Genomic DNA, 115,343 nt, shown 5'->3' with positions numbered 1-115,343 from the left:
GTTCTCGAGCGACGACGTGTGGGCGCAGGTGCGCCTCGCGTACGAGCAGAACTACACGACGCTCGGCGGCAAGATCGCCGACGCGCTCGGCCCGCGCCCGGCCGCCTTCGACCAGGTGACGAGCGCGCCGCCGCTCTTCCTCGCGCGCGGCGTCGGCGTCGGCGCCGACGCCGCGTCGCGGCAGCTCGCGCTCGTCGCGATCACGCGGATGGCGCGCAACGATCCGGAGGCGGCGGCGGGCCAGCTCACGTCGCTCGCGTCGACGCTGTCGGCCGCCGAGCAGGCGATCGGCTGGGGCGAGATCGGCTATCAGGCGGCGGTGAAGCGCTTGCCGCAGGCGTCGTCGTGGTATCGCAAATCGATGGACGCGCCGCTCTCGAATTCCGCGTACGAGTGGCGCGTGCGCGCGGCGCTGCTCGCGGGCGACTGGCCGATGGTGCGCCGCTCGATCGACCAGATGCCCGAGCGGCTGCGCGACGACACGACGTGGATCTACTGGCGCGGCCGCGCGCTGAAGGAGACGGGCGACACGCTGAAGGCGAACCAGGAATTCGAGCGGATCGCCGGGCAGTTCAACTTCTACGGCCAGCTCGCGGGCGAGGAGCTCGGCCAGAAGACGGTGATCCCGCCGCGCACGAAGGTGACGGACGCCGAGATCGACGCGATGAGCAAGGTGCCGGGCTTCGCGCTCGCGCAGCGCTTCTACGCGCTCAATCTGCGGCTCGAGGGCAATCGCGAATGGAACTGGTCGCTGCGCGGGATGACCGATCGGCAACTGCTCGCGGCGGCCGAGTACGGCAAGCGCGTCGACCTGCTCGACCGCACGGTCAACACGGCCGATCGCACGACGGCCGAGCACGATTTCTCGCTGCGCTATCCGTCGCCGTACCGCGACGTCGTCGAGCGCTACGCGCAGACCAACGGGCTCGACATCGAATGGGCGTACGGGCTGATCCGCCAGGAGTCGCGCTTCATCACGAACGCGCGCTCGTCGGTGGGCGCGGGCGGCCTGATGCAGCTGATGCCGGCAACCGCGCAGCTCGTCGCGAAGAAGCTCGGCCTCGGCACGGTCACGCGCGCGCAGATGCACGACATCGACACGAACGTGCAGCTCGGCACCTGGTATCTGTCCGACATCTATCAGAAGTTCGACAACTCGGCGGTGCTCGCGACGGCGGGCTACAACGCCGGGCCGGGCCGGCCTGCCCAGTGGCGGCAGGCGCTCGCGCGGCCGGTCGAGGGCGCGATCTTCGCCGAGACGATCCCGTTCAACGAGACGCGCGATTACGTGAAGAACGTGCTGTCGAACGAGACGTACTATGCGGCGCTCTTCGAGAAGAAGCCGCAGTCGCTGAAGGCTCGCCTCGGCTTCATCGCGCCGTGACGCGCGCCGCGCCGCGCCGCGCGGATGCGGCGCGCGTGAGCGTCGCGCAAGCGCAAGCGTTTTGCGGGCGTAGCCGGGGTTTCGTGTGGGTTTCGCCGCCGCGCGTCGCGCGGCGGCGCGCTTTGGTGGGGCACGATCATGCAGGGCCAGACCATCGCCGTACTCGGCGGCACGGGCTTCATCGGCAGCCGCCTCGTCAACACGCTCGTCGAAGCGGGCGCGCGCGTGCGGATCGCGACGCGCCGCCGCGAGCATGCGCGGCATCTCGCGATGCTGCCCGTCGACATCGTCGAGCTTTCCGCCTTCGACGTGCGCGCACTTGCGCGCTTCGTGGCGGGCGCGAGAGCGGCCGTCGATCTCGTCGGCGTGCTGCACGGCGGGCGCGGCACGCCGTACGGCGAGGGCTTCGAGCGGCTGCACGTCGCGCTGCCCGCGGCGCTCGCAGCGGCGTGCATCGAAGCGCGCGTGCCGCGCGTGCTCCACGTGAGCGCGCTCGGCGCCGATCCGCGCGCGCCCAGCATGTACCTGCGCTCGAAAGGCGACGGCGAGGCCGCGCTGCACGCGCAGGCCGCGGCGGGCGCGCTCGGCGTCACGGTGTTCCGGCCGTCGATCGTGTTCGGCCCGGGCGACGCGTTCCTCAATACGTTCGCGCGGCTTCAGCGGATCTTTCCGGTGGTGCCGCTCGCGATGCCCGATGCGCTGATGCAGCCGATCTACGTCGGCGACGTCGCGCAGGCGATCGCGAACGCATGCGCGCGCGACGCGACGCGCGGCAAGACCTACGAGCTCGGCGGGCCGCGCACGTATCGGCTCGAGGAGCTCGTGCGCTATGCGGGCCGGCTCGTCGGCCGCCACGCGCGAATCGTCCGGCTGCCCGACGCGCTTGCGCGGCTGCAAGCCTGCGTGTTCGAGATGCTGCCGGGCGAGCCGCTCATCACGCGCGACAATCTCGCTTCGCTGTCGGTGCCGAGCGTGATGACGGGACCGATCTCGCCCGAGCTCGGGATCACGCCCGCGAGCCTCGAAAGCATCGCGCCGACCTACATCGGCGACGCCGCGCTGCGCTCGCGCTTTTCCGGCTGGCGCACGCGCCGGTGAGCATCCGCAACGACGGCCGCCGCCGGTCGGCCGGACAATCGACAACTACAGGAAGAACCCCATGAAACTCGTGATCGGAGACAAGAACTACTCGTCGTGGTCGATGCGCCCGTGGGTGCTGATGAAGCACTTCGCGATTCCGTTCGACGAAGTGATGATCGGGCTGCGCCTCGACGACACGACGGCGCGTATCCGCGCGCACTCGCCGTCCGGCAAGGTGCCGTGCCTCGTCGACGACGACGGCGGCGCGGTCTGGGATTCGCTCGCGATCCTCGAAACGCTCGCCGAGCGCTTCCCGCAATACGCGCTGTGGCCGCGCGACCCGGCCGCGCGGGCGCAGGCGCGCAGCGTGTGCGCCGAGATGCACGCGGGTTTCGGCGCGCTGCGCAGCGACATGCCGCTCAACGTGCGCGAATCGCACCCGGGGCGTGGCGCGACGCCCGCCGCGCTTGCCGACGTCGCGCGCATCGACGAGCTGTGGCGCACCTGTCTCGCCGCGTCGGGCGGCCCGTTCCTGTTCGGCGAGTTTTCGATCGTCGATGCGATGTACGCGCCCGTCGTGCTGCGCTTCAAGACGTACGAGCCGCCGCTGTCGGCCGAAGCGAGCGCTTATGCCGCGCGCGTCGCCGAGCTGCCGGCCGTGCGCGAATGGATCGAGGGCGCGCGCGGCGAAACCCGTGTGATCGACATCTACGGGCCGTCGCGATGAATGTCTACGCGGTGGGCGGCGCGATCCGCGACGAATTGCTCGGCCTGCCGGTGCGCGACCGCGACTACGTCGTCGTCGGCGCGACGCCCGAGCAGATGGCCGCGCAAGGCTTCAAGCCGGTGGGCAAGGATTTTCCGGTGTTCCTGCACCCGGACACGCACGAGGAATACGCGCTCGCGCGCACCGAGCGCAAGACGGCGGCCGGCTATCACGGCTTCCGGTTCCATTACGCGCCCGACGTGACGCTCGAGCAGGATCTCGCGCGGCGCGACCTGACGATCAACGCGATGGCGCGCGAAGTGAGCCCGGGCGGCGCGCTCGTCGGGCCGGTCGTCGATCCGTTCGGCGGGCAGGCGGACTTGCGCGCGAAGGTGTTCCGGCACGTCGGCGACGCGTTCGTCGAGGACCCGGTGCGGATTCTGCGCGTCGCGCGCTTCGCTGCGCGCTTCGCCGATTTTTCGGTCGCGCCGCGCACGGCCGTGCTGATGCGCGAGATGACCGAGGCGGGCGAGGTCGACGCGCTCGTGCCCGAGCGCGTGTGGCAGGAGCTCGCGCGCGGGCTGATGGAAGCGAAGCCCGCGCGGATGTTCGCGGTGCTGCGCGAATGCGGCGCGCTTGCGCGAATCCTGCCCGAGATCGACGCGCTGTTCGGCGTGCCGCAGCGCGCCGACTATCACCCGGAAGTCGATACCGGTGTCCACGTGATGATGGTGATCGATCACGCGGCGAAGCAGGGCTATTCGCTGCCCGTGCGCTTCGCGGCGCTCACGCATGATCTCGGCAAGGCGACGACGCCCGCCGACGTGCTGCCGCGCCACATCGGCCACGAGGGGCGCAGCGTCGAGCTGCTGAAGCCGCTGTGCGAGCGGTTGCGCGTGCCGAACGAGTGCCGCGATCTGGCGCTCGTCGTCGCGCGCGAGCACGGCAACCTGCATCGCGTGATGGAGATGGGCGCGGCCGCGCTCGTGCGGTTGCTCGAGCGCGCCGACGCGCTGCGCAAGCCCGCGCGCTTCGCCGAGGCGCTGCAGGCGAGCGAGGCCGATGCGCGCGGCCGCCTGGGCCTCGAGGCGACGCCCTATCCGCAGGCCGAGCGGCTGCGGCAGGCGCTCGTCGCCGCGCGCTCGGTCGACGCGGGCGCGATCGCGCAGGCTCACGCGGGCGAGCCCGCGAAGATCAAGGATGCGGTGCACGGGGCGCGCGTGCGCGCGGTCGCGGAGGCGATCGGGGAAGGGAGATGAATGCGGCGAGCGGCATCGGCGGCGAGCCCGCCGATCGGGCGCTTGCACCGATCCTTCAGCCGCGTTGCAGGTTGCTTGCGCGAGCGGCGCCGAAGCGAGGCGTCCCAATCTCGCAGAACCTCACCATCATTCGAGCGACCCCGTCGACCGTCGAACCGCCTTTTCGGCAGCCTCGGCCGACATGATCCATTCGACGATCGACAGTTCGCCGGGATGCGCCGATTGAACGCATGCCGGGCGCGGGCGCGCACAAGGCCGCGCGCGGGCGCGCCCAAGGCTGCGCGCGGGCGGCCGATCCGATTTCGGCGTAGACCGCCGATCACCGGCCCGTGGGGCGGGAAATGCGGGCCGATCGCCGCGCTGCGCCGGCGGCGCAGGGAACGGCGATCCCGGTCGCATCCTTCGCGCGCGACATCCGCAAGGCCATCGGCGGCCTGAAGGGCGATTTTTCACGGATACGGACCGGCGTCGTCGAATCGCCGCGCTTGCTGGCGCGCGAGAGCGCCCCGACGCACGGTCGCCTTGCGCCTGACGGCGCCCCGCCTCGCTTTGGCCGATCCGTTATCCGCTTGCATAGCGCGGCTCAATGAATCGGCGCGCGGCCACGATCGGGCCGCATGAAGAATCGATCATGCCGATTCATTCCGAAAGACTTGATTAAGGCGCGTATCGTTTCGCCCGCGGTATTCCGGATATCCCTCTTCTTGCGCAAACGAAATCTTTCCCGAATTGCGGTCCGGGGCGGACGGCTTCGTTATTCGCCTGTTTTCAGGCTCCGGCAATCGACGGAACCGGCCTTCAATCTTCCGTTTCGGTCTCGACATCGTTTTTTCCGGATCGGGGTCATGGGTTCGTGAGCACGGCAGGGCGGGCGCGCCGCGATTCTCGCCGTGTTTTCGGCTCGTGATTCCTCGATCTCGAAAACGAATGCTGCCATCGATTCTTTCAGCTCTTAAAATTCCAGCTGGCCAGCCCGACCCGCATGCCCGACGGGTATTGCTTAATCAGAACAACTATGACTGCCGACATGCTGAGGGGCGTAATTCCTGAATTTGTCGACGCGGAAACCGAACAGACCTTCCGCCGATGCCGCGTGTCGGAAACCGTATATCAGGCGCGGGCCGCGATATGGGTTGCGGTCATTGCCGCGCTCTCTTTTGCGCTCAACGACATCAGGCAGGCCGGATTCGAGCTCGAGTCGGCCATCCAGTTCGGGCTGCGCCTCGCCGCGGTCGTGTGGTCGGCATGGCTGCTGTTGCGGTTGCGCCGGCCGATAGAGGCCCCCGCGCTCCATTGCCTGCTGCTGGCTTGGGCGATCGTCATCGATCTGCAGGCGATCGCCGAGGGTGTCGCGAGCCCGTCGAACTTGCTGGTCATGCAAACCGTGCTGTTCGGGCTCGTGACTTTCCTGCCGCTGCGCTTCGTGACGAGCGCGATCAACGGCGCGTGCTTTGCGGTCGGGCTCATCGCGATACTGCGATGGCGGTGCGCGGCGATGTCGCTGCTCTGTCCGATGTCGATCGCGATGGGTTTCGCGCTCGCGACGGGTTTGCAACAGCTCTGGCGTGTCGAGCGGATGCGCCGACGGGAATTCGCCCGCGTGCGCAGCGACGCCCATCAACGCGAGGCGCTGCAGCGCGCCAAGGACGCGGCCGAAGCCGCCGACCGGGCCAAGACGAGATTGTTGGCCGTAGTCAGTCATGAGGTCCGCGTGCCCATGAACGGCGTGCTCGGCTCGCTGCAACTGCTCGAGGGTTCGCGGCTGGACGCGATACAGCACCGTCAGGTCACTATCGCGCGAGATTGCGCCGAACATCTGATCGGCCTGCTCGACAGCATGATCGATTACGTGCGGCTGGGCGTCGTGGTCGAGGCGCCGGTTTCGACCGATTTCGATCCTCGGCAACTGGTTCAAGGCGTCGCCGAATTGATGCACGCGCGTGCGCTGGCCCGGCAGACAACCATCGACGTCGTCGTCAGTCGTGACGTGCCGCAAGCGCTGCACGCCGACGCCGGCCGCCTGCGCCAGGTGCTGATGAATCTGTTGAGCAACGCGGTCAAGTTCACCGAGCGGGGGCGCGTCGGCGTTTCGTTGGCCATGCGTGGCCGCGCGGCGGACGAGCTGCAACTGGAGATCGCCGTCGAGGACACCGGAATCGGCATTCCGGAAAACATGCTGGCGCGGATTTTCGATGACTTCGCTCAGGCCGACGAATCGATTGCACGCCGCTTCGGCGGCGCGGGCCTCGGGTTGGCCGTGTGCCGGCGCGTCGTCGGCATGTTGGGCGGCGCGATCACGGTGGCGAGCGAGCATGGCGCCGGCAGCCGGTTCCAGGTCGTGGTGCCCGTGGCCGCGGCGGCCGCGGCGACGCCGCCGGATACGCCCGCGTCACCTCCGTCGCGGCGGCTGAAGCTTCTCGTCGTCGACGACGATCCGATCAACCAGATCGTGATTGGCGGCCTCCTGACTCAGGCGGGCCACGACGCCATGCCCGTGGGCAGCGCGGAGGCCGCGCTCGCGCAAACCGCTCGCGAGCATTTCGACGGCGTGTTCGTCGACCTTCACATGCCGTTCGTCGACGGCATCGAAACGGCGCGTCGCATACGCGCGCAAGACGCGCGCGAACAGGCGCGGCGGGAGATGCCGATCGTCGTGCTGACTGCGGATCTCGTTGGCGCGCACAGCGCCGGCGCGGCCGATGTCTTTACGTCGGTGCTGGTGAAGCCGATCCGGCGAGATGCGCTGCACCGGGTGCTCGAGACAGTCGGCGGCACGGCAGTCGCGCGGCCTCGACCTTCGGACAAGATCTGGCCGACGGACGCGGCGGTGGATCTCGCTTGTCTGAGCGAGCATGCCGACGCGCTCGGCGCCGCCGCGCTCGGCTGGCTCGTGCATCAGTTCAGGCATGCGGGGCGACGTTTGCTGAACGAGCTCGGCGAAGCCGTCGCGCAGCGCGACGCATATCGAATCAACGCGCTTTCACACCGGCTGACGAGCTCGGCGGCGGCATTGGGGCTCGCGAGACTGGGGCGGCTCGCCGAGCGGGTGAAACGGGCGGCCGCTCGGGACGACGCCTCCGAGCTTGCCGCACTCGTGGTCGCGCTCGGCATCGAATTCGAACACAGCTTCGACGCATTGCGCAAAATCGCGCGCGAGGCGCGCGGTGCGCGGCGCGGTCGTCAACTGCCGCGATTCACCGCGGCATCGAGCCGGTAGCCGATCCCGACTACCGTGCCGATCGGGCAGCGCATCGTGCCGGCGTCGTCGGACATCTTGCGGCGCAATCGGGCGATCAAGGTGTCGACGCTGCGCGAGTCCGCCGTGTGCTCGCGCTTGCTGACCACTTCGAGCAGATACTCGCGCGTGAGCGTCGCGCCGCGAACCATCACGAGCGCGGCCAGCAGATCGAATTCGCGCGGGGTGAGGGGCAGCACGGCGCCGCCCGACAGCGCGAGTTCCCGGCGCCGAAGGTCGATCAGCCAGCCGCCGAACGTCAGCACCGAGTCGACAGGCGCGATCTCGCGATACAGCCGTTGCCGGCGCAGCAGGGCGCGCACGCGGGCGAGCAGCTCGCGCAGCCGGATCGGCTTGGTGATGTAGTCGTCGCCGGCGGTTTCCAGGCCGAGGACGCGATCGATGTCGCCGTCGCGTTGCGTCACGAAGATGACGCCCGCGGCGCTGTGCTCGCGCAGCTCGCGGGCGAGGGAGATGCCGTCGCCGTCGGGAAGGTTGATGTCGAGCAGCAGCACGTCGGCTGGCGCGGCGCGCAGCGCCTCGCGGGCTTGCGCGACATTGTCGCTGGTGAGGAGGTCGAAGCCCGCGTCACTCAGATAGCGGGCCAGCATCGTGCGGGTGATGGGGTCGTCTTCGACGACGAGGATGCGGCCCGGCGAAGCTTCCATGGTTTCTCCTTCGGGATAACCAATTCAGGCAATCGATTCGCGGATTGAAAAAATTCGGTTCCGATTCCGCCGTTGACGTCAGCCGACACATTGTCCGCCGTCATGTTACGCGGAGCGCGCAATCGAATGTTCGACGTTCGCCTGCCGCCGCACGGCAGCTTGCCGCTGTCACGGCTCTGTCGCTGCGTGACGCCGCGCCCCATGTGAACAACGATTGACAACGGCTCGCTCGTCTCATTCGGTGGCGCGCGCGGCTTGCATACTTCATGTACTCGCGATGGCGCGCGGCTACGCCGCGCCGTCATCGCGACACGCCAATGAATCACGCGAGGGAGACGCCAGATGCGGACTGTTTCCGGATTCGACATCACGCAGGCAGGAGCGCCCGCCCGCGTCGGGCAAGCGATGAAGTTCGGCATGCGCATCTCGATGCCGGGATGATCGAAGTCGTCAACGCGCGAACGAGGCCATCGACGTGGAATCGCTTTTGCGAGGCGTCTATCGTCCCTATCGGACGTTCCCCGATCTGCTCGAATCGTTGGTGCGCGCATTCGTTCGGCAACTGGGCGTGGGGAGCGCGTCATTGTGGCTGCGCGGCGTGGGCGTCCTGCAGTCGAATCGCAACGGCGAACTGTTCGATCTCGCATGGCTCGACGAGACGAACGTCGACGAACATACTGCGCCGGACGAGCATTCGGCGCGATTCCCGGTCACATATGCGGGCGAGCAACTCGGCACGCTGCGGCTGAATGCGCGGGGCGGCGCCGGCCGTTCGGACGCGTTCGCCGAGTGGGGGGCCGCCTTTGCGCATCGCTGCGCGCTACTTTGCAAGCGTTACGACGTGCAAAGGTGGGCCCAGCAGCGTTTGAGCCGCAGCTTGCTGCTGGTGGGCATGTCCGAGCCGTTGCACCGCGTCGAGGTTTTCGTCGAAAAGGCGTCGTTCAGCACGTTGCCCGTGTTGCTCACCGGCGAGTTCGGCACCGAGAAAGCTCCGTTGGCGGCGGCGCTGCATTGTTGCGGCCCTCGGCGGGACGGGCCGTTCATCGAAGTCAATTGCGCCGATCCTGCCGGCGAGCCGGCGCAATGGTTCAAACAGGCGGCGGGCGGCACCCTGTTCTTCAACGGCATCGACGAGCTCGCGCCCCGGCTTCAGAACCAGCTGCGCCAGCATCTGCATTCGCGCCTCGGGCAATGGCTGGTGGTGCCGGACGAGTGCGAGGTGCGCGTGGTCGCGTCGACGACCTCCGATCTGCGACGATGCGTGGAAGAGGGGCGATTCTCGCAAGCCGTGCTGGCCGAGCTCGATTTCCTGTCGGTGACGGTGCCGCCGCTTCGCCTGCGCCAGGACGACATCGCGCCGCTGATCGTCGCGGCGCTCGAACATCATGGCTACGTCGCGCAGCGCAAGTGCGGCGACGCGCTGCTCGAGATTTGCCGGCTCTATGCGTGGCCGGAAAATCTGTATGAACTGGAGCGCGTGATCGCGCGTCTTGCGGTCATGACGGGCGATGCGGCCATCGGCCGCGCGGATGTCGCGCTTCACGTGCCGTGGCTGATTTCTCAGCCGCGCAGCGAGCGCGCCGGCGCGACGCGCGTTTCGGATCGCGACGACGACATGTCGCCGCGCGCGACGGAGCCGGACGCCGCCGCATTGCGCGCTTCGGCGACGCCTGCCCACTGGGCCCGGTGCGCGATGATGCGCAATGGCGCGGAGCTGGCGCGATTGCATAAGGCGCTGCGCAAGGCGCTGCTGTATCTCGGCGAACATTACGCCAATCCGGTTTCGATGGAGCAGCTGGCGCAGCATGCGCACGTGAGCCCGTCGCATTTGAGCTACCTGTTCCGTCACACGCTGAATGTCGCGTTCAAGCCGCTGCTTCAGCACATTCGCATCGAGAAGGCGAAGGAATTGCTGATGCGCGACGACTGTCCGCGCGTGACCGAAGTCGCGCTGAGCGTCGGCTTCGGCGACCTGAGCCACTTCGAAAAGAGCTTCAGGCGCATCGTGGGGTTGAGTCCGCGCGAGTTCAGGGGCTCGATTGCGTGACGTGCCGCTGCCATCGCGATATGGACGGGGCGGACGGGTCTTTCAGCTTCGACGCGCTCAGCTCCACCTGCATCGTTGCGGGCATCAACACGCGGTTTTGCAGGTGCTGCCACGCCATCGCGCCTGGGTAGCCGCAACCGGCAGGCGAGCTGCAGTGGGCCGGGGAAGATGTCGGTGTCGAAGCCTGCGTAAAAGGGCATGGTCTTGGTCCTTTTCCGACGAGCATGTCGATCGATGTGTCGCGCGAGGCGACACCGCGCGGCCTCTGCGGCCACCACCGATCAAATCACGGGGAGTAGCGTTTTCAGCGCCTCGTATTGTCGCGAGATTGCCTGGCGAACCAGGTAGTCCTCGATCAGAGCCGCAGCGACTTTGCGTTGCGCGGCGATTTCCGGCAGCGATGCGTAGTCCAGATCGGGATCGACCGGGTCGCGCCGGAACGGCGCCTCGCCTCGCGTTGCAGTGGTAACGGACAGATAAGCGATTGCCTTGCCCCCATTGAACACCACCATCGTCGACTCATGGGTGACACCGGTGGCGCGCGGCACGCTATAGACTCGAAAACGCACCGAGTTTTTCCGCCGAGCGTTTTGGGCGCCGGCGGAGCCTGAATCGAGCAATGTCTGGAACAACGCGAGTAGCACATCCACTTGCACCTTGGTGGCCACGCGAATCATCATGGCCTGAAACACCCCCGAAAAGCCAATCTTGCTCGGTGACAGGTATTCGTTCTGTTCCAGGAAGCCGATTAACACCAGGTCGTCGCTGAACGCGGCTTCGAGTATGCCCGCGGCGACGGCGGGGGGAAGCCTCTTTATCGCGTCGTCGAACCATCGCCTTAATTGGGCCCGCTCCTTGTCGAAGCGAATCGGCAACGTCAAGCTGACATGGCCTTTTCGATCGAAACAGCCTTCCTGGCTCGCTGCGCTGTCGGCAATCCGGTCCATCAAGTTGCGGGCCAGGCGGTAGGCCGGATCTTTATTCCCCAAGATGTCTTCCTTCTGCTTTTCATCCTTGACGTGATCTTTGATCTTTTCGGTGACTGTGCTGTTGGGTTTAGGAAACGGCGTGTGGCGATCGATTACCTTGGCCATCTCGCCGTCGCTTGCGCCAGCCATTGCGCTAAGTGCGTGGATGATGTCTTGCCACTGACTCGCGTCACCGTTGTCCCAGATTAGTTTGAAGCGCGTAAAACGTTTCGCGAGCTTGTCCTGATGATGCGAGCTACCGTCTGCGATCTCGCACAGCATCGTGGCGATTTCTCGCAGGTGATACATGATGTTCGGCAACGGCAGCTTCACGGGCCCGTGGGAAGGATTGGTGCCGTCAGGCATTTTCACTCCGACATCGTATTTTTCGATTTCGATTAGCCCCTGCGCCAGTTCCTCCCAGACCGTCACCGCCTCGATCGTGTCGCGCCGCGGCAGCGTGACGTCGATCAGCTCCATCAGCACCGGCTTGCGAATATCCCCCACGTTCTCTTGACGGACCGGCGGTTCGTGTTGATCCAGCTTCGCGTGCCAGGTGTAGCCAAGCCGGTGCAGGATGAATGGTCGGATTGCGTCATTGAGCAGGATGCCGGGAATGCGCTTTTGCTCTTGGGTCGACATGTTCGGATCAGATATCCGGCGCTGGTCGTTGGTCCAGAGCCCGAGACGCTGCTGGTCGAACACCCGCCGCAGCGATTGTGGGTCGTCGTATTGAAGCGTATAGGCTGAGCATTTCCCTCCATCGAGCGTGGCTCGCTCGTCTGTCCAGCGGTCGCCCGTTTCTTTGACGAATTCCCCAGCTACCGACGCGATTTCTGCGCCGGCTTCGATCATGGTGTTCATCACCAGTTCTTCCAGAAGGCCATAGATGATGGCCTGCAGCGGCACCGGCGCCCAAGGGTCGACAATGATCTGCGTATCCCAGTCTGATGTACCGCCGCCGTATTGCTTAGCTTCCGCCCCAGTCGGATTCCGTACGCATTCGAAAGCATTGCCGCCCTTCATATAGAACTTCACCAGGTCACGGTTCGGGGCTAGGCAGTACTTGTCTTGTAGCGATCGGTTCAGTTGGGCAATGTCGGTGTCGATTTTCTGCAGCGCCGACAAGACGCATTCACGGATAGCCGGCGTTGCGATGGGGTGAGGCGTTGCCGTATTGCCGTCAGGCTTTGCCACATTGTTGATTTGCGTGGTCAGCCAGGCGCTCATCGCGCGCCGTGCCGATCGCTGGTCGTGCTCTTCTTTCATACGTGCTCCTAAGCTAAACCGCCGATGGCGGCACTCGACGAATGCCGCCGCAGCGTGGCGAGTTCTTCGTCGACGGCCGGCAAGCCCCCGGCCTCGTTCCGTAGCGATTTGATTGCGGCCTGGCTCGTTACAAGGTTGCAAGCTGAACGCGCACCTCTCTCGAAGTCGGGGGTATCCATGCGCTACTCCACCCGCCCCGCCGCAGCCGCCATCGCCTGCTCGGCCAGTCGCTGCGCTTCTTCGACCGCGCGAGTCTCGGCCTCGCCGGCTTGCCGCGACGCGTTCGCCACGGCGGCTTCGCTCGCGGCCGCACCGCTTAGCGCGGCCGCGAGCGCCTGTTCCGCGAGCTTTGCCGCCTCGTCGAGCGCGGCGTGACCGCCGTCGGCCGCGCCGGCGTGCGCCGTGCTGCTCAACGCGGCCCGCATCGCCTCGTCGCTGGCCGCGACCGCGTTGTCGACCGCCTCTTGCGCCTGCGTTTCGGCGATCTGCGAAATGGACTCGGGCGGGTTCGTCGCCGATACGTTGCGTTGAGGTTTCATCGCTTGCCTCGCTTTTTCGACGCCGCAGCCGCAACGCCGGAAACAGCATCGGCCTTTCCGGTCGCGTGCAACGCATGCAGCGATTCCAGCAGCGCCTGTCTGGCTTCCATCACCATCTGCTCAGCCTTCGCGCGCGCTTCCCTGCGCATGTCGGCGACGACGGCGCTCGCGCTCGAGAAGTCCGGCGGCGCGTCGGCCGGCGTGATGCGCGGCGTGATGGACGGCGCGACGCCGGACGGTGCCGACACGCGCAGCCGGTCGGCCACCGTTTGCGGATCTTCCATTCGTTCGGATACCTCTTGAATCGATATCTTTGGAATGCTCACGATGCGTTCTCCTGTTCTGTGGACGCTCGGTCCGACTCGATGGTCGCAAGCGCCGCCGGCGCGGCAGGTCTCGCGCCGAAGTCGCTCAGTGAAATCACGCCGTTGCCGCTCAACTGCAATTCGGCGCGCAGCTGCGCCGACTCGACGAGGAACAGACATGTCGCGCCATCCTGGCCCATCGTGCCGCGCTCGGGCTGGTGGGCCGCCAGAAACGACTGCGCCGCATGCATGAAGAGATCGACGATGCGCTTGGCCGCCTCGCCGGTCTCGCCCTTGTAGGCGGTGTGCTGGACGATCTGCTGCGCGCCCTGCGACAACCTCGCAAAACCCACCAGCCGGCCTTGAGCGAGCCAGTTGCGCACCGTCTGCGCCACTTCGGACGGCCCGGCCAGGCCCTGTACTTGCGGGCAGTCGAGCGCGCCGAACAGAACCCGCAGCAACGCTTGCGAAGCGTCGGTAGCCGCGGCATCGCGTCGCTCGGGCGTGGCGGCGCTGCTGTTCAGTTGTTCCGCATAGTCGAGATAAAACCGATAGAAGTCGCAGAACTCGTGCACGGTGCGCGCCTGCTTCAACGCGAACGACGCCGCTTCCTGCTGCAACGGCTGTTGCCTCGCGCTCTGCGGCAGGTGCATGAGGTTCGTGACCGCGAGGCTTTCGTCGAAGCCGAGCGCCTGAAACAGCGGCGCCGATTTGACGCCGAGTTGTGCGAGAAAACTGACGCCCGCGGCCAGTTCGTCGCGTGTGACGAGACCGTGTTCCGAGAGAATCTTCGCGACTTGCGCGGCCACGACGGAGGAGCCGTCGCCGCTTTCGGCGCGCGCGAGGACATTCAGGTCGGCCAGGCTCAGCGTCATGAGCTTCACCGGACTGACCATCAGCCCGAGTTGCGGCAGCAGCGTATGCCGCGACACGTGCAGCCCCTGCTGCACCGTGGCGATCAGCTCGGTTTCGTCCGCGAAGGCGTAACGCGCCGTCGGCGCGGTGGCGGCCCAGTCGAGCCACTCGGTGCCGCCGTCGACGAACTCGAGCGCCCGCTTTCCGATATCGGACAGCGCGTCGGGCTGCGGTATCAACTTGCCGGCAACGGATACGGTCATGGCAATGCTCCTTGGTCGGACTGCGGGTGCATACCGTCCGCTTCAGCCCGCCGGGAAGCCCTTGAGCACGGTCGCGGCGACCGTGCCGATCTTCGCGTAGTCGTCGGTCGCGGACTTCATCATGTCCTGCGCCTGGGTGAGCGCCGCCGCGTATTGCGGCTTGCCGGTGGCGAGGAACTGCGCCATCGCCACGCCGGCGGCCGTCGTCGCGATCGTGGTGATGTTGCGCAGCGCGTCGGTCGCGTCCTGTACCGCGAGCGCGGTCGATTGGGCGACCGACTGGTAGGCCTTGCCCGCGCCGCTCGTCAGCACCACCTGCGGGCTCATCGTCGCGAGCTGGCTCTGGTTGATCACGTCGATGACTTGAGAGTTCACCTTCGAGGGGTCCATGACATTTCCTTCGGTGTATTGAATTGTTCAGCGATCCGCATGAACCCCGTCAGCTCTTGCCGCCCGATCCGCCGTGGATCGGCGTGTCGCCGCCGGGCTTCGATAGGGCCGCCGTGACCGATTGTGCGAACTGATCCAGCGCATACTCGGCGTCGCCCGCGTCCTGCGCGGCCGTGTCGGCCGATACCTTCAGCTCGTCGAGGGCGGCCTTGGCTTCACCGAACGCGGTCTCGCCTTCCTTGACGGCCGCCTCCACGACGGAAACGGGCGACAATGATTCGTCGGGGCCCGGCAGCGGATGCACGTCGGGCGGCGGCGTCGGCGCGGGCGGCGGAGGCGGCGGCGGGACCGGGAACGGCACGGCGAGGATCTTCGCGCACGCGGCCGTCAGCGCGGCCGAATTGATCATGCCTGCGCTTTGCTGGCGGCTCACCGCGTTGTGCATTGCCATGCCGAGCGTCTCCAGCAAGACGGCGTCGAGCATGCCGAACGCTTGTGACGGCGCTTGGCCGGTCGTCAGCGTGACGACGTTGCTGACGGCGTCGACGATTTGACTGTTGACGGAGCTGTCATCGGTGCTCATGACGGTTAGCTTCCCTGTTGGCTTCCCTTTGCGATGATCAAGGCGAGAACCTGAGTCGTGGCCGCGCCGGCGATGACCTGGCCTCGCTGCTGATTGGCGACGGCATTGCTCATCGCGATGCCGAGGCTGTCGGCCATCGCGAGATAGGTCATTGCCATCGCGACTGCGGCCGTTTGACCTACGGCGAGCTCGGGCATCGCGCAGACCGGTTCAGCGGAATACTCGATGGCTGGCGCGCGCGGCGCCCGCGTACCCCGGTGCGTCGGCCGCGGGCGTCACGCGTGGTTATTTCAGGCCGAGGATTTCCGCGGTGGCGGCGCCCGTGGTGCCCGTTTCCACCGTCAGCAGCGTGGACACGGCCTGCGTGGTGGACGCCTGCATCGTCACGTACGATTGCTGCTGATTGTTCGTGGCGTTGTGGGCGGCGTTCGACAGCGCCTGGCTCGTCGCCACGTACAGGTTGCCCATCGCGACGGATGGCGCGTCGCCCAGTACCTTCGTGTTGACTTGCGAGACCGAATCGGTGATCTGGCTGTTGACTGAAGTGGGAAATGCCATGATTCATACTCCTTAATATATGGATGACGAGGCGTGGTGATCGACGCAGGACCCTCAGCCGAGGATCTTCTTGGTCGCCATTGCCGTACTGCCGGTATCCAACGAGTACAGTAGCGCGACGCCCATCGTGGTCGCAGCCTGCGCCGTGACGTACATCTGCTGTTGCGCCAGGGTCGCGTTGTGTGCCGCGTTGGCCAAGGCCTGCGCCGTGGCCTGGTACAGGTTGCCCATCGCAATGGACGCAGACACCCCCAGCACCTGGGTGTTCGCCTGGGTCACCGAATCGGTAACCTGGTTGTTGACGGCGGTGGGAAAGGCCATGTGCTCAACTCCTTGGTGTCAACGGTCGCCGGCAGTCCTCAAGTGCCGAGGATCTTGGTGGTGGCGATCCCGGTCGTGGCCGTGTCGAGCGAGTACAGCGTCGCGACGCCCATCGTGGTGGCGGCTTGCGCCGTGACGTAGCTCTGTTGCTGCGCGTAGGTCGCGTTGTGCGCCGCGTTGGCCAAGGCTTGCGCCGTAGCCTGGTACAGGTTGCCCATCGCGATGGCCGGCGCGTCGCCCAGCACTTTGGTGTTGGCCTGGGTGACGGAATCGGTGATCTGGTCATTGACGCTGGTCGGAAAAGCCATGTCGGGCTCCTCAATGAATTGGGCTTGGGCGATCAGCTGCCGAGGCCGCGAACGCCGGTGCTCAGGATGTCCTTGGTCGATACGCCGGTGGCGGCGGTGTCGAGCGAGTACAGCGTCGCCACGCCCATCGTGGTGGCGGCTTGAGTGGTGACGTAGCTTTGCTGCTGAGCGTTGGTGGCGTTGTGGGCGGTATTGGCGAGCGCTTGCGCCGTGGCCTGATAGAGGTTGCCCATCGCGATCGCCGGCGCATCGCCCAATACCTTGGTATTGGCCTGGGTGACGGAATCGGTGATCTGGTCGTTGACGCTGGTCGGAAATGCCATGGTTGCTCCTTGATGAACATGAAGCTGCCTTTCGGCGGGATGTGTTTTCGGTACGAACCCTGCGTCGCTTGGTAGGTCCGTGAAAACATCTTAGGAAAGCAACCGTGGGCGCAATTGGCGCGATCTACGGAAAACGCGGCGCCGAATCGGAAAAGCGGTCGTAATCGGCCGAATGAACGGGCCGCGCGGATCAGCGAATTCGCCGTGTCGGCCTCGATTTCCGTCGTGGAGCGGAATGCGGCGTGCGGAAAAAGCGCCGATTTGCGGGGGAAGTTCCGATTGGATTCGGGCGGACGTGAAAGGGCGCCGCCGGCCGGATAAGAAGTCTCGGGTGCCGCTTCGATGGCCAGCGGCGCGGACGATGCGTGAACCGGCGGCCGGGACGTCTTGCCTCGACGCAGCGTCATGCGATGTGATGGTTTGCGGCGGCAGCGGCGGCAGCGGCGGCAGCGGCGGTGGCAGCGGTAGCGGCGGCGGTGGTCGCGGTGCGGTGGCGGCAACCGCAACCGCAACCGCAACCGCAACCGCAACGGCAACGGCAGAGGCAGAGGCAGAGGCAGAGGCAGAGGCAGAGGCAGAGGCAGAGGCAGAGGCAGAGGCAGAGGCAGAGGCAGGCGGCCTCGGGTTCCCCGCTCGATTCCGGCGCGGGAAGCGGAGCCCGGTCGAATCCCGGTTTGCGACGCGTGCAAACGGGCGACGCCGGAGCCGCCAGGTCGTCCACGCGTAATGAGTCAGGGGAGGAAAAGTCGGGGCGATGCGCGTCGCCGGATTCGGGGCAATCGGGCGACGGGAACATGGGGCGCCGGGCAGGGCAACGATTCACGCGCATTCCGCCGCGCTCGGGACAGCCATCGTCCGGCGCTCGCGCGCGAGTCAGCTTGTGGCGTCCGAGGGATGAGCGGGGCCGACGAAGGCGCCGGCAGGCGGCGCGAATGAAGCCGATTCGCGATATCGATCGTCGCGAATGAGTACGATCGACGCCGGCTCGGCTTGCTTCGAGAGCCCGTGCCGACGCGCGAGCCGCGCCCGGCGATCGAGGGGCGTATTTAGGGCGCGGCCGTCGCGACGCGGCCGTCCGGCCCGTAAAAGCCGTTGCGCTGCGGCGCGGCGCGCAGCACGGAGAGCGTGCGTTCGTTGTAGTCCATCCGAATGCGGATCAGCATTCCGTTGATCGCGTTCGCGTGGCGCGCGCGCTCGGCCGATTGCTGCAGCAACTGCCAGCCGTTCGCGAGGCGCGCGTCGGTTTCGGCCGCGCGATCCATTCCTTTCTTGCCGGCCGGCAGGCCGCGCGACGCGAGCAGCGTGTCGCGCTGGCGTTCGAGCTGCGCGAGCTTTTCGATCAGCTCGGTTTTCCTGTCGACGATGCCCGGCAGCGCGTCGATCGGCGATGCCGTCGTCAGCGCCTTTTCCTCGTAGGCGAGCAGGGACGCGAACGCTTCGATCGTCGCGTGCTCGTCGTTGACCGTGGCCAGCAGTTCGTCTCTCATCTCGTTTGGCTCGACTTGGCGGCGCGCGGACCGTCCGTGCGCCGTGTTACGCATTCCGTCGTCCGGCCGTGAAGCCGGCTCAGCTGTTGCCCGTTTGCGGCGGCTGCTTCAGCAAATCGCGGGCGGTCTGCAGGATTCCGTCGGCGATCTTGCCCGTGTCGATCGACAGCGTGCCGTTCTTGATCGCGTCCCGGATCGCCTCGACCTGCGCGGTATCGATGTCGGCGCTGCCCGAGGCGGCCAGGCCGCGCAGTGTCGACGACAGGCCGGACAGGCTCACGTTCGCATCCCCGCCCGTCGGCGCGCTCGCGGCGCCGGCAGGCGCCTGAGCCGCGGCCGGCTGGCCGGCTTGCGTGCGAGCCGTGCCCGCACTGGCGTTCGACAGCGTGCGGGCGTTCGAAGTAGTGGTGGAATCGACTTTCACGATGGTGTTTCCTGTACGGGTTTGACCACGATAACGGCAAGGCCGGCCCGAACTTTAGCACCCGTTTTTCGGTAAATCCCTGAATCAACGAAAGTTTGCAATCTTAGAGGGGGATCTCGACCGTCGCGGCGTCCTTGACGATCGCCGTGACGATCTGGCCCGCCGCCATCCGCACCCGCACCTGCTGGCCGGGCGCCGCGTTGTTGAGCACGCTGCCGTCGGCCGAAATCGTGAATCCCTGCCCCGACGCGACGACCCGCACCGTCTGCCCGATCGACACCGACGCCGCGCTCTTCAGCAGATCCTGGCGCAGCGGCAGCCCGGCCGCGACGCGCGTGAGCGCGGTCGCGCCGACCGCCTGCTGAGGATCGGTGATCACGGCGAGCGGCAGCGTCGTCAGGTCGCCGTCGCGCGCGACGAGATCGGCGGCGGACAGCGTTTCGCCGGGCGCGATCTGGCGCGCCGCGATGTAATAGGTCGCCTGGACGGCGAGTTTCGCCTGCAGGTAGATCGTCCACGGACGCTCGCCCGCGCAGCGCACGCCGACCGTCGTGCGGCCCCACAGGCGCGCGCCCGACGGCAGGAACGGCTCGAGCGTCGTGCATGCGGCGAGGCCGCGCGGGAACGCTGGCGCGACCGTGATGGTGGTCTTGCCGGGCAGGCCCGCCGCCTGCTGTTGCAGGAACGCGAGCGCCGCGCGGCGGATCGTTTCTCCGTCCTGCTGGCCGGCCGGAACCGGAATCGGGGCCGGAATCGCAACCGGGGCCGCGGCGGCCGCCGCCGTGCGAAGCGGCGCGGGACGGGCCGGCAGCGCGCGCGGCGCGGGCTCCGCGCGCAACGACACGGGAAGCACGCCGCTTCGCGTGGCGGCTGCGGCTTGCGCGCGCCGCGCCTGCCACGGCTGGGCGGTTGCCTGCGCGTTGGCGGGCTGGCCGGCGGACGCGCCCGCGTCCCGTGCGACGACCGTCGCGACCTGCTGCGCATCGGCCGGCGCGCGCGGCGCGGCGCCCGCGCGGAATGCGGGATTGGCGCCGGCGGCGACGCTTGCCGCCGGGTTGTTCCGATTCGCGGGGATGGGCGCGTTCGCGCCGCCCGGAGGGGGCCATCCGGCTCTCGCTGACACCGTGCCTGCCGAAGGATTCGATCCGGCCGTCGGCGATGCGGAGTTCGCGCCCCCGGAGTTCGCGCCCCCGGAATTCGCGCCCCCATTGCGCGCGCCTGCCGGCGCGGCCGCATTCGCTTGCCTGCTCCACCCGACGGCGGGCGGTGCCGCGATCCGGTCGCTCGATGCGGCCGGGCCCGGTTCGATCACGATCGGGCCGTCGTTTCGTTCGGCTGCCGTCGCGGGGCGGGCAGGATCGTCCGATCCCGCGCCGGTCCGGCCGGCCCACACGGCGGCCGCCTGGGCGGCGGCCTGCGCGTTCCACGCGCCTGTGCCCGCCGCATGGCCCGTTCCGTTCCGGCCGGCCGCGCCCGGCGTGCCGGCCCCCGCGGCGTTCGCCGCGTTCGCGAGCGCCGTCTCCGCCGATTCGCCGCGCCCGGGAATCACGATCATCCCGCCGTCGCCCGCCTGTTGCGCGAGCGCGCCGCACATCCAGCCCGCCAGCGCGAGCGCCGCCGCGAAGCGCGTGCGCGTCGCGCGGCCTGCGTCAGTCGTCATCGCGCCCTCCTCGAAACCGTTTGGTACGGGTTGCATTCTAGGGATGGGCGAGCGCCGGCAAACCGCGAATAGAGGGGCCCTTTGCCGGTTATTCGCCCGATTGCCCGTTGCGTCGCCCGCCTACCATGCGTCTCATGGAAAAAAGCCTCTTTGGCCGCCCGTGGTCGAGCGACTGAGCGTCGCGGTCGATCGCGGGCGGCGAAGGAGCGGCGCATCTTCAGACGGAGGCTTGCAGATGCTGGACAAACTCGATGCCGAATTCGCATTCGGCCGCCAGGCGCTCGACGTGCGCGCATATCGGCAGGAACTGTTGTCGTCGAACATCGCGAACGCCGACACCCCCGGCTACCGCGCGCGCGACGTCAACTTCTCGTCGACGCTCGCCCGCGCGCTCAAGCAGGACGGCGCGGCGAGCGCCGGCAACGCGGCGCAACTGCCGCTCGCTCAGCCGGCGGGCGTGACGGGCGGGATGTCGATGGCGACGACGTCGGGCGCGCACCTCGCGGGCAACGTGAAGCTGATTCCGACGGGCGGCCCGAGCGACGACTACGGCCGCGCGCAGTACCGGATTCCGCAGCAGCCGGCGCTCGACGGCAACACCGTCGATCTCGACACCGAGCGCGTGCAGTTCGCCGACAACGCGGTGCATTACCAGGCCGGGATGACGGTGATGACCCAGCAGATCAAGACGATGATCGCCGCGATCACGTCGAATTCGAGTTCGTGACGCGCCGCTTCGGCGCTTTGCTTTTTCCCGCGTGTCGCGCGCGTCACGGGAAACGGTTGAATGAGCGCGCAACGCGATAAGGAGTACGCATGCCTTCATTGATGAACATTTTCGATGTTGCGGGTTCCGCGATGTCGGCCCAGTCGCAGCGTCTGAACGTGACGGCGTCGAATCTCGCGAACGCCGACAGCGCGACGGGCCCCGACGGCAAGCCCTACAAGGCGAAGCAGGTGGTGTTCGCGACCGCGCCGATGGGGCGCGCGCGCACCGCGTCGGGCCAGGGCGTCGGCGGCGTGCAGGTGACCAAGGTGATCGACGATCCGTCGCCGATGAAGACGACCTACGACCCGTCGAACCCCGCCGCCGACCAGAACGGCTACGTGACGATGCCGAACGTCGATCCGGTGCAGGAGATGGTCAACATGATTTCCGCGTCGCGCTCGTACCAGGCGAACGTCGAGACGCTCAACACCGCGAAGCAGCTGATGCTGAAGACGCTGACGATCGGCAGCTGACGCGCGGCTTTCCATCGACCGAAACACGCATAGCAGAGAAAGGCGAACCGGGATGACATCCTCCTTTACGACCATCGGCAGCAGCGGCACCACCGTGAACCCGCTGCCGTTCGACACGATGAGCTCGAACAGCCAATCGTCGAGCACGACGGGCACGAACGCGGCGAGCGGCACGAGCGGCGCCGGCAACGCCAGCGGCACGAACGGTACGAACGGCGCCGGCGGCACCGGCGGCACGAACGCGAACATCAACGTCGCGAGCTCGCTGTCGACGACGTCGGCGGCCGACCTGCAGACGACGTTCCTCACGCTGCTCGTCACGCAACTCAAGAATCAGGACCCGACGAGCCCCGTCGACAGCTCGCAGATGACGTCGCAGCTCGCGCAGATCAACACCGTGAGCGGCATCGCGCAACTGAACACGGCGCTCACGTCGCTGTCGTCGCAGCTCACCGCGGGCCAGCAGACCCAGGCGGCGATGCTGATCGGCTCGAACGTGCTCGCCCCGGGCAACACCGTGCCCGTCAAGAGCGGCGCGGCCTCGCCGTTCGGCGTGCAGCTCACGAGCGCCGTGTCGAACCTGACGATCACCGTGAAGAACGCGTCGGGCGTCGTCGTCAACACGATCAACGCGGGCGCGCAGTCGGCGGGCACGGTGCCGTTCAACTGGACGCCGACCGACACGGCCGGCAACGCGCTGCCCGACGGCACCTACACGATCAGCGCGAGCTACACCGACACGTCCGGCAAGCAGTACGCGCCCACGACGCTGTCGTCCGCGCAGGTGCTGAGCGTCGTCAAGCAGGCGGACGGCACGCCGGGGCTCGTGCTGTCGAACGGCTCGACGGTCGGCTTCAGCCAGGTCGCGTCGATTTTCCCGAACACGAAGAGCGCGTCGAACGGCAGCTCCTCGTCTTCCACCAACTAATCCAGCTTCTTCGCTACGGAGACCGAGATGGGCTATCAACAGGGTTTGAGCGGTTTGGCGGGCGCGTCGAGCGATCTCGACGTGATCGGCAACAACATCGCGAACGCCAACACGGTGGGCTTCAAGGGCAGCACCGCGCAGTTTTCCGACATGTACGCGAATTCGGTCGCATCGGCCGTGAACAACCCGATCGGCATCGGCACGATGCTCGCGTCGGTGCAGCAGCAGTTCAGCCAGGGCACGATCTCGTCCAGCACGTCGTCGCTGAACGTCGCGATCAACGGCAACGGCTTCTTCCAGATGTCGAACAACGGCGTGACCACGTACTCGCGCGACGGCACGTTCCAGCGCGACAAGAACGGCTACATCGTCAACTCGCAGGGCCTGAACCTGATGGGCTACGCGGCGAACGCGAACGGCGTGATCAACACCGCGGCGACCGTGCCGCTGCAGGCGCCGACGACCAACATCGCGCCGACCGCGACGACGAAGATCACCGGCCAGTTCAACCTGAACTCGCAAGATCCGGTGCCGACGACGACGCCGTTCAACTATTCCGATCCGACGAGCTACAACTACACGACGTCGGTGCAGGTGTTCGACACGCTCGGCGGCTCGCAGAACGTCAACCTGTATTTCGTGAAGAGCGCGACGTCGGGCCAGTGGGAGACGTACGCGGGCCCGTCCGGCCAGACGCCGACCGATCTCGGCGCGGTCGGCTTCAACACGGGCGGCACGATCACGGGCACGACGGTGCCGGGCGGCGCGCCGACGACGAACGTCGGCCAGTTCTCGTTCACGATCCCGACGACGACGGGCGCGGCGAACCCGCAGACCCTGACGCTCGACCTCACCGGCACGACGCAGTACGGCGGCAAGAGCGGCATCAACAACCTCGCGCAGAACGGCTTCGCGAGCGGCATGCTGACGACCTTCTCGATCGGCACGGACGGCAAGGTCACGGGCAACTACTCGAACGGCCAGACGTCGACGCTCGGCCAGATCGTGCTCGCGAACTTCAACAACCCGAACGGCCTCGCGAACGTCGGCAACAACCAGTACGTCGAGACGGCCGCGTCGGGCGTGCCGCAGATCTCGGCGCCCGGCAGCACGAACCACGGGACGCTGCAAGGCAGCGCGCTCGAAAACTCGAACGTCGACCTGACGAGCCAGCTCGTCGACTTGATCACCGCGCAGCGCAACTACCAGGCGAACGCGCAGACGATCAAGACGCAGCAGACCGTCGACCAGACGCTCATCAACCTGTAATCGCCTTCGCGGACAACAGCCAGCCATGGACCGACTGATCTATACGGCGATGACGGGCGCGACGCAGTCGCTCGAGCAGCAGTCCGTCGTCGCGAACAACCTCGCGAACGCGTCGACGACGGGGTTCCGCGCGCAGCTCGCGACGTTTCGCGCGGTGCCGATGAACTTCGACGACGGCAGCGGCAACGTCGATCCGGCGACGACGCGCACCTACACGCTGTCGTCGACGCCCGGCGCGGACTTCACGTCGGGCCCGATCGAGCGCACGGGCAATCCGCTCGACGTCGCGGTTCAGGGGCCGGGCTGGCTGTCCGTGATGCTGCCGGACGGCAGCGAGGCGTACACGCGCGCGGGCAACCTGCACGTGGACGAGAACGGGCAGCTCGTGACCGCGAGCAACTTGCCCGTCGTCGGCAACGGCGGCCCGCTCGCGGTGCCGCCGAACGCGCAGCTGACGATCGGCGCGGACGGCACGGTGTCGGCGCTGATGCCGGGCGATCCGCCGACCGCCGTCGCGATGATCGATCAACTGAAGCTCGTGAACCCCGACGCCGCGACGATGACGCGCGGCAACGACGGCCTGTTCCGCACCGCGGACGGTAATCCCGCCGACGCCGATCCGGCCGTGAAGGTCGTGCCGAATTCGCTCGAAGGCAGCAACGTCAATCCGGTGGCGGCGATGGTGTCGATGATCGACAACGCGCGCGCGTTCGAATTGCAGACGAAGCTGATCCAGTCCGCCGACCAGAACGAGCAGGCGGCGAACCAGCTGCTCAATTTCAGCTGAGCGCCGCGAAGCGCCAGACAAGGAGTCAACACGTGAACCGTTCCCTTTACATCGCCGCGACCGGCATGAATGCGCAACAGGCGCAGATGGACGTGATCTCGAACAACCTCGCGAACGTGAGCACCAACGGCTTCAAGGGCTCGCGCGCGGTGTTCGAGGACCTGATGTACCAGACCATCCGCCAGCCGGGCGCGAACGCGACGCAGCAGACCGAGCTGCCGTCGGGCCTGCAGCTCGGCACGGGCGTCCAGCAGGTCGCGACCGAGCGGCTGTATACGCAGGGCAGCCTGCAGCAGACGGGCGGCTCGAAAGACATCGCGATCAACGGCCAGGGCTTCTTCCAGGTGCTGATGCCGGACGGCACGAATGCGTACACGCGCGACGGCTCGTTCCAGACCAACGCGCAGGGCCAGCTCGTCACGTCGAGCGGCTATCAGGTGATTCCGGCGATCACGATTCCGCAGAACGCGACGTCGCTCACGATCGGCAGCGACGGCGTCGTGTCGATCACGCAGCCGGGCTCGAACAACGCGGTGCAGATCGGCGCGCTCCAGATCGCGACGTTCATCAACCCGGCCGGCCTCGACGCGAAGGGCGAGAACCTGTTCGCGGAGACGACGTCGTCGGGGCAGCCGAACGTGTCGCAGCCGGGCCTGAACGGCGCGGGCACGCTCAAGCAGGGCTATGTCGAATCGTCGAACGTGAACGTCGTTCAGGAGCTCGTCAACATGATCCAGACGCAGCGCGCGTACGAAATCAACAGCAAGGCCGTGACGACGTCCGACCAGATGCTGCAGACCGTTACGCAGATGTCGCGCTAACGGGCCCCAGGTCAGAAGCCATGAAGCAGGTTCGTTTCCTTCCGCCATCGGCGCGCCGCGCGCGCGTCGCGGCCGCGCGCCGTCCGGCCGCCGCCGCGCTCGCCGCCGCCGCGCTCGCGCTCGCGGGCTGCGCGCAGCTGCCGCGCGAGCCGATCACGCAGCAGCCGATGTCGGCGCCGCCGCCGATGCCGCCCGCGATGCAGGCGCCCGGCTCGATCTACAACCCGGGCTACGCGGGCCGGCCGCTCTTCGAGGATCAGCGGCCGCGCAACGTCGGCGACATCCTGACGATCGTGATCGCGGAGAACATCAACGCGACGAAGTCGTCTGGCGCGAACACGAACCGGCAGGGCAACACGAGCTTCGACGTGCCGACGGCGGGCTTCTTGGGCGGCCTCTTCAACAAGGCGAACCTGTCGGCGGAGGGCGCGAACAAGTTCACCGCGACGGGCGGCGCGAGCGCGGCGAACACGTTCAACGGCACGATCACCGTGACGGTGACGAACGTGCTGCCGAACGGCAACCTCATCGTCAGCGGCGAGAAGCAGATGCTCATCAACCAGGGCAACGAATTCGTGCGCTTCTCGGGCGTCGTCAATCCGAACACGATCTCGGGCCAGAACTCGGTCTACTCGACGCAGGTCGCGGACGCGAAGATCGAATACTCGGCGAAGGGCTACATCAACGAAGCCGAGACGATGGGCTGGCTGCAACGCTTCTTCCTCAACATCGCGCCGTGGTGAAGACGATGCGTACCTTGCTCGCGCGCGTCGTGCGCCCTCTCGTCCGATCGAATCGCCGCGCGGCGGCGCGCTGCGCGCTCGCCGCCTGCGCGCTCGCGCTCGCATTCGCGCCCGTCGCCGCGCGCGCGGAGCGCCTGAAGGATCTCGCGCAGATCCAGGGCGTGCGCGACAACCCGCTGATCGGCTACGGCCTCGTCGTCGGCCTCGACGGCACCGGCGACCAGACGATGCAGACGCCGTTCACCACGCAGACGCTCGCGAACATGCTCGCGAACCTCGGCATCTCGATCAACAACGGCGCGGCGAACGGCGGCGGCTCGTCGGCGATGACGAACATGCAGCTGAAGAACGTCGCCGCGGTGATGGTGACGGCGACGCTGCCGCCGTTCGCGCGGCCGGGCGAGGCGATCGACGTGACGGTGTCGTCGCTCGGCAACGCGAAGAGCCTGCGCGGCGGCACGCTGCTGCTCACGCCCCTGAAGGGCGCGGACGGCCAGGTGTACGCGCTCGCGCAGGGCAACATGGCGGTGGGCGGCGCGGGCGCGGCGGCGAACGGCAGCCGCGTGCAGGTGAACCAGCTCGCGGCGGGGCGGGTCGCGGGCGGCGCGATCGTCGAGCGCTCGGTGCCGAACGCGCTCGCGCAGATGAACGGCACGCTGCAGCTGCAATTGAACGACATGGATTACGGCACCGCGCAGCGGATCGTGTCGGCGGTGAACTCGAGCTTCGGCGCGGGCACCGCGACGGCGCTCGACGGCCGCACGATCCAGCTGACGGCGCCCGCCGATTCGGCGCAGCAGGTCGCGTTCATGGCGCGGCTGCAGAACCTCGAAGTGAGCCCCGAGAAGGCGGCGGCGAAGGTGATCCTGAACGCGCGCACGGGCTCGATCGTGATGAATCAGATGGTGACGCTGCAGAACTGCGCGGTCGCGCACGGCAATCTGTCGGTCATCGTCAATACGCAGCCCGTCGTGTCGCAGCCGGGGCCGTTCTCGAATGGCCAGACGGTCGTCGCGCAGCAGTCGCAGATCCAGCTCAAGCAGGACAACGGCTCGCTGCGGATGGTGACGGCGGGCGCGAACCTCGCCGAAGTGGTGAAGGCGCTCAACTCGCTCGGCGCGACGCCCGCGGATCTGATGTCGATCCTTCAGGCGATGAAGGCGGCGGGCGCGCTGCGCGCGGATCTGGAGATCATCTAAGTGACGACTTTCACGAAAGCGAACGATCTGTCGCAGCGCTTCGCGCTCGACGTTCAAGGGTTCGACGCGCTGCGCTCGAAGGCCGCGGCGGCGACGCCGCGCGAAGGCGTGAAGATGGTCGCGGGCCAGTTCGACGCGATGTTCACGCAGATGATGCTCAAGAGCATGCGCGACGCGACGCCGTCGGACAGCCCGTTCGATTCGAACTCGACGAAGACGTACACGTCGATGCTCGACCAGCAGCTCGCGCAGCAGCTGTCGTCGAAGGGAATCGGCGTCGCCGACGCGCTGACGAAGCAGCTGATGCGCAACGCGAATGTCGCGCCCGACACGCAGAGCGAAGGCGGCATGGCCGCGATGAGCGCGCTCGCGAAGGCGTATGCGAACGCGAACGGGGCGCCCGGCAACGGCGCGCTCGCGGGCAAGCGCGGCTATTCGGCGGCGAGCGCGCTCACGCCGCCGCTCAAGGGCAACGGCGGCTCCGAGCGGGCGGCCGCGTTCGTCGAGAAGATGGCGGGCGCCGCGCAGGCGGCGAGCGCGGCCACCGGCATTCCGGCGCGCTTCATCGTCGGCCAGGCGGCGCTCGAATCGGGCTGGGGCAAGCGCGAGATCCGCGGCGCGAACGGCGAATCGAGCTACAACGTATTCGGCATCAAGGCGACGAAGGGCTGGACGGGGCGCACGGTGTCGGCCGTCACGACCGAGTATTCGAACGGCAAGCCGCACCGCGTCGTCGCGCAGTTCCGCGCGTACGACTCGTACGAGCACGCGATGACCGACTACGCGAGCCTGTTGAAGAACAACCCGCGCTACGCGGGCGTGCTGAACTCGGGGCAGAGCGCGGAAGGCTTCGCGCACGGGATGCAGAAGGCCGGCTATGCGACCGATCCGCACTACGCGAAAAAGCTGATTTCGATCATGCAGCAGATCGGCTGACGCAAGCCGAGCAACCGTTCGGTACATTTCGGACCGCGCCAGGCCTGGCCTCGCGCGGTTTTAACGTTTGCTGAAAAAATAAACTCGGGTTTCGATCTAAACTTTGCGCTGCTGTTGCCGCTAAACGTGAGAGACCAACGATCGGGCGGATCGCGCCTGGTCATAACGCGCCCCCGAAGTCCGCCAGGCGCATCGAGATAAAATACCGGCAAGCCATGAATACCGAACAGTCGACGAGTCAGGCCGCGAGCGCCGCCGCGCATTCCGGCCATGATTACGGCCGCCGCAATCCGCTCGAGATCGGCGTGCAGCTGCGCAATCTCGTCAATCGAGGAGATTTCCTGACCGTCCAGTACCAGGGCGGTCAGCTTGTCACGCGCATTCTCGACGTCGACGTCGGCGCGCGAACCTTCGTGTTCGACTGGGGCGCGCTCGCCGACCAGAACGCGGGCATCCTCGCCGCGCCGGACTGCGTGTTTCATGCGGCGCCGGAGGGCGTGCGCGTCGAATTCTCGACCGCGACCCCGCGCGAGACCCGCTACGAGAACCTTCCCGCGTTCGAAGCCGATTTCCCCGACGTGCTGTACTGCGTGCAGCGCCGCGAATATTTCCGCGTCGACGCGCCGATCCTCGATCCTTACGTGTGCCGCGGCAAGCTGCCGGACGGCGAGACTTTCCTGTTCGAAGTGCACAACCTGTCGCTCGGCGGCCTCGGGTTGCGCACGGTCGACGAGCGCGTGTCGACGCTCGAGCTCGGCACGACGCTGCCCGACGTCGAATTGAACCTGAACGGCCATGGGATGCTGTCGCTCGATCTGCAGCTCGTGTCGCACCGCTCGACCGACGCGCCGAACGGCACGCGCCGCTACCAACTGGGCTTTCGCTTCCTGTCGCTGCCGGGCAGCGCGGAGAACACGCTGCAGCGCCTCATCACGCAGCTCGAGATGAAGCGCCGGCAGCTCGCGCGGGCCTGAGCCGCGCGGCCATCGCGCCCGTGCGGGCCAGGCCGCACGCGACGCCCGCAGCCATCGCGACGGCGCCCGCGCGCCGGCCGCGGCGCGCCGCATGCATTTTTGCGCGCGCATTCCCTCAATTTTTCTCACGCGCGGCCGTTATACCGGGAGTCTACGCAACCCGGCAGCCGCGGCGCGGCCGGCTCATAGGATCGCGCATGTCCAATACCCTCATGAACCTCGGGATCAGCGGCCTGAACGCCGCGCTCTGGGGGATCACCACGACCGGTCAGAACATCAGCAATTCGGCGACGCCCGGTTATTCGGTCGAGCGCCCCGTGTATTCGGAGGCGAGCGGCCAGTACACGAGCAGCGGCTATTTGCCGCAAGGCGTGACGACCGTGACGGTCCAGCGGCAGTACAGCCAGTATCTGTCGAACCAGCTCAACGCGGCGCAGACGCAAGGCAGCTCGCTGTCGACCTACTATTCGCTCGTCGCGCAACTGAACAACTACGTCGGCAGCCCGACGGCCGGCATCTCGACCGCGATCACGAACTACTTCACCGGCCTGCAGACGGTCGCGAACAACGCGGCCGATCCGTCCGCGCGGCAGACCGCGATCAGCAACGCGCAGACGCTCGCGAGCCAGCTCGTCGCCGCGGGCCAGCAGTATTCGCAACTGCGGCAGAGCGTGAATTCTCAGCTCACCGACACCGTCACGCAGATCAACAGCTACACCGCGCAGATCGCGCAGCTCAACGAGCAGATCGCGTCGGCGAGCGCGCAGGGGCAGCCGCCGAACCAACTGCTCGACCAGCGCGATCTCGCGGTGTCGAACCTGTCGCAGCTCGCCGGCGTGCAGGTCGTGCAGAGCAGCGGCAGCTACAGCGTGTTCCTTTCGGGCGGCCAGCCGCTCGTCGTCGGGAATGCGAGCTATCAGTTGGCCGCGGTCGCGTCGAAGTCCGATCCGAGCGAGCTCACGATCGTGTCGCAGGGCGTCGCGGGCGCGAATCCGCAGGGCAGCCCGCAGTACCTGCCCGACGTGTCACTGACGGGCGGCACGCTGGGCGGCCTGCTCGCGTTCCGCAGCCAGACGCTCGATCCGGCGCAGGCGCAGCTCGGCGCGCTCGCGGTCAGCTTCGCGTCGCAGGTCAATGCGCAGAACGCGCTCGGCATCGACCTGTCGGGCAATCCGGGCGGCAACCTGTTCACGGCCGGCGGCCCGACCGTCTACGCGAATCAGGGCAATACCGGCGGCGCGACGCTGTCCGTGTCGTTCGCGAACGGCTCGCAGCCGACGTCGAGCGACTATTCGCTGTCGTACGACGGCTCGAAGTACACGCTGACCGATCGCGCGACGGGCAGCGTCGTCGGCACCGCGACGCCGACCACCAACCCGCCGACGATGACGATCGGCGGCTTGAATCTGTCGCTTTCGGCCACGCCCGCCGCGGGCGACGCGTTCACCGTGCTGCCGACGCGCGGCGCGCTCGACGGCTTCGCGCTCGCCACTTCGAGCGGCTCGGCGATCGCGGCCGCGTCGCCGGTGCTCGCGGCGGCCACGTCGACGAACAGCGGCACGGGCGCGATCACGCAGGGCTCGGTGAGCGCGGGCTATCAACTGCCGTCCGGCACGACGACGCTCACCTACAACGCGTCGTCGAAGACGCTCTCCGGCTTCCCGGTCGGCACGACGGTGACGATCGCGGGCACGCCGCCGACGTCGGTCAACATCACGAGCGCGACGACGCCCGTGCCTTACGATGCGTCGGTCGGCGCGTCGCTGACGATCTCGAGCACGACGCAGCCCGCGCCGTCCGGCGTGATGAACGGCGTGAGCGTGTCGCTGTCGGGCGCGCCCGCGGACGGCGATCAGTTCACGATCGGCGCGAACAAGGGCACGAACGACGGCCGCAACGCGCTCGCGCTGTCGCAGCTCGTGAGCTCGAAGACGATGAACAACGGCACGACCACGCTGACGGGCGCGTACGCGGGCTACGTGAACGCGATCGGCAACGCGGCGAGCCAGCTGAAGGCGTCGAGCACCGCGCAGACGGCGCTCGTCGGCCAGATCACGGCGCAGCAGCAGGCGGTGTCGGGCGTGAACCAGAACGAGGAAGCGGCGAACCTGATGCAGTACCAGCAGTTGTATCAGGCGAACGCGAAGGTGATCCAGACGGCGGACTCGCTGTTCCAGACCGTGCTCGGTCTGTTCAACTGAACGAGGTAGACGGCGATGCGCATTTCCAGCTCTCAGCTCTACAGCCTGAACGTCAGCATGATGAACGACCAACAGGCGCAGATCGCTCAGCTCTACCAGCAGGTGGCGAGCGGCGTCAGCCTGACGACGCCCGCCGACAACCCGCTCGCGGCCGCGCAGGCGGTGCAGCTGACGGCCACGTCGGCGACGCTCGCGCAGTACACGTCGAACCAGTCGACGGTGCTGACGTCGCTGCAGACCGAATCCTCGACGCTCACGAGCGTGAGCGACGCGCTCAACGCCGCGTATCAGACGATCATGCACGCGGGCGACGGCGGATTGTCGGACAGCGATCGCGCGGCGCTCGCCGCTCAGCTCCAGGGTTCGCGCGATCACCTGCTCACGCTCGCGAACACGACGGACGGCGCGGGCAACTACGTGTTCGCGGGCTTCCAGCCGACGACCGCGCCGTTCGCGAACAAGGCGGGCGGGGGCGTCAACTACAGCGGCGACTACGGCTCGCGCGTCGTGCAGATCGCCGACACGAACACGGTCTCGCAGGGCGACAACGGCGCGAGCGTGTTCCTGTCGGTGCCGTTCCTCGGCAGCCTTCCGGTGCCGGCCGCGGCCGCGAGCAACACGGGCACGGGCACGGTCGGCGCGGTCAGCATCACGAATCCGTCCGATCCGACCAACGCGCACCAGTTCACGATCACCTTCGGCGGCACGGCGGCGGCGCCTACCTATACGGTGACCGACAACACGGTCCAGCCGCCGACGACGAGCGCCGCGCAGCCATACTCGTCGGGCCAGGGGATCAACCTCGGCGGGCAGACGGTCGCGGTGTCGGGCACGCCGGCGGCGGGCGACCAGTTCACGGTGACGCCCGCCCCGCAATCGGGCGCCGACGTATTCGCGACGCTCGACACGGCGATCGCCGCTTTGAAGGCGCCCGTCGGCAACAGCCCGACCGCGTCGACCGCGCTCTCGAACGCGATGGCCACCGCATCGACAAAGCTGATGAACACGCTGACGAACGTGCTGACCGTGCAGGCCTCGGTCGGCGGCCGCATGCAGGAGGTGAAGGCGATACAGTCGGTGACGTCGACGAATTCGCTGCAGGCGGCGAACAGCCTGTCGAACCTGACCGACACGAATCTGCCCGCCGCGATCAGCCAGTTCCTGCAACTGCAGAATTCGCTGAGCGCCGCGCAGAAGGCGTTCGTGCAGATGCAGAACCTGTCGCTGTTCCAGTATCTGAATCCGTAAGCGTCGCGGCTCGCGCTCGGCGGCGGGGCGGCCGGCGAGGCGGGGCGGGGCGACGGGTGATCGGTTCGTCGACGGCGCGGTTTGCGGCCGCGCCGCGCGTGTATGACGCATGGCGGTGTTCAAGCGGGCGGCTCTTGCCGCCCGTTTTGCTTTTCGGGGCGGGCGTTTTACCGTCGGCATCGGTGGCATCGGTGGCTTCGGTGGCTTCGCCGGCGCCGCCGCCTTCGCAGGCGCGACCGCGCCGACGGGACGCAGCGGGACCGCTTTCGTGCGCTGTGACTTGCCGTGCGCAGCGGCAGCGGTTGCGATTGCGTCGCGCGCGTGGGGCACCGGCCGTATCGACTGCATCGGCTGCATCGGCCTTATCGGTCTCCTCAGTCCCATCGGCCGCGGCCAGGCGCGCTTTGTCGGCCTGGCCGCCTTTCGGAATCGGCGGCGCGCGCCCGGCGAGATCGCGCGCGGGGCTTCCAAGCCGCGTTCCTTCGTCACCCTCGCCGTCCGCGGTCGCGGCCCGTTTTCATCACCTCCGCGCGGATGCGCTTCCTTTCCCCTTCCTTGCGTTTCCTGTCCGCGCGCATCCCGCGCCGCGGCCGTTTTTGCGCGCCGCTTGTCAGCGCGATTCCCGCTTCGTACACTCGCGCGTGATTTTGCCTCGACGCGCCGTCGCGCGCGCCTCAATCCAGACAACAAGGAGAATTCCGCGATGGCCGATTCCTATTTCCCGCGTTGGCGCGCGCCGTCGCGCGACGACGCGGCCCGCGTCGTCGCGCCCGACGAGCGCCTGCCGTGGCCGCAGACGTTCGCGATGGGCGTGCAGCACGTCGTCGCGATGTTCGGCTCGACGGTGCTCGCCCCGCTTCTGATGGGCTTCGATCCGAATCTCTGCATCCTGATGTCCGGAATCGGCACGTTGCTGTTCTTCGCGCTCGTCGGCGGCCGCGTGCCGAGCTATCTCGGCTCGAGCTTCGCGTTCATCGGCCTCGTGATCGCGGTGACGGGCTACGGCGGCAGCGGCGCGAATCCGAACATCCCCGTCGCGCTCGGCGGGATCGTCGCGTGCGGCGTCGCCTATGCGCTGATCGGCGTCGTCGTGTCGGCGGTCGGCACGCGCTGGATCGAGGCGCTGATGCCGCCCGTCGTCACGGGCTCGATCGTCGCGGTGATCGGCCTCAATCTCGCGCCGATCGCGGTGAAGGGCGTGTCCGCGTCGACGTTCGATTCCACGCTTGCGCTCGTGACCGTGCTTTGCGTCGGCGGCGTCGCGGTGTTCGCGCGCGGGATGCTGCAGCGGCTCCTGATTCTCGTCGGCGTGCTGATCGCGTACGCGATCTATGCGGCGCTCACCAACGGCATGGGGCTCGGCAAGCCGATCGATTTCGCGAGCGTCGCGAACGCCGCTTGGTTCGGCGTGCCGACGTTTCACCGCCCCGTGTTCGATCCGCACGCGATCCTGCTGATCGCGCCCGTCGCGGTGATCCTCGTCGCCGAGAATCTCGGCCACATCAAGGCGGTGAGCGCGATGACGGGCCGCAACCTCGACCGCTACGTCGGCCGCGCGTTCGTCGGCGACGGGCTCGCGACGATCGTCTCCGGCAGCATGGGCGGCACGGGCGTGACGACGTATGCGGAGAACATCGGCGTGATGGCGGTGACGCGGATCTACTCGACGCTCGTGTTCGTCGCGGCCGGGCTGATCGCGATCGCGCTCGGCTTCTCGCCGAAGTTCGGCGCGGTGATTCAGACGATTCCGGGGCCGGTGCTGGGCGGGGTGTCGATCGTCGTGTTCGGGCTCATCGCGGTGACGGGCGCACGGATCTGGGTCGTGAACCGCGTCGACTTTTCCGACAACCGGAATCTGATCGTCGCCGCCGTCACGCTCGTGCTCGGCGCGGGCGACTTCTCGCTGAAGTTCGGCGGCTTCGCGCTCGGCGGGATCGGCACCGCGACGTTCGGCGCGATCATCCTATACGCGCTGCTGCGCAAGGAGAAGGAGCCGGGGCCGATGGTGTGAGCGGCGGCGGGGTGGCCTCGATTGGCGTGCGGCTCGAATTGCATTGCCTGGTGCGGGGTGGTCGAAGTGCGGCGCACGAAATGCGGCGGTCGAAATGCGGCGGTCGAAATGCGGCGGGGCTGCGATCGCATGACTTTCGTCGCGCGACTGGTCCGTCACCCGATTGGCGTGCCGCGCGCCCCTCGGCCACGCCGCGCTTCCCCGCTCGACGCCCGGCGGCTCATCAGCCCCCATGCGCCTGCGCTTCGAGCCACGCGCAGAACCGCCCGACGAGCGCCTCGCCCGCCGTTTCGCGCGGCGCGATCCACCAGTAGCTACGCCCTTAGGGTGCCGTAAAATTCGAGAGCATCCAGACTTCCCTTTATCTGCGCGGGGTTGTGGCGATCGATAGTGCTGTATAGGGCCGGGAGGTATCGTACAATCCCCAATTTTTCCGGGTACTTTTCCGGGTAGATTTTGGGGTGTTTAGACATGGCGGAACGCCTTCTTCGTGATGTTCAATGCCGTGCGGCCAAGCCGCGTGAGCGCGCCTATCGACTCAGTGACGGTGGGGGGCTCGCGCTGCTCGTTCGGCCGACCGGCCACAAATATTGGCAATTTCGTTACTCGAAGCCTGACGGCCGCGAGGGCTTGATCCAGATCGGCCCGTACCCCCGCGTGACGCTTGAGGTGGCGAGATCCGCTCGCAACGCGCACCGCGAAGTTGTGTGGCGAGGCGATGATCCGGCGATCGTGCGCAAGCAGGAGAAGGCTGAGCGCAAGGCCAAGGTTGTTTCGGCGCTGACGTTCAAGCAATGTGCACTTGCCTATATCAAGGCGCGAGGCGCGGAATGGCAGAGTGAGAGGTATCGAAAGCATTGGGTTCGCTCCCTGGCCACATATGCCTATCCCGTCATCGGCGCGCTGCGTCCCGCTGATGTGACGACTGATTTAGTGATGCGGGTGTTGGAGCCCGTCTGGTTGACCAAGAACGAGACGGCTTCTCGTGTGCGCGCCCGCATTGAAACCATCCTTGATTGGGCCAAGGTTCGTGGATTGCGCAGCGGCGAGAACCCGGCGCGATGGACGGGGCATCTTGAACAGCTTTTGGCATCCCCCCGTAAGGTCAAGCAGGTGAAGCACTTTGCGGCATTGCCGTATGTCGACATCGGCGCGTTTATGGTCGAGCTGCGCGCGGTGTCGGGCACAGCCGCACGGTTGCTCGAATTCACGATCCTGACGGCGGTGCGTTCAAATGAGTCGACGGGTGCGCCCTTCAGCGAGGTGGATCAACAGGGGGCTGTTTGGGAAATCCCGCCTGAACGAATGAAGGCCAAGCGCTCCCATCGCGTGCCGTTGTCATCGTCGGCACTCGCCTTGTTAAACGGCCTGTTCCAAGCGGATGCGGGGCCGATCTTCGAAGGCTCGAAGGCGGGGCGACCGCTCGCGCACAGTGCGATGCGAAAGCTGCTGAAGGCGATGGGGCGAGCTGACCTTACGGTTCACGGCTTCCGGTCGACGTTCCGTGATTGGGCCGCAGAGTGCACGCCATTCGCGAATGAGGTGGTGGAAATGGCGCTCGCGCACGCAATTCGCGACAAGACGGAAGCGGCCTACCGACGCGGCGACCTGTTTGAGAAGCGCCTGGCCTTGATGCAGGCATGGGCCGACTACATTGAGCAGGAGGTGAAGGCTTCGATGACCAAGGCCGCCGCCTGACCACCCGACCACCGTACTGACCACCCTGAAAATTGCGACGAGCCGCGCGTGTGACGCGCTCGAATCACCCGCTCACGCAACGCACCAGGCAGGACCCGCTCGTCCAAATGATCCGCCGCCGGGCCGTGAATATGACCCCCCTTACGCGCGCTCCCCACCAGTAAAACGGGCAAGGCCAACGCATCAGGGGCGTGCGTGATTTGGCCCTTTATGATTATGTGCCCCCCTTGTTTTCGTCGTCAGTAGAGAAAGAGCGCGGGTGTGAGCCCCCGCATGTTGGCTCCTGTACAGGGTCCCTTGGTTGTCCGGGCCGTCCACCGACTCTCTCGGTGGGTGCAACAATGTGGCTTCGGTGCGTTTCGCGTACGCCCCCCCTCGAAAACCCGCATTCCGGGGCATGAATTCCCCGGAAAGCCTTGTCCCATCTGGAATCTGGTCCGCACCGAACGCGCAGCACGAATCCGCTCAGTGCAAAACGAGTTGGAGGTTTGGAGGAAATGGTTTGAACTGGCCTCAAAGCCTTGTGGGATAAGGCTTTACGTTCCTCCAAACGAGTTGGAGGGTGTTGGAGGTGTTGGAGGAAAATTTCCGCCCATTGTTGCAAATGGATTAAGAGTCGCGATTTCCGCCCGCCCAGTTCCATCTGGAACGTATCTCGTCCAAAGTCACTTTGCTCCGGACGGGAATTGCCGCGCAAAGGTATGTCCGCCACCGCCCCTCCACGGCGGCGGTGCACTTTACAGATCGAGTGCGAAGATCGACGGCAACACGCGATAGACCATCGCCGGGCCGTGTCCGGGGATATCCTCCTTGCGGTAGGGATAACCGTCAGAACGGGGCCTGAGCACGCCCCGCTTCTTCAACGCCTCGGCCACCATCTTGTAATCGAAGCCGGCGCACACTTCCTCACGGAACACGCTCGACTCGATCAGATATTCGGTCTCGACGTTCTCCGCGTCGTCGGCACTCATCTTGTCGCCGAACTCCGTGTAGTAATCCTGATCCGATGCGATGGCCGTGTCGCGCTGGCTGCGCTTCAGCAGCCGTTTCCAGCCCGCTCGATGCGGCACGTTCGGCCGATGGTCATCCTTCGACCGGTGCATCCACACGAAACGGTTGTCGCCGTGCGCGGCCAGGAAATACCGTACCTGTCGCACGGCTTCCGCCTCGTCCGAATTGCCGGTGCCGCCGCGCAGTTCGAGCCAGCCATCGAAGCAACGACGCGCGGCCTCGACCGATTCGCCCGGCGGCCAGCCGGTCAGCCCGTGCGCTGTCGCCAGCTCGCCGGCCACGGCAACGAGACAGAACCGCTTGGCGACCCGCGCGACCTGCGAATGCGCGCCGATCGGCACCCACTGCGCGACCAGCTCGTCCACGCGCATGCGCAGGTGTTCGGCCAGCTCACCCGCCTGCGACGACGCCCACTCGATGAAGGCGGGGCCGGCCGTGCCGTAGTGCATGCCGGCGTGCCGCTCAAGATGCTCGATCAGCGCGGCCGGCGTCGGGAAGCCGTGCAGCTTCTCCACGACGCCCATCTCGCCGACCTCGGCCGGGATCGCGGGCAAGCGCACCTCGATACCGCCTTTCATGGGCTTGTTGCCCTCGGCCATCAGCGCGGACACGCTCTTTTCGCCGTTCGACAGGAACAGCAGCCGCCACGTAAGCACCGGCTTGGCCGAGCCGCTACGCGACGCGCGAGCCTTGCCCGACTCGTTCGCAAGCATGTAGATCACATCGCCAACCAAGCGCGGCTCGACCTGCCCTATTTCATCGAGGATCAGCAGCGCGTCGCTATGCTGCGTGGCGACGGCTTCGAGGGCGTTGTCGGTCGCCTTCCAGCTTCGCACGTAGTCGGGCGAGCCGAACACGGATGCAGCGATGACGCCGCCCGTCGACTTGCCCTTGGACGTCGTGCCGAGCAGGTGGAAGCCGCCCGACTGAAGGCCGGAGAAGTGCAGCAGCGGACCAGCGAAGGCGGTAGCGACGCAGAACAGCAGCCGGCTATTGCCGACGCAGTAGGCCGCGACCTCGCGTCGCCAGTCGTCCAGCGTGCCGCGCTCCTTGAACTGGCTCTGGATCGGCGTGTCGGCCTGATAGATCAGCGCCTCTTTGCCGGTGCCGATGACGCGATCGGGCAGCACGAACGCGCCGTGATGCCAGCCGACGCGCGGCACGCAGCGCACGCGCTCGTCCGGCTGCGCCATCTGCACATAGTTCGCGATCTGCGTGCGGGCGATCTGCGTGACGCCGAGCTTCACGCCCATATCGAGCAGCATGCGGCGCAGCTCCGTTCCGTCGCCGGCAAAGAGTCCGGCCGGCACCGCCCACCGTTTGAGGATGCCGTCGCGATCCGTGAATTCGAGCAGGTAGCCCCACTCGCTGTTCATCTCGTTTCGCGTCTCCGCAATCACGTCGATCCGCGTGCTGACCCAATGTGGTGGCAGCGGATCGCCCTGATTGTTGAAGCCGTGAAACCACACGCCCTTATCGTCGACAATGAACCGCGACTTGCCGTCCTGCGCGCGGGCTGTTTTCGGGCGCTTGGCAGGCTTCACGGCGGGCAGTGCTGCCTTGGCCTTGCCGGCGTCAGCCGAGCCGGCCGGCGCAAGCGCAGCGCGCACGGCGGCGGCCACCGCATCCGGGCCGAGGTGCGCAGCCAGGTCGTTGAAGTCGGTGCCGGCCGTCGGGCGGTTCGGACCGAAGTCGGGCACGGCGACGATGCCGGCGACGGCCTCGGCCGCCGCACGGGCTTTCGTCACGCCCGGATTGCCCTTTGTCGTGTGGTCGTCATCCGCGCATACGACGATGCGGGCGTCCGGATACTGGCCGCGCAGCGCCGTCGCGACCGCGTGCAGGTTGCCGGCGTCGAACGCGACGGCAGCCGGATAGCCGGTCGCGGCCGCGAGCGTCGCGCACGTGGCGTAACCCTCGCCAATCAGCAGCGTGGACGGCGCGGAAGATAGCGGGCCGCCGATCAGCGAGAAGCAGCCCGCCTTGCGGCCGTTCGGCAGATAGCGTTTCTGGCCGTCCGTCAGGACGAACTCCAGCGTCCACAGCTTGCCGTCGGCGTCACGGGCCGGAATGACGAGTGCGCCGTCGCACGCAGCCGTGCCAATGCACAAGCCGCCGCGATGGACGCGCAGCGCGTCGACCGGGATGCGCTTGCGAACGAGGTACGGGTGATCGGCCGGCGCGGGCTCGGCCGCCGACCAGATCGACTCAGCGAGCGCCGACGCGGCTTGCTGTTTCTCGGTCAGTTCGGCCAGCTCGGCCGCTTCGCGGGCCGCGCGCTCGGCTTTCTGCCGCTCGCGCTCCGCTGGATCGACGGGCTTTGCTCGATGCGCACGCGGATCGAAGCCGCCAAGCTTCGCGAGGTGAAACAGCGTGTTGATGGTGATCTTGCCGCCCTTGAACGACTTCCACACATCGCGCGCGTCCTTGCCGTTGTAGTTCTGCGCGCCTTGGCTCCATTCGTTCCAGAGGGCGAAGCCCTCCTCGCCAAACTCAGCCTTGAGCGCCATCCCCACCTGACTCCACGTGTCGCGGTCGTCGGGCGGAACATAGCCGAGCGCGACTCTCGCCCGCTCGAATTCGGACATGGGTGCGTTACTCATAGGTTCCCACTGGACGCGCGTCGGTCGACTTCCGATTAGTAGTCCATATCGGTCAAGCAGCTACCCGACGCGCGAAGAATTGAATGATGCGAAGATGCCTTGCGGCGGAGCGTCAGCCGGCCGCGCGAGGCACCGACAGAACCGCCCCGCCCGCCGTGACGTCGTTGCTGTAGACGTAGCGGCCGAGCCGCGACTCGCCGAGTGCGTCGTTCGCCGCCTCCAGTGCCGCGCCGATCGACGGCAGGGACGCGCGGAACAGGCTCAGCACAAGCCAGTAGTCGTCATCGGACATGGCCTTGTCGGCCGCCCAATGCAGGCTGTCCAGCAGCTCCATTGCATCGCTGATCCGCGTGCCGATGCGGTTGCCGTCCGGCCGGTTCACCTCGGCCACGAAGTGCGACGCGAGCGGGGGCAGGGTTTTCTTGTTCGTCTTTGCCATGATTCCCCTCAGTGTGTCGTGCGCGGTTCGCGCGTGACCAGACCGAGCGCCGCGAACAGGTGCTGTTGCACGCGCCCCATCAGGCCGGCCGCGAACGCTTGCCGGCTGACCGCGACGCGGTGCGTGTCGACCTCGCCGGTTTCGTGCATGGCCGTTTCCAGCCCGCGCGTGAATGCAGCGGCCTGATGCGCCGCATAGTCGTGCAGGCGCACATTACCCTTCAGGTCGAGCCATGCATCGGCGCAGATCGCGCCCAGGTCGACGGCGAATTGCAACTCGATCGGTGCGCCGGTATCGAGCGGCGGGGCATTGTCGAATCCGTCGACAACGGCGGTGCGGATGCGTTGCTCAGACATGACTCACCTCCGGCTTCGACAGACGACGCATGCTGGCCGAGTACTGGCTCGCCACGTCGCGGCCCATTTCGACCAGCGAGCGCTCGTAAGTGAACTCGTCAAGATGCTGACGAATGGCGTCGAACAAGGCTTCGAGATTGGCGAATTGATCGGCCGCACACAGGGCGATCATGGACGCTTCTTGCAACAGCCCTTGGTTAGCCATGCCGCACCTCTGCACGGATGAGCGCGGCGATGGCGGCCAGTGCTGCGCCGGTCGCATCGAGTGCGTCTTGGTACGTGTCGGCCGTTGCCGCGTCGCGAAGGGCGGCACGGACGATCGATTGAATGATGGGGAAAGGTTGCCCGGTATGGGCGTGCGTGGACTGGCGCATGAAGCGGCCTCCGACGTTAGCGTTTCGGAAGCCCGCTCCCCACTTCCAAATGGGGTGGGCGGGCTGATAGCAGGGTTGGAAGACCGGAACGTCGGCACCGGCAGGCCGAAGCCTCCCCACCATCGCCCACCCATTGAAAAAGGCGTGCAAAGGCACACGGACGTAAAAAAACCGCGCATTGGCGGTCGTCCGCCGACATTTTCCGGGCTTCCAAACCCGGTTCGCTGCTGTTTCAGCGACGCGCACAGGATACCGCGCGGGGCCAGACGACGCAAATTGCGACGCCGTTCGCCGTGCATTGCCGAGTACAAAGTGACTTTGGGCGAGCATCAGGCGGCCTCCCCCTTGAGCACAGCGGTCGCAAGTTTGAGCTGTTCGATATCCAGTTGCGAGCTGCCTTGCGCTAGCGATTGGCCGAGCGCGACGCCCCGCAGCAGCGCGCTGACTTCCAAGCGGCGCGTCACGTCGGTGCACTGCGCATCGATGTCGTTGTAAAGCGCACGATAGGCTTTCCGCAGCTGTCGATACTGCCGACGACGGTAGTTCGCCGAATCTTGTTCGGCAGCGGCGATCGCCTGGTCGAACTTCTCGCAGGCGGTGCCAAGTTGCTTTGTCGTCAGGCGCGGGGCTTCGAGCGCAAGTGTCGACGCGAGCGTGACGGCGATCGCGACGAGCTTGCCGGCGTCGTCGCCACGATTCCAAAAGTGCCCCTCGATGTCATCAAGGATTCCGGCGAGCTTGCGGAGTCGGGCATCGCGGCAACGCACGAACGCAGCGTCGCGGGCCGTGACGGCCGCGCCCATCGCGCGACCATATGGGCCGCCGCGACTGATCAGCGGGGCGTGCGCACTCATGCCTGCCCCCGCGTGGACTGACGGGATTCGACCCATTGCTGGACGTCTGTGGCGCGCCAGCCGACGCTCCTGGCACCCAACTGGACCGGCGCTGGAAACTTGCCCTCGCGAATCCAGCGATACAGCGTTGTTTTCTTGACGCCGACGGTATCGAGCACGCCGACAAGACGAAGCAGTTTGAAAACCATTTTCCACCTAGAAAATGGCCTGCTCCGAAAGAGGGAACGGCGACAGCACTGTATAAAATCACAGCACTATCGAAAAATCGTAGGCGATGAAAATCCACGCATGGCGCGCGCAAGGGCTTGACGCGGCGCGCCTGCCCCCTTATTGTTCGCATCGACTACAGTGCTTCACTATCTTCCACAAAGATGTGATAGCTGTGGTGTTCCCTCCACGGAACAGGCTCCCAAGCCAAAAAAATCGCCGGGGGTTGTGTTGGTAGCACGCTCCCGGCACCTCTTCTGTCGGCTTGGCGCAGTCTGCTTGAACCAAGCTTTTACCGCGCTTTTTACCCCAAACGTATAGCCTATAAGGGCCACAGGCGTTCGTCTGAGTGCCGACAAGGGCGTAATTATATCGAAAGGGGTGCGCCCCTAAAAGCGTTCTTTCGGTAGGATTGCCCGGGCGCTGTCTGAATCGGGGCGATAGGTTGTCCAGCTAAGTTCCCTGAAGTGCCGTGCCGTATCAAGGGAAATTCGACGTTCCATTCTCCGTTGGCGCATTCGAGCGAACGAACCGGCCAAATTGGCGGCAAATCGAATTTGTCAATCGTTAACCCTCGAAATTTGTTACGTCATGTATCGTCCGACGTACAAAATTCCGAGAGGGCGCGACGCGCTATTGATGTGAACCGTAATTGCTACCGGGTGATCTTCAACCGTACACGGCATGCGCTGATGCCGGTACAGGAAACCGCCAGTTCCACAAGCCGATCACCGGGTAGTCGACAGGGAGCCGCCCCTCAGTCGAACGTATTCGATTTCTCATTCGGTCCACGTACGCTCGTTATCGCCGCGTTGATGTTGTGGGCCGGCCAAAGTGCCTTTGCTCAGGTCGTCGCGGGAGGTGCGCACGCGCCGTCCGTGATTCAGGCCCCGAACGGAATCCAACAGGTGAACATCAACCGCCCCGGCTCGTCGGGTGTGTCGATGAATACCTACAACCAGTTCGACGTACCCAAGCCAGGGATTATTCTCAATAACTCGCCGATTAACGTCCAGACTCAACTGGGCGGCATTATCGGCGGCAACCCCAATTTTCAGGCCGGTGACGCGGCGCGTCTGATCGTCAACCAGGTCAACAGCAACAACCCGAGCTTTATTCGCGGCAAAGTCGAGATTGGGGGCGCGGCCGCACAGCTCGTGATCGCGAATCAGGCCGGGCTGGTCGTGGATGGCGGCGGCTTCCTCAATACGAGCCGAGCCACGCTGACAACGGGCAATCCGAACTTCGGGCCAGACGGCTCGCTAGTCGGCTTCAACGTGAATCAGGGCTTGATTTCGGTGGTCGGCGCGGGGCTCGATACGGCCAATGTCGATCAGGTGGACTTGTTGGCACGCGCCGTCCAGATCAACGCGAAGGCGTACGCGAAGACCCTGAATGTGGTCGCTGGATCGAACCAGATCGACTACAACAGCCTGAACGCGACGCCAATCGCCGGCAATGGCGCAGCGCCCGCCATCGCGATCGACGTGAGCCAGCTTGGCGGAATGTATGCCAATAGGGTCTTTCTCGTCTCGTCAGAAAATGGCGTTGGTGTTGCAAATGCCGGCGACATCGCCGCTCAAGCGGGCGACCTGACGCTGCAAGCGAACGGTCGCCTCGTGCTGTCCGGCCAGACCAATGCGGCCGGCAATATGTCGCTGGCGGCCTCGGGCGGTATCCAGAACACCGGCGTCACGTATGGCAAACAGTCGGTCACGATCAACACGGGCGCGGACCTGATCAACAGCGGCGCGTTGACCGCCCAGCAGAACCTGACCGCCAACGTCGGTAGCCTCAATTCGACGGGCACCCTTGGCGCAGGCATCAACGCCGACAGCACGGTCGGAACGAGCGGCGACCTGAGCGTCACGGGCAGCGGCCAGGTGACCGCGACGGGTACCAACAGCGCAGCCGGTAACACGACCTTCACCGGCAGCGGCGTCGATCTTTCGAACAGCGCGACGGCCGCCAACGGCAACCTGAGCGTGACCGCGACGGCGGGCGACTCGAACCTTGCCGGCTCGACCGTCAGCGCCAAGGGTGCTGTGAAAGCCAGTGCGACGGGCACGGTCATCAACGATCAGGGCAATCTGTCGAGCGGCTCGGACATGACCCTGAGCGGTGGCAACCTGTCGAATCAGGGCGGCCGCGCTAATTCGCAAGGCCCGCTGTCGGTGCAGATGGCCGGCACCGTGTCGAACCAAAACGGCATGCTGAGTTCACAGAGCACGGCCGACGTTCGCGGGAGTGCGATCCAGAACAATGCCGGGCTGATTCAAAGCGCGGGCAAGCAAACGATTGCTGGCGCATCGATCGACAATTCGGCCGGCCGGCTGATTTCCCTGAACGCGGACGGCCTGTCGGTGATGGCGACTGGCGCACTCACCAACGCGGTCGGCGCGAACGTGAGCGGCGATCCGGGCGGCGTCATCGGCGGCAAGGGTGACGTGACCGTACAGGGGAACACGGTCACGAACAGCGGCTCGATGTCGGCCGACGCGAACCTGCGCGTGATCGGCCAGCGCGTCGACAACGGTAACGGCACGCTGCACGCCGGACAGACCACCACCGTCGACGCCGGCAATCATTTTTCGAATGCCGGCGGCAGAGTTGAGGGGCAAAGCGCCGTGTTGAACGGCACGACGCTGGACAACTCCCAGGGCACGGTCAATGCGACGGCGGTCTCGCTGAACGGTTCGACGCTGCTGAACCACGGCGGGACGGTCACGCAAACCGGCACCGGCCCGATGACGGTCGCGATCACCGACACGCTCGATAACTCGAACAACGGTCTGATCCAGACGCGCAGCACGGATCTGTCGCTCACGCCTGCTGCGCTGATCAACGACAACGGCGGCACGATCACGCACGTCGGCACGGGCACGCTGACGGTCGGCAACGGTTCGGGCACGGTCAGCAACAAAGCGGGCACGATTGCCAGCAACGGCCAAACCGTCCTGCAAGGCAAGACGATCGACAACTCGGCTGGTTCCGCGTCCGGCCAAACTGGCCTGAGCGTCAATGCCTCTGACTCGATCACGAACCTGAGCGGCAAGCTCACGTCGAACGCCAACGTCGACGTGACCGCAGGCGGTGCACTGGTCAACGACGGCGGCGAACTCGGTTCGAAAACGGCCACGACGACGATTCACAGCGCCTCGCTGTCGAACCTAAGCGGCAAAATCGCCTCCCCCACCCTGACGGCCACCATCGCCGGCCTGATCGACAACAGCCAGAACGGCGACATCGAAGGCAACCAGCTTGCGTTGACGGCCGCGAACCTGAAAAACCAGGGCGGCCACATTTCGCAATGGCAGAGCGGCCCGACGACACTTGCTGTCGCTGGCACGCTCGACAATTCGAATGGCGGCGTCATCCAGACCAACAGCACGGACCTGACGCTCGCACCGGCCGCCCTGGACAACTCGAAAGGCACCATCACGCATGGCGGCACCGGCACGCTGACGCTCACGCCGGGCAATGGCGCGGGGGCTTTGCAAAATATCGGCGGCACGATCGGCACCAACGGACAGGCCATCGTGAAGGCCGGCAGTCTGGACAATGGTAGCGGCGTCATCGCGGCGAAACTGGGTCTGGCGGCCACGATCGCCGGGGCGATGAACAACGCTCAGGGCCTGATGCGCTCCAACGCGGCGCTGTCGATCATCGGCAACGGGGCGCTGTCGAACCAGCAAGGGCACATCGAGGCGGGCACGGCGGGCGACACGAGCACGCTGTCGATTCAGGCCGCGTCGATCGACAACACCGATGGCGCGGTGCACGACTTCGGCAGCGGCGCGATGAACGTGCAAGGCGGCAGCCAGATCGTGAACAGCCATGCGGGCGGCGTCGCCGGCATGGGGCAGATGACCGGCCAGGGTGATGTGACGATCGCCGCGAGTGCGATTTCGAACACGCAGGGCGGCCAGTTGATGGGCGGATCGCTCCATGTTAAAGGTGATACGGTCGACAATTCCGGCGGGCAATTAGGCGACGTCGCGAACTCGACCGGCGACGTGGATGTTACGACGACGGGCGCGATCTCGAACGCCAATGGTTCGATCAGCTCGACACGTGACCTGACGGTAGCGGCTTCGACGTTGCTCGGCGGTGGCGCATACAGCGCGGCACACGACGCGACGATGAACCTGCAAGGCGACTTCACGACCACGCCGCAAACGCAGTTCAACATCGGTCACGACCTGACCTTCACGTTGTCGGGCACGTTCGCCAACAGCGCGAACCTGCAATCGGTCCACAATCTGACGGTCAACGCCGGCAACATCGTCAACACGGGGGCGATGACGGCCGGTAGCCTGCTCAGTACGCATTCGGGCGACCTGACGAACTACGGCGCGATGGTTGGCGGCAGCGTCGCCGTCCAGGCGAGCGGCACGGTGTCGAACCTCGGCCCTGTCGCGCTGATCGGCGCATCGAACACGTCGGGCCTGCTCGAAATTCTGGCGCACGACATCGAGAACCGCGACGACACGACGCTGGGCGATTCGATGCCGACCGCGACGATATTCGGGCTCGGCAAAGTGGCTTTGGCGGGCGGCAAGGATGCGAACGGCAACTATACGAACGCGGCGTTGATCAACAATTCGTCGGCGGCGATCCAATCGGGCGCTTCGATGGAACTGCACGCCGACAAGGTCACGAACACGCGGCGCGTGATGCAGACCTCGGGCAACACGAACCAGGTTGATCCTGCATTGCTGCAACAGCTCGGCATCAGCATGTCGGGGTGCGCCGCTTACTACATCGCGGCCTGTAGTGGTCAGGACGTGCACTGGATCAACCTGTTCCACGATCCGAATTACCCCGATTACGATCCCGCGCCGATCATCGCCGCGCTCAAATTGCAGCCGGGCGGGGTCTTCACGGTACCGCCGAACGGCGGCCAGTGGAACAGCGGTTATCAGTACACGACCTACGAGGGCAAGGCGGTAGCCAACACGGTGACGAAGCTGAGCCCGGGCGCGCAGATCGCGTCGGGCGGCGATCTCGACGCGTCGACGGTCAAGACATTCCAGAACTACTGGAGCAGCGTGACGGCGGTCGGCAACATCAAGCAGCCCGTGAGTCTCGATATGGACGGCTGGGGCGCGACGGGCCAGCAAGCGCCGGGCGTAACGGTCACGTATTCCGGCTACTACCACTACAACAACTACGACAACTCGGAACACAACTGGACCTTGCCGTTCGGCGACAAGCCGTTCGTTGGCGGACCGGGGGGCTATACGCAAGCGGCTCCTGCCGACGTGAGGCAGTACAGCCTGCCCGACTATCGCTCGACCTGGGGCGCGAACGGCACGATCTCGGGCAACGGCGTGAGCGTGAACAACACGGCGGCCAATGCGACCATTCCGTCGCTCGGCTTGCTGCCCGGTCAGGCCGTGCCGGGACTGACGATCGGGACGGTGAGCGGCAACGCGAGCGGCACGCAATCGGGATCCGCCGCGATCAAGGGCGGTACGCCCACCTGGGTCGATCCGGTCATCGCAAGCGCGACCGCCGTGAACGTGCTGAACAACCTGACGATTCCGCAAGGCGGCCTGTACCGGCCGAACCCTGCCCCGAACCCGACATACCTCATCGAGACGAACCCCGCGTTCACTCGAATGAACAATTTCCTGTCGAGCGACTATTACCTGAACCAGATCGGCGTGAATCCGCTGACGACCGAGAAGCGCCTTGGAGATGGATTCTACGAGCAGCAGCTCGTGCGTAACCAGGTCACGCAACTGACGGGCAAGGCGGTATTGGGCCCGTATACGGACCTTCAGGGCATGTATCAGTCGTTGATGCTCGCGGGCGCGGAATTGTCGAAGTCGCTGAACTTGCCGCTCGGCATGAGCCTGTCGGCGCAGCAGGTGGCTGCGCTCACGACCAACGTGATCATCATGCAGACCGAGACGGTTGGCGGTCAGCAAGTTCTCGTGCCGGTCGTATATCTGGCGAAGGCCGATCAGCAGAACGCGAACGGCCCGCTGATCACGGCCGGTAATATCGACTTGAAGAATACGCAGGTCTTCACGAACAGCGGCACCGTGAAGGCGGACACGACGCTCGCGCTTCAGGGCAAGCAGATCGACAACGCGTTCGGCGCACTGCAAAGCGGCGGGCTGATGTCGCTCGATACGACGGGCAACGTGGATCTTACGTCGGCCAATGTGAAGGCCGGCAGCCTCGACCTGAACGCGGGCAACAAGCTGATTCTGGATACCGCGACGCAGACGACGCACCAGGTGAGCCGCGATGGCGCGACGAGCGACAAGACGACGCTCGGGCCGGCCGCGAACCTGAACGTGGCCGGCGACGCGTCGATCAAGACCGGCGGCGATTTCCAGCAGAACGCGGGCAACCTGAATGTCGGCGGGAACCTGAACGCCAATATTGGCGGGAACTGGAATCTCGGCGTGCAGCAGACCGGCGAACACAAGGTCGTGCAGCGTGCGAACGGCGTGTCGGATACGGACCTCAACAGCGCGACCGGCAGCACCGTGAACGTCGGCGGCAAATCGGCCATCGGTGTGGGCGGTGACTTGACCGCGCAAGGTGCGCAGCTCGACTTCGGCCAGGGCGGCACGATCGCGGCCAAGGGGAACGTGACCTTCGGTGCGGCGAGCGTCACGTCGACCATCAACGCCAACAGCTCGGGCGACCAGGGGAATCGCAGCTATGCGGAAACCCGGCATGGATCGGACCAGGCGCTGACGGGTACGACCGTCAAGGGCGGCGATACGCTGAATGTAGTGTCGGGCAAGGACATCAACGTCATCGGCAGCACGATCGACCTGAAGAAAGGCGATGCGAACCTGCTCGCGGCCGGCGATGTGAATGTCGGGGCCGCGACTGAAACGCACGTGTACAACTCACGCGAGACGCATAGCCGTAGCGGCGTCGTGAGCGGCACAAAAATCGCCAGCAGCCAGGACGCGAGCAGCACGGTGGCGAACGGCAGCCTGATTTCGGCGGACGGCGTGTCGATCGGCAGCGGCAAGGACATCAACATCCAGGGTAGTACGGTCGTCGGCACGCACGATGTGGCGCTGAACGCGGCGCACGATGTGAACGTGACGACTTCGCAGAACACCAGCCAGTCGTCGACCACCTATCAGGAACAGCACTCGGGCTTGATGTCGGGCGGCGGCCTGTCTTTCTCGGTCGGCAACAGCAAGCTCGCGCAGCAGAATCAGGTGTCGAACGTCACGAACTACGCGAGTACGGTCGGTTCGGTCGACGGTAATCTGACCGTTAACGCGGGCAATACGCTGCACGTGCAAGGCAGCGATCTGGTCGCGGGCAAGGACGTGACCGGGACGGCCGCGAATATCGTGATCGATTCGGCCACCGACACGACACATCAAGCGCAACAGCAGCAGACCAGCAAGAGCGGGCTGACGGTCGGCCTGTCGGGCTCAGTGGGCGATGCGATCAACAATGCGATCAGCGAGACGCAGGCCGCGCGCGAATCGGCGAAGGACAGCAACGGCCGCGCGTCGGCGCTCCATAGCATCGCGGCGGCCGGCGACGTGGCATTCGGCGGCATGGGCGGCGCAGCGCTGTTGAACGGCGCGAAGGGGCCGCAGGCTCCGAGCATCGGTGTGCAGGTAAGCGTTGGTTCGAGCCATAGTTCGATGCAGTCGTCGGAAGACCAGACGATTCAGCGTGGCTCAAGCATCAATGCGGGAGGCAACGCGAAGCTGATTGCGACGGGCAACGGCACGCCGAAGGACGGCAACATCACGATCGCGGGCTCGAACGTGAACGCGGCCAACGTGGCGCTGATCGCGAACAATCAGGTCAATCTCGTCAATACGACCGATACGGACAAAACGCAGAGTTCGAACTCGTCGTCTGGGTCGAGCGTCGGCGTGTCGATCGGCACGAATGGCATCGGCGTGTCCGCATCGATGCAGCGCGCACACGGCGACGGCAATTCGGATGCGGCGATCCAGAACAACACGCACATCAACGCCAGCCAGACCGCGACCATCGTGAGCGGCGGCGACACGAACGTGATCGGCGCGAACGTGAACGCGAACAAGGTCGTGGCCGACGTGGGCGGCAACCTGAACGTGGCGAGCGTCCAGGATACGACCGTGAGCGCCGCGCATCAGTCGAGCGCGGGCGGCGGCTTCACGATCAGCCAGACCGGCGGCGGGGCTAGTTTCAGTGCACAGAACGGCCACGCGGACGGTAACTATGCGGGCGTGAATGAGCAGGCAGGTATCCAGGCGGGCTCGGGCGGGTTCGACGTGACCGTGAAGGGCAACACCGACCTGAAGGGCGCGTATATCGCCAGCACGGCCGATGCGTCGAAGAACAGTCTGACGACGGGCACGCTCACGACGAGCGACATCGAGAACCACTCGCACTACAGCGCGAACAGTGCGGGCTTTAGCGCTGGCGCGTCAGTTGGGGTAAGCACCAAGGCAGTTGGGCCGTCGTCGGTATCGGGTTCGGGTGGCGTCACGCCGATGGTGTTCCAGAACGACAGCGGCGACCAGAGCGCGACGACGAAGAGCGCGGTGAGCGCCGGCACGATCAATATCACGAAGCCGGGCGAGCAGACGCAGGACGTCGCGAACCTGAACCGCGACACGACGAATCTGAACGGGACCGTTTCGAAGACGCCTGATGTACAAAAGATGCTGTCGCAGCAGGCTGACACGATGAACGCCGCCCAGGCGGCCGGGCAGACGGTGTCGCAGGCGATCGGTCTGTATGCCGACCACAAGCGCGACGCAGCATTGGACGCGGCTGACAAAGCCTATAAGGCTGGCGATTTGGCGGGCGCACAGGCGGCGTTGAACGAAGCCAAGGGCTGGATGGAAGGCGGAGCGTCGCGCGCGGAACTGCAAATGGGCGGCGGTGCACTGATCGGCGGGCTCGGCGGCGGCAGCGCGCTCACGGCGATTGGTGGGGCAGCGGGAGCCGGCACGTCATCACTGCTGGCGAACCAGGCTGAGAAGATCAGTAAATCGGTCGGCGATACGACCGGCTCGTCGCTGGTCGGCAACATCGCTGCGAACGTCGCGGCAACGGTTGGTGGCGCATTGGTTGGCGGTAGCGCAGGCGCGGCGATGGCGTCGAATGTGCAGCTTTACAACGCAGGTAACGACGCCAACAACAAGGATGCGCAGGCGAAGGCGACCGGGCTTCAGGGACTAATCAATCAAGCGGTGGCCGCCGGCGTTGGCGCGGTGAATACGGTCGCTGGCGTACGAAATGCCATCGGAAACGCGATTGGTGATGCTGTCGATTCAGCCGCGAGCCAGTTCGGCACGTTGATGAAGCGCGACGCTCAGGACAAGATGTCGCAGTCGCCAGCCCAGTTGATCTCTCAGAGCGTAGCGAATGGGGTCAACACGGTCTTGGGGTCGAAGGGGGGCGAGCCGCCGATAGCCGGTCCAGGTACAGTGTTGGTAAATTCCTCTATGGAACAGGCAGCGAACGCTTCGTTGACGGGTTCGCGAGGCGCGCCGTCCAATGCAATCCTGTCGAATAATGGTGGGGATGACGCCAATGCTAATGCGAACGGTGCAACTGGAAATGGCCCATATTCGAACCTTACCGATTCCTCGAGTGTTGGGCCGGGGAAAAATTTCACGGCAACGCAGAAGAAAAACATCATTGAACAGAACATGGCTAACAATGGTGGCGAATTGAGGTCTGATCTAGATGGGACGCTGCTAGTGCCGGCGAGCAAAAGTCAAAAGGGGGTCACTCCGCCTCCCAATGAGGTTCAAATCGACCATATTGTGGCAAAGAATCCGGCAGATTCGAGTGCTCCGGCGGGTACCAATAGCTATAGTAATGCGCAAGTTTTGTCTCGGGAGCAGAATCGAGATAAGTCGAATAAGCCGCCTAAATAGGAATTTAAATCATGGAAAAAAAGAAGTGGCCGTTTTCTGATCCGCAAAACGCGGCCGTTATTGCAGACAAAAGAATCGTGAATCGGCAAGACTGGATTGCGTATGTTTCTCATGACCGAGATGATGGAATGTGGCAATTTCATACGAATCGTACCGAGGCATTGGAGGAGGGCGATGCATCGGTGGTGAGTCTGAAAAATATTACTGATATCGATCCGTCAGTGCTCGAACTTGCCACTCTTCCAATTGGTTGGCATGCATGGAGGGCTTCTATCGATTCCGAATGGAAGATTGCCGAAACTCGAAATTGATTGCACGTGTTCGATGAGGTTGACCTTGCGTCAAATCTAGCGATCGAAAAAATGGTTGCAATGAAGGGGGTGATCTGATTTTGATGATATTAGTGTGAATTTCATCGAATGAAAAATGACTGTTTTGCAAGAGTGATTGTTGATGTTTCGATCTTTTTGGAATATTCCGGCGAGAACATTATCGATTCGGATGCGGCCATAGGGTTTCTGGAGCAAATTGGCAATGAATTGCAAAAAATGTCGGACTCTGAAAGGGTGTCTCTGTCGAAGAGTATTCGTGAATTGGCGCCCCAATATGGTCAACGAGCGAATTTCGTAATGGGTCTCCCATCAAATTTGGGGATTTCAGAGTAGTGATGGCGCGCATGTACTCACCCGCGCGCGATCGCTATGTGATTGGCGAATATCTTGCGGTTTATATATAAATGACTACGGCTACGCGGTTTGCGGTCTTGCCAATTACTGCCTTGATTACGCTTGCCGCGCAGGCACAACAGACACCCGCTACGATCGACCAGGCCGCTGCTGCCCGCGCGAACGCGGAGCAGAATCAGCAAGTTCAACAGCGCCGTGACGCCCAGCAGCGCGATGCCACTGTGCAAGCGCCGGGCGTGCGCTCGGACGTGCCGAGCCCGGAAGCCTACCCGGTATTGCCTGCCGAAACACCGTGCTTTCGAATCGATCGTTTCGCGCTCGACGTGCCCGACTCGTTACCGGCCGCCGCGAAGGTGCAGGGCGCATCCGCCTTGCCGATGGATCGCTTCGCCTTTGCGCGCGACTGGCTCGCGCACTACGCCGGGCAATGTGTCGGCAAGCAAGGCGTCGACCTGATCGTCAAGGGACTATCGCAGGCCATCCTCGCACGCGGCTACATCACGACCCGCGTACTCGTGCCCGAGCAGGATTTGTCCACTGGCACATTGAAGCTTGCCCTGATTCCGGGCGTGATCCGTCACGTGCGTTTCGAGGACGATAAGTTGCGTGGAACGTGGAAGACCGCGTTCCCGACTCGCGACGGCGACGTGTTGAACCTGCGCGATATCGAACAAGGGCTTGAGCAAATGAAGCGCGTCTCAAGTCAGGATGTGTCGATGCGGATCGCCCCGGGAGATAGGCCCGGCGAAAGCGATGTCGTGCTCGACGCGAAGCGCGGCAAACCATGGACCGTCGTTGCATCCATCGACAATTCCGGTACGCGCGCGACCGGCAAGCTGCAAGGCAATGTGTCGCTTGGCATCGACAACCCGCTGGGTCTCAACGACATCTTCAACGTCGGCTTCAACCAGGATCTGGAATTCGGAGACAAGCGCTTCGGTTCGCACGGCTGGAACGCGTTCTACTCGATTCCCTGGGGATACTGGACCGGTACGCTATCGGCCTATACCAGCACGTATTTCCAGCCGCTCGCGGCCGTGAACCAAACGTTCGTTGCGAGCGGCAATATGAAGACGGTCGACTTCCGGCTCAATCGCGTGTTGGCGCGCAGCCGGAACGATGTTTTCGGTGCACAGGTTCGCCTGACGCGACGCTTCGGGGACAGCTTCATCGAAGGCACGACGATACCGTCGTCGCACCAGAACGCGACCTTTCTCGAATTCGTGCTGAACGACCGGCACTATTTTGGCTCTTCGCAGTTCGACGGCTCGCTTGCTTATCGTCAGGGCTTGGGTTGGCTCGGCTCGACCGACAGCATGTTCGCGGTGGAGGGTGGACAGACTTACCGATTCAAGATGGTCGTGCTCGATGCGAATCTGTCGACACCGTTCGTCATCGGTACGCAGCCGTTCAAATACGTGACGACCTTTCATGGTCAGTACACGGGCAACACTGTTTCGTACCTCGACAGCGTTACGATCGGCAGCCGTTATACCGTGCGGGGATTCGACGGCGAAAGGCTGCTGGCGGCATCACGTGGGTTCTACTGGCGTAATGAGTTGCAGGCCCCAATCGCCCGGACCGGGCTATCAGCCTATGCGGGTCTGGATTACGGCCGCGTGTGGGGACCGGAACCGGTCGCGTTGGTCGGCACGCAGCTCGCCGGAGCCGTGATCGGCGTGAAGGGCAGCGTATCGACGCGCTTCGGCGCATACGCTTACGACCTCTTTGCTGGTACACCTGTCTACAAGCCTTCAGGTTTCGAGACCGCGCGCGTCACGCTGGGATTTCAGCTTACGGCGCAATTCTGAGCGAGGCGTGTAAAAGCAAATAGCCATTCGCGTGAGGTGGCATGCATACAGAGCCGTTGGGGAGATTCAATGCTGAAGAATGCTTGGGCCGGTAATGAACCACTCTGGAAGGTCTGGTGGGGACTCGGTATCCCCATGGGAGCAACCATGGTTCTGATCAATGCCTGTGTCAGGTACGTGGTTCAATTACCGACGCCGAATATCTTTTTGATGCCGTTACTCTGTGTGCAGATCGCATTGGTTGCAGCATGGGTGCGCACGGCTTGGATTTGTGCCCCGAACGTGAGGCATCGTTTGTGGATGTATCTTGCGCGAATCTGGCTTGTGCTTTGGCTGCTTTCACAGGTTCAGCAAGCGTTGCAGCATGGGTAAGCACTAGTGACTCTGCGTGACGTTACAGTGGCAGTCTGCGAGAGGTGCTTTGGCTTGGGTTGTCGAAGCGGGAAGGTTCAATCCAAGTGAAGGGAATTTGTGTGGGTAATCGCCGATTCCTACCCTCAATCGCATCAAGTAGCATGTCCGAAACCGAACCCTTACGGACAGTGCTGTTTCATCCTGTCCGAAAATAAGGGTTGAATTCTTTTGGACAGGGGTTTATATTCGGACATCTATTTCGTACAGATTGAGTGCCCGATATGTCCCGAACCTTCGCTTATGCCCGCGTCAGCACGTCCGACCAGACCACCGCGAACCAGTTACGCGAGATCGAGGCGGCCGGCTTCTCGGTCGACAAGCGCCGCGTCGTAACGGAAAGTATCTCGGGAAGCGTGAGCGCGGATCAGCGGCCGGGCTTCGCCCAGTTGCTCGTCAGGATGGAGGAAGGCGACGTGCTGATCGTGACCAAGCTTGATCGGCTCGGCCGCAATGCAATGGACGTGCGGACCACGGTCGAGGGTTTGGCCGAACGCGGTATCCGGGTTCATTGTCTCGCGCTGGGCGGCGTCGATCTGACGAGCGCGGCCGGCCGAATGACCATGCAGGTGTTGAACGCGGTGGCCGAGTTCGAACGCGATCTGCTGATCGAGCGAACGCATGCCGGTATCGCTCGCGCGAAGGCGGAAGGCAAGGCATTGGGGCGACCGTCCGCCTTGTCGGACGAACAGCGGGCGGACGTGCTGCGCGAGCTGGACGCGGGGGCGAGCGTGGCCGCGCTTGCCCGACAATTCGGCACGAGCCGCCAGACGATCATGCGGGCGCGCGACGCGGCGTAACGCCCCACTTTCCAAAGTCACTTTCCACGGGCCGCGAGGCCCGTTTCTGTTTCCGCGCGCGGAGGGGTGGCGGCACGGGAGATTCTTTGCGCGCAGCGTTCCAGACGGCGGGGCAATGCCCGAGACGGTCGGCGTGGCTTGATGTGTTGGCGGTTTCCCTCCAGAATTTCCTCCAGAAAAATAGGGGGTTTGGAGGGAACTTGGAGGTAAAAAATATCAATTAAAACAAACATATGAACTACTTCCCTCCAAACCTCCAAGTATTTTGCGATTTTTCGGGCTCGAAAAGCGAAAAAACGCGCAAGAAAGGGTGGTCGATAATAGCGGCAAAGATCGGGTACCTGTCCGGGTACTTTGGGGGTGTACTTCCTTGGGAGGCCCGGCCTATAAGGACTGCTCGACCCACCAGTAGCTGCGCGTCGCGATGCGCGGGCCCGGCAGCGGCGTCACGAGCCGGCCGCTCGCGAGTTCGTCGGCGATGAGGGGCAGCGGCCCGAGCGCGACGCCGAGGCCGTCCACGGCCGCCTGCAGCGCCAGATAGAAGTGATCGAACGATTGCTTCTTGCGGCCCTTCATCGGCGTGCCCGCCGCCGTGAACCACTCGCGCCACGCGTCCGGGCGCGTGTCCGAATGCAGCAGCACGTGACGCGCGAGATCGTCCGCGCTCGCGATCGGCGCGCGCTTCAGGAGCGCGGGGCTGCACACGGGAATCACGCTTTCGTCGAGAAAGCGGCCGCTCGCGCAGTTCGGCCAGCGGCCGGGGCCGCGCCGGATCGCGACGTCGAAGGCGTCGAGCGAGCCGAGCGGCGCGTTCGAGGTCGACAGCTTCAGCTCGACGTTCGGCACCTCGCGCTGGAACCGCGACAGGCGCGGCAGCAGCCACTTCATCGCGAACGTCGGCAGCGCGTTGATGCGCAGCACGCGTGCCGCGCCCGTCTCGCGCAACTGCTCGGTTGCGCGTGCGATGCTGTCGAACGCCGCCTCGACGGTCGCGAGATAGCGGCGGCCTTCGTCGGTGAGCTTCACCCGCTTGCCGTGCCGATGGAACACCGGCTTGCCGAGCCACGCCTCGAACGCGGCAATCTGCCGGCTGATGGCACCGTGGGTCACATGCAGCTCTTCGCCCGCGGCGCTGAAGCTTTCATGTCTTGCGGCGGCTTCGAAGGCCTTCAGTGCCGGAAACGGTGGGAGATCGCGTGCCATGCTTGTGATTCTAGATCACAAAGGCGCGCCGATAAAATCGTTTGGACTCCGCGGCGATCGGGCGTAACCTCGGCTCGTGACAATCGCGAGGACTCCCATGCAATCCTGTTCCGAACCCGATGACGGCGGCCGTGCGGTCGACGTGAGCGTCGCCGATCTGTTCATCGGTTTCCTCGGCCTCGGGCTGATCTCGTTCGGCGGCGCGCTGCCGTTCGCGCGGCGCGCGCTCGTCGAGGAGCGCCGCTGGCTGACGGCCGACGAGTTCGCCGATCTTCTCGGCCTCTGCCAGTTCCTGCCGGGCGGCAACGTGATCAATCTGTCGGTCGCGGTCGGCATGCGGTTTCGCGGCGTGCCGGGCGCGATCGCCGGCCTGCTCGGCCTCGTCGCCGGGCCGACGCTCGTCGTCATCGCGCTCGGCGTGCTGTATGCGAAGACGCAGCAGAACCCGGGCGTTCATCATCTGTTCGGCGGCCTCGCGGCGGCCGCGGCGGGCCTCTTGATCGCGATGGCGATAAAGGTGGCGAAGCCGCTGCGCCACGCGCGCACGGCCGCTTGCGTCGCGGCGCTCGCGTTCGTCGCGATCGCGGTGTTGCGCACGCCGTTGCTGCCGACGATGCTCGTGCTGACGCCCGTCAGCATCTGGCTCGCGTCGCGCGCCCCGCGCGGCGCGAACGAACGCGCGCAGGGAGTGCGGCGATGAGCGACACGCTCGTTTCCCTCGCGGTGATTTTCGGCCAGCTGTCGCTGCTCGCGTTCGGCGGCGGCAACACGATCCTGCCCGAGATGCAGCGGCAGGTCGTCGATGTCCATCACTGGATGAGCGCGCAGGCGTTCACCGCGCTCTTCGCGCTCGCGCAGGCGGCGCCCGGGCCGAACATGATGATCGTGCCGCTCGTCGGCTGGCACGTCGCGAGCTGGCCGGGCCTGCTCGTGTCGTCGCTCGCGAAGTTCGGGCCGTCGTCGATCGTGACGATGGCCGCGCTGCACGCGTGGGAGCGCTTCAAGGACAAGCCGTGGCGGCGCTACGTGCAGCAGGGGATGATGCCCGTCACCGCGGGCCTCGTCATCGCGAGCGCGGTGCTGATCTCCGAGGCGTCGAACCGGTCGGCGCTGCAATGGGGCGTCACGGCGGCGGTCGCGGCGCTCGCGTACCGTACCCGCGTGCATCCGCTGTGGCTGCTCGCGGGCGGCGCGCTCGTCGGGCTTATCGGCGGATTCGTCGGATAGCGATGGCGGGCGCGGCGCCGTGCAACGGCTGAGCATCGCGGCGTGACTTCGAGCGAGCCGGGAAGTTCGACACTGGGCCGTTGAATCTCGATTCTCGGGCTTCGGCCCCCTGGGCTTCGCGCGCCGGATTTGCGACGCAGACGTTTCGAGCGCATCGTCGCGGCATGCGATGCGCGGGTCGGATCAGCTCCGCACGGCGCGCTTGCGCCGTGCGACCGGGCGTCGCCGACGAATCCCGTCAACGTTCGCGCGAGCCGGCCGCGTTGCCGGGCGCTTCGCCGGCCGTCATTCGGACGAGCGCGCGTTGCGCTTCACGAGGCCGAGCAGCTTGCCGCGCTCGGCGTTCAGATCGCCGCCCGGCGACGACCAGTCGAGCACGTAGCCGTGATTGAGCGAATCGCGGACGATCGACGAGTAATCGGATTTCGCGAGCTTGCCGTCGCGCATCGCGCGGTTCACTTCGCTCTGCAGATCCGGCGTGAAGCCGGGATAGGCGGCGACGAGCGCCGCATACTGGCGCGCGTCGATTTCGTCCGACTCGCGGTTGAACGTCCACACGACGACGAGCACGATCGCGACGAACGGCACGAGGGTGTAGCGCAGGAAGAACTTGGCGGCTGTCATGGCAAGGTCGATGCGGTGAATCGAGAGGCGGTTCGCCGGCCGCGGGCGGCGGGCGCGGACGGGCGAGTATACTTCCGTCCACCGAATCAATTGCAAACAAGGCTGCAACACCATGTCGACTCTTCCCGCCTGCCCGCAATGCGCGATGGAAAACACGTACCCGGACGGCGAACATTATATTTGCGCGGACTGCGCGCACGAATGGCCGATCGCGGGCGAAGCGAGTGCCGCCGATGACGACGCGGCAGCTGTCGTGAAGGACGCGAACGGCAACGCGCTCGCCGACGGCGACGCCGTCGTGCTGATCAAGGACCTGAAGGTGAAGGGCTCGTCGATCACGCTGAAGATGGGCACGAAGGTGAAGAGCATCCGTCTCGTCGGCGGCGATCACGAAGTCGATTGCAAGATGGACGCCGGCAATTTCATGTTGAAGGCGTGCTATCTGAAGAAGGTCTGAGCGGCGCGCGACGGACGATGAATCTCGACGCCGCAAGCCGCAACCTGACGGTCGCGTCGCTGCTCACGCTGTCGGGCGGCTATCTCGACGCGTACACGTACGTCGGCCACGGCCACGTGTTCGCGAACACGATGACGGGCAACGTCGCGCTGCTCGGGATCAACGTGTCGGCGGGCGACTGGGCGCAGGCGCTGCATCACGTGCCGCCGCTCGTCGGTTTCGTGATCGCGGTGTTCGTCGCGCACACGCTCGGCCTCGCCGCGCAGAAGGGCTTGATTCGGCATACCGCGTTCATCAGCCTGATCGTCGAGATCGTCTTCCTCGCGTTCGCGTCGCTCGGCTGGCCGGCGATGTCGAGCGCGTGGCTGATTCCGGGCATTTCGTTCGTCGCGACGCTGCAGACGATGTCGTTTACGCATCTCGAGAACCTGTCGTACACGTCGGTGATGACGACGGGCAACCTGCGGCGCTCCGCGCAACTGCTGTTCGCCGGCCTGATCCCACGCTACGATGCGCTCGCGCTGCACGACTCGGGCCTGCTTGCCGTGATCAGCTCGTGCTTTCTGGCGGGCGCGGTGGCGGGCGGCTTCGTCACGCGCATGATCGGCGACGGCGCGTTGTGGGGCGCCGTGCTGCTGCTCGTCGCGGCGTTCGCTGAAATCGTTCGGCGCGCGCGTTACGATGCGGATGTCGTCGCGCGACGCGACTGACGACGCTGCGCGCGATGCGCGGCGCGGCGAATCCATCGAACGCATTGACCAAGAAACAAGAACGATAGCGAGGGCGTATTCATGCAGTTTTCTTCCGCGATTCCGGTGCTGAGGATCTTCTCCGAGCAAAAGGCAAAGGAGTTCTACGTCGATTTCCTGGGCTTCACGCTCGGATGGGAGCATCGCTTCGAGCCCGGCTTGCCGCTTTACGCCGAAGTGCGGCGCGGCGATCTGATCCTGCATCTGAGCGAGCATCACGGCGACGCGACGCCGGGCTCGACCGTCTTCGTGCCGCTCGAAGGCATCGACGCGCTGCACGCCGAACTGAACGACAAACGCTATGCGTACGCGCGCCCGGGCATCGAGCGATACGACTGGGGGCGGGTGATGCAGATCGCCGATCCGTTCGGCAACCGCTTGCGCTTTTGCGAGCGCGACGCGCAGGGCGCTTGAGCCCACGAGCGCCGTCCGCCGGCGCACATCGTTGCGCCACCACGACAACGCCGCGATTCTCGCGGCGTTTATTTTTTTACAGAGCTTACATCGTCATATGATTCGTGGGCCCGCCGCGCGCGGCGGAGCCGGCCGCGGCCGTGGCCGAAGAAGAGACGGAGACAATTCACAAAGGAAAGCGCATGAAGCAAACCACCAAAATCGCGGGGCTGGTAGGAGGGGTGATGCTGGCGACCGCAGGCCAGCAGGCGATGGCGCAGAGTTCGGTGACGCTCTGGGGCGTCGCGGACGTGAGCCTGCGCTATCTGAGCAACTCGAACGCGCAGAACGACGGCCGGTTTTTCATGACGAACGGCGCGATCACCAACAGCCGCATCGGCCTGCACGGCAGCGAAGATCTGGGCGGCGGCCTGAAGGCGATCTTCAATCTCGAGAGCGGCGTCAATCTGCAGGACGGCTCGTTCTCGGACAGCAAGCGCATCTTCAATCGCGCCGCGTACGTCGGCCTGACGAGCCAGTACGGCACCGTGACGCTCGGCCGCCAGAAGACCGTGCTGTTCGATCTGCTGAGCGATACGTACGATCCGCTGACGGTCGGCAACTATCTGGAGAACGCGTGGCTGCCCGTCGCGCTCGGCGCGGGCCTGTACGCGGACAACTCGGTCAAGTATCGCGGCACGTTCGGCGGCCTGACGATCGGCGCGATGTACTCGTTCGGCACCGATTCGACGTCGTCGACGGGCTCGGGCGGCTTCTCCGGCCAGATTCCCGGCCACATGGGCGCGGGCAACATGTACGGCTTCTCGCTGTCGTACGTCGCCGGGCCGGTGAGCGTCGCGGCGGGCGTCCAGCAGAACAGCGACAACTCGAACCGCAAGCAGACGATCTATCACGCGAACGTCGTCTACGCATTCAGCAAGGCGAAGATCTACGCGGGCTACCTGCACTCGAAGGACGACACGGGCTTCGTCGACACGCTGCTCGCGCAGCAACCGGGCCTCTTCACGACCGGCGCGCCGAAGCGCACGGGCCGGATCGACGACGGTCCGTTCGCCGGCGTGAGCTGGCAAGCGACGCCCGCGCTCACGCTGACGGGCGCGTTCTACTACGACCGGATGCGCAACGCGACGGTCGCGAACGGCCAGCTCGACAGCGGCAACCGTTACACGTTCGTCGGCCTCGTCGAGTACGCGCTGTCGAAGCGCACCGAGATCTACGGCACCGTCGATTTCAACAAGGTGAACGGCGCGGCGACGGTCGAACTGCCGGGCCGCAGCAACCAGACGGGCGTCGCGATCGGTCTGCGCAACATCTTCTGAGCGGCCGGACGCCGCGCGGAACGGCGGAAAGGGCCCGCGCGCACGGGCCTTTTTTCGTTGCGGCATGCGGCGCGCCGCGCAATTCGCCGTCGATGCGCGCCAACCGCGTCGCACGAGGCGAGAACGCAGCGCGTGCATCGCACGCGACGCACGCCGTGCGGGTTACCGCGCCGCCATCACCGTGTTGCTTGCCTGCTGCGACACTTGCGTGAGGATCTGCTTCGCCGCCGTGAACGACTGGTTCATGTAGATCTTCGTGAACGAATGGCCGAGCGGATCGGTGAGCAGATGCAAGCCGAGCGAGAAGTTCGACGGCAGCACCGTCTGCACGAGCCCGAGGCTGCCGATCACCGTATCCGACGACGACGTCAGATAGCTCGAGCCCGGCAGCAGATAGCGCGCCGCGTTGCCGACGTTCACCGCGCTGATCCTGCCTTGGGCGCGATCCGGCCCGGTGATCAGCAGATTCATCTCGAAGTTCGCGTACAGCGTGCCTTGCGAGTGGCCGACGAGCACGACCTTGCGGCTCTGCTGCAGGTACGTGCGGTACTGGTTCAGGTGATCGGGCAGCTCTGGAATGTTGTTCTTGGTCAGGATGTCGATGTATTTCTGTTGCAGCGCCGCGTCCATGCCGCCCGCCGGAATCGCGCCGCCGTCGATCGCACGCCAGAAGTCCGCCGGGTTCGTGCCTTCGACCGATTTTTGCTTGAACACCTGCCACAGATCGTTGAACGCGCCCTGCGTCGCGTTGTAAGCGTTGCCGTACACGTAGGCGTTGCTCGCGTCGCGCGCGTTCAGCTCGTTCTTCAGTACTTGCAGGCTCGCGATCGCATCGTCGAACGTGTTGTTGATGCCGTTGACGAACACGATCGCGGAGCCGGGCGCGGCGGCCGCGGCGGTTGCGGCCGTCACCGTCTGCGCGGCGTTCAGGCGCGTGGAGTAGGGCAGCGCGACGAGCGCGCCGGCAATCATCAGCGTCACTAACTTTTTCATCGAAAGTCCCCTCGGTTGATGGTTGAAGCGCTACAGCACGGGTAAGCTCAATTCGGCATGGACGTTGGATTGAAGCCGCACGAGGCGGAGCCGGGATCGTCGAAGAACTGGCCGCCTGCGAGCGACTGGAAGCGGATGTAGGCGAGCGTGTCCGCTTCGGTGTCGAGCATGACCGCGCGCGTGCCCTTGATCCGGTCGAGCATCGTCTGCTGGTCGACGCCCGCCTTCACGAGCACGCGTGCGCTCAGTGCGCACGCGATGCCTTTCGCGATCGCGTCGCCGGCCGTTTTCGCGTCGGCCGGATCGCGGACGTCGTTGACGGCCTGGCTCCAGCCATATGCGATCTGCGTGAGCGCTTCGCGCGTGACGGCCGAATTCGCGTATTCGTGCGCGATGTACTCGGCGACGCGCGGGGGAAGCGGCGGCGGCGCGGAGCGCGGCGCCGCCGATGACGCGGCGGTGAATGCGTTCGCCTGCGCGGCGGGAACGGTCGATTCCGCTCGCTCAGCCGGCGCGGCGGCGGGCGCGGCATCGGTCGACACGATCCGCGCGCAGGCCCACACGAATGCGGCGATCGCGAGCGCGGCCGCAGTTGGGTATTGCCATCGCATGTCCCCTCCTTTGTTGTTGTGAGTCTTGTATTGGTTGTGGACCGCGACCTGCAGCGCGTCGCGATCTGGCGGTCCTCGATCCCGCCAACGGCTCGCAAACGTTACAAGAAATCGATGCAACGGGGAAGCGTCACCGTATCGACAGCAAGGACTTCGCCTCGCTGCGATTCGTGTGCGGCGTCAATGTCTTCGATTGTTTCGTCGTGCGACGTGATGCACCGGTGCGAGAACGCGCGTCGAGCGATGCGCGCGCCGGCGCGAATCGAGATGCGGTCCAGCCCGATCATGCATGCGGAAATTGAAAGTGGCGTGACGGCGCGCGTGCGCTCGCCGAACCGCGTCGAGCGCCTACGAACGGCGCGCCGCGACGGCCGCCTCCGCGAACTGCCAGGCGAGCAGGCCCGGCACGAAGATCAGCAGATCGCGGATTCGCCGCGCGCCCGCGAGCCCGAGCGACGTTGCCGGATCGAGCCCGAGCGCGCCGCCGATCAGCACGAAGCCGCCTTCCTGCACGCCGAGCCCGCCCGGCACGAAGAACGCGGCGCTGCTGAGCGCCTGGATCAGCGCCTCGATCGCGAGCGCATCGACGAGCGACACGGGCGCGCCGAGAAAATGCAGCGCGAGCCAGATCTCGATCGACGTCGCGAGATGCTGCAGCGGCTGCCAGAAGAACAGATAGCGCATGACGGTGCCGCGCCGCCGCCAGACGGCTTTCAGCGCATCGTCGATCTGCGCGGAGCGATCGACGAGCGACGCGAGTTGACCGCCCGCGACGCGATTGAGCGCGTGCATCGCGCGCTCGAACGGCTTCGCATGTTGAACAAGTGCGAACAGGATCAGAAGCGGCGCGAGCGCGGCGAGTCCCCATGCGAACATGCCGGCGACGCGCAGCGTGTCCGACGTCGCGCGGGTGAGCAGATAGCCGACGCCCGCGAGCGCGAAGAGCGCCTGGCTGATCAGCGTGAGCTGCATGTCGGACACGAGGCTGGCGCTCGCCGCGGGCGCCGTCAAGCCGTGCGCGCGCAGCAGGCGAAACGACACGAACTCGCCGCCGATGCGCGCGACGGGCAGCAGCCCGTTCACCGATTCGCGAATCCACACGAGGCGCAGCATCGCGCGCAGGCGCGGCTGGTCGGGCGGCGCGATCAGCGTCTGCCAGTCCTTCGCATTCGCGAGCATCGGCAGCAGATGCGACGCGGCCGCGACGACGAGCCCGACGCCGGCGGCGCGCATCAGGCCGAGCACTTCGCGGGGATTGTCGCGCGCGACGAGCCAGAGCGATACCGCGAGTCCCGCGAGCGCAGCGATGCGCCCCGCGTGCTTCATCAGTTGCCGGTTGAGCACGGCGGGCGTGCCGGTTCGAGATCGAGTCGATTCGTTTTGCATGACGAAGAAAGGCCTATTCGACGCGCGGCGCCGATCAGGCATTCGGGCGTTTTTCAGGCGCGGGGCACAGGCGGCCGTCGCGGTCGACATCGAAGCTGAAGCCGCGCCAGATCACGCGCGACGACGAGAAGCTCGCGACGAAGATGCCGAACGCGATCAGATCCGCGAGCGGCAGCAGCAACAGGTCGCGCACCGGCCGCTTCGTCGCGCGATCGACGATGTGCTTCGCGGCGATGCGCGCGACGAGCGTGACGGGCACGAGCGACCATGCCCACGCCGCGCCGTTCGACAGCAGGGCGCCGAGCAGCGCGAGCGCGAGCGGATGCGTGAGCAGCGAGCCGAGATGGCCGCGCGGGTCGACCGCGCGGATCGTGCGGCTCCAGCGCAATTCGTGCTCGGCGAGCCGCGCGACGCGCGTCTCGACGCAGCCGTGCTCGACGGCGAACGGCGGCACCGCCACTCGCGCGCCGCGCGCGCGCACCGCTTCGCCGATCGCGTGATCCTCGGCGAGATGGTGTGCGAATTGCGTGAGGCCGCCGATCGCGTCGAGCGTGGCGCGGCGCATCGCGATCGTCTGGCCGAAGCACGGCCGCGCAAGCTTGAGCGCGAGGCCCGTCACGACGCCCGGCAGGAACTGGTGATTGGTGACGAGCGCCTCGACGCGCGGCCAGAAGCCCGGATCGGGACGGCCGCGATACACGCAGGTCACGAGCTCGACGCCCGGTTCGTCGAGCTCGCCGACGATATGCCGCACGTAATCGGGGCCGACGCTCACGTCGCTGTCCGCGAAGATCAGCACGTCGTGCGCGGCGGCGGGCAGCATGTTGACGAGGTTCGCGATCTTGCGGTTCGGTCCGTACAGGCGTGCGTCGGCGACGATCGTCACGTGTGCGCGCGGAAATGCGTCGCGCAATGCGTCGACGGCACGCAGCGCGGGATCGTCGCGATCGTGCACGCCGAACAAATACTGGATCGGGCCGTCGTAGCGCTGCTCGCAAAAGCTCGCGAGGTTCGCGAACAACGCCTGCTCGGTGCCGTGCAGCGGCTTGACGATCGTCACGGGCGGGCAGTGTCGCGGCTCGTGCGGCGCGCGTGCGAAGAAACGCTGCGTGAGGATCGCCGCGAACAGCGTATATGCGCAGCCGAACGCGGCGGCGAGTGCGCAAAGCGCGGCGAGCGACGCGGCGAGCAGCGCGACGAGATGCCCGATGTCGCCGAATGAAATCAGCTCCGCCGCGAGCAGCGCGGCGACGGCGCCGGCGAGCCATGCGAGCGCCTTCATCGCGCGGCCTTGCGAACGTGGCGGCGCATGCGAGCGGCGGGGGCGCGATCGTTCGGGCGATCGTGGCGGCAAGCGGCGAGATCGGAACAGAACAAGCTGATGGCTCCGCGTGAAGGCGACTTTCGTCGGGAGGCGCCGAGCCGGGCGTTCGCGTGGGATGGGCGTCCGGTTCAGCATGCCGCATCCGGCCGCGTGGCGCAATTGCTCGGTTATGCGGAGCGCCGCTTGCGCGCGGCCGAACGAGCCACAGTAAAGTGCGGAGCCGACTTTCTGATGGCATTCCGGTGACAAATCGGTTTAAGCAATTTGACGGCGCGAGAGCGACGGGTGCACGCGCGATGCCGCTGGTGGCGGCACCGCGCGCGAAACGTGAAAGGCACGCGAAAGCTGAGGAAGACGAAACGCTTCAGAACGTGATCGTCGTGCGCACGCCGACGATCGCTTCATTGCCGATGCGCGTGGCCGGGTCGTTCGGATTGGGAATGCCGCCGCCCGGACGGAATGCGTACTGGAAGTCCGCTTGCAACTGCCACCACGGCGTCACCTGATATTGATAAGTCGCTTCGATGAGCGTTTCCGCGCGGCGCACCGGATAGCCCGGCGTCGTGAACACGCCGACGTCGCCGTCGTTGCCGCGCGCGTGCGAGCCGATTTTCGCGTAACTGACGGCGAGGCCCGCCGTATCGTTGTCGCGTCCCGCGAACGGCGCCTTCAGCGTGACGCCCGCGTTCAGCGCGAAATCGACCACGTTGCGATCGCCCGGCGCGCCCATCACGCGCGCGAATACGTTCAGCGAGCGCGGGCTGTCGGCGCTCGGGCGCCACACCATCTGGTCGGCGACGGCGTAGAGGCCGTAGTCGCCGCGATGCGTCGCGGCGACGCCGTTGCTCGCCGGATCGGCGAGCGGCATGCCGTTCGTGTCGTAGCGCGGATCGTTGAAGCGCTCCGAGTTGTACCAGACCCCCAGCTTGTACATGCCCGGCAGGCCTGCCGGCTGCGGCGCCTTCGGATCGGCGGGCGGCGCGTTGAGCGCGTACTGCAACTCGCCGATGAATAGCGCGCCGTTGTGCAGGTTGAAGTTCGTGCCGTGACGGTTGAGCTGCTGCGCGTCGCCGGCGCCGCCCGCCGGGTTGCCGTCGAACACGCCAGCCATCACCGTCCACGCATCGGACGGCTTGTAGCGCAGCCGCACGCCGAGCGACGACAGCGGGTACGCGGGGCCGCCCGCCGGCATGTCGACGGCGGGCAGCACGGGCCAGCCGAACGTCGCGTTGATGAACGTGCCCGCGTACTGGCTCACCATGAATTCCTGATCGAGACTTTGCTGGCCGATCTTCACGTCGGCGCGGCCGCCCGCGAACGACTGCTGGTACCACAGCTCCCAAAGGCGCGTCGTGCCTTCGGCTTCGATGCCGCTCGCGGTCTGCAGCAGTTGCAGATTGCGCGACGTGAGGCTCGTGCCGTGAATCTGCAGGCCCGACACGTTGAACGTGCCGCCGGGCAGGCCGATCGCCTTTTCGGTGTCGACGCTGAAGCCGAATTGCGTGAGGCCGTCGTACGCGCCGCCGCGGCGCGTGCCGCCGGACAGATTGCGCAGGTACTCGCTCGTTTCCTGCAGGTTCAGCGTGATCCCGTGATCGCCGAGCTTGGTGCGCAGGCCGCCCATGTCGCCGAACAGGTTCGAACGCTCCCAGAAGCCGGTGGGAGCGGGCGTGGCGGCGGCATCGGCGGCCTGCGCGGCGGTCGGCGTCTGTGCGCCGTCCGCCGCGGGCGATGCAGGCGATGCGGCGGCCGCGGGCGACGGCTGCGCGACGCTTTCGGGCGACGCGGCGGCGGCATTCGCGGCTTGCGCGAGCGCGGGCGGCGAGACGCCGAGCGACAGCAGCAACGGCAGGCCGGAAACGACGCCGGATTTGACGAGCATGCGATGGATGGTTTTCTTCATGACGAATCGTTGCTTGGATGAATGCGGGCGAGGATACCGCCCGCTCGCCGCTTGAGGTCGCCCGCCGGACACGGCGAACCGTCGGGCTTGCCGGGTGCTTACGAGAACCACCAGCTAACGCGCATCGCCTGATTCAGACCGGTGCGACAACCCGAGGCGGACAGCAGCGCGACGATCCCGACGGCGCCCGCGACGGCGCCGACGATCGCGCAACTGACCGGCCAGACGAGAAACCCCGCGCCCGGCGCCGTGCCGTTGCTCGAAGCGTTCGCCGCATGCGCGAGCGGCGAGATCGACGACACGACGATCCGGTGGCTCGCGAGATGGGCGTAGCGTCCGAGCTTAGCCTTGAAAAATTGAACAAACATGACTTCGCTCCCGTCCGCTCCGGCCTGCGCCGGACGACGTAACGCATCGCTTGCGCGCCGGAAGGCGGCCTGCGACGAGAACTGAACAGAGGAAGCGTGCTGCGGACGGGGCGGACGAAGGCCACCCGCGATGAAGCGCGCTAACTCGACCAATGCGAGCTAGCGGCGAAGGAGAACCAGGCGGCTAGCGCGCGATTGCGTTGCCGGCTTCGACCGGCATCGAACTGCAACTACTGGGGGACGTGTCCACGAGGGACTCTCCTTCTGTGACGAATTGCGGCGGATTGTATGCGTGCCGCGCGTGGGCGCGCAAGTAAAAAACGAATAAAGATGCCGGATCGATCAGCATCCGTCAAAATCGGCGCGTGCGTGCGTGCGTGCGTGCGTGCGTGCGCGCCGCCGCCGCCGCACGACGCACGTTCCGGCTTTCGATGACTTTCCTTTCGCGAGCGATTGAAAGCAACGGGCCCGGTTTCATCGCGTAAAAACTTACAGCGCCGCAAACGCGGAATTTTTTTTCGCGAAGTCGATGAACGTCATTGACATTGAGTTTGTCGCCTACCTAGAATCCGGCCATCTTCACAAATGGGGCATCTGCCTTGGACACCTGCAGTAGTCGATCTTCGAGCAGTTATTTCGCCTGACCGGCAAGACGTCCGCGCCCTTTTCATCGCCGCCGTCGAGCCAACCAGGCAGACGGTGCGCGTCGCAGTTCCGAATACCACTCCCCGTGCACCCTTGATTCGCGCCGCATGAGCGCTGCGTTTTCGCGCGCCCGTTCGGCATTCGCCGCGAACCCCGGTTCGCGGCGCGCGTTCGCTCGGCGCTGCCGCATGCTTCGCATGACGGCGCGTCGAGCGCGCGTGTTCGCGTGCGCGCTCGTCGTGCATGCGTGCACGCGGTAAGCCAACCGTCAGACAAGGAGCCGACATGCCGGACTGTGACAGTTATCCCATATGCCGCACCCTCGATCTTTTCGATTTCGATCATCAAGGGAAGCGCGTGGGGCTCGATCGATAAGCGCATCGCGCGCATGAGATTCGGGCACGCGGCTTCCCGCCATGCGCGAGAACCCGCGCCCGGAGAATCATCATGCAATTCGGTCTGCTTCTGTCGCAACTGCCGCACGTCCAGGAATCGCGCGTCCACTACGACGCGATGCTGTCGCTCGAATCCGCCGGCAAGCCGGCGGCCGTCTCGTTCTGGCAGCGTCTGAAAGCGCTGATTTCCTGAAACTCGATGCGCTTCGGCATGCGCCGAGCGCGGCGCCGCGTCGCGGTGCTTGCGCTTCGCGCATGCCGGGGATGCGCGCCGACGAAAACCATACCTACCGGGGAGAACCCATATGTCCACGCCAACCGACGTCTCGCCCCCCATCGCCGTCGAGCGCAGCGCGGTCCTCGATCACGCGCACATCGGCGACATCAAGGGCGCGCTCGGCACGATCGCGCATCACGACACCGCGCCTCGCAGCAACTGGTGGGCGCGTTTGCGCACGCTGCTCGCGATTCTCGGGCCGGGCCTCATCGTGATGGTCGGCGACAACGACGCCGGCGCGTTCGGCACTTATACGCAAGCGGGCCAGAACTATGGCACGACGCTCTTGTGGACGCTGCTGTTGCTCGTGCCCGTGCTGTTCGTGAATCAGGAGATGGTGCTGCGTCTCGGCGCCGTCACGGGCGTCGGTCACGCACGCCTCATCTTCGAGCGCTTCGGCAAGTTCTGGGGCGCGTTCAGCGTGATCGACCTCTTCATCCTGAACGCGCTCACGATCGTCACCGAGTTCATCGGCATCACGTTCGTGCTCGACTTCTTCGGCGTGTCGAAGGTTGCGGGGGTGTGCATTGCCGCGGCGCTCACGATGGCGGCCGTCAGTACGGGCGATTTTCGCCGGTTCGAGCGCTTTGCGGTCGTGCTCTGCCTGCTGAGCCTGCTGCTCGTGCCGGTGCTCGTATCGATCCATCCGCCCGTGCATCAGATGACGCGCGACCTGTTCGTGCCGGGTTGGCCGACGCACGCGAAGCTCTCCGACGTGATGCTGCTCGTGATCGGCATCGTCGGCACGACGATCGCGCCATGGCAGCTGTTCTTTCAGCAAAGCTACGTGATCGACAAGCGGATCACGCCGCGCTTCATGAAATACGAGAAGGTGGACCTGTGGATCGGCATCGTGTTCGTGATGATCGGCGCGATCGCGATGATCGCGTTCTGTGCGGCGCTGTTCGAGGGACGCCCCGAGGCGGGCAACTTCACCGACGCGGGCGGCGTGATCGCGGGCCTCGCGAAGTACGCGGGCCACACGAGCGCGACGCTCTTCGCGATCGCGCTGCTCGACGCGTCGATCATCGGCGCGGCGGCGGTGTCGCTCGCGACCGCGTACGCGATCGGCGACGTGTTCAAGATCCGTCACTCGCTTCATCGCAGCGTGTCGGACGCGAAGGGCTTCTACTTGGTCTATTTCGGCATCGTTGCCGCGGCGGCCGCGCTCGTGCTGATTCCGGGCAGCCCGCTCGGGCTGCTCACGGAAGCGGTGCAGACGCTCGCGGGCGTGTTGCTGCCGAGCGCGACCGTGTTCCTGCTGCTGCTGTGCAACGACAAGGCGGTGCTCGGCCCGTGGGTCAACTCGACGAAACTGAATCTGTTCACGGGCGCGGTGATTTGGGTGCTCGTGATGTTGTCGATTATCCTGACGGCGTCCGTGATGTATCCGGACATGAGCGGCGAGACGATGCTCGAGGTGCTCGCGGGCGGCACGCTGCTCGCGGCGGCGGGCTACGTCGCGACACTCGCGCTGCGCAAGCGCGGCATCGAGCCGGCCGAGCCGGCCGTCGACCGCAGCCTGCGCGACACGTGGCGGATGCCGCCGCTCGACACGCTGCCCGCGCCGCGGATCACGATGTCGACGCGCATCTGGATGGGCGTGCTGCGCGGCTATCTGGTGCTCGCGGTCGGGCTCGTGATCGTGAAGGTCGTGCAGATGGCGTTTTTCAGGTAGCCGGCGCGTGCGGCCGTTCGCAGCGCGCAGCCGGCCGTTTTCCGACGATTCCAATTCTTGCGGGAGCGACAGGATGAAGCGTTACGCGTGGGCTGCATCGATGATCGCGGTGTTGCTGATCGCCGCGTGCACGAGAACGGACGACGACGAAGTGAGCAGCAAGACCAACGATGCGGCCGTCGCGGCGGCCGCCGCATCCGACGTGCCGGCGAGCACCGGCGCCGTGGCGGCCGCGCCCGCATCCGGCGCAAGCGAATGAGCCCAAGCGTGCGCGCGGCGCGCGCCGCGCGTAGTGCCGCTCGCGGGAAAGTAGAGGATTCCTGCGAATGAAAGCCGGACGAAAACCATCCGACATAGTTTGACAGTTGCGCGGGCGGGAGTGAGCTAAGCTGCTTGCGCGCGGCTTCGCGATCGTCGCCGATCGCGCCGCGCGTGCGTGCCTGGTTCGCTGTCGTCCGCCGGAGCGCGCCTTCGCCGATGTTTCGCGCATCGGCTCTCGCGAGCGGTGGCGCCCGGAGTAACGGGCGCTACCGAATGTTACAAAACGCGGCGCTGCATGAATGTCCATGCAATCATGCTCGCTCACGTTCAACCTAAACGGTGATTGCGATGGGAATCTTGAATACGGTAGGTGAGATTGCAGGCGCGGTGGCGGCCGTCGAGGCAGCCGAGAAGGTCGATCCGGATGCCGGCCTGCTGACGAAGGCCGCGGCCGCGGTTGGCGGCTTCAAGGGCGCCGAGGCGCTCGAGAATCTCGTCGAGAAAAAGAAGGACGACGAAGCGGCGGACGGCGAGAACGCCGCCGCGCCGGACAGCGACGCATCGCAGGCGTGACGCGTCGGCGCGAAGATCCGGCATCTCGCGCGACACGAAGCGGAAGGCATCGCCTTCCGCTTTTTTTTCGCCGCGCGCAATCCACAGATGATTGCGGTGCATGACAGTACGCGCGCTCGCGGCCGCACGAAAGGCGAAATCTTGCTATCGTCGGGTCATCGAGGCTTTGATCAGGCGACGCCATGGAATTCGATTACGATCTCTTTGTCATCGGCGCGGGCTCGGGCGGCGTGCGCCTCGGCCGGGTCGCGGCATCCTACGGTGCGCGCGTCGGCATCGCCGAGGAAGAGCAGATCGGCGGCACCTGCGTGCTGCGCGGATGCATTCCGAAAAAACTGCTTGTCTATGCATCGCATTACGGCCATGACGTCGAGGATGCGGCCGGCTTCGGCTGGACCTTCGACATCGGTTTGTTCTCGTGGCCGACGCTCATCGAAGCGAAGGATCGCGAGATCGCGCGCCTGAGCGGCGTCTACGTCGATCTGCTGAACAAATCGGGCGTCGAGATCCATGCGGGGCGCGCGACGCTCGTCGACGCGCACACGGTCGACGTCGCGGGGCGCCGCGTTACCGCGCGGCACATCGGCGTCGCGACGGGCTCGCGGCCCGTCATGCCGCCGATTCCCGGCATCGAGCACGCGATCACGTCGCGCGAGGCGCTCAGCCTGCCCGAGCTGCCCGGGCGGATCGCGATCGTCGGCGGCGGTTACATCGCGGTCGAGTTCGCGGGCATCTTCGACGGGCTCGGCGCCGACGTCGACCTGTTCTATCGCGGCGAGCAGATCCTGCGCGGCTTCGACGACGACGTGCGGCGCGTGCTGCACGACGAGATGACGAAGCACGGCGTCGCGATCCACACGCGCTCGAGCGTCGAGGCGATCGAGCGCGGCGCCGACGGCGCGCTGACGCTCAAGCTCGCGACGGGCGCGTACGGGCCGTACGACGCGGTGCTGTACGCGACGGGGCGCGTCGCGAATTGCGACGCGCTCGGGCTCGAGGCGGCCGGCGTCGCGCGCGATGCGCGCGGCGCGATCGAAGTCGATGCGTATTCGACGACGACGGCGCCGTCGATCCACGCGATCGGCGACGTCACCGCCCGTCCGCAACTCACGCCCGTCGCGACGCGCGACGCCATGCTGCTCGCGGCGAACCTGTTCGGCGGCAAGCGGATCGCGGCCGACCATCGGTACATTCCTTCCGCCGTGTTCAGCCAGCCGGAGGTCGCGACGGTCGGGCTCACCGAGGCGGACGCGCGCGCCGAGTTCGGCGCGCTCGACATCTACAAGACGTCGTTTCGCGCGCTGCGGCACACGCTGTCCGGCCGCGACGAGAAGACGTTCATGAAGCTCGTCGTCGCGCGCGACAGCCAGCGCGTGGTCGGCGCGCACATGGTCGGGCGCGATGCGGCGGAAATCATCCAGGGCGTCGCGATCGCGATTCGCGCAGGCGCGACGAAGGCGCAATTCGACGAGACGGTCGGCATCCATCCGACCGCCGCCGAGGAATTCGTCACGCTGCGGCAGAAGGAACCGGACGACGCGTGACGCGCGCTCGCGCGATGTGCGACGTGCGACGTGCGACGTGCGACGTGCGACGTGCGACGGGCGGCGGGCGGCGGGCGGCGGATCGCACACGCGGCCGCTCGGGCCGCCGCACCGTGCCGCGGGTAACGGCATGCGCGGGCGTACGCACCGCCGTCAGTTGCCGTTCGACGAGATCGAGCCGCCCGCGCCGACGCAATCCGTCTGATATTTCTGCATCAGCTTTTGCTGCGCATCGTCGATGTCGTCGGGGTAGCCGTTCTCGTCGCCGGCGGAAGGGTTGTAGCCGACCGATTCCAGTTCGGACAATTCGTTCATCAATTGCGCTCGCGTGACGGGCCCGTTCGTGTGCGCGAACGGGTAGTCCGAACATTGCGCGGGCGTGAGCTTCGGCGCGGCGTGCGCGGCGGCGCCGAGCGTCAGCGCGAACGTGCAGGCGAGCGTGCAGACCGGGAATTTCATCTGCGACTCCTTCATGTATTCGATGCTCCGATTCGGGCAGCCGTTGGATTGCCCGGCGATGCCGGCCGAGGCGCCGATCGCGGAATGAAGGCTTAAGCGTCGCGATGTGTCGAAACGGCAACGCACGAGTGACGCGAGTTTCATCCACGCGCATCCGCGAAACAGTGCCTTGAGATTTAGAGCGGATATCTAAATAATTGTTCATGCCGCTGTTCGCGAAACGTCTTGTGCGCGTTGCTATCGTCGGGTTCACGGATGGCGCACGCAACGTATGCCCCGTGTGTGCGGTGCGACGGGCAACGAACCGACGAGACGAGAGTGGGGTTGGCGATGAAGCGGACGGTGAGCGCAATGGTGCTGGCGGCCAGTTTGTTCGCGCCGGCGATGTCGTACGCAAAGGTGCAGGGCGAAGGCGGCCCGATCGCCGACGTGACGCTGATACGGAAGGCCATCGAAAGCGAACGGCGCGCGGCCGATGCTGCCGGTGGCGCTTGCAAAGCGCCTGCGAATGCGTCCGCGCGCACGTGCGGCGATCGGGGCGCGACTGGAAAGGGACAGCGCGCGGCGGGCTGATGCGGTTCACTGCGCGCGCGGCGCATCGTGACGGCGATCACGTACGACATGAAGCGCGAGGCCGATGTCGCGCGTGATCGACTGGTAGATGATCTATTGCAACGCAATGCGATGCCTGACGGCGAAACCGCCGACGCGATTCATCACCGGCTCGATCACGAGCGGATGTACGCGAACTATTACGGCTTCTTTCCGGCGAACGGCGCGCATATCGCGGGCGGCGTGCTCGCGTTTCCGCCTGTGCCGGCGGCGTATCGCGAAGGAACGACGCTCGATCATGCGCTGAAGACCGGGGGCGATCAGGTCGCGCCTGTCGTGCGCGCGACGGCCGAAGTGCGCGAACGGCGACACGCTCCTGCTCGCGCGCGACTTCGCCGATCTACGGCACGGGCACCGTCGACGCGTTGCCGTTCAGAATCGGCGGCGGCGTCGTGCCGGGCGGCATCTGCTTGAGCACGGTCTGCGATGCCGACGCCACGTGCGCGGCGGCCGTGCGGATGTCACGCCCGGCTGGAAGCAGATCTTCACGATGCCGTAGCCGCGAATCGTGCGGATCATCGACTGCTCCGACTCGAGATGGCGCGTGAGCGATTCGTGCAGCTTCGCGAGGCTATGCGTCGGCAACGCTAAGCTCGCCCGGCCGAGCTCGGTGCGCTGCACGAACAAAACGGCGCCGTCGTACGGCGGTGCTTTTCGATGTGCCAGCATGGCTTTATTTTCGTCGCGTACTGCGGCGAGCGCGGCGGGACTTCCGGAATCGCGGCCGCATCGACGCGCGCAACTGGCTCAGGTACCGGATCGCGGCATCCACGTCCTCGGTATCGAGCAGCGCCGCCGCCTGTTCGATCGAGACCATCGCCGTTTTCTTGCCGCGATCGTTGAACATTTCGATGCGCATCGGGCGTCACATGACGCGCTTCCTCGCCATTCCTCGCCATTGCAGCGTGCGGGGATTATCGACGGGCGGCGCGCGGTGAAATCTGAAACAAGGCGGCCGGATGAATTTCGTTCCAGGAGTGCTCGTCGCGGCTTGGCCGACCGCCGGCGTCGGCATGGCCGGTTCGGACGCGCGTCGGTCGGGGCTCGGCGATCGGCTGCTCCGTGCGCCCACGTGCCTGACGCCCGAACGCGCGTCGGCGGCGCTCGACGGCGGCCGATTTCCGCGTCGACCGGCGCGGCGGGCCGACGGATGTCTGGCCGCCGGCCCGCTGCCGTGCCGCTGAGCGGCTCTCGGGCCTTGTGCGATCACCGTCAGGAAGACACGTCGAATCCGCCCGGTTCCGCCCGGAACGCGGAGCCAACGCGGATCGCTCCCGACTCGGACTCGACTCGAGCCCGATTCGAACTCGGGTTGAGTCCGAGTCGAACCGCCGATCGATCCCGGCCGAATCCAATCCTTTGGCCGCCGCAAAGCGCTCGCAGGATGGTTCGAGCCGCAGGCGCATCGCCGAGCCAGGCGCGACGCATCGCCCGCTCTCGGCCGATCCCGAGCAGATCCCTAGCCGATCCCCCGCAAAGCCCTTCCAGCCGGGCCGCGGCGGCCTTCCGGCCGCGCCCGCGCGGCCCGCCGAATCGCGGCACGGCCGCCGATTCTCCGCGCCGAACGCCCCGAATCTCCGGCCGGCCGCGCCGCGCGCGAGACTTGCCTCATAATCAGGCACAGCCGATACTCTTGGATTCCGCCAAATTCCCCCTTCCAACTGATTGAACGGTTTTCGTCATGACCACGATTCTTGAAAATCTCCCGGCCGGCCAGAAGGTCGGCATCGCGTTCTCCGGCGGCCTCGACACGAGCGCCGCGCTGCACTGGATGCGCATCAAGGGAGCCGTTCCTTACGCGTACACGGCCAACCTCGGCCAGCCCGACGAAGACGACTACGACTCGATCCCGAAGCGCGCGATCCAGTACGGCGCCGAAGGCGCGCGCCTGATCGACTGCCGCGCGCAGCTCGTGGCCGAGGGGATCGCGGCGCTCCAGTGCGGCGCGTTCCACATCTCGACGGCCGGCGTCACGTATTTCAATACGACCCCGATTGGCCGCGCCGTGACGGGCACGATGCTCGTCGCCGCGATGAAGGAAGACGGCGTCAACATCTGGGGCGACGGCAGCACGTACAAGGGCAACGACATCGAGCGCTTCTACCGCTACGGCCTGCTCGTCAATCCGGACCTGAAGATCTACAAGCCGTGGCTCGACCAGCAGTTCATCGACGAGCTCGGCGGCCGCGCGGAAATGTCCGAATTCATGCGCCAGGCGGGCTTCGGGTACAAGATGTCGGCGGAGAAGGCGTACTCGACCGATTCGAACCTGCTCGGCGCGACGCACGAGGCGAAGGATCTCGAGAGCCTCGAGAGCGGCATCAAGATCGTCAATCCGATCATGGGCGTCGCGTTCTGGCACGACGACGTGAAGATCGACAAGGAAGAAGTGACGATCCGCTTCGAAGAGGGCCGTCCGGTCGCGCTGAACGGCGTCGAATACAAGGATGCGGTCGAGCTGCTGCTCGAGGCGAACCGGATCGGCGGCCGCCACGGCCTCGGCATGAGCGACCAGATCGAGAACCGGATCATCGAGGCGAAGAGCCGCGGCATCTACGAAGCCCCGGGGCTCGCGCTGCTGTACATCGCGTACGAGCGCCTCGTCACCGGCATCCACAACGAGGATACGATCGAGCAGTACCGCGAGAACGGCCGCCGCCTCGGCCGCCTGCTGTACCAGGGCCGCTGGTTCGATCCGCAGGCGATCATGCTGCGCGAGACCGCGCAGCATTGGGTCGCGCGCGCGGTCACGGGCGAGGTGACGGTCGAGCTGCGCCGCGGCAACGATTACTCGATCCTCGCCACGCGCTCGCCGAACCTGACGTACCAGCCGGAGCGCCTGTCGATGGAGAAGGTGCAGTCGATGTTCTCGCCGCGCGACCGGATCGGCCAGTTGACGATGCGCAACCTCGACATCACCGATACGCGCGAGAAGCTGCGCATCTACTCGCAGGTCGGCCTGCTGGCGCCGGGCGAGGCGTCGGGGTTGCCGCAGTTGAAGGAAGACCAGGGCGGCAACTGACGCCCTGGCGTGCGCTTGCCGCCGCGCGCGGCCGGGAGCGAACCGACGTTCGCCCCCGGCCGCGAACAAGCGGGGCGGCCGACGTGAATGAAACGCCCGCGCCGCAATCGCGCGGGCGGCGCGCGGCGAAGGCGAAACGGCGTAAAGCCGCGCCGAGCCGCACCAAGCCGCGGACAGCTTCGTTGTCCGCGCCGCCGAGCCGGAGCGAAGGCCGGCCCGCCGTACGCATCAACCGTCTAACGCCGCCGCGATCGCGCGTTCGCAGAACCGATAACAAGAATGGGGGGTGATATGTTCCAGATGCTTCCGTCGATGACGCTCGGCCGACGCCTGTCGGTGTGGTGGTCCTGCATATGGCGCCAGACGCTCGCGAGCGTGCCGGTGTGGATTCTCGGCGTGGCGATCGTCGGTTTGACGATATGGCAAACCCTTCCCGTCGCCGGCCAGCCGCCGAGCGGCAAGGCGATGGCGCTCGCGCTCGTGATCTTCGTCGTCTGTTTCGCGATTTGCCTGCCGATCACCGGATACACGGTGCGCATGGGGTTCGCCGCGCACGCATTGCCGGCGCCCGGCCGATTGTCGTTCGGGCAGGCGCTGATGATCGGATTGACGACGGCCGGCTGGGCCACGCTCGCCGCGTTGCCGATCAGCGCGGTGACGATGCCGCTGCGCCACGGCGGCCATCCGCTCGCCGGCCAGGCGATCGGCCTCGTGCTGAACATCGCGGCCGGCATGTACGTCGTGTTGCCGCGGCAGGCGCGGCGGCTGCGGCTGCAGGCGGGCGAATCGGCGTGACGCCGCGCGCGTCGCGACCGGCGCGCGCGATTCGCCGCCGCGCATGCGCGTTGCACGGCAATTCGATGAAAGGGGAACGTATGAACTGGGGAATCCGCATGCGAGCAACGGTCGCGGCGGCCGCGATGTCGGCGAGCGTCGCGGCGCTCGCCGCCGGCTCCGCGGTGGACGCGGGCCGCTATCTGTACGTCGAAGGCGGAAGCGCGCACGGCGTGCTGACCGTCAAGGGCAATACCTTCAACATCGAAACGATAGGCGGCAACTGCCATACCTGCGCGTTGAGCGGCACGTTCAAGGGGCGCGTCGGCGTCGCGAACGACGGCGGCAATGTCTGCCGGATCGCGGTGTCCGGCGGGCAGGGCGTCGTCAAGCTGGATACGTCGGGCTCCGAAGCGTGCCGGGATTTTTGCGGGATGCGCGCGTCGTTCGACGGCGAATACCGGCGTCCGCCCGCCGCGTGCGCGGATCAGTCGCGGGCCGTGCGCACCGAGCGATCGCACCGGCAATACGCGGCGCACGATTACGGCGCGGCGCGCGCGACGCTCACGTCGCTGCTCGCCGAGTGCAGCGGCTTCATGGACTGGATCGAGCTGGACCGGGCGAAGAGCGATCTGGCGCTCACGGAATATCACCGCGGCGATCGCGCGCAATGCGTGGCCGTGCTGTCCGATACGATCGCCTACCGCGCGCAGCAGGAGCACAGCGAGGCGTTCGGCCTTCCGCCCTGCGATGCCGACAACTACAAGTCGACGGGCGACGCGATCCTGCACAATCTCGCGCTCTGCCAGGCGCCGGCGCAGCGTTGACGTACGGGGGCGGCGCGGCGGTCTCGGCGAATGTCGGGAATGCGACATGCGTCGATCCCGTCGATCGTGGCGATCGTGCGCCGCCGGAACGTGACGCGGCGCGCGGATCGTGCACCGGGATCGCCGCGACCGCGTCGAGCGCGTAGTGCGGTTGGTGGTCGCGTTTGAGTCGGCGTTGGGGCTCGCGTTCGATTGGCCGTGCGACCGTGCTTCGACTGCCCGACTGCCCGAACACCCGAACACCCGAACACCCGATCACCTCACACCCGATCACCTCACACCCCAGCGCTTGACCTTCCCACAGTGGGAAGATGCATCCTCCGATCGCCTCACATCCTTTTGGAGAAGCAGCATGAAACTCGAAGTGAAAGACATGTCGTGCGGCGGCTGCGCGAACGCGATCACGCAAGCGATCACGGCCGTCGATCCTGCCGCGACCGTTTCCGTCGACATCGCGTCGAAAGCGGTCGAAGTCGGCTCGACGCTCGGTGTCGAGCGCGTGGTCGCCATCGTCGAAACTGCCGGGTTCCATCCGGTTGTCGTCGCGCCGTGAGCGACGCACGGGGTTGACACCGCGTTGACTCGCGGGATCGGTGCACGGCGGCGCGCGCCGCCGTGCACCGCCGCCCGCTCAGGTTTTCGCGCGACGCAGCCGCAGCGCGTTGCCGATGACCGACACCGAGCTTGCCGCCATCGCGGCGCTCGCGAGGATCGGGCTCAGCGTGACGCCGAACCACGGATACAGCACGCCCGCCGCGACCGGAACGCCGAGCGCGTTGTAGACGAACGCGAAGAACAGGTTTTGCCGGATGTTCGTCATCGTCGCGACGCTGAGCGCGCGCGCCCGCGCGATGCCGCGCAGATCGCCCTTCACGAGCACGATCCGGGCGCTGTTCATCGCGACGTCGGTGCCCGTGCCCATCGCAATGCCGACGTTCGCCTGCGCGAGCGCCGGCGCATCGTTGACGCCGTCGCCCGCCATCGCGACGACGTGCCCCTGCCGCTGCAGCGCCTGCACGTACGCGTATTTGTCGGCGGGCAGCACGCCCGCCTTCACGCCGTCGAGCGACAGCGCTTTCGCGACCGCGTTCGCGGTGACGAGATTGTCGCCCGTCAACATCACGATGCTCGCGCCCGATGCCTTGAGCAGCCGCACGGCCTCCGGCGTCGTCTCCTTGATCGGATCGGCGAGCCCGACGTAGCCCGCGAGCCGCCCGTCGATCGCGACGTACATCACGGTCTGGCCGGCTTCGCGCAGGCGGTTCGAATCCGTTTCGACCCACGCGCAGTCCACGGCGAGATCCGCCATCAGACGCGCATTGCCGAGCGCGACCGCCTGCCCGTCGATCACGCCTTTCACGCCCTTGCCGGGCACCGAATCGAACGATTCGACCGGCGCGCGCGCGGCGCCCGCCTGCTTCGCATGCTCGACGATCGCCTGCGCGAGCGGATGCTCGCTCGCGCCTTCGAGGCTGGCCGCGTAGCCGATCAGGGCGTGCTCGCGATGCGGATCGAGCGCGACGACCGTCTGCACGCGCGGCCGGCCTTCCGTCAGCGTGCCGGTTTTGTCGACGACGACCGTATCGACTTTCTCCATCAGCTCCAATGCTTCGGCATCCTTGATGAGCACGCCTTCGCGCGCGCCTCGGCCGACGCCGACGATGATCGACACGGGCGTCGCGAGGCCGAGCGCGCACGGGCACGCGATGATGAGCACGCTGATCGCGACGACGAGCGCGTTCGCGAGCGCGGGAGCCGGACCGAGTGCCGCCCACGCGGCGAACGCGATTGCGGCGAGCGCGATGACGGCGAGCACGAACCATCCGGACACCTGATCGGCGAGCTTCTGGATCGGCGCGCGCGAGCGTGCCGCCTCGGCGACCATCTGCACGATGCGCGCGAGCAGCGTGTCGGCGCCCACTTTCTCCGCGCGCATCACGAACGTGCCCGTCTGGTTGACGGTCGCGCCGGTCACCGCGCTGCCCTCCGTCTTCTCGGCCGGCATCGGTTCGCCGGTGATCATCGATTCGTCGACGCTCGAGTGCCCTTCGACGACGACGCCGTCGACCGGCACCTTCGAGCCGGGCTTCACGCGCAGCGTGTCGCCGACGACGACCGCGTCCAGCGGCACGGTTTCCTCGATGCCGTCGGGCTTCACGCGCACCGCCGTGTGCGGCGCGAGCTGCAGCAGATCGCGGATCGCGCTCGAGGTGCGCGAGCGCGCGCGCAGCTCGAGCACCTGGCCGAGCAGCACGAGCGTCACGATCGCGGCCGCCGCCTCGAAATAGAGCGGGATGTCATGGCCGCTGCGGAACGCCTGCGGAAGCGCGCGGGGGAAGAGCAGCGCGAACGCGCTGAACAGGTAGGTCGCCGAGACGCCGAGCCCGATCAGGCTGAACATGTTCAATCGCCACGCCGCGAAGGACTTCCAGCCGCGCACGAGAAACGGCCAGCCGCCCCACAGTACGACCGGCGTCGCGAGCGCCGCCTGCGCGTATTGCGACCACGACGCCGCCAGCCAGTGCGGCAGCGGCCAGTGCGCGAACAGCGCGTCGATCACGGCGCCGATGTCGAACGGCAGCGCCATCCTGCCCATCGTCATCAGCACGAGCGGCACCGACAGCACGAGCCCGACCCAGAAGCGCTTCGTCATCGATTCGAGCTCTGGGTTTCTCTCGTCGCCGGCGCCCGGCGCGAGCGGCTCGAGCGCCATGCCGCAGATCGGGCAGTCGCCCGGCGCGCGCGCGCGTATCTGCGGGTGCATCGGGCACGTGTAGATCGTGCCCGGCTTCGCCGCGGCTTCGCCGGCCGGCTGCTTCGGCATCCCGACGAATCGTTGCGGCGATGCGCGAAACGCCGTCAGGCACTTGTCGCTGCAGAAGCGATACGTGAGGCCCTGATAGTCGTGTCGACGTTGCGTGTCGATCGGCACCTTCATTCCGCAGACCGGATCGACGGCCGTTGCGCCGGGCGTCGCCGCGTCGCGCCGTTCGTTCGCGCCGTGGTCGTGATCGTGATGGACATGTGCGTCGTGCATGACAAGCGCTCCTGTCGCGTCGATGAATGTCGGTTGCTCCCGCGGCGGCGAGTTTCGTCGAGGCGCGCCGCGTCATCGCATCGCCGTGCCGTACGGCGGCGAATCGTCGTTCGATGTTGCGCCTTTCCGGCCGGCTTCGCGAGCGCGGGAGACGGAAGCCGCGAGCGGACGTTGCTAGCGGGGATGCTCATCGCCATCTTCGGAATCGAGGCGCGCACCGCTTTCCGAAGCGGTGCGGCGACGATGGCCGCGATGCATGAAAATATGCGCGAGCGGGCACGCGAACAACAACAGATACGGCAGCCAGCCTAGAACGTGGTATCGATGGCGAGGCAGCCACACGAAGGCCGCGATCGCGCCGAGCAAGAGCGCGCCGATCACGACGCGCGATCGCCAATGCGAACGAAGGCCGTGCGCGGCGCTCATCGTCTTGCTCCGCGCGGCGCATCGCAGCCGGCCGGCGGCGGACGCATGCGCGGCCAGCCGCGCCGTCGCCGTCGACGCACGAGCCGTGCGGCTTCTGTCCGTGCCGATGCCTGCGCGCGGCGAGCCGCCCCGAATTCCGTCACGAACGGGGCGGGGGCCGTTGCAATCGCGAAGCGCTCGCATGTTTTCATGTCGGGAACCTGAGCGTGACTCGGAGGCGAATGATTGCCCCACTGTAGCGCCGGCGGGGCGGCGCGAATTGACCTATCTCAATCGCGCCCCGTTACTTGCTGGCTGCCGGCTGGCGTATGGCCCGGCGCGCCATTGCTTGCGAATCCGAAACGACGGAGGCGAGCCGCGCGCACGATTTTTGCTGTCCGTTCGCGCTGGGCGACCGTTGACGCAAATCAAGCTGATCGGGAACCGCATACGTAGCATCCATTCGAAGCGTGCGCAGCCGATTTACGACTGGCCGTCCGCGATCGGCTGTCCCAAAAACAGGCCGTCCCAAACGGGCCGTCCCAAAGGGTTCGTCTCAAACGGGCCGTCCGAAGCCGGCGATCCCGGAACGGCCGTCGGCGAGTGGCGCAAGCTTTTCCGGCAAACGGCAACGGAGGTAGCAGATGCAACATCACTCTTCGGTCTCGCGCGCCGCGGCGGCGTGGTCATTTCGGTTCCGGGCCGCGTTGCTGGCCATGCTCTCACTCGCGTTGTCCGGCTGCGGCTACAACGCGATCCAGGTGCAGGACGAGCAAGTGAGCGCGAGCTGGTCGGAAGTGCTGAATCAGTATCAGCGGCGCGCGGACCTCGTGCCGAATCTCGTCAATACCGTGAAGGGCTACGCGAATCAGGAGCGCGAAGTGCTCACCCGCGTCACCGAGGCGCGCGCGCAGGTCGGCTCGCTTCGCGCGACGCCGGAGCTGCTGTCCGATCCGCAGGCGTTCGCGAAATTCGAGGCGGCGCAAGGGCAACTGACGTCGTCGCTGTCGCGCCTGCTCGTCGTGTCGGAGAATTATCCGCAACTGAAGTCGGACGCGAATTTCCGCGATCTGCAGGCGCAGCTCGAAGGCACCGAAAACCGCATCGCGGTCGCGCGCAACCGCTACATCCGCTCGGTGCAGGCGTACAACACGACGATACGCTCGTTCCCGAGCAACCTGACCGCGATGGCGTTCGGCTACAAGGAAAAACCGAACTTCTCGGTCGCGAACGAAGCGGAGATCTCGAGGCCGCCGCGCGTCGATTTCGGGAACACGCCGGCGCCCGCGCCCGCTGCCGGAGCGTCGAATTGAAGCTCTTTCGTGCGGCGTGCTTCGCCATCCTTACGTTCGCGTCGCTCGGCGGCGGAGCGTGCCGCGCCGAGCAGTCGGTGCCGCCTCTCGCCGCGCGCGTGACGGACGAGACGGGCACGCTGACGGACGCCGAGCGCGCGACGCTCGAGCAGTCGCTGAAGGATTTCGAGGCGCGCAAGGGCAGCCAGATCGCCGTGCTGATCGTGCCGACGACGCAGCCCGAGACGATCGAGCAGTATTCGATCCGCGTCGTCGAGCAATGGAAGCTCGGCCGCGCGAACGTCGACGACGGCGCGCTGCTCATCGTCGCGAAGAACGATCGCACGCTGCGCATCGAAGTCGGCTACGGCCTCGAAGGCTTGCTGACCGACGCGACGAGCCATCGGATCATCGACGAGGTCATCGTGCCGAGCTTGCGGCGCGGCGATTTCTACGGCGCAATTTCGGCGGGCGTCGGCAGCATGATGCGCGTGATCGAAGGCGAGCCGCTGCCGCCGCCGCGCCCGCGCCGCGGTGAGGATGGCGGGCTCGGCCGCTTGTTGCCCGTGCTGTTCGTGATGGCGATCGCCGCGGGCGGCGTGCTGCGCGCGATATTCGGCCGGCTCGCGGGCTCGGTGGTCACGGGCGGCGTGGTCGGCTTCGTCGCGTGGCTGTTGTCCGGCGCGCTGCTCGTCGCGATCGCGGCGGCCGCGATCGCGCTCTTCTTCACGCTGTTCGGCGGCGGAATGGGCGCGCGCGTCGGTGGGCCGTTCATCGGCGGGCGCGGCGGCTGGGGCGGCGGGCAGGGCGGCTTTCGCGGCGGCGGCGGCGGTTTCGGCGGCGGCGGCGCGTCCGGGAGGTGGTGATGGATATCGGACGAATCGCGAGGCATCTGCTGATGACACGCTGGCGCGTCGCCGCGGCGTTTCCGAAGCGCACGCTCCGCAAGATCGGGCACGCGGTCGAGGCGAGCCACGAGAAGCACGTCGGCCAGCTTCGCTTCGCGGTCGAGGGGGCGCTGCACGCGTCGGCGCTCTTCAAGGGCGTGAGCGCGCGCGAACGGGCGATCGACGTGTTTTCCGAACTGCGCGTCTGGGATACCGAGCACAACAACGGCGTGCTCATCTATCTGCTGCTCGCCGATCACGACGTCGAGATCGTCGCCGATCGCGGGATACACGCGCGCGTCGACAGCGACGACTGGGAGGAGGTGTGCCGCGCGATGGAGGCGGAATTTCGCCGCGGCCGCTTCGAAGCGGGCTCGATCCACGGAATCGAGCGCGTCACCGCGTTGCTCGCGCGGCACTATCCGGCGCGCAAGGCGCCGGGCGACGAGCTGTCGAGCGCGCCCGTCGTGCTGTGAGCCGTGCGCGGCGTCGCGACGCACGGGCGCGATCCGATTGGCTCGGCTCGACGAGACGCGATGCGATGCCGGACAAGCGATGCGCAACCCGCAACCCGATTGCAAGCAACATTCGATACGATCGTGACGAACGATGCACATTCGCTGCGCTATACTCTTGCGCGATGAAGATCCTTCGCCTGCTTCTCGTGCTGCTGTGGTGCGCGACGCTGCCCTTGACCGGGCTGGCGGCGAGCGGCCTCGTCGGCGATTGCCCGATGCAGCAGACGATGTCGATGGGCGTCGACGGCGCGATGCCGCCGTCGCAGGACTGCGAATCGATGAAATCGACGGCTGCCGGCAAGACCGGCAAAGCGAAGATCGTCTTCTGCAAAGTCATGGTGCAGTGCCAGTTCGGCAGCCTCTATCATCCGATGCCGGCGTCTGACGTAGTCCGCCCCGCGGGCGAGAGCCGTCAGGTCGTCTTCCATTACGCGAAGTCGCTTACCGTCCGCGAGCCGGGCGGATTGTGGCGACCTCCGCGCACCGCCTAACCCCGCTCCGACAGGTTCGCCGCACATGCGGCGGGTTCGTCCCGCACTCGGGACGCGGAATCCGTTCGGGATTCCATCGCTGGGGTTCAGCACATGTATTCGACATATCGCGCGCCGCGTGGCCGGCGTGCGCGCCTGCGCGCGCGCACGCTCGTCGCGGCGCTCACTTTCGCGAGCGCGGCCGCCGCGTTCGCTCAACCGGCGCCTTTCACGCTCGACGCCGCATTGCAATCGGCGACCGATCGATCGGCGGCGATGCAGGCGGCGCAGGCTTCCGTCCAGGCGAGCGCCGAGGCCGCCGTCAAAGCCGGGCAGCTGCCTGATCCGATGCTCAAGGCCGGCATCGACAATCTGCCGATCGACGGCCCGCAACGCTTCACGATCGGTCAGGAATCGATGACGATGCGCCGCATCGGCATCGCGCAGGAATGGGTGTCGGGCGACAAGCGCCGGCTGCGCACCGCGCTCGCGAACGAAGTCGTCGGCCGCGAGCGCGCCGGCTATCTGCTGCAACTCGCAAGCGTGCGCCGGCAGACGGCGGTCGCGTGGCTCAACGCGGCCTATGCGAAGAAGGCGCTCGCGCTGCAGCGCGAGCTCGTCGACGAGATGAGCCGCGAACTTGCCGCGACGCAGGCCGCCTATCGCGGCGCGAAGGCGACGGCCGCCGACGCGGTGCAGGCGCGCGCGCTGCTCGCGCAGACGCGCGACCGCCAATCGAACGCTCAGCAGGCGTTCGACACCGCATTGATCGGCTTGTCGCGCTGGACCGCCGTGCCGGTATCCGACGTGTCGGGCGAGCCGCCCGCGCCGGTGTCGTTCGTGCCGTCGCTGCCTCCGGACGAACTGAGCCACGTGCAGCCGACGCTCATCGCGGCGGACGACGACGTGGCGGTTGCCGACGCCGATGTCGCCGTCGCGAGCAGCGAGCGCCGCCCGAACTGGACGTGGGAGATCGCGTATCAGCAGCGCGGCGCGCCGTACGCGAACATGGTGTCGATCGGCGTCACGATTCCGCTGCCGATCGATCGTCGCGACCGGCAGGATCGCGACGTCTCGCAGAAGCGCGCGCTCGCAACGAAGGCGCGGCTGATGTACGAGGACGCGCGGCGGCAGGTCGAGGCGGACATTCGCACGCAGTCGGCGACGCTCGCGAGCGGCCGCGCGCGGCTCGCCGAGCTCGATCGATCGCTGCTGCCCGCGGCCGACGAGCGCGTGCGGCTTGCCGACGCCGCGTATCGCGCGGGCGCGGGCTCGCTCGCCGACGCGTTCGCCGCGCGCCGCGCGCGGCTCGATGCGCGTCTGCAAGTGCTCGATCTCGAACGCGACGTCGCGCAGAGCTGGGCGCAGCTCGAATATCAGATCGTCCCGTCGGCGACGCTCGCCGCACAATGAAGGAGCGAACATGAACCACACTCGCTTGACGCGTGCGACGCTGATGACGTTCGCCGCCGTTTCGTTATTGTCCGCCGGCTATTTCGCGGGCGCCCGCTTTGCGCCGCGCGTGCACGCAGCCGCGGCGGCGTCCGCGGCCGGCGCGGCGAATCGCCCAACCGCCGCAACCGCCGCCGGCACGGTCGACCCGAAGACGGGCAGAAAGGTGCTGTACTGGCACGACCCGATGGCGCCGAACCAGCATTTCGACAAGCCCGGCAAGTCGCCTTTCATGAACATGCCGCTCGAACCTGTCTACGCGGACGACGGCGGCGGCGACGCGGGCGTGCGCATCGATCCCGGCCTGCAGCAGAACCTGGGCATTCGCTATGCGAGCGTGCGACGGCGCGACGTCGACGAAGGATTCGACGCGGTCGGCACGACGCAATTCGACGAATCGCGCGCGGTGGTCGTGCAGTCGCGCGTGACGGGCTATATCGACCGACTGTACGCGAACGCGCCGATGCAGCGCATCGCGAAGGGCGCGCCGGTCGCGTCGCTGTTCGTGCCGGATTGGCTCGCGCCGCAGGAGGAATATCTCGCACTCAAGCGCGGTGGAATGGATGCGGAGCTGCTTGCCGCGTCGCGCGCGCGAATGCGTGCGCTGTCGATTCCCGACGGCGTGATCGCGAGCCTCGACCGGACGGGCCGCGCGCAGACGCACGTCGTGCTCGCGTCGCCGGAGGCGGGCGTCGTCGGCGAGCTGAACGTGCGTGACGGCGCGATGGTGACGCCCGGGCAGACGATCGCGAAGATCGCGGGGCTGTCGACGCTGTGGCTCGTCGTCGACGTGCCGGAGGCGCTCGCCTCCGGCGTGCGGCCCGGCATGCGCGTGGACGCGACGTTCGCGGGCGATCCGCAGCGGCGCGTGAGCGGCGTGATCCGCGAGATCCTGCCGGGCGTCAATGCAACGACGCGCACGCTGCAGGCGCGGCTCGAGATCGATAACCACGCGTTCACGCTGACGCCGGGCATGCTGATGCGCGTGCGCGTGGACGCGCCGCATGCGGCGCCGCGGCTCGTCGTGCCGTCCGACGCCGTGATCGCGACGGGCAAGCGCTCGGTCGTGATCGTCAGGATGGCAGACGGTCGGCTGCGGCCGGCTGAGGTGGCGATCGGCCGCGACGTCGGCGACGAGACCGAGGTGCTGGCCGGGTTGAACGAAGGCGAAACGGTGGTTGCATCCGGACAGTTCCTGATCGATTCCGAAGCGAGCCTGAAATCGGTGTTGCCGAGGCTCGAAGCCGAGGCGGCCGGCGCGCGCGCGACGACGGCCGACGCCGCGACGGCGCGCGCGACAAGCGCAACGAGCGCGACAAGCGCGACAAGCGCGACAAGCGCGACAAGCGCGCAAACGTCATCGTCGTCCCCGTCGCCTGCGCACGCGAGCGCCGCCTCGCCGGTTTACGAAACCACCGGCAAGATCGAGAAGATCACCGCGGCCGACATCACGTTCTCGCATCAGCCGGTGCCGGCGCTCGGCTGGGGCGCGATGACGATGTCGTTCGGCAAGCCCGCGCCCGCCGCGTTCGCGAACGTGAAGCCGGGCGATACGGTGCGCTTCGCGTTCCAGGGCACCGACGACGGCTATCGGCTGACGAAGGTCGAACCGATCGGAGGCGCACGATGATCGCGCACGTCATTCGATGGTCGATTCGCAATCGCCTTCTCGTGCTGCTCGCGACCGCGCTCGTCGCCGCGTGGGGCGCGCTATCGCTGAACCGCACGCCGCTCGATGCGCTGCCGGATCTGTCCGACACGCAGGTGATCGTCAAGGCGTCGTATCCGGGCAAGGCGCCGCAGGTGGTCGAAGATCAGGTGACCTATCCGCTCACGACCACGCTGCTCGGCGTGCCGGGCGCGAAGACGATCCGCGCGTATTCGTCGTTCGGCGATGCGTTCGTCTACGTGCTGTTCGACGACAAGACCGATCAGTACTGGGCGCGCTCGCGCGTGCTCGAGTATCTGAATCAGGTTCAGAGCCGGCTGCCGCAGGGCGCGAGCGTCGCGCTCGGGCCGGACGCGACGGGCGTCGGCTGGGTCTACGAGTACGCGCTCGTCGATCGCAGCGGGCGGCACGATCTCGGCCAGCTGCGCGCGCTCAACGACTGGTTCCTGAAGTTCGAGCTGAAGGCCGTGCCCGACGTCGCGGAAGTCGCGAGCATCGGCGGGATGGTGCGCCAATATCAGGTGGTGCTCGATCCCGACAAGCTGCGCGCGTTCGGCATCACGCAGGCCGACGTCGCCGGTGCGCTCGGCAAGGCGAACAGCGAATCGGGCGGCTCGGTCGTCGAGATGGCCGAATCCGAGTACATGGTGCGCGCGAGCGGCTACCTGCGTACGCTCGACGACTTTCGCAACGTCGTGCTGCGCGCGAGCGACGCCGGCACGCCGGTGCTGCTCGGCGACGTCGCGCGCGTGCAGATCGGCCCGGAAATGCGGCGCGGGATCGCCGAGCTGAACGGCGAAGGCGAAGTCGCGGGCGGCGTGATCGTGATGCGGTCCGGCAAGAACGCGCTGTCGACGATCGAGGCCGTGAAGGCGAAGCTTGCCGATCTGAAGCGCTCGCTGCCCGCGGGCGTCGAACTCGTGACGACGTACGACCGCTCGCAACTGATCGAGCGCGCGGTCGACAACCTGAAGGACAAGCTCGTCGAGGAGTTCGTGATCGTCGGGCTCGTGTGCGCGGTATTCCTGTTTCATCTGCGCAGCGCGCTCGTCGCGATCCTGTCGCTGCCGCTCGGCGTGCTCGCGGCGTTCATCGTGATGCGCTATCAGGGCGTCAACGCGAACCTGATGTCGCTCGGCGGCATCGCGATCGCGATCGGCGCGATGATCGACGCGGCCGTCGTGATGATCGAGAACGCGCACAAGCATCTCGAGGCTCACGAGCATGCGCACCCGGGCGAGCCGCTGCCGAACGCCGCGCGCTGGGAGCTGATCGCCGCGTCGGCGGCGGAAGTCGGGCCCGCGCTGTTCTTCTCGCTGCTGATCATCACGCTGTCGTTCATTCCGGTGTTCGCGCTCGAAGGTCAGGAGGGCAAACTGTTCGCGCCGCTCGCATTCACGAAGACGTATACGATCGCCGCGGCGGCGGGCTTGTCGGTCACGCTCGTGCCGGTGCTGATGGGCTACCTGATTCGCGGCCGCATTCCGCACGAGGCGTCGAATCCGCTGAACCGGCTGCTCGTGCGGCTCTATCGGCCGCTTCTCGAAGCGACGCTGAAGCGGCCGTGGTTTGCGATCGGCATCGCGGTCGCGGCGCTCGTCGTCACCGCGATTCCGGTGTCGCGTCTCGGCGGCGAGTTCATGCCGCCGCTCGACGAAGGCGATCTGCTGTACATGCCCACCGCCTTGCCCGGCATTTCCGCGCAGAAGGCGGCCGAGCTGCTGCAGCAAACGGACCGTCTGATCAAGACGGTGCCCGAGGTCGCGACCGTGTTCGGCAAATCGGGCCGCGCGGACACTGCGACCGATCCGGCGCCGCTCGAGATGTTCGAGACGACGATCCGTTTCAGGCCGCGCGACGAATGGCGGCCCGCAATGACGCCCGAGAAGCTCGTCGACGAGCTCGATCGCGTCGTGAAGGTGCCGGGCCTGTCGAACGTCTGGGTGCCGCCGATCCGCAACCGGCTCGACATGCTGTCGACCGGCATCAAGACGCCGGTCGGCGTGAAGATCTCCGGCCCGGATCTCGCGCAGGTCGAGCGGATCGCAACGCAGGTCGAAGCGGCGGTGAAGGGCGTGCCGGGCGTCGCGTCGGCGCTCGCCGAGCGGCTGAACGGCGGGCGCTACGTCGATGTCGACATCGACCGGCGCGCGGCTGCGCGCTATGGCCTTTCGATCGGCGACGTGCAGGCCGTCGTCGCATCGGCGATCGGCGGCGAGAACGTCGGCGAGGTGATCGCGGGCCGCGAGCGCTTTCCGATCAACATCCGCTATCCGCGCGAGGTGCGCGATTCGCTCGAAAAGCTGCGGCAATTGCCGATCGTCACCGGGCGCGGCGCGCAGATCCTGCTGCGCGACGTCGCCGCGGTGACGATCGCCGACGGGCCGCCGATGATCCGCAGCGAGAACGCGCGGCTGTCGGGCTACGTGTATGTCGACATTCGCGGCGTCGATCTGAAGACGGCTGTCGATGCGATGCAGCGCGCGGTCGCGCAGCGGGTCGCGCTGCCGCCCGGCTATTCGATCGCGTGGTCCGGGCAGTTCGAGTATCTGGAGCGTGCGGCCGCGACGCTGCGCGCGGTGATTCCGGCCACGCTCGTCGTGATTTTCGTGCTGCTGTTCGTGACGTTCGATTCGGCGGCCGACGCGCTGCTGCTGATGACGACCGTGCCGTTCGCGCTCGTCGGCGGATTCTGGTTCGTCTGGATGCTGGGCCATGCGGTGTCGGTCGCGACGGCGGTCGGCTTCATCGCGCTCGCCGGCGTGGCGGCCGAGTTCGGCGTCGTGATGCTGCTGTATCTGAAGAGCGCGTACGCGCGGCGCGTCGCCGCCGGCGAGCCGCCGACCGAGGCGATGCTCGCCGACGCGATTCGCGAAGGCGCGGCGCTGCGCGTGCGGCCGAAGGCGATGACGGTCGCCGTCGTGCTCGCGGGCCTCGTGCCGATCATGTTCGGGCACGGTTCGGGTTCCGAAGTGATGCAGCGAATCGCCGCGCCGATGGTGGGCGGCATGGTCACGGCGCCGCTGCTGTCGATGTTCGTCATTCCCGCTGGGTGGATGCTGCTGCAGCGCCGCCGCGTGCGCCGAGCGATGCGCGCGCGGCGTTCCCCCGTTGCCGGCCGCGCTGGCGCGGATTTTTCTTCCCTTGATACCGGAGAACCTCAATGAAGCAATCGATCGTGTTGCTGATCACGCTCGCGGCCGCGGCCGCTCCCGCCATCGCCGCCGACGGGATGGCGGGCATGAACATGCCGATGTCGTCGCACGATGCGTCGCGGCAATCCGACGCCGCGTTGACCGACGCGGTGGTCCGGAAAGTCGACCCCGCGGCCGGCATGGTCACGCTCGAGCATGGCGCGCTCGATAACGTCGGGATGCCGCCGATGACGATGGCGTTCAAGGCGAAGGACGCGGAGATGGCGGCGCGCGTTCGCGCGGGCGACAAGGTGAGGGTGCGCGTCGAGAACGTGGGCGGCGTGCCGACCATCGTGAAGCTCGAGAAATAAGCGTTCCGCGCATCGGGCCGGCCGGCGGCGGCCGGCCCGTTCGCGATGCTTCGGTCGCGCGCGCATCGGGTTGCGCGGCGCGGGCGTCGCGCGCGCGGCCGCCGCTCGAAACGCAGCGAAATTTCCGGAGAAAGGGCGCTCGCTGTCACGAGCGATGAACTATTGTTCTAGATATCCGTGTTGCAGCGCCGACGGAATGGCGCCTACGCGCGACCCGCGCCCCGTCCGGGCCGGCCGCCGTCGATTCGTCAATTGAGGAGGCGAAAGATGCAGCGATTGGAACATGCGCTCAGGCGCGTCAAGGTCGGCACCGGCACGCCGATCGATTTCTCCGGCACCTGGAAGAACGAGCTCGGCTCGACGATGCGGATCGAGCAGTCGGGCGACAGCGTGTCGGGCACGTACGAGAGCGCGGTCAGCGAAAAGGGCGGCTCGACGAGCGGCGATCTGATCGGCTATGTCGACGGCAATCTGATCGCGTTCGTCGTCCACTGGGATCAGTTTCAGGCGATCACCGCGTGGGTCGGGCAATGCGAGCCCGGCACGTCGAACGACAGGATCAACACGCTGTGGCAGATGACGCAGCAGGTGGAGGCGGGCGAGGAGTGGGCGTCGATCAACGCAGGCGCCGATACGTTCGTGAGGGATTGAGGCGGGAAGGTTTCGGTGCGGGACGCGAGCGATCCGCGGCGTGGCGCGGCGAATCGCTCGTTCGGCCGTGCGCGCTTACTCCACCGTCACCGACTTCGCGAGATTGCGCGGCTTGTCGACGTCGGTGCCGCGCGCGCAGGCGGTGTGATACGCGAGCAACTGCAGCGGCACGACATGCAGGATCGGCGACAGCGGCCCGTAATGCTCGGGCATCCGGATCACGTGCAGCCCTTCGCCGTTGACGATGTGCGTATCGGCGTCGGCGAACACGTACAGCTCGCCGCCGCGCGCGCGCACTTCCTGCATGTTCGACTTCAGCTTCTCGAGCAGCGTGTCGTTCGGCGCGACCGTCACGACCGGCATCGCCTCCGTCACGAGCGCGAGCGGCCCGTGCTTGAGCTCGCCCGCCGGGTATGCTTCCGCGTGGATGTACGAGATCTCCTTCAGCTTCAATGCGCCTTCGAGCGAGATCGGGTAGTGCAGCCCGCGGCCGAGGAACAGCGCGTTCTCCTTGCGCGCGAATTCTTCGGACCACGCAATGATTTGCGGCTCGAGCGCGAGCACGCCGTTGAGCGCGGCAGGCAGGTGGCGCAGTTGCTTCAGGTAGTCGGCTTCGCGCGATGCGTCGACGTGGCCGCGCAGCTTGCCGAGCGTCGCCGCGAGCACGAACAGCGCGACGAGCTGCGTCGTGAACGCCTTCGTCGACGCGACGCCGATCTCGGTGCCCGCGTGCGTGAGAAATTGCAGCTCGGTTTGGCGCACCATCGCGCTCGTCGCGACGTTGCAGATCGCGAGCGTGTGCGCGTGGCCGAGCGCCTGCGCGTGCTTGAGCGCGGCGAGCGTGTCGGCCGTCTCGCCCGATTGCGAGATCACCACGACGAGCGAGCGCGGGTTCGGCACCGATTCGCGATAGCGGTATTCGCTCGCGATCTCGACTTGCGTCGGGATCTTCGCGATCGATTCGAGCCAGTACTTCGCGGTGAGCCCCGAGTAGTAGCTCGTGCCGCACGCGAGGATCAGCAGGCTGTCGATGCCGGCGAACACGCCGGCCGCGTTCTCGCCGAATAGAGACGGATCGAACGCTTCCGCTTGAGGAAGCGTGTCGCCGATCGCGCGCGGCTGCTCGAAGATCTCCTTCTGCATGAAGTGCCGGTACGGGCCGAGCTCGACCGCGCCGCCGTACGCATTGACGACGCGCACTTCGCGCTCGGCGCGCGCGCCGTCGCGATCGACGATCCGCACGCCGTCGAGCGTGAGCTCGCAAACGTCGCCTTCCTCGAGGAACGTGAAGCGATCGGTGCTGCCGGCGAGCGCGAGCGCATCGGATGCGAGGAAGTTCTCGCGCTCGCCGAAGCCGACGACGAGGGGCGAGCCCTGGCGCGCGCCGACGACGGTGTTCGGCTCGTCCATGTGGATCACCGCGATCGCGTACGCGCCGTGCAGCTGCTTGACGGCTTCCTGGACGGCCGCGAACAGGTTGCCGCGATAGAGGCTGTGGATCAGGTGCGCGACGACCTCGGTGTCGGTCTGCGACACGAATTCATAGCCTTGGCCGCGCAACGCCTCGCGCAGCGGCTCGAAGTTTTCGATGATGCCGTTGTGCACGAGCGCGAGCGCGTTCGACGAGAAGATCGGGTGCGCGTTGTGCGTGACGGGCGCGCCGTGCGTCGCCCAGCGCGTGTGCGCGATGCCCGTCGCGCCTTCGAGATGCGATTCGCGCACCTGCGCGTCGAGATCGGCGACGCGCGTGACGCTGCGCGCGCGCTTCGGTGCGCCCGGCGTGGAGGCGTGAGCGTCGAGCACCGCGACGCCGCACGAATCGTAGCCGCGATACTCGAGACGGCGCAGCCCTTCGATCAGCACCGGAACGATGTTACGTTGCGCAACTGCGCCGACAATTCCGCACATGAGAATCTATCCTCGAAACTCGACAATGATGCGGGCGCGTCGTCGCGCGCCCGGGAAACCGTTCAGCTCTTCTTCTTGACGGGACGCACGTAGCCGCTCTTCGCGGTCTGCGTCTTGTCGTTCCGCACGAGCATGCCTTCGGCGACGTCCTTCCATACGGTCGTGCCCGCCGCGATCGTCACGCCTCGGCCGACGCGCACCGGCGCGACGAGCTGCGTGTCCGAGCCGACGAACACGTCGTCCTCGATGATCGTGCGGAACTTGTTCGCGCCGTCGTAGTTGCAGGTGATCGTGCCCGCGCCGATGTTCACGCGCGCGCCGATGTCCGCGTCGCCGAGATAGGTCAGGTGGTTCGCTTTCGAGCCGTGGCCGAGCGTTGCGTTCTTCACCTCGACGAAGTTGCCGACGTGCGCCTCGTCGGCGAGCACCGCGCCCGGGCGCAGCCGCGCGTACGGGCCGACGACGGTGTGCGCGCCGAGCGTCGCGCCGTCGAGATGCGAGAACGCGTCGATGCGCGCGCCCGCGGCGATCGTCGCGTTGCGGATCACGCAGTTCGCGCCGATCGTCACGCCGTCGGCGAGCGTCACGTCGCCCTCGAACACGCAGTTCACGTCGATCGACACGTCGCGGCCGCACGCGAGCTTGCCGCGCACGTCGATGCGCGCCGGATCGGCGAGCGTCACGCCGCCCGCGAGCAGCGCGTCGGCGAGATTGCGCTGGTGGATGCGCTCGAGCTCGGCGAGCTGCGCCTTGCTGTTCACGCCGAGCGTCTCCCATTCGTCGTCCGGTTGCGTCGTGACGATCTCGAAGCCCGCCTCGATCGCCTGCTCGACGACGTCGGTCAGGTAGTACTCGCCCTGCGCGTTGTCGTTGCCGAGCGCGCCGAGCCACATCGACAGCTGCGCGGTCGGCGTGACGACGATGCCCGTGTTGATCTCGGCGATCTTCAGCTCGTCGGGCGATGCGTCCTTCTGCTCGACGATGCGCGTCACGCACCCCGCCTGGTCGCGCACGATGCGCCCGTAGCCCGTCGGATCGTCGAGCGTGACGGTCAGCACGCCGTAGCGCGCATCGGTGGCGGCGTCGACGAGGCGCTTGAGCGTCGCCGTGCGCGTGAGCGGCACGTCGCCGTACAGCACGAGCGTCGGCTGCGACGGGTCGAGCAGCGGCAGCGCCTGGCGCACCGCGTGCCCGGTGCCGAGCTGCTGCTCCTGCACCGCGAACTGCACGTCGGGCGCGGCGACGGCCGCCTGCACCGCTTCGGCGCCGTGGCCGACGACGACGACGAGCCGCGACGGCGCAAGCGCGCGGGCGGTGTCGATCACGTGGGAGAGAAGGGGCCTGCCGGCCAGAGGATGAAGCACTTTCGGCAGCGCGGAACGCATGCGCTTGCCGGTGCCTGCCGCCAAAATCACGATATTCATGGCGCCAGTTTCGTAGGGAGAGTTCGAAGCTGGTCATTCTAGCATGCGGGCCCCTTCCGGCGCGGCTGCGCGGCCGGGCGGGGCGGGGGCCGCATGCGTGGGCGCCGCTCGCCGAGCGACGAGCGGCGCCGCCATTTACAGATCGTCGAACTGCACGATCGACACGGGCTTCGCGCCGCCCGGCGCACCCGCGTCGGTGCCGCACGGATCTTCGTCGAACGCGATGTCGCCGTTCGGATCGGCCTGGCCCGTCGCGCGCAGTCCGGCGAACGGGAAGAGCTGCGTGTCCATCAGGTGCGACGGCACGACGTTCGCCAGCGCGTTGAACATGTTGTCGACGCGGCCCGGGAAGCGCTTGTCCCACTCGCGGATCAGCGCCTTCATCTCGGCGCGCTTCAGGTTCGGCTGGCTGCCGCACAGGTTGCACGGGATGATCGGGAATTCGCGCAGCTCCGCGTATTTCTCGAGATCGATTTCCTTCGCGTACGCGAGCGGGCGGATCACGACGTTCTTGCCGTCGTCCGACTGCAGCTTCGGCGGCATGCCCTTCAGCTTGCCGCCGTAGAACATGTTCAGGAGCAGCGTCTGCACGATGTCGTCGCGATGGTGGCCGAGCGCGATCTTCGTCGCGCCGAGCTCGCCCGCGACGCGGTACAAGATCCCCCGGCGCAGCCGCGAGCACAGCGAGCAGGTGGTCTTGCCCTCGGGCACGAGCCGCTTGACGATGCTGTACGTGTCCTGATTCTCGATGTGGAACGGCACGCCGGTCTTCGTCAGGTACTCGGGCAGCACGTGCTCCGGAAAGCCCGGCTGCTTCTGGTCGAGATTCACGGCGACGATGTCGAAATCGATCGGCGCGCGCTCGCGCAGCCGCATCAGGATGTCGAGGAGCGCGTAGCTGTCCTTGCCGCCCGACAGGCAGACCATCACCTTGTCGCCGTGCTCGATCATGTTGTAGTCGCCGATCGCCTGGCCGACCTGGCGCACGAGCCGCTTGAACAGCTTGTTGTTCTCGTACGCCTGTTTCTGCTCGCGGCGCGTGAGCGTGCGGCGGTCGGTCTCGGCGGCGTTCACTTCGACGGCGGCGGCCGCGTCGGCTTCGTTCAGATGCGGGGTGTGGGGCGCATTCATGCTCGCTCCTCGTCCTTGATGCGAAATACTTCGACGCCGACGGCGTCGCAATCGGGATAGGCGTCCGGCTTTTCGGTGGAAACGCGCACCGCGCGCACGGCGTCGTGCGCGAGCAGGGCCGCCGCGATCGCGTCGCACAGCGTTTCCTGCAGATGGATGTGGCCGCGCGCGACGCACTGCGCGACGCTTTGCTTCATCAGATCATAGTCGACGACTTCGCGCAGCTTGTCCTCGACGGGCGTGGTCAGCGCGAGCGGCACGAACAGGTCGACGTTGACGACGACGCGCTGTTCGCCGCGCTTCTCGTGCTCGAAGGCGCCGATGTTCATGTACACCTCGTGGTCGCGCAGGTAGAGCCTGCGGCAATCGGCGAGCCTGGGATGCAGGAGGGCGGCAAACATGGTCGTTCCAGTCAAAGGGTGATGCATGCAAAGGGGCGCGGCCCGGCGCGGCGTCGATGCGTGCGCACGGGGCCGCGCCCGTCAATTCCGCTCGTCCGCGGGCGGCGCGAGATGCTCGCCGCCGTCGACGGTCAACGTCGCGCCCGTCACGCCCGGCGCGCTCGCGAGATAGCACGCGGCGTCGGCGATGTCGTCCGCGCGCGGCGCGCGCCCGCGCACGAGGCCGACGACCCGCACCTTCGGCGCGAGCGCGAGCGCCTGCGCGGTCGTCGCGCGGTGCAGCGCGGCTTGCGCGAGCGAGTGCGACAAGCGCTCGGGCGCCGGATCAAACAGCGCCTCGTCCAGCAGATGAATCACGACCGCGCGCTCGCGTTCGTGCTCGCGCGCGGCGTCGGGCGTCGCGTCGGCGAGCGTGCGCGCTAGCACGAGCGGCGCGGCGACGCCGCGCGCCATCGCGCTCGCGAGCGACGCGTAGCCGACGTCGTGCGCGTTGTCCGCGACGGGCGCGGCTTGCGCGACGACGCACGACGGCCGGCCGAGCGCCGCGCCGCAGCCGGCGACGAGCCGCGCGACGTCGTCCTCGACCGACAGATCGGCGACGAGCACCGCCGCGCGTCGGCCGAGCGCCTCGACTTCGGCGGCGAGCGCGGCGGCCGCGTGCGCTTCGCCGCCCGCGGCCGCCGCGAGCGCGACGTCCCAGCCGCGCCGCGCGAAGCCGACGGCGAGCGCGCGGCCGACGGCCGCGGCGTCGAGCGCGGGCCGCGCGGCGGCGGGTGCGGCACGGGCGGCCTTGCCGGTTCCTTCCGACAAGCCGCGCGCGGCGACCGCGCTCGGCGCGCCGTTCGCGCCGGGAGCCGCGGGTGCTGCGGGTGCTGCGGGTGCCGCGGGCGCGCCGCCGGAACGTGCGGTGTCCGAAGCGACGTTCGCTCGCGCATCGCCTGCCCGCGCGGCGCTCGTCGGCGCCGCGTGCGTCTCCGCGTGCGTCTTCGAGGCGCCGGCGCGCGCATCACTCGCCCGGGCGGCCGCGCCGGCCGTCTGCTTCGCGCGCGTCTGTGCCGCTTGCGCGCCGTCCGCTGGCGCGGCGGCCGTCTGCACGGCGCCCGCTTGCACGGCGCCCGCTTGCACGGCGCCCGTAATCAGCACGACCCGCGCGGTGCGGGCCGCGGATGTGTCACAGGTGTCGGCGGGGGCGGTCATTTACAATGCCGGGATGAATCCGAAAGCTCACGAACCCGCTAGTTTACCCGTTCCCGGCCCCGACGCGCTTGCGCAGTCCGAGTCGCTCGCCGCTTCGCTGCGCGCCGAAATCGCCGCGGCGGGCGGCTGGATCACGTTTGCGCGCTACATGGAGCGTGTGTTGTACGCGCCGGGCGCGGGCTACTACAGCGGCGGCGCGCAGAAATTCGGCTGGCGCGCCGACGACGGCAGCGATTTCGTGACCGCGCCCGAGCTGTCGCCGCTCTTCGCGCAGACGCTCGCGCGCCCCGTCGCGCAGGCGCTCGAGGCGAGCGGCACGCGGCGCGTGATGGAATTCGGCGCGGGCACGGGCAAGCTCGCGGCGGGGCTGCTGAACGCGCTCGCCGCGCTCGGCGCCGAGCTCGACGAATACGCGATCGTCGACTTGTCGGGCGAGCTGCGCGCGCGTCAGCGCGAGACGATCGAGGCGCACGCGCCCGGTCTCGCCGCGCGCGTGCGCTGGCTCGATGCGCTGCCCGAGCGCTTCGAGGGCGTCGTCGTCGGCAACGAAGTGCTCGACGCGATGCCGGTGCGGCTCGTCGTCAAACATGCGGACGGCTGGCGCGAGCGCGGCGTTTTGGTCGACGGCGCGCTCGCGTTCGCGTTCGCCGACCGGCCGCTCGCGCACGCAGGCGACGCGGCGCGCGTGGTCGAGATCGACGCCGACGAAGGCTACGTGACGGAGACGCACGACGCGGCGGCGGCGTTCGTCCGCACGGTGTGCGCGATGCTCGCGCGCGGCGCGGCGTTTTTCATCGACTACGGCTTTCCGAGCCACGAGTACTACCACCGGCAGCGCGCGCAGGGCACGCTGATGTGCCACTACCGGCACCGTGCGCACGGCGATCCGTTCCTATATCCGGGGCTGCAGGACATCACCGCGCACGTCGAATTCAGCGCGATCTACGAGGCGGGCGTCGGCGCGGGCGCGGATCTGCTCGGCTACACGTCGCAGGCGCGCTTCCTGCTGAACGCGGGCATCACCGACGTGCTCGCCGAGATCGATCCGACCGACGCGCAGCGCTTCCTGCCCGCCGCGAACGCGGTGCAGAAGCTGATTTCCGAGGCGGAGATGGGCGAGCTGTTCAAGGTGATCGCGTTTTCGCGCGGCATCGACGGCACGCTCGACGCGTTCGCGCGCGGCGACCGCTCGCATACGCTGTAGCCGGCCGGAGGCGATGCGATGCTGCGCTGGCTGCTCACCACGTTCATCGCCGTGATGGTGCTCACGCGCGCGTGGCCGTGGCTGTCGAAGCTCGGCGTCGGGCGCTTGCCGGGCGACGTGACGCTCAGGCTCGGCTCGCGGGCCTATCCGTTTCCGTTCATGTCGACGCTCGTGATCATGGGCATCGTGTCGGTGATCGCGCGGCTCTGGTGACGCTGGCGGCGTGCGGCGCGAATCGTTGCGCGGGCCGCACCGGATCGACACGGCGGGCGTTGCGGCGGGCCGGCGCCGGCGCGTGCGCGCCGACGGAGCCGCGCGCGGGCCTTGCTTCGCGCGTTGCGGGTTCGAGCGGACGGGCGGCGCGCGGCGCGCGATCGGCGCCGCGTTCGCGCCGCCCGGCGCGGATCAGGCCGATCGGCCGCGCGTTGTGCGCGGCGCCGCCCGCGCGCGTCACAGCTCGAGCTCGCCGAGAATCCGGTGCGCGAGCGCCTTCGCCTCGTTGAACGCTTCCGCCTCGTTCGCGCTCGTCGCGTCGACCTCGTAGAGCGTATTGTCGGGCGTGCCGCCTTCGTCCCGGGACAGGATCACGTACCCCTGGAAGCGTCCGTTATCCGTCTTGCGGGTATGCGCCTTGGCCGTGTAAAGGCCCTTCGTGTAGGTGTTGCCGCCGTCCATGATGCCTCTCCCGAGAAAGGACGCCCCCATCGTAGCATCCCGACGCCTCGCTTTCAGCGGCGGCGAAAACGCGCGGCTGGGTGAGGGCGCGCGCGAAACGGGGCGGCCGAGTCGGGCTGCCCGGTGAAGCGCCGCGCCCCGTCAGGCGCGATCTGTCGCGCAATGTCGCTCGGATATGGCCGATCAGGCGCAACGGGTTTGACGCACAAGAGGAGCGGACGGGGTTGCTGAAACCGATCCGAAAAGCGCGGCCCGCGAGAGTCGAGCGCGCCGAGGTTTCGATCGTCGCGTGCGGGAAGCGAACGATCCGAGGCGATATACGGCTGCAAAGCGGCCGCGCCGGCCAAGCCGGCCATCGCGCGATCGAGCGCGTCGCGCGCGCGGCGCGCGCGCGGCGCGGCAATGCCCGGCCGGTTCAGGTTCGTGCCGGCGTGTGTCCTGTCTCTTGTCGCGCGACCCGTCCGTTCGCCCGCAGCGCCGCCCGAGCGCACCGATTACACGTACCGTTCGCGTGCACCGGTTGCGCGGCAGGACGTTCAGCGCGGTACGTTCGCGAGAAGCCCGTCGCGAACGGAGTCGCATCGACGGTTCGTGCGCGAATGCCGTCGCGCGATGCTCGGATCTGCCGCATCCGCATCCGCATCCGCATCCGCATCCGCATCCGCATCCGCAGCCGCAGCCGCAGCCGCAGCCGCGTCACGACGCGACGAGCGCGACGACTTCGTCGAGCGTCGGCGCGTGCGCGCCCGTGTGGCGGCACGCCGCCGCGCCGGCCGCGAGCGCGAACGACAAATGCTCGCGCCAGCCGCGCTCCGGCACCGTCATCAGGCTGAACAGCAAGCCGCCGATCGTCGCGTCGCCGGCGCCCACCGTGTCCGCGACCTCGACGCGCGGCGGCCGCGCGTCGAGTGTCTCGCCGCCCGCGTAGAGCGTCGCCGTGTCCGGCCCCCGCGTGACGAGCAGCGCCGCGCGCGGATTGAACGCGTGCAGCCGCGCGATCGCGCTCGCTTCGTCTTCGCCCGCGAACAGGTGCCGCAAGTCTTCGTCGGACACCTTGATCAGATCGGCGAGCTCAGCCATCTTCGCGAGCGTCGGCCGGTAGCCGTCCGTCATCAGATTGCGGTAGTTCGGATCGAAGCTGATCTTCACGCCCGCTTCGCGCAATTCGGCGGCGAGCGCGATGAGCGTCGCCGCGAGCGGTTCGCGCACGAGGCTGATGCAGCCGAAATGCGCCCACTTCGCGTGCTCGCGCCAGCCGTCGGGCAGCCGCTTCGGATCGAACGCGAGATCCGCGCTGTTTTCGCCGATGAAGAAATACGCGGGCGGCTGCGTTTCGTGGACGATCGCGAGGAGCGGCGCGCGCTCGACCCGCTGCAGGAAGCGCAGATCAAGGCCGGCCGCCTCGCTTTCGCGCCACAGCTCGTCGGAGAAGCAGTCGCGGCCCACCGCGCCCGCGCACGCGCTCGGCGCGCCGAGCCGCGCCACCGCGCGCGCGACGTTCCAGCCGGCGCCGCCCGGGCGAGACGTCCAGTGCGCGCCGCCCGTGCGGACCATGTCTGTGAGAATGTCGCCCGCCGACACGAATTGCGGAAACCCTGCGCTCATCGCGCTCCTCCGTTTCGGCGGCGCGCCGCGCCGTCGCCGTTGATCTTGCCGTGACCGCCGCGCCCATCGCGTCCATCGCGTCCGTCGCCGTGCTTCGCGGGCGCGGCTTCGCCGTGGCCGCCCGCGCCGTCATCCGCATCATCCGCGCCGTCGCCCGCGCGCATGCCGCCGCCGTCGCCGCGCTTCGCCGCGAGCGCGTGCAGCACTTCGTAGCACGCGCCCATCGTGTGATAGTCGGTCTTGCCGGCGGGGCTCTTCTCGTCGCTGTACTTGCGGTTGTCGCAGGTGAGAACCCGGTACCACGCGCCGTAGCGGTGATCGACGAAGTGCGCCCAGCTATAGCGCCAGATCTCGTCGTACCAGTCCCAGAAGCGTTCGCTGCCCGTGCGCTGCGCGAGGAGCGCGGCCGCCGCGAAGCTCTCCGCCTGCACCCAGAAGTACTTGTCGTGGTCGCACACCTTGTAGTCCGGCCCGAAGCCGTAGCAAAGGCCGCCGTGGTCGCTGTCCCACGCGTGCGCGAACGCCGCGTCGAACAGCTCGATCGCGCGCGGCAGCAGCCAGTCGAGCGGGCGGTGGCGCTCGAGAATCAGCAGCAGCTTCGCCCATTCGGTCTGATGGCCGGGCTGGAAGCCCCACGGACGGAAGATGTTCGAGCTGTCTTCCTTGTTGTATTCCCAGTCGACCGACCAGTCCGCGTGGAAGTGCTCCCACACGAGCCCCTGCGACAGCGCGGCCTGCCGCTGCACGATGTTCGTCGCGACCTTCTCCGCGCGGTCGAGATACGTCAGGTGGCCCGTTGCCTCGTATGCGGCGAGGAGCGCTTCCGTCGCGTGCATGTTCGCGTTCTGGCCGCGGTAGCTCGACACGGCCCAGCCCGGCGTCGCGTCGTCCGCGTAGAGGCCCGCCGCCCGATCCCAGAAGCGGCGTTCCATCAGCTCGAACGTGTGCGCGATGAGCGGCTTTGCCTCTTCGACGCCCGCCATCGCCGCGTGCGCGGCCGCGAGCAGCACGAACGCGAGCCCGTAGCAGTGGCGCGTGCCGTCGCGCGTCGCGCGCTTCTCGCCGTCGCGCCATTCGATCTCCCAGTCGTAGCCTTCGTGCTCGGCGTCCCAGTGCGCGTCGCGCAGGAAGCGCAGCCCGTGGCGCACGTAGTCGAGATCGCGCGCGTCGCCGAAGTGGCGGTACGCCATCGCGTAGTTGAAGATGAAGCGGCAGCTGCTGACGAGGTGGCGCGTGGTGCGATCGTAGACGCTGCCGTCGTCGCGCAAGAAGTGGTGGAAGCCGCCCGTCGGGTCGAACACGTGCGGCGCGTAGAAGCGCAGCGTGTCCTCGACGTGCGCGATGAGGAACTGCGGGTCGCGGAAGCTCGCGACGTACGGCGCGGTGGCGTGCGGCGCGTCGGGCGTCGGACGGGAAGCGGGCGTGGCTGAGGTCGTCATGATCCGAGTACCGAGGTGAGGGGGCGCGGCGTGCGTGCGGCGCCCGCGCTGCTGGCCCGCGCGATCAGTTGCACGGGAAGGCTGAGTTCGGTTTGCGCGGGCGAATCGGCGAGCAGCAGCTCGATGCCCTGCCGGCCGAGCGCCTCCTTGTCGATCGCGAGCGTCGTGAGGGGCGGCGCCGCGTGCGCGGCGGCCGGAATGTCGTCGAAGCCGACGAACGCGATGTCGTCCGGCACGCGCACGCCGTGCTCGATGCACATGCGCATCGCGGCGAGCGCGGCCGCGTCGTTGTACGCGAACACGGCGTCGGGCAGCGGGCCGCCCGCGTCGAGCAAGTGCCGCATCGCGTTCGCCGCGCCGGCGTCGGGGCCGAGGCTCGTGTCGATCGACAGCTCGAGCGACGGATCGAACAGCATGCCCGCGTCGAAGAACGCGCGGCGATAGCCGAGCGCGCGCTGCGCGATGCTGTAGTGCGCGAGCGAGCCGCCGATGAACGCGATGCGCCGGCGGCCCGACGCGAACAGGTGATGCATCGCGAGCGCGGCGCCGCCCGCGTTGTCGACGTTGATCGAGCGCAGCCCGGGCGCGCGGATGTCGATGAGCACGAGCGGGCGGCCCGTCGCGGCGAGCGCTTCGAGCGTCTCCGGCTCCATGAAGCCCGCGACCGCGATCGCGTCGGGCGCGTGCGGGCGCATCTGGCGGATCACGTCGTCGGTCGGGCCCGTCGTCAGGAGCGACGGCACGATCCCGCGCTCGCGGCACGCGTCCTCGACGCCGTGCAGCACGTGCGAGAAGAACGGCGTCGTCGCGAAGTTGTTGTGCTGCCGATGCAGCAGGAACGTGAGCCGCTTGATCCGCGGGCGCAATTGCGTCGGATCGTAGTTCATGCGGCGCGCGATCTCGACGACGCGCTCGCGCGTCGCCTCGGACAGGCCAGGCTGATTCTTGAGCGCGCGCGACACGGTGCCGATCGACACGTTGGCCGCCTGCGCGACGTCGCGAATGGTGGTGCCCATCGTTTTGAGCCGGGATGTTTAGGGTGTTGGCGATTGTATAGTAAAAATCGTCGTGCAACGCCCTGGGACTATGTCGATTCGGCTTATAAGTGCTTATTTATAAATAGGTTGGTGGGTCATAATTGTTTACTAAAAATACTAAACAGATATCGGTTTGTGGGTCGTCGTGATGCCGTCGCCGTCGCCGATGCCGTCGCCGTCGCCGTCGCCGTCGCCGATGCCGTCGCCGTCGCCGTCGCCGATGCCGTCGCCGTCGCCGTCGCCGTCGCCGATGCCGATGCCGATGCCGATGCCGTCGCCGATGCCGATGCCGATGCCGATGCCGTCGCTCACGCCGCGACGCGGAAGATCGCCGCCGCCTCGCGCAGCGCGGACGCTTCGTCGGCGAGCGCGCCCGCGGCGCTCGCCGCCTTCTGCACGAGCAGCGCGTTGTGCTGGGTCATTTCGTCCATCTGCGCGACCGCGCGGTTCACCTGGTCGATGCCGGAGCGCTGCTCGTCGGACGCATGCGAGATTTCGTCGACGAGCGTCGCGACCTGCCGCACCGACGCGAGCATGCCGACGATCGTGCCGCCCGCGGCCTTCACCGTGTCCGCGCCGAGCTCGACTTCGCCCGTCACGTCGGCGATCAGCGTCGAGATTTCCTTCGCCGCCTGCGCGCTGCGATGCGCGAGGCCGCGCACTTCCTGCGCGACGACCGCGAAGCCGCGGCCCGCCTGGCCGGCGCGCGCCGCCTCGACGGCCGCGTTCAGCGCGAGCAGGTTGGTCTGGAATGCGATGCCCTCGATCGTCGACGAGATGCTGCGGATCTGCTGCGAGCGGACCGACAGCGCCTCCATCCGCGCGATCGCGTCGCGCGCGGCGGCGTCGCCCTGCTCGGCCTGCGTCGACGCGGCGATCGCGAGCGAGCTCGCCTGCCGCGCGTGGTCGGCGTTCGTGCGCACGGTCGCGGCGAGCTGCTCCATGCTGCTCGCCGTCTGCTGCAGGCCGGCCGCGTGTTCGTCGGTGCGGCGCGACAGGTCGTGGTTGCCGTGCGCGATGTCGGACGTCGCGTGCGCGATCGCGTCGGCCGCGCGCTGCAGCGTGCCGATCGTCGCCGCCAGGCGCGCGCGCATCGCGTGCATCGCATGCAGCACGCTGCCGGGCGCGGCGTCGGCGGCGCGCACGTCGAGCGCGAGGTTGCCGGATGCGATCTCGTTGGCGACGGTCGCCGCGTAGTCCGGCTCGCCGCCCAATTGCCGCGCGAGCGCGCGCGCCATCGCCGCGCACAGCACCGCGACGGCCACGACGCCCGCGAGCACGCAGCCCGCGACCGCCCACTGGACGAGCCGCGCGACGCCGCGCGCGCGGTCGTACGCGTGTTGCGCCGCTTGGAGCTGCCACTGGCGCAACTGCGCGGCCTCGCCCTTGACGCGTTGCGCGACGGGGTCAAGCGTCTGCGTGACGACCCATTGCGCTTCGGACAGATTGTTCGCCTTCAGCAGATCGACGGCGGGCCGGATGCCCTTGTCGCGCAGCGTCGCCCAATCGGCGGCGAGGCGCTCGGCCTGCGCGCGCTCGGCGTCGGCGCGCGGCGTCGCGCGGTAGTCGGCGAGCAGGCGATCGATCGCGGCGACGTCGCGCGCCGACGCCGCGGCGACCGCTTCGGTTTTCGCGGCGGACGGATCGAGCACGGCGTCGCCGACCGCGTAGCGCGTCTGCGTGACGAGCTCGTCTATCGACGAGATTCGCTGCAGTGTCTTCGCGCGATCCTCGAAGACGTGCGCGAGCGCGTCGCCGACGCGCGCGACGCCGGCGAGACCGATGCCGCCGGCGGCGGCGAGCACGAGGACGACGACCGCGACGAGGGCGCGCAGACGGGCTTTGACGGTGAGGCGGGTGGTGTTCATCGGGGGCGGTTCCGGAAGCGGCGCGTCGCGCTCGTGACGCGTCGAGCCGTGACGAGAAGCCGGCTTAACGGCGTCGGGGGCCCCGGGTTGAATGAATTTTTCGTGAAGCGATGCCCTGATTTGGGGCGTCGGCGGCGAGGGGCGCGTGTTGCGTGATTGGGCGAAGGATGCCTGCCGGTCGTTTCGGTGTGGCGTCGCGGGCGTTGCGGCGCGCGAATGCGGCGATGCGCGAATCAGATGCGCGAATCAATCGGCGAACCGGGGAGCCCGGCGCGCCGTGCATCGCCGCGGAGCGCACGATGGCGGGCCGGAGCACGCGCAGCGGACGAAACCGGCGAGTCGGCGAAGCCGGGAAATCGGGAGGTCGCGCTGCCGGGAAGCCGCGCAAGCGTGGAGCGTGCAAGCGCGCTCTGCGAGGCGAGGCGAACACGGCGCGGCCGAGGCGAGTCGTCGCGCCGCGTCGCGTCGCGCGCAGCGTTTCGCGGCGCGTCAGTGCCGCATCGCGTCGCGCGTCAGTGCTTCGTCGCGCCCGCGCGCGCGCCGAGCGCCCCGCCGCCGTGCGCGTTGTCGGCCTGCCGCTCGCGGCTCGTGTCGCGTGCGCCCCAGCGCTGCGCGAGCGCCGCGCAGGTCATCAGCTGGATCTGATGGAACAGCATGAGCGGCAGCACCACCGCGCCGACCGCGTGCGCGGCGAAGATCACTTTCGCCATCGGCACGCCGGCCGCGAGGCTCTTCTTCGAGCCGCAGAAGATGATCGTGATCTGGTCCGCGCGATTGAAGCCGAGCCGCTTGCTGACGATGGTCGTGACCGCGAGTGCGACCGCGAGCAGCACGACGTTGACGACGACGAGCCCCGCGAGCGCGGTCGGCGGAATTTGGTGCCAGAGGCCTTCGTTGACCGCTTCGCTGAACGCGACGTAGACGACGAGCAGGATCGAGCCCTGATCGACGAAGCGCAGCACGCCGCGATTGCGCTCGATCCAGCGGCCGATCACCGGCCGCAGCAACTGCCCGGCGATGAACGGCACGAGGAGCTGCATCACGATCGCGCCGATCGTGCTCCACGGCGATGCCGTCGCGCCCGTGCCCTGCGTCGACACCATCACGCCGACGAGCGCGGGCGTGACGAAGATGCCGAGCAGGCTCGACGCGGACGCCGAGCAGACGGCGGCGGGCACATTGCCCTTCGCGATCGACGTGAACGCGATCGACGACTGCACGGTGGACGGCAGCGTGCAGAGGAACAGCACGCCGGCGTAGAGCGCGGGCGTGACGAGCGGCGTGAGCACCGGCTTGAGCGCGAGGCCGAGGAGCGGGAAGAGCGCGAACGTGCAGAGCAGCACGACGGCGTGCAGCCGCCAGTGCGTCGCGCCCGCGATGATCGCCTCGCGCGACAGCTTCGCGCCGTGCAGGAAGAAGAGCAGGCCGACCGCGATATTGGTCGCCCAGTTGAACGCGTGCGCGGCCTCGCCGCGGCACGGCAGGAAGCTCGCGAGCACGACTGTGCCGACGAGCGCGAGCGTGAAATTGTCGGGAATGAAGCGGGAGCGCGCCATTTCGGGTCTCGATCGAATGCGGTGGAAGCGCCGCGGCTCGCGGGCGGCGCGGCGGTTGTCAGCCTGATATTCTCGCGGTCGGCAATTGAATAGGCAAATTCATTCGAAGAATTGATTAATGATTCGAATGCATGCCGATGCGCGCTGCGGGTGCATCGCAACCTTACGGCCAAAACGGTCGAAAACAGGCGGCGCGCGACGTCCAAAAAAGTACGCGGAATCCCTGAAAGCCGTGCAGTAACACGGTGTTACACCGATGCCTTTGGTCTAACACTTTTGCGCTCGACACACTTTCGCCTCGCCAATAAATTACCGCTGAAAGGCTTGCGCGCGCGATTCGGGTGCGCGCGCGAGCAGAAAAGCAAGCGGTAGACCAATCATGACGACGGAACGGGCATTACGGAAGATCGGGCGATGGGCGGCGGGCGCGATGTGCGCGCTCGCGGCGGCGCTCGCCTTCGCGCAGCCGCCGCATGGCGGTGGGCCCGGCTTCGGCGGCGGTCGCGGCGGCTCGCACTACGCGGCGGGCGGCGCGGGCGGCTGGCGCGGCGCGCCCGGCTACCTGCCGGCGCCGCACGGCGGCGAGGCGCGGATCGGCGTGAACGGCTACCGTCAGCGCTGGGGGCTGCGTCCGACGCCTTCCTATGGCCGCTACGCGGCGCAAAGCCCGTACCGGCCGATCAGCGCCGAGGCGCGCCAGGCGCCGCACGCGCCCGGCTCGGCGAACGTGCCGATGCGTGCCGGCTCGATCCGCGCCGACGTCGCGCGCTACAACGAAGAGCGCGGCGGCCGTCCCGCGCCAGCCCCGCGCCAGGACGAAGCGCCGCATCTGCCGTTCTTCGCGCCGTTCTACCGCAACTGAGCGAGCGCCGGCCGGCGCATGCGCCGCCGATTGATGCAAATTCGCGACACTCGCGCGAAATCCTTCCGTGCATTTCGCTGGTTACGCTATCTTTCGCGCCTCGTTGCGAGGACGACGCGCGCAAGCCGGCATTTTCTCGCGGTTCGAATCGCCGCCCGACCTTGCCGCCGACGCACGATCGGCGCGCACAGGAAAGCCGTTCGTCAGCTTGAAACCGGAAAGCCCGCCGGTCACGCCCGACAAATCGCCGGGAAGTTAACGCTGACGCTATATCCGCAATAAGTCCCTCCTTTTTTGACCGGAAAAATGGCTCGGGAAGATGGCGACGCCCGCGAACGGCGCCGCGCCTTCCGGACGTCGCGCGTCCGTTCGCCTCGCTTCCGTTAGACGACCCTCTGGAGATCTCATGAAGTCATCCGTCAGCCGCGCGCTGAAAACCACTTTCGCGTGCGCCGCCGTCGCGGCGTTGGCCGCGGGCGCGTCGGGCGTTCGCGCGCAGTCGAGCGTTCAACTCTACGGACAGGTCGACGAATGGATCGGCGCGCAGAAATTCCCCGGCGGGCAGCGCGCGTGGGGCGTGCAGGGCGGCGGGATGTCGACGTCGTACTGGGGGCTGCGCGGCACCGAGGATCTCGGCGGCGGCTATCAGGCGATCTTCACGCTCGAGGATTTCTTCCGCGCGCAGAACGGGCGCTACGGCCGCTTCGACGGCGACACGTTCTTCGGCCGCAACGCGTATGTCGGGCTCTCGACGCCGTACGGCACGGTGCGCGCCGGGCGCCTCACGACGGAACTCTTCATCTCGACGATCCTCTTCAATCCGTTCGTCGATTCGTACGTGTTCTCGCCGATGGTCTACCACGTGTTCCTCGGCCTCGGCACGTTCCCGACGTACACGACCGATCAGGGCGTCGTCGGCGATTCGGGCTGGAACAACGCGATCGACTACACGAGCCCGACCTTCGGCGGCTTCAACGCGGCCGCGATGTACGCGTTCGGCAACACGGCGGGCGACAACCGCTCGAAGAAGTGGAGCGGCCAACTGAACTATTCGAACGGTCCGTTCGCCGCGACGGCCATCTATCAATACGTGAATTTCAACGGCGGCCCGGGCGATCTCGGCGCGCTCGTCGCCGGCATGAAGAGCCAGGGCGTCGCGCAGGTCGGCCTGTCGTACGATTTCAAGGTCGCGAAGATCTACGCGCAATACATGTATACGAAGAACGAGCAAAGCGCCGCCAGTTGGCACGTGAACACCGCGCAAGGCGGCGTGTCGGTGCCGCTCGGGCCGGGCAGCGCGCTCGCGTCGTACGCGTATTCGCGCGATTCGGGCGGGCTCGATCAGACGCGTCGCACGTGGGCGCTCGGCTACGACTATCCGCTGTCGAAGCGCACCGACGTATATGCGGCGTACATGAACGATCGTTACTCGGGCATGTCGAGCGGCGACACGTTCGGCGCGGGAATTCGTGCGAAGTTCTAAAGAATCGCAAGCCGGGCGCGCGCCGCCCGGTCGATGTACGAAAAAGTGAGCAGCGTCACATTAAACGGCGCCGTTTTGCCTTTTTTGACGTTTTCAATTCACCAGCTTTGTTACAGTTGCTTGCGATTGCATAATTCCCCTCGATTGCGAGCATTTTGGATGGATACCCTCGTCAGCATGAATGTGTTTCGCTATGTCGTCGAAGTCGGCAGCTTCGTCGGCGCGGCCGAGCGCATGGAAATGTCGGCGGCGATGGCGAGCAAGCATGTGATGCATCTCGAGCACCAGCTCGGTGCACGTCTTCTGCATCGCACGACGCGCCGCGTTGCGCCGACGGAGGCGGGGCGCGAATATTACGAGCGGCTCGTGCAGGCGCTCACCGAACTCGACGAGGCCGGACAGGCGGTGGGCGCCGCGAGCGTCGTGCCGCAAGGGCGGCTGCGCGTGACGTCGCTGTCCGCGTTCGGGCTGCGGCACGTGATGGACGCGGTGACGTCGTACGCGCAGCGCTACTCCGACGTGACGGTCGAGATCACGCTGTCCGATCGCGTCGTCGAGCTGATCGACGAAGGCTACGACGTCGCGGTGCGCGCCGCGCCCGCCGGCATGAAGTCGTCGTCGCTCGTCGCGCGGCAGATCGCGACCGCGCACATTCTGCTCGTCGCGTCGCCCGACTATCTCGCGAAGCACGGCACGCCGGCGACGATCGCCGATCTTCAGCATCACAGCTTCATTCGCCGCGAGTCGAACGAGACGCTGCTCGACGCGGCGATCACCGACGTCGCGGCCGCGTCGCGCGTGCCGCTGTCGGGCAACGTGATCGTCAACCATCTCGAAGGGTTGCGCGTCGCGGTGCTGAGCGGCGCGGGCATCGGCCTTCTCGGCACCGAAGTGGTGGGCGAGGACATCGAGTCCGGCCGTCTCGTGCCGCTCCTGCTCGACGCGGTGCCGCCGCGCGAGCTGCCGATCTACGCCGTGTACGCGAGCCGGCGGCACGTGTCGGCGAAGGTGCGCTCGTTCGTCGATTTCCTCGCGGACCGCTTTGCGGGCCAGTCGCTGTGTCCGTCGATCGACGAGCGGCTGCGGCAGCTCGCGATGCCGCGGATGAAGCGGCTCGGATAACGCGCATCGCATCGCGCGGCGCGCATCGACAAAAAAACGCGGACCGGCTGGTCCGCGCTCAGACTGAAGACGAACCCTCGCGAAGCGAGGGTTTTGTTTTTGTTGTTTACCGCTTCTTGTTTTCGCTTTCGGGCATGCGTCGTCGGCACCGGGCCGAATCGGTTCGCATCGATTCGATTGGCGTAGACGCGGTGCGAGACGCATCGCGCATCGAACGCAGCGTGCGCGGCGCGCACGCGTCTTGACCGACTGAGGGACCGATCGAGTGACCGATCGAGGCGACGCGCACCGCTTGCCGCGAGGGGCGCGCGTTACGCGCGAATCCCGAGCCGCGCCTTCGCGTCGTCGTATTCACGCTTGAGCCGCGCGACGAGTTCGGCCACGGACGGAACGTCGTCCATCAGCCCGACGCCTTGCCCCGCGCCCCAGATGTCCTTCCACGCCTTTGCCTTGTCGCCGCCGAAATTCATCTTCGTCTTGTCGGATTCGGGCAGCGCGTCCGGATCGAGGCCCGCGTTCACGATGCTCTCGCGGATGTAGTTGCCGTGCACGCCGGTGAAGAGGTTCGTGTAGATGATGTCGGCCGATTTCGCGTCGAGGATCGCGTGCTTGTACGCGTCGACCGCGTGCGCTTCCTGCGTCGCGATGAAGCGCGTGCCCATATACGCGAGATCGGCGCCCATCGCCTGCGCGGCGAGGATCGAGCCGCCGTTCGCGATCGAGCCGGACAGCACGAGCGGGCCGTCGAAGACCTTGCGCACTTCGCCGACGAGCGCGAACGGCGACGTCGTGCCCGCGTGGCCGCCCGCGCCCGCCGCGACGAGGATCAGGCCGTCGACGCCCGCCTCGAGCGCCTTTTGCGCATGCCGCAGGTTGATCACGTCGTGCAGCACGATGCCGCCGTAGCTGTGCACGGCGTCGACGATCTCGCGCGCCGGCGCGCGCAGGCTCGTGATGAAGATCGGCACCTTGTGCTCGACGCACACGCGGATGTCGTGCTCGAGCCGCGCGTTCGACTGGTGGACGATCTGGTTCACGGCGATCGGCCCGATCACGGCGTCCGGGTTCGCGGCCTTGTGCTCGGCGAGCTGCGCCTGGAGCTGCGTGAGCCATTCGTCGAGCAATTCGGCCGGGCGCGCGTTGAGCGCGGGAAACGAGCCGACGATGCCGGCCTTGCATTGCGCGAGCACGAGTTCCGGATAGCTGACGATGAACATCGGCGACGCGATGACGGGCAGCGAGAGGTTTTGCAGGACGGCGGGCAGGGCCATGCGGTGTCTCCTGAATCGTCGCCGCGAGCGCGGCGAATGCATGAAGTTCGTTGCGTCGCGGCGCCCTCGCGGGCGCCCGTTGCGCGGTCGATATGTTATGTGAGTGTCGTGCCGGCTGCGCGCTCGCAACGAATTAATACGAACGGTCGTGCCATTATAGACGGGCTTCGATGAACGCGCCGCGGCGGCGCTGTCGAATGAGTGCTCTGTTTCTACGCTTTGCGAGGGTGCGCCGGCAGTGGCGCGACGATCGCGCTCCTACAATAACGAGCACAACAATTCGAGAGAACAAGACCATGTCGTTTGAGGAGTTCGCGCCGTTTCGCGTCACGGCGCAAGACGTCGACATCTTCGGCGTCAAAGGAGGCGCGGGACCGCCGCTTCTGTTGCTGCACGGGCACCCGCAAACGCACATGATCTGGCATCGCGTCGCCGCGACGCTCGCCAGGCATTTCACGGTGATCGCCACCGATCTGCGCGGCTATGGCGCGTCGGGCAAGCCGGCGAGCGACGCGCGGCACGCGCCGTATTCGAAGCGTGCGATGGCGGCCGATCAGGTGGCCGTGATGCGTCATTTCGGCTTTCCGCGTTTCCACGTGTGCGCGCACGATCGCGGCGCGCGCGTCGCGCATCGGATGGCGCTCGATCATCCGGACGCGGTCGAGCGGATGCTGCTCCTCGACATCGCGCCGACGCTCGCGATGTACGAGCGCACCGATCGCGCGTTCGCGACCGCGTACTTCCACTGGTTCTTCCTGATCCAGCCGGAGCCGCTGCCGGAGACGCTGATCGGCGGCCATCCGGACGCGTACGTCGAGGCGGTGATGGGCAATCGCTCGGCGGGCCTCGCGCCGTTCGCGCCGCAGGCGCTGCACGCGTATCGCGAAGCGCTGCGCCAGCCGGGCGCGGTGCATGCGATGTGCGAGGACTATCGCGCGTCGGCGACGATCGACCTCGACCACGATCGCGCGGACATCGAGCGCGGCCGCAAGCTCGCGTGCCCGCTGCGCGTGTTGTGGGGCGAGCGCGGCGTCGTCGCGCGCTGCTTCGATCCGCTCGACGAATGGCGGCGCGTCGCGCGCGACGTGAGCGGCCGTGCGCTCGCGTGCGGGCATTACATTCCGGAAGAAGCGCCCATCGCGCTGATCGACGAGATCCTGTCGTTCTTCGAGGCGCGCGAAGTGGCGTGACCTGCTCGGGCTGCGGCAGTCGGAGGCGACGATGGCGAATCGCTCGCGGCGTGCGTGCAGCGTGCAGCGTGCGTCGGGCTGCGGGCGTGGCGCGATGCGGCGCGTCGGGGGGCGTTGCGGGTGCGTTGCAGCCGCGAAGCGCGACATGCTCGCGGCGTCGGCCGGCGTTGCCGCGAGCCGGCCCTTAGCCCGGCATGCGGCTTTGCTTGCGCGAGCCGGGCGTTTGGGTTGCTCGCCTCTTGCAGCGCCGCCGCGCCGGCTTCACATGGCGCGGCTTCGCCGCGCTTCGCGTGCGCGCCGCACGCGTCAATCCT

103 protein-coding genes and 3 pseudogenes (2 of these 106 cut by a window edge) are annotated in these 115,343 nt (G+C 67.0%); 55 read left to right on the top strand and 51 right to left on the bottom strand.

The window, feature by feature from the left end; genetic code table 11:
• From WS78_RS18740 to WS78_RS18720, 5 genes are all read left to right on the top strand, one after another.
• A protein-coding gene (locus tag WS78_RS18740; protein ID WP_059578174.1) for a lytic transglycosylase domain-containing protein crosses the window boundary here: on the top strand, positions 1-1,384 show its 3' portion. It extends 578 nt beyond the left edge of the window; the window shows 1,384 of its 1,962 coding nt (coding positions 579-1,962); the start codon falls outside the window, past its left edge; the stop codon is at positions 1,382-1,384.
• A gap of 138 nt (positions 1,385-1,522) precedes the next feature.
• On the top strand, positions 1,523-2,482 hold the full coding sequence (locus WS78_RS18735) for a complex I NDUFA9 subunit family protein (protein WP_059578177.1): 960 nt from the start codon (positions 1,523-1,525) through the stop codon (positions 2,480-2,482).
• A 61-nt stretch (positions 2,483-2,543) separates the two neighbouring features.
• Positions 2,544-3,191: a glutathione S-transferase family protein gene (locus WS78_RS18730; RefSeq protein ID WP_038748452.1), complete on the top strand. Its 648-nt coding sequence runs from the start codon at positions 2,544-2,546 to the stop codon at positions 3,189-3,191.
• The gene (locus WS78_RS18725) at positions 3,188-4,429 is read left to right on the top strand and encodes a multifunctional CCA addition/repair protein (RefSeq protein ID WP_038748450.1); all 1,242 of its coding nucleotides are present in this window, start codon (positions 3,188-3,190) and stop codon (positions 4,427-4,429) included. Before WS78_RS18730 ends, WS78_RS18725 begins: the two co-directional genes overlap by 4 nt.
• A gap of 1,015 nt (positions 4,430-5,444) precedes the next feature.
• Complete coding sequence (locus WS78_RS18720; RefSeq protein WP_059578181.1) at positions 5,445-7,646, top strand: ATP-binding protein; 2,202 nt, start codon at positions 5,445-5,447, stop codon at positions 7,644-7,646.
• Here WS78_RS18720 and WS78_RS18715 read toward each other — a convergent pair.
• Positions 7,610-8,332: a response regulator transcription factor gene (locus WS78_RS18715; protein WP_038748445.1), complete on the bottom strand. Its 723-nt coding sequence runs from the start codon at positions 8,330-8,332 to the stop codon at positions 7,610-7,612. The two genes, WS78_RS18720 and WS78_RS18715, sit on opposite strands and share 37 nt — an antisense overlap.
• Before the next feature lie 475 nt (positions 8,333-8,807).
• Here WS78_RS18715 and WS78_RS18710 point away from each other — a divergent pair, with 475 nt between their 5' ends.
• On the top strand, positions 8,808-10,379 hold the full coding sequence (locus tag WS78_RS18710) for a helix-turn-helix domain-containing protein (RefSeq protein ID WP_059578185.1): 1,572 nt from the start codon (positions 8,808-8,810) through the stop codon (positions 10,377-10,379).
• Between the two features lie 281 nt (positions 10,380-10,660).
• Here WS78_RS18710 and WS78_RS18700 read toward each other — a convergent pair whose 3' ends face one another.
• The 14 genes from WS78_RS18700 to flgA all read right to left on the bottom strand — a co-directional run bounded on the left by WS78_RS18700 (position 10,661) and on the right by flgA (position 20,632).
• Entirely contained in the window at positions 10,661-12,616 is a 1,956-nt protein-coding gene (locus WS78_RS18700; RefSeq protein WP_226377169.1) for a hypothetical protein, read from the bottom strand.
• A gap of 182 nt (positions 12,617-12,798) precedes the next feature.
• On the bottom strand, positions 12,799-13,155 hold the full coding sequence (locus WS78_RS18695; protein ID WP_038748441.1) for a hypothetical protein: 357 nt from the start codon (positions 13,153-13,155) through the stop codon (positions 12,799-12,801).
• Positions 13,152-13,421 (bottom strand): hypothetical protein, encoded by a 270-nt coding sequence (locus tag WS78_RS18690; RefSeq protein ID WP_226377168.1) that lies wholly within the window; start codon positions 13,419-13,421, stop codon positions 13,152-13,154. Before WS78_RS18690 ends, WS78_RS18695 begins: the two co-directional genes overlap by 4 nt.
• Before the next feature lie 56 nt (positions 13,422-13,477).
• Positions 13,478-14,578, bottom strand: a complete 1,101-nt coding sequence (locus WS78_RS18685; RefSeq protein WP_038748438.1) for a hypothetical protein — start codon at positions 14,576-14,578, stop codon at positions 13,478-13,480.
• A 42-nt stretch (positions 14,579-14,620) separates the two neighbouring features.
• On the bottom strand, positions 14,621-14,968 hold the full coding sequence (locus tag WS78_RS18680) for a hypothetical protein (RefSeq protein WP_038748436.1): 348 nt from the start codon (positions 14,966-14,968) through the stop codon (positions 14,621-14,623).
• A 49-nt stretch (positions 14,969-15,017) separates the two neighbouring features.
• Entirely contained in the window at positions 15,018-15,551 is a 534-nt protein-coding gene (locus WS78_RS18675; protein WP_059578194.1) for a RebB family R body protein, read from the bottom strand.
• Positions 15,552-15,556: 5 nt separating this feature from the next.
• On the bottom strand, positions 15,557-15,748 hold the full coding sequence (locus tag WS78_RS18670) for a RebB family R body protein (RefSeq protein WP_038748432.1): 192 nt from the start codon (positions 15,746-15,748) through the stop codon (positions 15,557-15,559).
• 88 nt (positions 15,749-15,836) lie between these two features.
• Positions 15,837-16,109, bottom strand: coding sequence for a RebB family R body protein (locus WS78_RS18665; RefSeq protein WP_006024227.1), 273 nt, complete (start codon positions 16,107-16,109; stop codon positions 15,837-15,839).
• Between the two features lie 54 nt (positions 16,110-16,163).
• The gene (locus WS78_RS18660) at positions 16,164-16,430 is read right to left on the bottom strand and encodes a RebB family R body protein (RefSeq protein ID WP_038748430.1); all 267 of its coding nucleotides are present in this window, start codon (positions 16,428-16,430) and stop codon (positions 16,164-16,166) included.
• 38 nt (positions 16,431-16,468) lie between these two features.
• Positions 16,469-16,738 (bottom strand): RebB family R body protein, encoded by a 270-nt coding sequence (locus tag WS78_RS18655; protein ID WP_006024229.1) that lies wholly within the window; start codon positions 16,736-16,738, stop codon positions 16,469-16,471.
• Positions 16,739-16,770: 32 nt separating this feature from the next.
• Positions 16,771-17,061, bottom strand: a complete 291-nt coding sequence (locus WS78_RS18650) for a RebB family R body protein (RefSeq protein ID WP_006024230.1) — start codon at positions 17,059-17,061, stop codon at positions 16,771-16,773.
• 1,046 nt (positions 17,062-18,107) lie between these two features.
• Entirely contained in the window at positions 18,108-18,602 is a 495-nt protein-coding gene (locus tag WS78_RS18645) for a flagella synthesis protein FlgN (protein WP_161788665.1), read from the bottom strand.
• Between the two features lie 25 nt (positions 18,603-18,627).
• Positions 18,628-18,972 carry a flagellar biosynthesis anti-sigma factor FlgM gene (gene flgM, locus WS78_RS18640; protein WP_038748426.1) on the bottom strand — a complete coding sequence of 115 codons (345 nt, stop codon included), beginning with the start codon at positions 18,970-18,972 and terminating at the stop codon, positions 18,628-18,630.
• 103 nt (positions 18,973-19,075) lie between these two features.
• Positions 19,076-20,632, bottom strand: coding sequence for a flagellar basal body P-ring formation chaperone FlgA (gene flgA / locus WS78_RS37150; protein WP_059578199.1), 1,557 nt, complete (start codon positions 20,630-20,632; stop codon positions 19,076-19,078).
• A gap of 235 nt (positions 20,633-20,867) precedes the next feature.
• Here flgA and flgB point away from each other — a divergent pair, with 235 nt between their 5' ends.
• From flgB to WS78_RS18565, 13 genes are all read left to right on the top strand, one after another.
• On the top strand, positions 20,868-21,359 hold the full coding sequence (gene flgB / locus WS78_RS18625; RefSeq protein WP_038748422.1) for a flagellar basal body rod protein FlgB: 492 nt from the start codon (positions 20,868-20,870) through the stop codon (positions 21,357-21,359).
• 89 nt (positions 21,360-21,448) lie between these two features.
• Positions 21,449-21,874: a flagellar basal body rod protein FlgC gene (flgC, locus tag WS78_RS18620; RefSeq protein WP_038748420.1), complete on the top strand. Its 426-nt coding sequence runs from the start codon at positions 21,449-21,451 to the stop codon at positions 21,872-21,874.
• A 52-nt stretch (positions 21,875-21,926) separates the two neighbouring features.
• Positions 21,927-22,802 (top strand): flagellar hook assembly protein FlgD, encoded by an 876-nt coding sequence (flgD, locus tag WS78_RS18615; protein ID WP_059578202.1) that lies wholly within the window; start codon positions 21,927-21,929, stop codon positions 22,800-22,802.
• Between the two features lie 27 nt (positions 22,803-22,829).
• Entirely contained in the window at positions 22,830-24,071 is a 1,242-nt protein-coding gene (gene flgE, locus WS78_RS18610) for a flagellar hook protein FlgE (RefSeq protein WP_059578208.1), read from the top strand.
• A 25-nt stretch (positions 24,072-24,096) separates the two neighbouring features.
• A complete protein-coding gene (gene flgF / locus WS78_RS18605; protein ID WP_038748414.1) occupies positions 24,097-24,858 on the top strand; it encodes a flagellar basal-body rod protein FlgF in 762 nt (253 codons plus the stop codon).
• Between the two features lie 32 nt (positions 24,859-24,890).
• Positions 24,891-25,679 carry a flagellar basal-body rod protein FlgG gene (gene flgG, locus WS78_RS18600; RefSeq protein WP_038748411.1) on the top strand — a complete coding sequence of 263 codons (789 nt, stop codon included), beginning with the start codon at positions 24,891-24,893 and terminating at the stop codon, positions 25,677-25,679.
• Positions 25,680-25,699: 20 nt separating this feature from the next.
• On the top strand, positions 25,700-26,422 hold the full coding sequence (gene flgH / locus WS78_RS18595) for a flagellar basal body L-ring protein FlgH (protein ID WP_038748409.1): 723 nt from the start codon (positions 25,700-25,702) through the stop codon (positions 26,420-26,422).
• A gap of 5 nt (positions 26,423-26,427) precedes the next feature.
• Positions 26,428-27,621 carry a flagellar basal body P-ring protein FlgI gene (locus WS78_RS18590; protein WP_052145091.1) on the top strand — a complete coding sequence of 398 codons (1,194 nt, stop codon included), beginning with the start codon at positions 26,428-26,430 and terminating at the stop codon, positions 27,619-27,621.
• Positions 27,622-28,557 (top strand): flagellar assembly peptidoglycan hydrolase FlgJ, encoded by a 936-nt coding sequence (gene flgJ / locus WS78_RS18585; protein ID WP_059578212.1) that lies wholly within the window; start codon positions 27,622-27,624, stop codon positions 28,555-28,557. It begins immediately after the preceding gene.
• Positions 28,558-28,772: 215 nt separating this feature from the next.
• Complete coding sequence (locus tag WS78_RS18580) at positions 28,773-29,531, top strand: flagellar brake protein (protein ID WP_038748403.1); 759 nt, start codon at positions 28,773-28,775, stop codon at positions 29,529-29,531.
• Between the two features lie 197 nt (positions 29,532-29,728).
• The gene (flgK, locus tag WS78_RS18575; protein WP_059578216.1) at positions 29,729-31,732 is read left to right on the top strand and encodes a flagellar hook-associated protein FlgK; all 2,004 of its coding nucleotides are present in this window, start codon (positions 29,729-29,731) and stop codon (positions 31,730-31,732) included.
• 15 nt (positions 31,733-31,747) lie between these two features.
• Positions 31,748-32,980: a flagellar hook-associated protein FlgL gene (gene flgL / locus WS78_RS18570; RefSeq protein ID WP_059578219.1), complete on the top strand. Its 1,233-nt coding sequence runs from the start codon at positions 31,748-31,750 to the stop codon at positions 32,978-32,980.
• Between the two features lie 703 nt (positions 32,981-33,683).
• On the top strand, positions 33,684-34,991 hold the full coding sequence (locus WS78_RS18565) for a solute carrier family 23 protein (RefSeq protein ID WP_059578223.1): 1,308 nt from the start codon (positions 33,684-33,686) through the stop codon (positions 34,989-34,991).
• 223 nt (positions 34,992-35,214) lie between these two features.
• On the opposite strand, the pseudogene WS78_RS38245 reads toward WS78_RS18565, so the two are convergent.
• Positions 35,215-35,310, bottom strand: a pseudogene (locus WS78_RS38245) (transcriptional regulator); the annotation flags it as partial.
• Positions 35,311-35,462: 152 nt separating this feature from the next.
• Here WS78_RS38245 and WS78_RS18560 point away from each other — a divergent pair.
• Positions 35,463-36,689: a tyrosine-type recombinase/integrase gene (locus WS78_RS18560; RefSeq protein ID WP_059578226.1), complete on the top strand. Its 1,227-nt coding sequence runs from the start codon at positions 35,463-35,465 to the stop codon at positions 36,687-36,689.
• Between the two features lie 737 nt (positions 36,690-37,426).
• Here the strand turns inward: WS78_RS18560 and WS78_RS18555 are convergent.
• The 7 genes from WS78_RS18555 to WS78_RS18525 form a co-directional block, all read right to left on the bottom strand.
• Positions 37,427-40,288, bottom strand: a complete 2,862-nt coding sequence (locus tag WS78_RS18555) for a DUF927 domain-containing protein (protein ID WP_059578230.1) — start codon at positions 40,286-40,288, stop codon at positions 37,427-37,429.
• A gap of 127 nt (positions 40,289-40,415) precedes the next feature.
• Positions 40,416-40,742: a hypothetical protein gene (locus WS78_RS18550; RefSeq protein WP_059578234.1), complete on the bottom strand. Its 327-nt coding sequence runs from the start codon at positions 40,740-40,742 to the stop codon at positions 40,416-40,418.
• Positions 40,743-40,750: 8 nt separating this feature from the next.
• The gene (locus WS78_RS18545; protein ID WP_059578240.1) at positions 40,751-41,098 is read right to left on the bottom strand and encodes a hypothetical protein; all 348 of its coding nucleotides are present in this window, start codon (positions 41,096-41,098) and stop codon (positions 40,751-40,753) included.
• On the bottom strand, positions 41,091-41,303 hold the full coding sequence (locus WS78_RS18540) for a hypothetical protein (RefSeq protein WP_059578244.1): 213 nt from the start codon (positions 41,301-41,303) through the stop codon (positions 41,091-41,093). The genes WS78_RS18545 and WS78_RS18540 overlap by 8 nt, the downstream gene beginning before the upstream one ends.
• Positions 41,296-41,472, bottom strand: a complete 177-nt coding sequence (locus WS78_RS18535) for a hypothetical protein (RefSeq protein WP_082717673.1) — start codon at positions 41,470-41,472, stop codon at positions 41,296-41,298. The genes WS78_RS18540 and WS78_RS18535 overlap by 8 nt, the downstream gene beginning before the upstream one ends.
• Before the next feature lie 329 nt (positions 41,473-41,801).
• Positions 41,802-42,326: a hypothetical protein gene (locus tag WS78_RS18530; protein ID WP_059578251.1), complete on the bottom strand. Its 525-nt coding sequence runs from the start codon at positions 42,324-42,326 to the stop codon at positions 41,802-41,804.
• A complete protein-coding gene (locus tag WS78_RS18525) occupies positions 42,323-42,514 on the bottom strand; it encodes a helix-turn-helix transcriptional regulator (RefSeq protein WP_058039768.1) in 192 nt (63 codons plus the stop codon). Before WS78_RS18525 ends, WS78_RS18530 begins: the two co-directional genes overlap by 4 nt.
• Before the next feature lie 660 nt (positions 42,515-43,174).
• Here WS78_RS18525 and WS78_RS18520 point away from each other — a divergent pair.
• The 5 genes from WS78_RS18520 to WS78_RS18495 all read left to right on the top strand — a co-directional run bounded on the left by WS78_RS18520 (position 43,175) and on the right by WS78_RS18495 (position 56,125).
• Positions 43,175-52,417, top strand: a complete 9,243-nt coding sequence (locus WS78_RS18520) for a hemagglutinin repeat-containing protein (protein WP_059578255.1) — start codon at positions 43,175-43,177, stop codon at positions 52,415-52,417.
• Between the two features lie 11 nt (positions 52,418-52,428).
• Positions 52,429-52,728, top strand: a complete 300-nt coding sequence (locus tag WS78_RS18515; RefSeq protein WP_004544755.1) for a hypothetical protein — start codon at positions 52,429-52,431, stop codon at positions 52,726-52,728.
• A gap of 425 nt (positions 52,729-53,153) precedes the next feature.
• Positions 53,154-54,914 (top strand): ShlB/FhaC/HecB family hemolysin secretion/activation protein, encoded by a 1,761-nt coding sequence (locus tag WS78_RS18505; protein ID WP_041189383.1) that lies wholly within the window; start codon positions 53,154-53,156, stop codon positions 54,912-54,914.
• 69 nt (positions 54,915-54,983) lie between these two features.
• On the top strand, positions 54,984-55,286 hold the full coding sequence (locus WS78_RS18500) for a hypothetical protein (protein ID WP_076823033.1): 303 nt from the start codon (positions 54,984-54,986) through the stop codon (positions 55,284-55,286).
• A 263-nt stretch (positions 55,287-55,549) separates the two neighbouring features.
• Positions 55,550-56,125: a recombinase family protein gene (locus WS78_RS18495; RefSeq protein WP_058035265.1), complete on the top strand. Its 576-nt coding sequence runs from the start codon at positions 55,550-55,552 to the stop codon at positions 56,123-56,125.
• A 399-nt stretch (positions 56,126-56,524) separates the two neighbouring features.
• Here the strand turns inward: WS78_RS18495 and WS78_RS18490 are convergent.
• Positions 56,525-57,328: pseudogene (locus WS78_RS18490) on the bottom strand (transcriptional regulator GcvA); the annotation flags it as partial.
• A 97-nt stretch (positions 57,329-57,425) separates the two neighbouring features.
• Between WS78_RS18490 and WS78_RS18485 the strand changes: the two are divergent.
• Together WS78_RS18485 and WS78_RS18480 are read left to right on the top strand one after the other, a co-directional pair.
• The gene (locus WS78_RS18485; RefSeq protein ID WP_059578259.1) at positions 57,426-58,028 is read left to right on the top strand and encodes a chromate transporter; all 603 of its coding nucleotides are present in this window, start codon (positions 57,426-57,428) and stop codon (positions 58,026-58,028) included.
• A complete protein-coding gene (locus WS78_RS18480; RefSeq protein WP_059578263.1) occupies positions 58,025-58,555 on the top strand; it encodes a chromate transporter in 531 nt (176 codons plus the stop codon). Before WS78_RS18485 ends, WS78_RS18480 begins: the two co-directional genes overlap by 4 nt.
• A 285-nt stretch (positions 58,556-58,840) precedes the next feature.
• Here the strand turns inward: WS78_RS18480 and WS78_RS18475 are convergent, their stop codons facing one another.
• Complete coding sequence (locus tag WS78_RS18475) at positions 58,841-59,179, bottom strand: hypothetical protein (protein WP_059578267.1); 339 nt, start codon at positions 59,177-59,179, stop codon at positions 58,841-58,843.
• Between the two features lie 112 nt (positions 59,180-59,291).
• On the opposite strand from WS78_RS18475, the gene WS78_RS18470 reads away from it, so the two are divergent.
• The 4 genes and pseudogenes from WS78_RS18470 to WS78_RS18455 all read left to right on the top strand — a co-directional run bounded on the left by WS78_RS18470 (position 59,292) and on the right by WS78_RS18455 (position 62,118).
• On the top strand, positions 59,292-59,636 hold the full coding sequence (locus tag WS78_RS18470) for a zinc ribbon domain-containing protein YjdM (protein ID WP_038748385.1): 345 nt from the start codon (positions 59,292-59,294) through the stop codon (positions 59,634-59,636).
• A 17-nt stretch (positions 59,637-59,653) separates the two neighbouring features.
• A pseudogene (locus tag WS78_RS18465) lies at positions 59,654-60,458 on the top strand (YoaK family protein).
• Positions 60,428-60,799 (top strand): glyoxalase superfamily protein, encoded by a 372-nt coding sequence (locus tag WS78_RS18460; protein ID WP_059578271.1) that lies wholly within the window; start codon positions 60,428-60,430, stop codon positions 60,797-60,799. Before WS78_RS18465 ends, WS78_RS18460 begins: the two are co-directional and overlap by 31 nt.
• 182 nt (positions 60,800-60,981) lie before the next feature.
• Positions 60,982-62,118 (top strand): porin, encoded by a 1,137-nt coding sequence (locus tag WS78_RS18455; protein WP_038748634.1) that lies wholly within the window; start codon positions 60,982-60,984, stop codon positions 62,116-62,118.
• A gap of 162 nt (positions 62,119-62,280) precedes the next feature.
• Here the strand turns inward: WS78_RS18455 and WS78_RS18450 are convergent, their stop codons facing one another.
• The 6 genes from WS78_RS18450 to WS78_RS18415 form a co-directional block, all read right to left on the bottom strand.
• Positions 62,281-63,099, bottom strand: coding sequence for a hypothetical protein (locus WS78_RS18450; RefSeq protein WP_059578275.1), 819 nt, complete (start codon positions 63,097-63,099; stop codon positions 62,281-62,283).
• A gap of 59 nt (positions 63,100-63,158) precedes the next feature.
• On the bottom strand, positions 63,159-63,722 hold the full coding sequence (locus WS78_RS18445; RefSeq protein ID WP_038748377.1) for a hypothetical protein: 564 nt from the start codon (positions 63,720-63,722) through the stop codon (positions 63,159-63,161).
• 348 nt (positions 63,723-64,070) lie between these two features.
• A complete protein-coding gene (locus WS78_RS18435) occupies positions 64,071-65,051 on the bottom strand; it encodes a lysylphosphatidylglycerol synthase domain-containing protein (RefSeq protein ID WP_186448591.1) in 981 nt (326 codons plus the stop codon).
• 91 nt (positions 65,052-65,142) lie between these two features.
• Complete coding sequence (gene hpnI, locus WS78_RS18430) at positions 65,143-66,390, bottom strand: bacteriohopanetetrol glucosamine biosynthesis glycosyltransferase HpnI (protein ID WP_038748373.1); 1,248 nt, start codon at positions 66,388-66,390, stop codon at positions 65,143-65,145.
• Between the two features lie 406 nt (positions 66,391-66,796).
• A complete protein-coding gene (locus WS78_RS18420; protein ID WP_059578283.1) occupies positions 66,797-68,335 on the bottom strand; it encodes a carbohydrate porin in 1,539 nt (512 codons plus the stop codon).
• Positions 68,336-68,433: 98 nt separating this feature from the next.
• Complete coding sequence (locus tag WS78_RS18415) at positions 68,434-68,703, bottom strand: hypothetical protein (RefSeq protein ID WP_038748370.1); 270 nt, start codon at positions 68,701-68,703, stop codon at positions 68,434-68,436.
• 1,092 nt (positions 68,704-69,795) lie between these two features.
• Between WS78_RS18415 and WS78_RS37145 the strand changes: the two genes are divergently transcribed.
• The 5 genes from WS78_RS37145 to gor all read left to right on the top strand — a co-directional run bounded on the left by WS78_RS37145 (position 69,796) and on the right by gor (position 74,076).
• A complete protein-coding gene (locus tag WS78_RS37145) occupies positions 69,796-69,936 on the top strand; it encodes a hypothetical protein (protein ID WP_038748367.1) in 141 nt (46 codons plus the stop codon).
• Between the two features lie 112 nt (positions 69,937-70,048).
• Positions 70,049-71,698 carry an NRAMP family divalent metal transporter gene (locus tag WS78_RS18405; protein WP_038748366.1) on the top strand — a complete coding sequence of 550 codons (1,650 nt, stop codon included), beginning with the start codon at positions 70,049-70,051 and terminating at the stop codon, positions 71,696-71,698.
• 73 nt (positions 71,699-71,771) lie between these two features.
• Positions 71,772-71,957, top strand: a complete 186-nt coding sequence (locus WS78_RS18400; protein ID WP_038748365.1) for a hypothetical protein — start codon at positions 71,772-71,774, stop codon at positions 71,955-71,957.
• Positions 71,958-72,307: 350 nt separating this feature from the next.
• Positions 72,308-72,532 (top strand): hypothetical protein, encoded by a 225-nt coding sequence (locus WS78_RS18390; protein WP_038748363.1) that lies wholly within the window; start codon positions 72,308-72,310, stop codon positions 72,530-72,532.
• 182 nt (positions 72,533-72,714) lie between these two features.
• On the top strand, positions 72,715-74,076 hold the full coding sequence (gene gor / locus WS78_RS18385) for a glutathione-disulfide reductase (RefSeq protein WP_059578286.1): 1,362 nt from the start codon (positions 72,715-72,717) through the stop codon (positions 74,074-74,076).
• A gap of 153 nt (positions 74,077-74,229) precedes the next feature.
• Here gor and WS78_RS18380 read toward each other — a convergent pair whose 3' ends face one another.
• From WS78_RS18380 to WS78_RS37130, 4 genes are all read right to left on the bottom strand, one after another.
• On the bottom strand, positions 74,230-74,535 hold the full coding sequence (locus WS78_RS18380; RefSeq protein WP_038748633.1) for a DUF4148 domain-containing protein: 306 nt from the start codon (positions 74,533-74,535) through the stop codon (positions 74,230-74,232).
• Positions 74,536-74,711: 176 nt separating this feature from the next.
• Positions 74,712-75,158 carry a hypothetical protein gene (locus WS78_RS36035; protein WP_156437530.1) on the bottom strand — a complete coding sequence of 149 codons (447 nt, stop codon included), beginning with the start codon at positions 75,156-75,158 and terminating at the stop codon, positions 74,712-74,714.
• 43 nt (positions 75,159-75,201) lie between these two features.
• Entirely contained in the window at positions 75,202-75,459 is a 258-nt protein-coding gene (locus WS78_RS37140) for a hypothetical protein (RefSeq protein WP_082745238.1), read from the bottom strand.
• Positions 75,460-75,820: 361 nt separating this feature from the next.
• Positions 75,821-76,006, bottom strand: a complete 186-nt coding sequence (locus WS78_RS37130) for a hypothetical protein (protein ID WP_197419452.1) — start codon at positions 76,004-76,006, stop codon at positions 75,821-75,823.
• An 822-nt stretch (positions 76,007-76,828) separates the two neighbouring features.
• Here WS78_RS37130 and argG point away from each other — a divergent pair.
• From argG to WS78_RS18340, 4 genes are all read left to right on the top strand, one after another.
• Entirely contained in the window at positions 76,829-78,169 is a 1,341-nt protein-coding gene (gene argG / locus WS78_RS18355; RefSeq protein WP_038748355.1) for an argininosuccinate synthase, read from the top strand.
• A gap of 291 nt (positions 78,170-78,460) precedes the next feature.
• Entirely contained in the window at positions 78,461-78,964 is a 504-nt protein-coding gene (locus WS78_RS18350) for a hypothetical protein (protein WP_038748353.1), read from the top strand.
• Between the two features lie 98 nt (positions 78,965-79,062).
• Positions 79,063-79,770, top strand: a complete 708-nt coding sequence (locus WS78_RS18345; RefSeq protein WP_059578396.1) for a hypothetical protein — start codon at positions 79,063-79,065, stop codon at positions 79,768-79,770.
• 352 nt (positions 79,771-80,122) lie between these two features.
• The gene (locus WS78_RS18340; RefSeq protein WP_038748349.1) at positions 80,123-80,323 is read left to right on the top strand and encodes a heavy-metal-associated domain-containing protein; all 201 of its coding nucleotides are present in this window, start codon (positions 80,123-80,125) and stop codon (positions 80,321-80,323) included.
• 78 nt (positions 80,324-80,401) lie between these two features.
• On the opposite strand, the gene WS78_RS18335 is transcribed toward WS78_RS18340, so the two are convergent.
• Positions 80,402-82,807 (bottom strand): heavy metal translocating P-type ATPase, encoded by a 2,406-nt coding sequence (locus tag WS78_RS18335; RefSeq protein WP_059578307.1) that lies wholly within the window; start codon positions 82,805-82,807, stop codon positions 80,402-80,404.
• Positions 82,808-82,981: 174 nt separating this feature from the next.
• The gene (locus WS78_RS18330; protein WP_226377167.1) at positions 82,982-83,188 is read right to left on the bottom strand and encodes a DUF2933 domain-containing protein; all 207 of its coding nucleotides are present in this window, start codon (positions 83,186-83,188) and stop codon (positions 82,982-82,984) included.
• Between the two features lie 668 nt (positions 83,189-83,856).
• On the opposite strand from WS78_RS18330, the gene WS78_RS18325 reads away from it, so the two are divergent.
• From WS78_RS18325 to WS78_RS18280, 9 genes are all read left to right on the top strand, one after another.
• Positions 83,857-84,525: a LemA family protein gene (locus WS78_RS18325; protein WP_059578311.1), complete on the top strand. Its 669-nt coding sequence runs from the start codon at positions 83,857-83,859 to the stop codon at positions 84,523-84,525.
• Positions 84,522-85,370: a TPM domain-containing protein gene (locus tag WS78_RS18320; RefSeq protein WP_059578315.1), complete on the top strand. Its 849-nt coding sequence runs from the start codon at positions 84,522-84,524 to the stop codon at positions 85,368-85,370. The genes WS78_RS18325 and WS78_RS18320 overlap by 4 nt, the downstream gene beginning before the upstream one ends.
• Complete coding sequence (locus tag WS78_RS18315; protein WP_038748342.1) at positions 85,370-85,867, top strand: TPM domain-containing protein; 498 nt, start codon at positions 85,370-85,372, stop codon at positions 85,865-85,867. Before WS78_RS18320 ends, WS78_RS18315 begins: the two co-directional genes overlap by 1 nt.
• A gap of 164 nt (positions 85,868-86,031) precedes the next feature.
• Positions 86,032-86,400 (top strand): hypothetical protein, encoded by a 369-nt coding sequence (locus WS78_RS18310; protein WP_038748341.1) that lies wholly within the window; start codon positions 86,032-86,034, stop codon positions 86,398-86,400.
• 93 nt (positions 86,401-86,493) lie between these two features.
• The gene (locus WS78_RS18300) at positions 86,494-87,792 is read left to right on the top strand and encodes a TolC family protein (RefSeq protein WP_059578318.1); all 1,299 of its coding nucleotides are present in this window, start codon (positions 86,494-86,496) and stop codon (positions 87,790-87,792) included.
• A 10-nt stretch (positions 87,793-87,802) separates the two neighbouring features.
• Positions 87,803-89,461: an efflux RND transporter periplasmic adaptor subunit gene (locus WS78_RS18295; protein WP_059578321.1), complete on the top strand. Its 1,659-nt coding sequence runs from the start codon at positions 87,803-87,805 to the stop codon at positions 89,459-89,461.
• Entirely contained in the window at positions 89,458-92,667 is a 3,210-nt protein-coding gene (locus WS78_RS18290) for an efflux RND transporter permease subunit (protein WP_059578325.1), read from the top strand. The genes WS78_RS18295 and WS78_RS18290 overlap by 4 nt, the downstream gene beginning before the upstream one ends.
• The gene (locus tag WS78_RS18285) at positions 92,664-93,005 is read left to right on the top strand and encodes a copper-binding protein (RefSeq protein ID WP_038748333.1); all 342 of its coding nucleotides are present in this window, start codon (positions 92,664-92,666) and stop codon (positions 93,003-93,005) included. The genes WS78_RS18290 and WS78_RS18285 overlap by 4 nt, the downstream gene beginning before the upstream one ends.
• Before the next feature lie 267 nt (positions 93,006-93,272).
• A complete protein-coding gene (locus WS78_RS18280; protein WP_038748331.1) occupies positions 93,273-93,656 on the top strand; it encodes an avidin/streptavidin family protein in 384 nt (127 codons plus the stop codon).
• A 75-nt stretch (positions 93,657-93,731) separates the two neighbouring features.
• Here WS78_RS18280 and glmS read toward each other — a convergent pair whose 3' ends face one another.
• From glmS to WS78_RS18255, 5 genes are all read right to left on the bottom strand, one after another.
• Positions 93,732-95,564, bottom strand: a complete 1,833-nt coding sequence (gene glmS, locus WS78_RS18275) for a glutamine--fructose-6-phosphate transaminase (isomerizing) (RefSeq protein ID WP_038748330.1) — start codon at positions 95,562-95,564, stop codon at positions 93,732-93,734.
• Between the two features lie 62 nt (positions 95,565-95,626).
• Positions 95,627-96,988 carry a bifunctional UDP-N-acetylglucosamine diphosphorylase/glucosamine-1-phosphate N-acetyltransferase GlmU gene (gene glmU, locus WS78_RS18270; protein WP_059578328.1) on the bottom strand — a complete coding sequence of 454 codons (1,362 nt, stop codon included), beginning with the start codon at positions 96,986-96,988 and terminating at the stop codon, positions 95,627-95,629.
• A 135-nt stretch (positions 96,989-97,123) separates the two neighbouring features.
• Positions 97,124-98,119 (bottom strand): tRNA 2-thiocytidine(32) synthetase TtcA, encoded by a 996-nt coding sequence (gene ttcA / locus WS78_RS18265; RefSeq protein ID WP_038748326.1) that lies wholly within the window; start codon positions 98,117-98,119, stop codon positions 97,124-97,126.
• Positions 98,116-98,520, bottom strand: a complete 405-nt coding sequence (locus tag WS78_RS18260) for a dihydroneopterin aldolase (protein ID WP_038748324.1) — start codon at positions 98,518-98,520, stop codon at positions 98,116-98,118. The genes ttcA and WS78_RS18260 overlap by 4 nt, the downstream gene beginning before the upstream one ends.
• A gap of 81 nt (positions 98,521-98,601) precedes the next feature.
• Positions 98,602-99,717 (bottom strand): SDR family NAD(P)-dependent oxidoreductase, encoded by a 1,116-nt coding sequence (locus WS78_RS18255; protein ID WP_059578333.1) that lies wholly within the window; start codon positions 99,715-99,717, stop codon positions 98,602-98,604.
• Positions 99,718-99,730: 13 nt separating this feature from the next.
• Here WS78_RS18255 and WS78_RS18250 point away from each other — a divergent pair, with 13 nt between their 5' ends.
• Positions 99,731-100,921 carry a class I SAM-dependent methyltransferase gene (locus WS78_RS18250; RefSeq protein WP_059578339.1) on the top strand — a complete coding sequence of 397 codons (1,191 nt, stop codon included), beginning with the start codon at positions 99,731-99,733 and terminating at the stop codon, positions 100,919-100,921.
• Positions 100,922-100,939: 18 nt separating this feature from the next.
• Positions 100,940-101,134 carry a DUF2905 domain-containing protein gene (locus WS78_RS18245; protein WP_038748319.1) on the top strand — a complete coding sequence of 65 codons (195 nt, stop codon included), beginning with the start codon at positions 100,940-100,942 and terminating at the stop codon, positions 101,132-101,134.
• A 237-nt stretch (positions 101,135-101,371) separates the two neighbouring features.
• Here WS78_RS18245 and WS78_RS18235 read toward each other — a convergent pair whose 3' ends face one another.
• The 7 genes from WS78_RS18235 to WS78_RS18205 all read right to left on the bottom strand — a co-directional run bounded on the left by WS78_RS18235 (position 101,372) and on the right by WS78_RS18205 (position 109,101).
• Entirely contained in the window at positions 101,372-101,596 is a 225-nt protein-coding gene (locus WS78_RS18235; RefSeq protein ID WP_038748316.1) for a hypothetical protein, read from the bottom strand.
• 696 nt (positions 101,597-102,292) lie between these two features.
• Positions 102,293-103,201, bottom strand: a complete 909-nt coding sequence (locus tag WS78_RS18230; protein WP_059578347.1) for a carbohydrate kinase family protein — start codon at positions 103,199-103,201, stop codon at positions 102,293-102,295.
• Positions 103,198-104,640, bottom strand: coding sequence for an AGE family epimerase/isomerase (locus WS78_RS18225; RefSeq protein WP_038748312.1), 1,443 nt, complete (start codon positions 104,638-104,640; stop codon positions 103,198-103,200). The genes WS78_RS18230 and WS78_RS18225 overlap by 4 nt, the downstream gene beginning before the upstream one ends.
• The gene (locus WS78_RS18220; RefSeq protein ID WP_059578350.1) at positions 104,637-105,656 is read right to left on the bottom strand and encodes a LacI family DNA-binding transcriptional regulator; all 1,020 of its coding nucleotides are present in this window, start codon (positions 105,654-105,656) and stop codon (positions 104,637-104,639) included. Before WS78_RS18220 ends, WS78_RS18225 begins: the two co-directional genes overlap by 4 nt.
• A gap of 138 nt (positions 105,657-105,794) precedes the next feature.
• On the bottom strand, positions 105,795-105,989 hold the full coding sequence (locus WS78_RS36025; protein ID WP_059578354.1) for a hypothetical protein: 195 nt from the start codon (positions 105,987-105,989) through the stop codon (positions 105,795-105,797).
• Positions 105,986-107,545 carry a methyl-accepting chemotaxis protein gene (locus WS78_RS18210; protein ID WP_038748309.1) on the bottom strand — a complete coding sequence of 520 codons (1,560 nt, stop codon included), beginning with the start codon at positions 107,543-107,545 and terminating at the stop codon, positions 105,986-105,988. The genes WS78_RS36025 and WS78_RS18210 overlap by 4 nt, the downstream gene beginning before the upstream one ends.
• Before the next feature lie 512 nt (positions 107,546-108,057).
• Complete coding sequence (locus WS78_RS18205; protein ID WP_038748307.1) at positions 108,058-109,101, bottom strand: bile acid:sodium symporter family protein; 1,044 nt, start codon at positions 109,099-109,101, stop codon at positions 108,058-108,060.
• Between the two features lie 379 nt (positions 109,102-109,480).
• On the opposite strand from WS78_RS18205, the gene WS78_RS37125 reads away from it, so the two are divergent.
• The 3 genes from WS78_RS37125 (at position 109,481) to WS78_RS18190 (ending at position 112,568) form a co-directional block, all read left to right on the top strand.
• On the top strand, positions 109,481-109,963 hold the full coding sequence (locus tag WS78_RS37125; RefSeq protein ID WP_038748305.1) for a hypothetical protein: 483 nt from the start codon (positions 109,481-109,483) through the stop codon (positions 109,961-109,963).
• 406 nt (positions 109,964-110,369) lie between these two features.
• Positions 110,370-111,446, top strand: a complete 1,077-nt coding sequence (locus WS78_RS18195; protein ID WP_038748304.1) for a porin — start codon at positions 110,370-110,372, stop codon at positions 111,444-111,446.
• A 159-nt stretch (positions 111,447-111,605) separates the two neighbouring features.
• Complete coding sequence (locus WS78_RS18190) at positions 111,606-112,568, top strand: LysR family transcriptional regulator (RefSeq protein ID WP_038748302.1); 963 nt, start codon at positions 111,606-111,608, stop codon at positions 112,566-112,568.
• A gap of 311 nt (positions 112,569-112,879) precedes the next feature.
• Here WS78_RS18190 and WS78_RS18185 read toward each other — a convergent pair whose 3' ends face one another.
• Positions 112,880-113,839 (bottom strand): NAD(P)H-dependent flavin oxidoreductase, encoded by a 960-nt coding sequence (locus WS78_RS18185; RefSeq protein WP_038748300.1) that lies wholly within the window; start codon positions 113,837-113,839, stop codon positions 112,880-112,882.
• A gap of 296 nt (positions 113,840-114,135) precedes the next feature.
• On the opposite strand from WS78_RS18185, the gene WS78_RS18180 reads away from it, so the two are divergent.
• Positions 114,136-115,029: an alpha/beta fold hydrolase gene (locus WS78_RS18180; RefSeq protein WP_038748297.1), complete on the top strand. Its 894-nt coding sequence runs from the start codon at positions 114,136-114,138 to the stop codon at positions 115,027-115,029.
• A gap of 306 nt (positions 115,030-115,335) precedes the next feature.
• Here the strand turns inward: WS78_RS18180 and WS78_RS18175 are convergent, their stop codons facing one another.
• Positions 115,336-115,343 carry the final stretch of an Lrp/AsnC family transcriptional regulator gene (locus WS78_RS18175; RefSeq protein ID WP_038748296.1) on the bottom strand. The gene runs 481 nt beyond the window's last position, so only the last 8 of its 489 coding nucleotides appear in the window; its start codon lies beyond the right edge, outside the window; it ends in the stop codon at positions 115,336-115,338.

Origin of the sequence: Burkholderia savannae (assembly GCF_001524445.2) — a bacterium.
Taxonomy (GTDB): Bacteria; Pseudomonadota; Gammaproteobacteria; order Burkholderiales; family Burkholderiaceae; genus Burkholderia; species Burkholderia savannae.
This window is presented reverse-complemented; position numbering and strand designations above follow the sequence as displayed.

Coding starts and splice junctions, on each gene's coding strand:
- WS78_RS18235 (WP_038748316.1), bottom strand. CDS start 101,596: ATGGACGGCGGCAACACCTACACGAAGGGCCTTTACACGGCCAAGGCG.
- flgE (WP_059578208.1), top strand. CDS start 22,830: ATGGGCTATCAACAGGGTTTGAGCGGTTTGGCGGGCGCGTCGAGCGAT.
- WS78_RS18530 (WP_059578251.1), bottom strand. CDS start 42,326: ATGAGTGCGCACGCCCCGCTGATCAGTCGCGGCGGCCCATATGGTCGC.
- WS78_RS18665 (WP_006024227.1), bottom strand. CDS start 16,109: ATGGCATTTCCCACTTCAGTCAACAGCCAGATCACCGATTCGGTCTCG.
- WS78_RS18335 (WP_059578307.1), bottom strand. CDS start 82,807: ATGCACGACGCACATGTCCATCACGATCACGACCACGGCGCGAACGAA.
- WS78_RS18555 (WP_059578230.1), bottom strand. CDS start 40,288: ATGTCCGAATTCGAGCGGGCGAGAGTCGCGCTCGGCTATGTTCCGCCC.
- WS78_RS18290 (WP_059578325.1), top strand. CDS start 89,458: ATGATCGCGCACGTCATTCGATGGTCGATTCGCAATCGCCTTCTCGTG.
- WS78_RS18720 (WP_059578181.1), top strand. CDS start 5,445: ATGACTGCCGACATGCTGAGGGGCGTAATTCCTGAATTTGTCGACGCG.
- WS78_RS18560 (WP_059578226.1), top strand. CDS start 35,463: ATGGCGGAACGCCTTCTTCGTGATGTTCAATGCCGTGCGGCCAAGCCG.
- WS78_RS18380 (WP_038748633.1), bottom strand. CDS start 74,535: ATGAAATTCCCGGTCTGCACGCTCGCCTGCACGTTCGCGCTGACGCTC.
- ttcA (WP_038748326.1), bottom strand. CDS start 98,119: ATGAATGCGCCCCACACCCCGCATCTGAACGAAGCCGACGCGGCCGCC.
- WS78_RS18655 (WP_006024229.1), bottom strand. CDS start 16,738: ATGGCTTTTCCGACCAGCGTCAATGACCAGATCACCGATTCCGTCACC.
- WS78_RS18685 (WP_038748438.1), bottom strand. CDS start 14,578: ATGACCGTATCCGTTGCCGGCAAGTTGATACCGCAGCCCGACGCGCTG.
- WS78_RS18445 (WP_038748377.1), bottom strand. CDS start 63,722: ATGCGATGGCAATACCCAACTGCGGCCGCGCTCGCGATCGCCGCATTC.
- WS78_RS18250 (WP_059578339.1), top strand. CDS start 99,731: ATGAATCCGAAAGCTCACGAACCCGCTAGTTTACCCGTTCCCGGCCCC.
- WS78_RS37130 (WP_197419452.1), bottom strand. CDS start 76,006: ATGCGCATCGAAATGTTCAACGATCGCGGCAAGAAAACGGCGATGGTC.
- WS78_RS18315 (WP_038748342.1), top strand. CDS start 85,370: ATGGATATCGGACGAATCGCGAGGCATCTGCTGATGACACGCTGGCGC.
- hpnI (WP_038748373.1), bottom strand. CDS start 66,390: ATGAAGGCGCTCGCATGGCTCGCCGGCGCCGTCGCCGCGCTGCTCGCG.
- glmS (WP_038748330.1), bottom strand. CDS start 95,564: ATGTGCGGAATTGTCGGCGCAGTTGCGCAACGTAACATCGTTCCGGTG.
- WS78_RS18730 (WP_038748452.1), top strand. CDS start 2,544: ATGAAACTCGTGATCGGAGACAAGAACTACTCGTCGTGGTCGATGCGC.
- WS78_RS18475 (WP_059578267.1), bottom strand. CDS start 59,179: ATGACAGCCGCCAAGTTCTTCCTGCGCTACACCCTCGTGCCGTTCGTC.
- WS78_RS18345 (WP_059578396.1), top strand. CDS start 79,063: ATGCGAGCAACGGTCGCGGCGGCCGCGATGTCGGCGAGCGTCGCGGCG.
- glmU (WP_059578328.1), bottom strand. CDS start 96,988: ATGAATATCGTGATTTTGGCGGCAGGCACCGGCAAGCGCATGCGTTCC.
- flgC (WP_038748420.1), top strand. CDS start 21,449: ATGCCTTCATTGATGAACATTTTCGATGTTGCGGGTTCCGCGATGTCG.
- WS78_RS18205 (WP_038748307.1), bottom strand. CDS start 109,101: ATGGCGCGCTCCCGCTTCATTCCCGACAATTTCACGCTCGCGCTCGTC.
- WS78_RS18285 (WP_038748333.1), top strand. CDS start 92,664: ATGAAGCAATCGATCGTGTTGCTGATCACGCTCGCGGCCGCGGCCGCT.
- WS78_RS18645 (WP_161788665.1), bottom strand. CDS start 18,602: ATGCGTAACACGGCGCACGGACGGTCCGCGCGCCGCCAAGTCGAGCCA.
- WS78_RS18405 (WP_038748366.1), top strand. CDS start 70,049: ATGTCCACGCCAACCGACGTCTCGCCCCCCATCGCCGTCGAGCGCAGC.
- WS78_RS18505 (WP_041189383.1), top strand. CDS start 53,154: ATGACTACGGCTACGCGGTTTGCGGTCTTGCCAATTACTGCCTTGATT.
- WS78_RS18190 (WP_038748302.1), top strand. CDS start 111,606: ATGGATACCCTCGTCAGCATGAATGTGTTTCGCTATGTCGTCGAAGTC.
- WS78_RS18515 (WP_004544755.1), top strand. CDS start 52,429: ATGGAAAAAAAGAAGTGGCCGTTTTCTGATCCGCAAAACGCGGCCGTT.
- WS78_RS18545 (WP_059578240.1), bottom strand. CDS start 41,098: ATGTCTGAGCAACGCATCCGCACCGCCGTTGTCGACGGATTCGACAAT.
- WS78_RS18295 (WP_059578321.1), top strand. CDS start 87,803: ATGAACCACACTCGCTTGACGCGTGCGACGCTGATGACGTTCGCCGCC.
- flgH (WP_038748409.1), top strand. CDS start 25,700: ATGAAGCAGGTTCGTTTCCTTCCGCCATCGGCGCGCCGCGCGCGCGTC.
- WS78_RS36035 (WP_156437530.1), bottom strand. CDS start 75,158: ATGTCGTACGTGATCGCCGTCACGATGCGCCGCGCGCGCAGTGAACCG.
- WS78_RS18340 (WP_038748349.1), top strand. CDS start 80,123: ATGAAACTCGAAGTGAAAGACATGTCGTGCGGCGGCTGCGCGAACGCG.
- WS78_RS18670 (WP_038748432.1), bottom strand. CDS start 15,748: ATGCCCGAGCTCGCCGTAGGTCAAACGGCCGCAGTCGCGATGGCAATG.
- argG (WP_038748355.1), top strand. CDS start 76,829: ATGACCACGATTCTTGAAAATCTCCCGGCCGGCCAGAAGGTCGGCATC.
- WS78_RS37145 (WP_038748367.1), top strand. CDS start 69,796: ATGCAATTCGGTCTGCTTCTGTCGCAACTGCCGCACGTCCAGGAATCG.
- WS78_RS18210 (WP_038748309.1), bottom strand. CDS start 107,545: ATGAACACCACCCGCCTCACCGTCAAAGCCCGTCTGCGCGCCCTCGTC.
- WS78_RS18300 (WP_059578318.1), top strand. CDS start 86,494: ATGTATTCGACATATCGCGCGCCGCGTGGCCGGCGTGCGCGCCTGCGC.
- WS78_RS18480 (WP_059578263.1), top strand. CDS start 58,025: ATGAGCGACACGCTCGTTTCCCTCGCGGTGATTTTCGGCCAGCTGTCG.
- WS78_RS18230 (WP_059578347.1), bottom strand. CDS start 103,201: ATGAGCGCAGGGTTTCCGCAATTCGTGTCGGCGGGCGACATTCTCACA.
- WS78_RS18470 (WP_038748385.1), top strand. CDS start 59,292: ATGTCGACTCTTCCCGCCTGCCCGCAATGCGCGATGGAAAACACGTAC.
- WS78_RS18415 (WP_038748370.1), bottom strand. CDS start 68,703: ATGTTTGTTCAATTTTTCAAGGCTAAGCTCGGACGCTACGCCCATCTC.
- WS78_RS18495 (WP_058035265.1), top strand. CDS start 55,550: ATGTCCCGAACCTTCGCTTATGCCCGCGTCAGCACGTCCGACCAGACC.
- flgB (WP_038748422.1), top strand. CDS start 20,868: ATGCTGGACAAACTCGATGCCGAATTCGCATTCGGCCGCCAGGCGCTC.
- WS78_RS18455 (WP_038748634.1), top strand. CDS start 60,982: ATGAAGCAAACCACCAAAATCGCGGGGCTGGTAGGAGGGGTGATGCTG.
- WS78_RS18195 (WP_038748304.1), top strand. CDS start 110,370: ATGAAGTCATCCGTCAGCCGCGCGCTGAAAACCACTTTCGCGTGCGCC.
- WS78_RS18260 (WP_038748324.1), bottom strand. CDS start 98,520: ATGTTTGCCGCCCTCCTGCATCCCAGGCTCGCCGATTGCCGCAGGCTC.
- WS78_RS18565 (WP_059578223.1), top strand. CDS start 33,684: ATGGCCGATTCCTATTTCCCGCGTTGGCGCGCGCCGTCGCGCGACGAC.
- WS78_RS18400 (WP_038748365.1), top strand. CDS start 71,772: ATGAAGCGTTACGCGTGGGCTGCATCGATGATCGCGGTGTTGCTGATC.
- WS78_RS18325 (WP_059578311.1), top strand. CDS start 83,857: ATGCAACATCACTCTTCGGTCTCGCGCGCCGCGGCGGCGTGGTCATTT.
- WS78_RS37125 (WP_038748305.1), top strand. CDS start 109,481: ATGACGACGGAACGGGCATTACGGAAGATCGGGCGATGGGCGGCGGGC.
- WS78_RS18725 (WP_038748450.1), top strand. CDS start 3,188: ATGAATGTCTACGCGGTGGGCGGCGCGATCCGCGACGAATTGCTCGGC.
- WS78_RS18245 (WP_038748319.1), top strand. CDS start 100,940: ATGCTGCGCTGGCTGCTCACCACGTTCATCGCCGTGATGGTGCTCACG.
- flgA (WP_059578199.1), bottom strand. CDS start 20,632: ATGACGACTGACGCAGGCCGCGCGACGCGCACGCGCTTCGCGGCGGCG.
- WS78_RS18350 (WP_038748353.1), top strand. CDS start 78,461: ATGTTCCAGATGCTTCCGTCGATGACGCTCGGCCGACGCCTGTCGGTG.
- WS78_RS18540 (WP_059578244.1), bottom strand. CDS start 41,303: ATGGCTAACCAAGGGCTGTTGCAAGAAGCGTCCATGATCGCCCTGTGT.
- WS78_RS18460 (WP_059578271.1), top strand. CDS start 60,428: ATGCAGTTTTCTTCCGCGATTCCGGTGCTGAGGATCTTCTCCGAGCAA.
- WS78_RS18675 (WP_059578194.1), bottom strand. CDS start 15,551: ATGAGCACCGATGACAGCTCCGTCAACAGTCAAATCGTCGACGCCGTC.
- WS78_RS18500 (WP_076823033.1), top strand. CDS start 54,984: ATGCTGAAGAATGCTTGGGCCGGTAATGAACCACTCTGGAAGGTCTGG.
- WS78_RS18225 (WP_038748312.1), bottom strand. CDS start 104,640: ATGACGACCTCAGCCACGCCCGCTTCCCGTCCGACGCCCGACGCGCCG.
- WS78_RS18310 (WP_038748341.1), top strand. CDS start 86,032: ATGAAGATCCTTCGCCTGCTTCTCGTGCTGCTGTGGTGCGCGACGCTG.
- gor (WP_059578286.1), top strand. CDS start 72,715: ATGGAATTCGATTACGATCTCTTTGTCATCGGCGCGGGCTCGGGCGGC.
- WS78_RS18590 (WP_052145091.1), top strand. CDS start 26,428: ATGCGTACCTTGCTCGCGCGCGTCGTGCGCCCTCTCGTCCGATCGAAT.
- WS78_RS18220 (WP_059578350.1), bottom strand. CDS start 105,656: ATGGGCACCACCATTCGCGACGTCGCGCAGGCGGCCAACGTGTCGATC.
- WS78_RS18525 (WP_058039768.1), bottom strand. CDS start 42,514: ATGGTTTTCAAACTGCTTCGTCTTGTCGGCGTGCTCGATACCGTCGGC.
- WS78_RS18700 (WP_226377169.1), bottom strand. CDS start 12,616: ATGAAAGAAGAGCACGACCAGCGATCGGCACGGCGCGCGATGAGCGCC.
- WS78_RS18280 (WP_038748331.1), top strand. CDS start 93,273: ATGCAGCGATTGGAACATGCGCTCAGGCGCGTCAAGGTCGGCACCGGC.
- flgF (WP_038748414.1), top strand. CDS start 24,097: ATGGACCGACTGATCTATACGGCGATGACGGGCGCGACGCAGTCGCTC.
- flgL (WP_059578219.1), top strand. CDS start 31,748: ATGCGCATTTCCAGCTCTCAGCTCTACAGCCTGAACGTCAGCATGATG.
- WS78_RS18535 (WP_082717673.1), bottom strand. CDS start 41,472: ATGCGCCAGTCCACGCACGCCCATACCGGGCAACCTTTCCCCATCATT.
- WS78_RS18715 (WP_038748445.1), bottom strand. CDS start 8,332: ATGGAAGCTTCGCCGGGCCGCATCCTCGTCGTCGAAGACGACCCCATC.
- WS78_RS18580 (WP_038748403.1), top strand. CDS start 28,773: ATGAATACCGAACAGTCGACGAGTCAGGCCGCGAGCGCCGCCGCGCAT.
- WS78_RS18180 (WP_038748297.1), top strand. CDS start 114,136: ATGTCGTTTGAGGAGTTCGCGCCGTTTCGCGTCACGGCGCAAGACGTC.
- WS78_RS18420 (WP_059578283.1), bottom strand. CDS start 68,335: ATGAAGAAAACCATCCATCGCATGCTCGTCAAATCCGGCGTCGTTTCC.
- WS78_RS18255 (WP_059578333.1), bottom strand. CDS start 99,717: ATGACCGCCCCCGCCGACACCTGTGACACATCCGCGGCCCGCACCGCG.
- WS78_RS18735 (WP_059578177.1), top strand. CDS start 1,523: ATGCAGGGCCAGACCATCGCCGTACTCGGCGGCACGGGCTTCATCGGC.
- WS78_RS18185 (WP_038748300.1), bottom strand. CDS start 113,839: ATGGCCCTGCCCGCCGTCCTGCAAAACCTCTCGCTGCCCGTCATCGCG.
- WS78_RS18485 (WP_059578259.1), top strand. CDS start 57,426: ATGCAATCCTGTTCCGAACCCGATGACGGCGGCCGTGCGGTCGACGTG.
- WS78_RS18660 (WP_038748430.1), bottom strand. CDS start 16,430: ATGGCCTTTCCCACCGCCGTCAACAACCAGGTTACCGATTCGGTGACC.
- flgK (WP_059578216.1), top strand. CDS start 29,729: ATGTCCAATACCCTCATGAACCTCGGGATCAGCGGCCTGAACGCCGCG.
- WS78_RS18390 (WP_038748363.1), top strand. CDS start 72,308: ATGGGAATCTTGAATACGGTAGGTGAGATTGCAGGCGCGGTGGCGGCC.
- WS78_RS18680 (WP_038748436.1), bottom strand. CDS start 14,968: ATGGACCCCTCGAAGGTGAACTCTCAAGTCATCGACGTGATCAACCAG.
- WS78_RS18650 (WP_006024230.1), bottom strand. CDS start 17,061: ATGGCATTTCCGACCAGCGTCAACGACCAGATCACCGATTCCGTCACC.
- WS78_RS18695 (WP_038748441.1), bottom strand. CDS start 13,155: ATGAAACCTCAACGCAACGTATCGGCGACGAACCCGCCCGAGTCCATT.
- WS78_RS18550 (WP_059578234.1), bottom strand. CDS start 40,742: ATGGCAAAGACGAACAAGAAAACCCTGCCCCCGCTCGCGTCGCACTTC.
- flgD (WP_059578202.1), top strand. CDS start 21,927: ATGACATCCTCCTTTACGACCATCGGCAGCAGCGGCACCACCGTGAAC.